This window comes from Rhizobium sp. BE258 (assembly GCF_031457345.1).
GTDB lineage: Bacteria > Pseudomonadota > Alphaproteobacteria > Rhizobiales > Rhizobiaceae > Rhizobium.
The window spans coordinates 1-113145 of the sequence record NZ_JAVDWL010000004.1 but is presented as its reverse complement, the minus strand read 5'-3'; the positions used below and the strand labels follow the sequence as shown (position 1 = coordinate 113145).

General features: G+C 57.6%; 108 protein-coding genes and 5 pseudogenes (1 of these 113 only partly in view). 58 read left to right on the top strand and 55 right to left on the bottom strand.

The features are described 5' to 3' along the window. Both J2X43_RS14960 and J2X43_RS14955 read right to left on the bottom strand, forming a co-directional pair. Positions 1-263, bottom strand: the 5' end (the start) of a protein-coding gene (locus J2X43_RS14960; RefSeq protein WP_310295114.1) for a DJ-1/PfpI family protein. 697 nt of this gene lie to the left of the window's left edge; only the first 263 of its 960 coding nucleotides appear in the window; it begins with the start codon at positions 261-263; its stop codon lies beyond the left edge, outside the window. Positions 264-448: 185 nt separating this feature from the next. Further along, positions 449-1303, bottom strand: a complete 855-nt coding sequence (locus J2X43_RS14955) for an alpha/beta hydrolase (protein WP_310295113.1) — start codon at positions 1301-1303, stop codon at positions 449-451. Positions 1304-1428: 125 nt separating this feature from the next. On the opposite strand from J2X43_RS14955, the gene J2X43_RS14950 reads away from it, so the two are divergent. Continuing rightward, on the top strand, positions 1429-2316 hold the full coding sequence (locus J2X43_RS14950; RefSeq protein ID WP_112389485.1) for a LysR family transcriptional regulator: 888 nt from the start codon (positions 1429-1431) through the stop codon (positions 2314-2316). A 127-nt stretch (positions 2317-2443) separates the two neighbouring features. On the opposite strand, the gene J2X43_RS14945 is transcribed toward J2X43_RS14950, so the two are convergent. After that, positions 2444-3547 carry an aldo/keto reductase gene (locus tag J2X43_RS14945; protein WP_310295111.1) on the bottom strand — a complete coding sequence of 368 codons (1104 nt, stop codon included), beginning with the start codon at positions 3545-3547 and terminating at the stop codon, positions 2444-2446. A gap of 97 nt (positions 3548-3644) precedes the next feature. Between J2X43_RS14945 and J2X43_RS14940 the strand changes: the two genes are divergently transcribed. Next, positions 3645-4535 carry a LysR family transcriptional regulator gene (locus J2X43_RS14940; RefSeq protein WP_310295109.1) on the top strand — a complete coding sequence of 297 codons (891 nt, stop codon included), beginning with the start codon at positions 3645-3647 and terminating at the stop codon, positions 4533-4535. 145 nt (positions 4536-4680) lie between these two features. On the opposite strand, the gene J2X43_RS14935 is transcribed toward J2X43_RS14940, so the two are convergent. From J2X43_RS14935 to J2X43_RS14915, 5 genes are all read right to left on the bottom strand, one after another. Next, positions 4681-5457, bottom strand: coding sequence for a molybdopterin-binding protein (locus J2X43_RS14935; RefSeq protein ID WP_310295107.1), 777 nt, complete (start codon positions 5455-5457; stop codon positions 4681-4683). Then, positions 5454-6308 carry a cytochrome b/b6 domain-containing protein gene (locus J2X43_RS14930; protein ID WP_310295105.1) on the bottom strand — a complete coding sequence of 285 codons (855 nt, stop codon included), beginning with the start codon at positions 6306-6308 and terminating at the stop codon, positions 5454-5456. The genes J2X43_RS14935 and J2X43_RS14930 overlap by 4 nt, the downstream gene beginning before the upstream one ends. Positions 6309-6416: 108 nt before the next feature. After that, on the bottom strand, positions 6417-7043 hold the full coding sequence (locus tag J2X43_RS14925; protein WP_310295103.1) for a hypothetical protein: 627 nt from the start codon (positions 7041-7043) through the stop codon (positions 6417-6419). Positions 7044-7108: 65 nt separating this feature from the next. Continuing rightward, a complete protein-coding gene (locus tag J2X43_RS14920) occupies positions 7109-7699 on the bottom strand; it encodes a TetR/AcrR family transcriptional regulator (RefSeq protein WP_310295102.1) in 591 nt (196 codons plus the stop codon). A gap of 59 nt (positions 7700-7758) precedes the next feature. Next, positions 7759-8586 carry an oxidoreductase gene (locus J2X43_RS14915; protein ID WP_310295100.1) on the bottom strand — a complete coding sequence of 276 codons (828 nt, stop codon included), beginning with the start codon at positions 8584-8586 and terminating at the stop codon, positions 7759-7761. 91 nt (positions 8587-8677) lie between these two features. Between J2X43_RS14915 and J2X43_RS14910 the strand changes: the two genes are divergently transcribed. Further along, on the top strand, positions 8678-9589 hold the full coding sequence (locus tag J2X43_RS14910) for an AraC family transcriptional regulator (protein ID WP_310295098.1): 912 nt from the start codon (positions 8678-8680) through the stop codon (positions 9587-9589). A gap of 380 nt (positions 9590-9969) precedes the next feature. Here the strand turns inward: J2X43_RS14910 and J2X43_RS14900 are convergent. The 4 genes and pseudogenes from J2X43_RS14900 to J2X43_RS14885 form a co-directional block, all read right to left on the bottom strand. Beyond that, a pseudogene (locus J2X43_RS14900) lies at positions 9970-10265 on the bottom strand (aldo/keto reductase); the annotation flags it as partial. Positions 10266-10330: 65 nt separating this feature from the next. Next, a complete protein-coding gene (locus J2X43_RS14895; protein ID WP_310295096.1) occupies positions 10331-11086 on the bottom strand; it encodes an SDR family oxidoreductase in 756 nt (251 codons plus the stop codon). A gap of 116 nt (positions 11087-11202) precedes the next feature. Continuing rightward, positions 11203-12567: an MFS transporter gene (locus J2X43_RS14890; RefSeq protein WP_310295094.1), complete on the bottom strand. Its 1365-nt coding sequence runs from the start codon at positions 12565-12567 to the stop codon at positions 11203-11205. A 137-nt stretch (positions 12568-12704) separates the two neighbouring features. Beyond that, positions 12705-13238 (bottom strand): TetR/AcrR family transcriptional regulator, encoded by a 534-nt coding sequence (locus J2X43_RS14885; RefSeq protein ID WP_310295092.1) that lies wholly within the window; start codon positions 13236-13238, stop codon positions 12705-12707. 1076 nt (positions 13239-14314) lie between these two features. Here J2X43_RS14885 and J2X43_RS14880 point away from each other — a divergent pair. Continuing rightward, entirely contained in the window at positions 14315-14734 is a 420-nt protein-coding gene (locus J2X43_RS14880; protein ID WP_405049596.1) for a DUF4112 domain-containing protein, read from the top strand. A 96-nt stretch (positions 14735-14830) separates the two neighbouring features. Then, positions 14831-15034 carry a hypothetical protein gene (locus J2X43_RS14875; protein WP_310295091.1) on the top strand — a complete coding sequence of 68 codons (204 nt, stop codon included), beginning with the start codon at positions 14831-14833 and terminating at the stop codon, positions 15032-15034. Positions 15035-15510: 476 nt separating this feature from the next. Here J2X43_RS14875 and J2X43_RS14870 read toward each other — a convergent pair whose 3' ends face one another. The 3 genes from J2X43_RS14870 to J2X43_RS14860 all read right to left on the bottom strand — a co-directional run bounded on the left by J2X43_RS14870 (position 15511) and on the right by J2X43_RS14860 (position 18935). Further along, positions 15511-15768, bottom strand: coding sequence for a hypothetical protein (locus tag J2X43_RS14870; RefSeq protein ID WP_310295089.1), 258 nt, complete (start codon positions 15766-15768; stop codon positions 15511-15513). A gap of 262 nt (positions 15769-16030) precedes the next feature. Then, the gene (locus J2X43_RS14865) at positions 16031-17155 is read right to left on the bottom strand and encodes an FAD-dependent monooxygenase (protein WP_310295088.1); all 1125 of its coding nucleotides are present in this window, start codon (positions 17153-17155) and stop codon (positions 16031-16033) included. A gap of 124 nt (positions 17156-17279) precedes the next feature. Beyond that, entirely contained in the window at positions 17280-18935 is a 1656-nt protein-coding gene (locus J2X43_RS14860; RefSeq protein WP_310295086.1) for a thiamine pyrophosphate-dependent enzyme, read from the bottom strand. Positions 18936-19459: 524 nt separating this feature from the next. On the opposite strand from J2X43_RS14860, the gene J2X43_RS14855 reads away from it, so the two are divergent. Together J2X43_RS14855 and flgD are read left to right on the top strand one after the other, a co-directional pair. Beyond that, complete coding sequence (locus J2X43_RS14855; RefSeq protein WP_310295085.1) at positions 19460-19825, top strand: VOC family protein; 366 nt, start codon at positions 19460-19462, stop codon at positions 19823-19825. Between the two features lie 187 nt (positions 19826-20012). Beyond that, positions 20013-20459 (top strand): flagellar hook assembly protein FlgD, encoded by a 447-nt coding sequence (flgD, locus tag J2X43_RS14850; protein WP_310295083.1) that lies wholly within the window; start codon positions 20013-20015, stop codon positions 20457-20459. Positions 20460-20634: 175 nt separating this feature from the next. On the opposite strand, the gene J2X43_RS14845 is transcribed toward flgD, so the two are convergent. Beyond that, positions 20635-21546 carry a LysR family transcriptional regulator gene (locus J2X43_RS14845; RefSeq protein ID WP_310295081.1) on the bottom strand — a complete coding sequence of 304 codons (912 nt, stop codon included), beginning with the start codon at positions 21544-21546 and terminating at the stop codon, positions 20635-20637. 630 nt (positions 21547-22176) lie between these two features. On the opposite strand from J2X43_RS14845, the gene J2X43_RS14840 reads away from it, so the two are divergent. From J2X43_RS14840 to J2X43_RS14790, 11 genes are all read left to right on the top strand, one after another. Further along, positions 22177-24417, top strand: coding sequence for a xanthine dehydrogenase family protein molybdopterin-binding subunit (locus tag J2X43_RS14840; RefSeq protein ID WP_310295079.1), 2241 nt, complete (start codon positions 22177-22179; stop codon positions 24415-24417). Continuing rightward, the gene (locus J2X43_RS14835; RefSeq protein WP_310295077.1) at positions 24414-24722 is read left to right on the top strand and encodes a YciI-like protein; all 309 of its coding nucleotides are present in this window, start codon (positions 24414-24416) and stop codon (positions 24720-24722) included. The genes J2X43_RS14840 and J2X43_RS14835 overlap by 4 nt, the downstream gene beginning before the upstream one ends. Beyond that, entirely contained in the window at positions 24719-25267 is a 549-nt protein-coding gene (locus J2X43_RS14830) for a 2Fe-2S iron-sulfur cluster-binding protein (protein ID WP_310295076.1), read from the top strand. The genes J2X43_RS14835 and J2X43_RS14830 overlap by 4 nt, the downstream gene beginning before the upstream one ends. Then, positions 25264-26256, top strand: a complete 993-nt coding sequence (locus J2X43_RS14825; RefSeq protein WP_310295074.1) for a xanthine dehydrogenase family protein subunit M — start codon at positions 25264-25266, stop codon at positions 26254-26256. Before J2X43_RS14830 ends, J2X43_RS14825 begins: the two co-directional genes overlap by 4 nt. Before the next feature lie 29 nt (positions 26257-26285). Further along, a complete protein-coding gene (locus J2X43_RS14820; RefSeq protein ID WP_310295072.1) occupies positions 26286-27017 on the top strand; it encodes an SDR family oxidoreductase in 732 nt (243 codons plus the stop codon). 39 nt (positions 27018-27056) lie between these two features. Then, positions 27057-27959 (top strand): SDR family oxidoreductase, encoded by a 903-nt coding sequence (locus J2X43_RS14815; protein WP_310295070.1) that lies wholly within the window; start codon positions 27057-27059, stop codon positions 27957-27959. Between the two features lie 145 nt (positions 27960-28104). Then, on the top strand, positions 28105-28506 hold the full coding sequence (locus tag J2X43_RS14810) for a nuclear transport factor 2 family protein (RefSeq protein ID WP_310295068.1): 402 nt from the start codon (positions 28105-28107) through the stop codon (positions 28504-28506). A 155-nt stretch (positions 28507-28661) separates the two neighbouring features. After that, entirely contained in the window at positions 28662-29723 is a 1062-nt protein-coding gene (locus J2X43_RS14805) for an aldo/keto reductase (RefSeq protein WP_310295065.1), read from the top strand. Positions 29724-29863: 140 nt separating this feature from the next. Continuing rightward, on the top strand, positions 29864-30613 hold the full coding sequence (locus J2X43_RS14800) for a glucose 1-dehydrogenase (protein ID WP_310295992.1): 750 nt from the start codon (positions 29864-29866) through the stop codon (positions 30611-30613). Between the two features lie 43 nt (positions 30614-30656). Then, positions 30657-31070, top strand: coding sequence for a nuclear transport factor 2 family protein (locus J2X43_RS14795; RefSeq protein WP_310295063.1), 414 nt, complete (start codon positions 30657-30659; stop codon positions 31068-31070). A gap of 109 nt (positions 31071-31179) precedes the next feature. Further along, positions 31180-32556, top strand: a complete 1377-nt coding sequence (locus J2X43_RS14790; RefSeq protein ID WP_310295061.1) for an MFS transporter — start codon at positions 31180-31182, stop codon at positions 32554-32556. Positions 32557-32740: 184 nt separating this feature from the next. Here the strand turns inward: J2X43_RS14790 and J2X43_RS14785 are convergent, their stop codons facing one another. Next, entirely contained in the window at positions 32741-33670 is a 930-nt protein-coding gene (locus tag J2X43_RS14785) for an XdhC family protein (RefSeq protein ID WP_310295059.1), read from the bottom strand. Between the two features lie 424 nt (positions 33671-34094). Between J2X43_RS14785 and J2X43_RS14780 the strand changes: the two genes are divergently transcribed. From J2X43_RS14780 to J2X43_RS14750, 7 genes are all read left to right on the top strand, one after another. Then, positions 34095-34862 carry an alpha/beta hydrolase gene (locus tag J2X43_RS14780; RefSeq protein ID WP_310295057.1) on the top strand — a complete coding sequence of 256 codons (768 nt, stop codon included), beginning with the start codon at positions 34095-34097 and terminating at the stop codon, positions 34860-34862. Positions 34863-34927: 65 nt separating this feature from the next. Then, the gene (locus J2X43_RS14775) at positions 34928-35614 is read left to right on the top strand and encodes a DJ-1/PfpI family protein (protein ID WP_310295055.1); all 687 of its coding nucleotides are present in this window, start codon (positions 34928-34930) and stop codon (positions 35612-35614) included. 217 nt (positions 35615-35831) lie between these two features. Beyond that, entirely contained in the window at positions 35832-36317 is a 486-nt protein-coding gene (locus tag J2X43_RS14770; protein ID WP_310295990.1) for a 2Fe-2S iron-sulfur cluster-binding protein, read from the top strand. Between the two features lie 3 nt (positions 36318-36320). Further along, a complete protein-coding gene (locus J2X43_RS14765; RefSeq protein WP_310295053.1) occupies positions 36321-37307 on the top strand; it encodes a xanthine dehydrogenase family protein subunit M in 987 nt (328 codons plus the stop codon). A gap of 2 nt (positions 37308-37309) precedes the next feature. After that, a complete protein-coding gene (locus J2X43_RS14760; RefSeq protein ID WP_310295051.1) occupies positions 37310-39511 on the top strand; it encodes a xanthine dehydrogenase family protein molybdopterin-binding subunit in 2202 nt (733 codons plus the stop codon). A gap of 66 nt (positions 39512-39577) precedes the next feature. After that, on the top strand, positions 39578-39781 hold the full coding sequence (locus tag J2X43_RS14755; RefSeq protein WP_310295049.1) for a hypothetical protein: 204 nt from the start codon (positions 39578-39580) through the stop codon (positions 39779-39781). Beyond that, positions 39778-40740: a cysteine synthase family protein gene (locus tag J2X43_RS14750; protein WP_310295047.1), complete on the top strand. Its 963-nt coding sequence runs from the start codon at positions 39778-39780 to the stop codon at positions 40738-40740. The genes J2X43_RS14755 and J2X43_RS14750 overlap by 4 nt, the downstream gene beginning before the upstream one ends. Positions 40741-40995: 255 nt before the next feature. On the opposite strand, the gene J2X43_RS14745 is transcribed toward J2X43_RS14750, so the two are convergent. The 4 genes from J2X43_RS14745 to J2X43_RS14730 all read right to left on the bottom strand — a co-directional run bounded on the left by J2X43_RS14745 (position 40996) and on the right by J2X43_RS14730 (position 45925). Beyond that, complete coding sequence (locus tag J2X43_RS14745) at positions 40996-43167, bottom strand: xanthine dehydrogenase family protein molybdopterin-binding subunit (RefSeq protein WP_310295044.1); 2172 nt, start codon at positions 43165-43167, stop codon at positions 40996-40998. After that, positions 43164-44144: a xanthine dehydrogenase family protein subunit M gene (locus tag J2X43_RS14740; protein WP_310295042.1), complete on the bottom strand. Its 981-nt coding sequence runs from the start codon at positions 44142-44144 to the stop codon at positions 43164-43166. Before J2X43_RS14740 ends, J2X43_RS14745 begins: the two co-directional genes overlap by 4 nt. After that, complete coding sequence (locus J2X43_RS14735; protein ID WP_405049609.1) at positions 44141-44701, bottom strand: 2Fe-2S iron-sulfur cluster-binding protein; 561 nt, start codon at positions 44699-44701, stop codon at positions 44141-44143. The genes J2X43_RS14740 and J2X43_RS14735 overlap by 4 nt, the downstream gene beginning before the upstream one ends. A gap of 327 nt (positions 44702-45028) precedes the next feature. Continuing rightward, positions 45029-45925, bottom strand: a complete 897-nt coding sequence (locus tag J2X43_RS14730; RefSeq protein ID WP_310295040.1) for a LysR family transcriptional regulator — start codon at positions 45923-45925, stop codon at positions 45029-45031. Positions 45926-46067: 142 nt separating this feature from the next. Here J2X43_RS14730 and J2X43_RS14725 point away from each other — a divergent pair, with 142 nt between their 5' ends. Together J2X43_RS14725 and J2X43_RS14720 are read left to right on the top strand one after the other, a co-directional pair. Beyond that, complete coding sequence (locus J2X43_RS14725; RefSeq protein ID WP_310295038.1) at positions 46068-47060, top strand: aldo/keto reductase; 993 nt, start codon at positions 46068-46070, stop codon at positions 47058-47060. A 507-nt stretch (positions 47061-47567) separates the two neighbouring features. Next, positions 47568-48572: a LysR family transcriptional regulator gene (locus J2X43_RS14720; RefSeq protein WP_310295037.1), complete on the top strand. Its 1005-nt coding sequence runs from the start codon at positions 47568-47570 to the stop codon at positions 48570-48572. A 44-nt stretch (positions 48573-48616) separates the two neighbouring features. Here J2X43_RS14720 and J2X43_RS14715 read toward each other — a convergent pair whose 3' ends face one another. Beyond that, entirely contained in the window at positions 48617-49003 is a 387-nt protein-coding gene (locus J2X43_RS14715; RefSeq protein ID WP_310295035.1) for a helix-turn-helix domain-containing protein, read from the bottom strand. 120 nt (positions 49004-49123) lie between these two features. Between J2X43_RS14715 and J2X43_RS14710 the strand changes: the two genes are divergently transcribed. The 3 genes from J2X43_RS14710 (at position 49124) to J2X43_RS14700 (ending at position 53056) form a co-directional block, all read left to right on the top strand. Then, on the top strand, positions 49124-49957 hold the full coding sequence (locus J2X43_RS14710; protein ID WP_310295033.1) for an enoyl-CoA hydratase/isomerase family protein: 834 nt from the start codon (positions 49124-49126) through the stop codon (positions 49955-49957). Between the two features lie 256 nt (positions 49958-50213). Continuing rightward, a complete protein-coding gene (locus tag J2X43_RS14705) occupies positions 50214-51920 on the top strand; it encodes a hypothetical protein (RefSeq protein WP_310295032.1) in 1707 nt (568 codons plus the stop codon). After that, entirely contained in the window at positions 51920-53056 is a 1137-nt protein-coding gene (locus J2X43_RS14700; protein ID WP_310295030.1) for an HlyD family secretion protein, read from the top strand. Before J2X43_RS14705 ends, J2X43_RS14700 begins: the two co-directional genes overlap by 1 nt. A 594-nt stretch (positions 53057-53650) precedes the next feature. On the opposite strand, the gene J2X43_RS14695 is transcribed toward J2X43_RS14700, so the two are convergent. The 10 genes from J2X43_RS14695 to J2X43_RS14650 all read right to left on the bottom strand — a co-directional run bounded on the left by J2X43_RS14695 (position 53651) and on the right by J2X43_RS14650 (position 62698). After that, positions 53651-54208, bottom strand: coding sequence for a hypothetical protein (locus tag J2X43_RS14695; protein ID WP_310295028.1), 558 nt, complete (start codon positions 54206-54208; stop codon positions 53651-53653). Positions 54209-54363: 155 nt separating this feature from the next. Further along, positions 54364-54732, bottom strand: coding sequence for a hypothetical protein (locus tag J2X43_RS14690; RefSeq protein WP_310295026.1), 369 nt, complete (start codon positions 54730-54732; stop codon positions 54364-54366). A gap of 131 nt (positions 54733-54863) precedes the next feature. Further along, complete coding sequence (locus J2X43_RS14685) at positions 54864-55823, bottom strand: ROK family protein (protein ID WP_310295024.1); 960 nt, start codon at positions 55821-55823, stop codon at positions 54864-54866. A gap of 10 nt (positions 55824-55833) precedes the next feature. Continuing rightward, the gene (locus tag J2X43_RS14680) at positions 55834-56592 is read right to left on the bottom strand and encodes a GntR family transcriptional regulator (protein WP_310295022.1); all 759 of its coding nucleotides are present in this window, start codon (positions 56590-56592) and stop codon (positions 55834-55836) included. Positions 56593-56668: 76 nt separating this feature from the next. After that, positions 56669-57733 carry a sn-glycerol-3-phosphate ABC transporter ATP-binding protein UgpC gene (locus J2X43_RS14675; RefSeq protein WP_310295020.1) on the bottom strand — a complete coding sequence of 355 codons (1065 nt, stop codon included), beginning with the start codon at positions 57731-57733 and terminating at the stop codon, positions 56669-56671. 4 nt (positions 57734-57737) lie between these two features. Then, a complete protein-coding gene (locus tag J2X43_RS14670; protein ID WP_310295018.1) occupies positions 57738-58649 on the bottom strand; it encodes a PfkB family carbohydrate kinase in 912 nt (303 codons plus the stop codon). After that, complete coding sequence (locus J2X43_RS14665) at positions 58649-59665, bottom strand: aminotransferase (protein WP_310295016.1); 1017 nt, start codon at positions 59663-59665, stop codon at positions 58649-58651. Before J2X43_RS14665 ends, J2X43_RS14670 begins: the two co-directional genes overlap by 1 nt. A 2-nt stretch (positions 59666-59667) precedes the next feature. Beyond that, positions 59668-60513 carry a carbohydrate ABC transporter permease gene (locus J2X43_RS14660; RefSeq protein WP_310295014.1) on the bottom strand — a complete coding sequence of 282 codons (846 nt, stop codon included), beginning with the start codon at positions 60511-60513 and terminating at the stop codon, positions 59668-59670. Further along, positions 60513-61397, bottom strand: a complete 885-nt coding sequence (locus J2X43_RS14655) for a sugar ABC transporter permease (RefSeq protein WP_310295013.1) — start codon at positions 61395-61397, stop codon at positions 60513-60515. Before J2X43_RS14655 ends, J2X43_RS14660 begins: the two co-directional genes overlap by 1 nt. A 62-nt stretch (positions 61398-61459) precedes the next feature. Next, positions 61460-62698, bottom strand: a complete 1239-nt coding sequence (locus J2X43_RS14650) for an extracellular solute-binding protein (protein WP_310295011.1) — start codon at positions 62696-62698, stop codon at positions 61460-61462. 435 nt (positions 62699-63133) lie between these two features. Here J2X43_RS14650 and J2X43_RS14645 point away from each other — a divergent pair, with 435 nt between their 5' ends. Then, a complete protein-coding gene (locus tag J2X43_RS14645; protein WP_310295010.1) occupies positions 63134-63400 on the top strand; it encodes a hypothetical protein in 267 nt (88 codons plus the stop codon). Between the two features lie 310 nt (positions 63401-63710). Here the strand turns inward: J2X43_RS14645 and J2X43_RS14640 are convergent, their stop codons facing one another. Further along, positions 63711-64646, bottom strand: coding sequence for an NmrA family NAD(P)-binding protein (locus tag J2X43_RS14640; protein WP_310295008.1), 936 nt, complete (start codon positions 64644-64646; stop codon positions 63711-63713). A gap of 71 nt (positions 64647-64717) precedes the next feature. On the opposite strand from J2X43_RS14640, the gene J2X43_RS14635 reads away from it, so the two are divergent. After that, on the top strand, positions 64718-65554 hold the full coding sequence (locus J2X43_RS14635) for a helix-turn-helix transcriptional regulator (RefSeq protein WP_310295006.1): 837 nt from the start codon (positions 64718-64720) through the stop codon (positions 65552-65554). Positions 65555-65557: 3 nt separating this feature from the next. Here J2X43_RS14635 and J2X43_RS14630 read toward each other — a convergent pair whose 3' ends face one another. Then, positions 65558-66373: an AraC family transcriptional regulator gene (locus tag J2X43_RS14630; protein WP_310295004.1), complete on the bottom strand. Its 816-nt coding sequence runs from the start codon at positions 66371-66373 to the stop codon at positions 65558-65560. 76 nt (positions 66374-66449) lie between these two features. On the opposite strand from J2X43_RS14630, the gene J2X43_RS14625 reads away from it, so the two are divergent. Continuing rightward, positions 66450-67481: an NAD-dependent epimerase/dehydratase family protein gene (locus J2X43_RS14625; protein ID WP_310295002.1), complete on the top strand. Its 1032-nt coding sequence runs from the start codon at positions 66450-66452 to the stop codon at positions 67479-67481. Positions 67482-67701: 220 nt separating this feature from the next. On the opposite strand, the gene J2X43_RS14620 is transcribed toward J2X43_RS14625, so the two are convergent. Further along, entirely contained in the window at positions 67702-68784 is a 1083-nt protein-coding gene (locus tag J2X43_RS14620; protein WP_310295000.1) for an alcohol dehydrogenase catalytic domain-containing protein, read from the bottom strand. A gap of 99 nt (positions 68785-68883) precedes the next feature. On the opposite strand from J2X43_RS14620, the gene J2X43_RS14615 reads away from it, so the two are divergent. Further along, the gene (locus tag J2X43_RS14615) at positions 68884-69651 is read left to right on the top strand and encodes a helix-turn-helix transcriptional regulator (protein ID WP_310294998.1); all 768 of its coding nucleotides are present in this window, start codon (positions 68884-68886) and stop codon (positions 69649-69651) included. Between the two features lie 298 nt (positions 69652-69949). On the opposite strand, the gene J2X43_RS14610 is transcribed toward J2X43_RS14615, so the two are convergent. After that, positions 69950-70546 (bottom strand): TetR/AcrR family transcriptional regulator, encoded by a 597-nt coding sequence (locus J2X43_RS14610; RefSeq protein WP_310294997.1) that lies wholly within the window; start codon positions 70544-70546, stop codon positions 69950-69952. A gap of 87 nt (positions 70547-70633) precedes the next feature. On the opposite strand from J2X43_RS14610, the gene J2X43_RS14605 reads away from it, so the two are divergent. Both J2X43_RS14605 and J2X43_RS31055 read left to right on the top strand, forming a co-directional pair. Continuing rightward, on the top strand, positions 70634-71587 hold the full coding sequence (locus J2X43_RS14605; protein WP_310294995.1) for an alpha/beta hydrolase: 954 nt from the start codon (positions 70634-70636) through the stop codon (positions 71585-71587). Between the two features lie 182 nt (positions 71588-71769). Then, a pseudogene (locus J2X43_RS31055) lies at positions 71770-72160 on the top strand (transposase); the annotation flags it as partial. Positions 72161-72635: 475 nt separating this feature from the next. Here the strand turns inward: J2X43_RS31055 and J2X43_RS14595 are convergent. Then, on the bottom strand, positions 72636-73040 hold the full coding sequence (locus J2X43_RS14595) for a hypothetical protein (protein WP_310294991.1): 405 nt from the start codon (positions 73038-73040) through the stop codon (positions 72636-72638). 87 nt (positions 73041-73127) lie between these two features. Between J2X43_RS14595 and J2X43_RS14590 the strand changes: the two genes are divergently transcribed. After that, positions 73128-73664 (top strand): TetR/AcrR family transcriptional regulator, encoded by a 537-nt coding sequence (locus J2X43_RS14590; RefSeq protein WP_310294989.1) that lies wholly within the window; start codon positions 73128-73130, stop codon positions 73662-73664. A 9-nt stretch (positions 73665-73673) separates the two neighbouring features. Here J2X43_RS14590 and J2X43_RS14585 read toward each other — a convergent pair whose 3' ends face one another. Beyond that, positions 73674-74927 carry an NAD(P)/FAD-dependent oxidoreductase gene (locus J2X43_RS14585; protein WP_310295986.1) on the bottom strand — a complete coding sequence of 418 codons (1254 nt, stop codon included), beginning with the start codon at positions 74925-74927 and terminating at the stop codon, positions 73674-73676. A gap of 90 nt (positions 74928-75017) precedes the next feature. Here J2X43_RS14585 and J2X43_RS14580 point away from each other — a divergent pair, with 90 nt between their 5' ends. Then, complete coding sequence (locus J2X43_RS14580) at positions 75018-76559, top strand: cation:proton antiporter (protein WP_310294988.1); 1542 nt, start codon at positions 75018-75020, stop codon at positions 76557-76559. Positions 76560-76753: 194 nt separating this feature from the next. Here the strand turns inward: J2X43_RS14580 and J2X43_RS14575 are convergent, their stop codons facing one another. The 3 genes from J2X43_RS14575 to J2X43_RS14565 form a co-directional block, all read right to left on the bottom strand. Continuing rightward, a complete protein-coding gene (locus J2X43_RS14575; RefSeq protein WP_310294986.1) occupies positions 76754-77782 on the bottom strand; it encodes an NAD-dependent epimerase/dehydratase family protein in 1029 nt (342 codons plus the stop codon). Positions 77783-77809: 27 nt separating this feature from the next. Continuing rightward, on the bottom strand, positions 77810-78394 hold the full coding sequence (locus J2X43_RS14570; protein ID WP_310294984.1) for a TetR/AcrR family transcriptional regulator: 585 nt from the start codon (positions 78392-78394) through the stop codon (positions 77810-77812). A 693-nt stretch (positions 78395-79087) separates the two neighbouring features. Then, on the bottom strand, positions 79088-79312 hold the full coding sequence (locus tag J2X43_RS14565) for a hypothetical protein (protein ID WP_310294982.1): 225 nt from the start codon (positions 79310-79312) through the stop codon (positions 79088-79090). A 257-nt stretch (positions 79313-79569) separates the two neighbouring features. On the opposite strand from J2X43_RS14565, the gene J2X43_RS14560 reads away from it, so the two are divergent. Both J2X43_RS14560 and J2X43_RS14555 read left to right on the top strand, forming a co-directional pair. Continuing rightward, complete coding sequence (locus tag J2X43_RS14560; protein WP_310294980.1) at positions 79570-81192, top strand: Fic family protein; 1623 nt, start codon at positions 79570-79572, stop codon at positions 81190-81192. Between the two features lie 221 nt (positions 81193-81413). Continuing rightward, positions 81414-82679 (top strand): aspartate aminotransferase family protein, encoded by a 1266-nt coding sequence (locus tag J2X43_RS14555; RefSeq protein WP_310295984.1) that lies wholly within the window; start codon positions 81414-81416, stop codon positions 82677-82679. Between the two features lie 107 nt (positions 82680-82786). On the opposite strand, the gene J2X43_RS14550 is transcribed toward J2X43_RS14555, so the two are convergent. The 3 genes from J2X43_RS14550 to J2X43_RS14540 form a co-directional block, all read right to left on the bottom strand. Beyond that, positions 82787-83449: an HAD-IA family hydrolase gene (locus J2X43_RS14550; protein ID WP_310294978.1), complete on the bottom strand. Its 663-nt coding sequence runs from the start codon at positions 83447-83449 to the stop codon at positions 82787-82789. A 485-nt stretch (positions 83450-83934) separates the two neighbouring features. Beyond that, complete coding sequence (locus J2X43_RS14545; RefSeq protein WP_310294975.1) at positions 83935-84462, bottom strand: GNAT family N-acetyltransferase; 528 nt, start codon at positions 84460-84462, stop codon at positions 83935-83937. Beyond that, positions 84459-84737 carry a DUF1778 domain-containing protein gene (locus J2X43_RS14540; protein ID WP_148194292.1) on the bottom strand — a complete coding sequence of 93 codons (279 nt, stop codon included), beginning with the start codon at positions 84735-84737 and terminating at the stop codon, positions 84459-84461. The genes J2X43_RS14545 and J2X43_RS14540 overlap by 4 nt, the downstream gene beginning before the upstream one ends. 236 nt (positions 84738-84973) lie before the next feature. Between J2X43_RS14540 and J2X43_RS14535 the strand changes: the two genes are divergently transcribed. From J2X43_RS14535 to J2X43_RS14520, 4 genes are all read left to right on the top strand, one after another. Then, the gene (locus tag J2X43_RS14535) at positions 84974-85399 is read left to right on the top strand and encodes a hypothetical protein (RefSeq protein WP_310294973.1); all 426 of its coding nucleotides are present in this window, start codon (positions 84974-84976) and stop codon (positions 85397-85399) included. Positions 85400-86336: 937 nt separating this feature from the next. Then, positions 86337-86765, top strand: coding sequence for a hypothetical protein (locus J2X43_RS14530; RefSeq protein ID WP_310294971.1), 429 nt, complete (start codon positions 86337-86339; stop codon positions 86763-86765). A 10-nt stretch (positions 86766-86775) separates the two neighbouring features. Then, positions 86776-87036 carry a hypothetical protein gene (locus J2X43_RS14525; protein ID WP_310294968.1) on the top strand — a complete coding sequence of 87 codons (261 nt, stop codon included), beginning with the start codon at positions 86776-86778 and terminating at the stop codon, positions 87034-87036. Between the two features lie 167 nt (positions 87037-87203). Next, positions 87204-87806, top strand: coding sequence for a hypothetical protein (locus tag J2X43_RS14520; protein WP_310294966.1), 603 nt, complete (start codon positions 87204-87206; stop codon positions 87804-87806). 194 nt (positions 87807-88000) lie between these two features. Here the strand turns inward: J2X43_RS14520 and J2X43_RS14515 are convergent, their stop codons facing one another. Genes J2X43_RS14515 through J2X43_RS14495 form a run of 5 tightly spaced genes read right to left on the bottom strand, consistent with a single transcriptional unit; the run spans position 88001 to position 92859 of the window. Then, a complete protein-coding gene (locus J2X43_RS14515; protein ID WP_112444622.1) occupies positions 88001-89380 on the bottom strand; it encodes a dipeptidase in 1380 nt (459 codons plus the stop codon). Then, positions 89377-90123 (bottom strand): SDR family NAD(P)-dependent oxidoreductase, encoded by a 747-nt coding sequence (locus J2X43_RS14510; protein ID WP_310294964.1) that lies wholly within the window; start codon positions 90121-90123, stop codon positions 89377-89379. Before J2X43_RS14510 ends, J2X43_RS14515 begins: the two co-directional genes overlap by 4 nt. After that, on the bottom strand, positions 90120-91136 hold the full coding sequence (locus tag J2X43_RS14505) for a 2-dehydropantoate 2-reductase (RefSeq protein WP_310294962.1): 1017 nt from the start codon (positions 91134-91136) through the stop codon (positions 90120-90122). The genes J2X43_RS14510 and J2X43_RS14505 overlap by 4 nt, the downstream gene beginning before the upstream one ends. Next, entirely contained in the window at positions 91133-91834 is a 702-nt protein-coding gene (locus J2X43_RS14500; protein ID WP_112389494.1) for a creatininase family protein, read from the bottom strand. Before J2X43_RS14500 ends, J2X43_RS14505 begins: the two co-directional genes overlap by 4 nt. 14 nt (positions 91835-91848) lie before the next feature. Further along, a complete protein-coding gene (locus tag J2X43_RS14495) occupies positions 91849-92859 on the bottom strand; it encodes a GntR family transcriptional regulator (protein ID WP_112389495.1) in 1011 nt (336 codons plus the stop codon). Between the two features lie 173 nt (positions 92860-93032). On the opposite strand from J2X43_RS14495, the gene J2X43_RS14490 reads away from it, so the two are divergent. From J2X43_RS14490 to J2X43_RS14465, 6 genes are all read left to right on the top strand, one after another. Continuing rightward, entirely contained in the window at positions 93033-94610 is a 1578-nt protein-coding gene (locus tag J2X43_RS14490; protein WP_310294959.1) for an ABC transporter substrate-binding protein, read from the top strand. A 79-nt stretch (positions 94611-94689) separates the two neighbouring features. Then, positions 94690-95628 (top strand): ABC transporter permease, encoded by a 939-nt coding sequence (locus J2X43_RS14485; protein WP_310294957.1) that lies wholly within the window; start codon positions 94690-94692, stop codon positions 95626-95628. Next, on the top strand, positions 95625-96473 hold the full coding sequence (locus J2X43_RS14480; protein WP_112389498.1) for an ABC transporter permease: 849 nt from the start codon (positions 95625-95627) through the stop codon (positions 96471-96473). Before J2X43_RS14485 ends, J2X43_RS14480 begins: the two co-directional genes overlap by 4 nt. Continuing rightward, entirely contained in the window at positions 96470-97477 is a 1008-nt protein-coding gene (locus J2X43_RS14475) for an ABC transporter ATP-binding protein (protein ID WP_310294955.1), read from the top strand. The genes J2X43_RS14480 and J2X43_RS14475 overlap by 4 nt, the downstream gene beginning before the upstream one ends. After that, on the top strand, positions 97474-98481 hold the full coding sequence (locus J2X43_RS14470) for an oligopeptide/dipeptide ABC transporter ATP-binding protein (protein WP_310294953.1): 1008 nt from the start codon (positions 97474-97476) through the stop codon (positions 98479-98481). Before J2X43_RS14475 ends, J2X43_RS14470 begins: the two co-directional genes overlap by 4 nt. Positions 98482-98493: 12 nt before the next feature. Then, on the top strand, positions 98494-100008 hold the full coding sequence (locus J2X43_RS14465) for a carboxypeptidase M32 (protein WP_310294951.1): 1515 nt from the start codon (positions 98494-98496) through the stop codon (positions 100006-100008). Between the two features lie 3 nt (positions 100009-100011). Here J2X43_RS14465 and J2X43_RS14460 read toward each other — a convergent pair whose 3' ends face one another. Both J2X43_RS14460 and J2X43_RS14455 read right to left on the bottom strand, forming a co-directional pair. Then, a complete protein-coding gene (locus J2X43_RS14460; protein WP_310294949.1) occupies positions 100012-100926 on the bottom strand; it encodes a proline iminopeptidase-family hydrolase in 915 nt (304 codons plus the stop codon). Between the two features lie 53 nt (positions 100927-100979). Beyond that, positions 100980-101762, bottom strand: a complete 783-nt coding sequence (locus J2X43_RS14455; RefSeq protein ID WP_112389550.1) for a LuxR family transcriptional regulator — start codon at positions 101760-101762, stop codon at positions 100980-100982. Between the two features lie 121 nt (positions 101763-101883). On the opposite strand from J2X43_RS14455, the gene J2X43_RS14450 reads away from it, so the two are divergent. The 7 genes and pseudogenes from J2X43_RS14450 (at position 101884) to J2X43_RS14420 (ending at position 110034) form a co-directional block, all read left to right on the top strand. Continuing rightward, positions 101884-102774 (top strand): proline iminopeptidase-family hydrolase, encoded by an 891-nt coding sequence (locus J2X43_RS14450; RefSeq protein ID WP_112444641.1) that lies wholly within the window; start codon positions 101884-101886, stop codon positions 102772-102774. A gap of 51 nt (positions 102775-102825) precedes the next feature. Beyond that, on the top strand, positions 102826-103764 hold the full coding sequence (locus J2X43_RS14445) for an ABC transporter permease (protein WP_112389504.1): 939 nt from the start codon (positions 102826-102828) through the stop codon (positions 103762-103764). Then, positions 103761-104612 carry an ABC transporter permease gene (locus tag J2X43_RS14440; RefSeq protein ID WP_310294945.1) on the top strand — a complete coding sequence of 284 codons (852 nt, stop codon included), beginning with the start codon at positions 103761-103763 and terminating at the stop codon, positions 104610-104612. Before J2X43_RS14445 ends, J2X43_RS14440 begins: the two co-directional genes overlap by 4 nt. Continuing rightward, positions 104609-106318 (top strand): ABC transporter ATP-binding protein, encoded by a 1710-nt coding sequence (locus tag J2X43_RS14435; RefSeq protein ID WP_310294941.1) that lies wholly within the window; start codon positions 104609-104611, stop codon positions 106316-106318. The genes J2X43_RS14440 and J2X43_RS14435 overlap by 4 nt, the downstream gene beginning before the upstream one ends. A 19-nt stretch (positions 106319-106337) precedes the next feature. After that, entirely contained in the window at positions 106338-107852 is a 1515-nt protein-coding gene (locus tag J2X43_RS14430) for an ABC transporter substrate-binding protein (protein ID WP_112389507.1), read from the top strand. 65 nt (positions 107853-107917) lie between these two features. Next, positions 107918-109264, top strand: a complete 1347-nt coding sequence (locus J2X43_RS14425; RefSeq protein WP_310294939.1) for an amidase — start codon at positions 107918-107920, stop codon at positions 109262-109264. A gap of 94 nt (positions 109265-109358) precedes the next feature. After that, a pseudogene (locus J2X43_RS14420) lies at positions 109359-110034 on the top strand (IS6 family transposase). Here J2X43_RS14420 and J2X43_RS14415 read toward each other — a convergent pair. After that, positions 110015-110244: pseudogene (locus J2X43_RS14415) on the bottom strand (ATP-dependent DNA ligase); the annotation flags it as partial. The pseudogenes J2X43_RS14420 and J2X43_RS14415 overlap by 20 nt on opposite strands. Positions 110245-110478: 234 nt before the next feature. Between J2X43_RS14415 and J2X43_RS31050 the strand changes: the two are divergent. Next, complete coding sequence (locus J2X43_RS31050; RefSeq protein WP_405049595.1) at positions 110479-110790, top strand: ArsR/SmtB family transcription factor; 312 nt, start codon at positions 110479-110481, stop codon at positions 110788-110790. 616 nt (positions 110791-111406) lie between these two features. On the opposite strand, the gene J2X43_RS14410 is transcribed toward J2X43_RS31050, so the two are convergent. The 3 genes and pseudogenes from J2X43_RS14410 to J2X43_RS14400 all read right to left on the bottom strand — a co-directional run. Beyond that, positions 111407-111682 carry a hypothetical protein gene (locus J2X43_RS14410; protein WP_112389510.1) on the bottom strand — a complete coding sequence of 92 codons (276 nt, stop codon included), beginning with the start codon at positions 111680-111682 and terminating at the stop codon, positions 111407-111409. A gap of 362 nt (positions 111683-112044) precedes the next feature. Then, positions 112045-112380 (bottom strand): hypothetical protein, encoded by a 336-nt coding sequence (locus J2X43_RS14405; RefSeq protein ID WP_310294937.1) that lies wholly within the window; start codon positions 112378-112380, stop codon positions 112045-112047. A gap of 112 nt (positions 112381-112492) precedes the next feature. After that, positions 112493-113145 (bottom strand): annotated as a pseudogene (locus J2X43_RS14400) (integrase core domain-containing protein); the annotation flags it as partial.

The following is a 113145-nucleotide window of genomic DNA, read 5'->3' as shown; positions in this document are numbered from 1 at the left end:
GACGGGGCCTCAGAGGTGGGCAAGGATGGGCCACCAGGGACGAGAAACAGATCGAGGGGACTGTCTGCCTGCTCATAGTAGAGATTCGAGGCTAAGATCATACCATTCGACGCCGTAACATGTCGATGCGACGGGCCTATCGTCATGATCTTGCAGCGCTGATCAGGCTCGATAAAAGCATTGGCTTCGGCAAAGACATCCAGCGGTCCGGAAACATCCAGGGACTGGACCCCTTCAAAAATCAGCATGCCGATTGTTTTCATCGCAGCGTCCGTTTCAACAAGCCGTCCAGAGTTCAATAGAACCATATGTAACCAGCGCCAAACCTTTGATTTCTTGCCGAACCGTATTTCAGGGAACCTACGACTCTTCCTCGCTTTGATTCGCATTGCGATTTATTTTCTGGTCCACGGTGAAACGCAGCTCTAGTTCATGATCTCGAAGTGGCCTACGCAACCACTCGCAAGGTGGCCTTTGAGCCACTGCCAGCCAGCGACCGAACGAAGGACAGGATGCGCGGCGTCACCTGTTCGGCCATTTCCGTGTGGGGATAATGTCCGGCACCTTCGACGATCATGGTCTCAGCATTGAGTTTTCTGGCCAGCGTATGGGCTTCGGCGGCGGCATCTTTGAAATCGGGGTCCTTGGTACCCATGACGATCAGGGCCGGCACTTTGGTCTTCTCTAGGATCGCCGCGGTATCTGCCTTGGAAAGATTGATCATCGCGCGGAGGGCGTCCATCCGTGCCGGCTCCTGAAGGTTCCTCGTGATCGCCGCCTTGACCTCAATATGGTCCGCAGGCTTTTTAGTCGGAAACAAGCTGTCCCAATACATGGTCCAGAACCCGACGCGCCAAGGTCCGGCAAAACCAATGCCCAAGGCCAGCTTCTGGACGAAAGACACTTCGAGATCGCGAACGATCGGCCCAAGGAGTACGACGCCGTTTACCTGTTCGGGTGCATCCTGTGCCGCCCATAAGGCAGAGCCTGCGGCAAAGGAATTGCCTAAGATGGTGGCTGAACCGGCGCCAAGCTTCTTCAGCACTGCGACGGCGTCACGACCGACGGCACGCGCTGAGTAATCGCTCCACTTCGCCGTGGTCTCCCCGTAGCCGCGGGCATCCATGGTGATGACGCGGTAGCCGGCTTGCTGCATCATTGGGTTCAGGTAGCGATATTCCGAGCGCAGATCGCCCATGCCGGGGATCGCCAGAATAATCGAACCGTTGCCCCCAGTATCTTCAAATGCGACGCGGCCGCCTTCTGTCTCGATGAACTGTGTCTGTGTGAAAAGAGTGCTCATGGTGGTTGGCCTTGTTCCTGGGTTGGCCGGCCTGTCGGCAGCGGCGATCTCTTGTTGACGCTTTCAAGCTAGCCGTATTATTTTTGGTCCGAAATTGCCCATTTTGGCATAGGATCGATCCAAAAATGAATAGCCTTGACTGGACCCTGGTTCGCTCCTTCCTTGCCGTCGTCGAATGCGGCTCCCTTTCGAAGGCGGCAAAAAGTATCGCGGCAACCCAGCCTACCCTGAGCCGACATGTTCGTGAACTGGAGGCCGAACTCGGCATAAGCCTGTTCACCCGCTCCGTGCAGGGCCTCGATCCGACAGCGGCGGCTCTTGGCCTCATCGAAGATGCACGCGCCATGGGAGCGGCGGCCGAGGCGTTAAACCTCAAGGCTCAAGGGCGTTCACAGCAATTGTCCGGCACGGTGCGGGTGACGGCATCGGTGATCGTCGGAAATCTAATACTGCCCGCGCTGCTCGCGACTCTGCGGCAAGCGGAACCCAATATCCAGATCGAGATCGTTACGTCGGACGCGAACCAGAACCTGCTTCGCCGCGACGCCGACATCGCGATCCGCATGGCCGAGCCGACACAGAACGCGTTGATTGCTCGCAAACTCGGCGACACACCCATGGGCCTTTTTGGCGCAAAGGGCTATTTCGATCGCCGTGGCCGCGTAACTTCGGTGGCCGACCTCCACAGCCACGACCTCATCGGCCTTGATCGCAGCGATGTGTTGATCCGGGGTTTGGCGGCATATGAGGTGAAGTTGGCACGCGATGACTTCGTGCTTCGGTCCGATGATCAGATGGTGGGCTGGCACTTACTACTCGCAGGTGGCGGAATTGGTATCGCGCAGGTTTTGCTGGCAAGCCGGTACAGTGAGCTCGAGCAAGTAGATGTAGGCCTGCAATTCCGGCCGCTGCCTGTGTGGCTGGTGATGAGCGAAGAGGTGCGCAGCAGTGCGCGCGTGCGGCGTGTCGCCGATTTCCTGTCGGATGCGTTGATCGATGTGCTGCGGGGTTGAAACTGCGGCATTCGTGCCACGAGGTTTCAAGATACAGTCATCCTCACGCAAAACGCCTATGAATCCAGTCGATAAGCTCCGCTCAGGGAACTTCAATCGGACGAGTCCCTGAGGCGATCCACGTGGCTCAAACTGCTTGCCAACTCCGGACCTGATACCCTCCAAAAAGGCTCTTGCTCGGCAGATTGAAGATAAAATACGGATTAAGGAGCGGAAGCGCGGTTGCCTGTCCGAGCCGCAGCAAGTGAGCATCGTCCAGGATTACGTCGAGTGACGCAACGTTCTGAGAGAGTTGGTCGACCCGGCTCGCACCGATTAGTACAGAAGAGACACCGGGGCGTTTCACCACCCAGGCCAAGGCTACCTCCGCCGGTGAACGGCCGATTTCCGACGCTACTGCCTTGAGGACATCGACGACATCGAAATTGTGCTCGGTGAACAGCATGCCGCCGAAAGGATTGTCCCCATTGAGGCGCCCATCGCTTTCGCCTTCGGTCACAGATCCAGCCTTGTCGGGCAGACCTGTCGCACGGCCCGCATCACTGATCTTGTCGCGACCGTATTTTCCCGTCAGCAGACCAGCCGCTAGCGGGCTCCATGGCACCATCCCCAAACCAAATTCTGCTCCAGCCGGAATGAGATCCAACTCGATGCCACGGTCTATCAGCGAATAAGCATATTGCAGGCCGATCGGCCTGGGCAGGCCATGCGCTTCGGCGAGTGTCGCGACCTTTGCTACGTACCAGGCGGGCGTATTCGAAAAGCCGTAATGCAGGATTTTTCCGGCCCTGACAGCATCGGTCAGGGTTTGCAGAACCTCTTCCGCAGGCGTTGTGCGGTCCCAGACATGCATCCAGTACATGTCTATGTAATCTGTGTTCAGCCGCTTCAGGGAACCCTCTATGCCCATGCGAATGTTCTTGGCACCGTTACCACCCCATAACGGTGTGCCCTGCCCGCGCGGAAAGCCAGATTTTGTCGCGATCACTAGCCGATTACGCGTAGCGCTGTCGGCCATAAAAGCTCCCAGCATTTCCTCGCTGCGGCCGGCGGAATAGACATCCGCGGTATCGATGAAATTGCCGCCGGCATCGACATAAGCGTCGAAAAGAGCGCGCGAGGTTTTGTCACCCGCCCCCCAGCGCTCTGCCCCGAAGGTCATCGTGCCGAGTGCCAGCGGGCTGACGATCAGGCCGGATTTGCCGAGCGTGCGGTAACTGGTGAGGTCCATGGATATTCTCCGTCATTGTTATGCACAGGATGTAGCGCCAAGCCTTCCCAAGGATAAGTCGTTGATTGCGGCATGAACTTGTGAACAACGTGCATCAATGGAACGAAACGAACTCAATGACCTGATGGCCTTCGCCGCAGTGGCGCGAGAGCGCAGCTTTACCCGTGCCTCCGCCATTCTCGGGATGTCGCCCTCTGCGCTCAGCCATGCGATGCGCGGCCTGGAAGAGAGGTTAGGCGTTCGGCTTTTGGCACGTACAACGCGCAGCGTGGCGCCGACCGAGGCAGGCGAACGTCTGCTACAATCGCTGACCCCAGCCCTTGCCGACATCGAGAATGGGTTAGAAGCATTGGCGGAGTGGCGCGACAACCCGTCCGGCACGGTCAGGATCACCACGTTTGCCTATGCTGCTCGAATGGTTCTTCTGCCGAAACTGCCGGCCTTCCTGCTCGCCAATCCGGATGTGCGGGTCGAGGTGAACATCGAAGACGGATTGACGGATATCGTCGCAGCCGGTTTCGATGCCGGTATTCGACTGGGAGAAGCCGTCGCCAAGGACATGGTCGCGGTGAAGGTCGGACCTGATTTGAGGACGGTGGTGGTCGGCACGCCTTCCTATTTCGACCGCTACCCTCCTCCACTGACACCCTATGACCTCGAACGCCACGCCTGCATCGGCTACCGGCTGACGACATCGGCCGGATTGTTGCCCTGGGAGTTCGAGAAAGATGGCAAGGAGATCAAGATCCGTACCAGCGGCCCTTTGGTGGCCAATGACGGTGATCTGCCGGCGGCTGCCGTTCGTGCCGGGGTCGGGCTGGGATATATCATGGAGCATGACGTGGCGGACGAAATCGCGGCAGGGACCCTTATGCAGGTGCTGACAGACTGGTGCCCTTCCTACCCAGGGTTTTATCTCTATCACACAAGCCGAAGACAAACGCCGCCCGCGCTCAGAGCGCTGATTAATGCTCTCACGACAGCCTGAAATGCGCACCTACGCCTTGAAAGGAATCGAACCCGCGACCCACTCCTGCACCAACCGGCGTGGAGACGCAGTCGCTGAAATCGGCATGACTTTCTGAACTTTCCGATTGCTCATGACCTGACCCATGCGGTTTAGTGGCGGATGCCTAGATGCCGGCGTACCATTCGTACCCACGGTCTTCCCAATAGCCGCCGTGTCCGCCCCACAGGCCTGCGAAGCTGTCGACCAACTCGATGCGCATTATGTATTTTGCCTGTTTGTATCCCAGTTGCCGCTCGACCCTGAGACGCAAGGGGGCGCCGTGGCCGACGCTGAGTTCTTGACCGTTCATCTGGTAGGCAAGGATGGTTTGTGGATGAACCGCATCGATGAGATCAATGCTCTCGTAATAGCGGCCGCTACCATCGAGCGTCTTTTCAAGTTCATCAGCACAATGCAGCACGACATAACGTGCGGTTGGCTTTAGCCCGGTTAGGCGAAGCAAGCTGGCGAGGGGAACGCCAGTCCATTTGCCGATGGCGCTCCACCCCTCGACACAGTCATGGCGGGTGATCTGCGTGCGCGCTGGGAGCGCCTTTAGATCTGCGAGTGAAAACTCTCGCGGACGCTCAACAAGGCCGTCGATCTTCAGTCGCCAGTTTGCAAACTTGCCTTCCAACAGTTCCGCGTATTCTTCGCTGTCGGGCGCGCTCGTTCCATTGACGCGGAAAGAGGGAGAAATGTCCTTTTCGTCAAACTCACGCGCCAGAGCATCATGCCCCTGAAGCAGTCTCTGCGCCTTCATCGTCAGGTCCTCGGCTGTACCGAGAACATTGGACACCTGTGCGTTTTGGTCGAGCAGGTCACAGCCGCTGAGGGTCAAGGCGCTAGCGCCAAGAGTGCCACCAACCAGAAAGCGGCGTCGAGTAAGGAGCTTGCTCATGATTTCGGGCCTTTTTCCTGGATCGCATAGCGTCCGGTGATCATCGAGCGGATGTTGTTCCAAGTCCCCGAAAGGATCACCATCGCGACATGCACAATGACGAAGACGACAAGCGCCGACGCTGTGATGAAATGGAGCGTGCGCGCGGACTGGCGTCCGCCGAAAAGCTCGACCAAGGCGGGGAGAGCGGCGTCCACCCCCGGCGACATGGTCAGGCCGGTCAAAACCATCAGAGGCAGGAGGACGACAATGACCGCCAAATAGGTGAGCTTTTGAAGCGCATTGTAATGCATGGCCTCCTCCCCTTCGGGAAAGCGGAGACGAGCGTGGTCGAGAACCTCGCGGCCGAGATGGCGAGGCGAGAGTTCGTCCACCCTCGGCGCCAGGTCTCGCCTTAAGTGTCCGCTCAGCAGGCTGAAGCCAAGATAGAGAATACCATTGATCACAAACAGCCAGGCAAAGAAGAAATGCCAGCGTCGTCCAGCCGCGAGATCCCGGAACGAGGGGATTGTCGCCCAGGACGGGAAAGCTCGCGCAGTCGGCTCCCCATCGACATTGGAAACACCAAGGACGCCGGTTGTAGGGATCTGAAGCCCTGCGACACGCACGAAGCCGCTTAGCGTACCTCCATCGTCGTCGGAGCCGATTGTCAGAACGGCGGGGTCGCCGTTTCCGCCATAGTGACCCCAATAAAGCTCCGGGTGGGCATTGAAGATCTGCAGCCCGCTCAAAAGAAGCAAGCTCAGGCAAAGCACGTTCAGCCAGTGAGTAAGGCGGGTCACGACCGAGTGGCGGCGGATAAAAACTGTCCGAGGGTATCGAACATTGTCTTTAATGGCATTCTCGTTCATCACGGCATCCTCCGCGCGTGGCATACGTAGGCTGCAGATCGCGCAGCCTGTGATGGTGGTCGCCGGTCGAACCCTTCTGGCGGCGGGTCCGACCGGCAAAGACGTGGCTCACATTGGAGGAACCACGCCATTCTTGCCGACCACCACCTGATGGGCGATCGGGCCGGTTGCAGCCTTTTCGGCAGTGATAAAGACAACGGCCCCGGTAACGAGATCGTCCTTGCTCGCCGCAGCAATGGTCACGACAGGCGTGCCATCCGGAATGGAGATCTTCATTTCCTTGCCGTGATAAGTGACGGTTACAGTCCGACCTTCCACGCCTTTGACAGCATCCGCGACTGTCGCATTGGTCATGCTGCTGTCGGGCTTCAGATCCCAGCCGTAACTTCCTTCGCCAAGGCCTTTCATCGCCGGCGGAAAGATGAGGACTTCGAGCGCCCCATCGCCACCGCCGGTTTTTGGCAGGGATGCGATGCCGACAAAATCGCCCGGCTTGATGTCGGTAACCTTGGCATTTGCGACGCTTGCCACCTTCCAGTCGTCCGCGAGCGCGACATCAACTGTTTCGCCTTCGCGCGTCTTCACTTTCAGCGTTGAACCCTGGTAGTCGACGATGCTGCCGCGGACATGGATTGGTGCGGCTTTCTTATCTTCGGCAAGTGCGGCTGTCGAAAAGTTTGCCACGGAAAGGACGCTGGCGAGCGCGACGGCTAGAGCAGAGGCGACATTCTTCATTTTAACTTCCTACTAGTTGGTAGTTTGATGGACGTGATTTACCTGAGCAGGCTAGCCACGCAGGATTAGTGAGAGACAGTCGGCGTAAGGCGATTGAGAGCAGGTGACAGTATCGTCGAAAAGACCTCCGGTTTCCCGTAGGCTCTCGCCGAGAGCATCGCCCCATATACTGTCGCCAGAAATGCTTCGGCTTCGACAGGCGGTTCGCTCGTGAGATTGAGCGTCCCGCTTTTGTAGCCACGTTCCATGACCGCCGTCAGCCACGTGGAGATAAAGCGAAAGAATGCCGTCACCTCTGTTGCGACTTCCGGCGGAAGGGATGGCAATTCACTGGCGAGCAAAGCACACACACAATAGGGCCTACTCGCATCCTCTATGCATTTGGCCCAGTGGTTCGCATAGACCTTGAGGATGTCCAATGCGTCTGGAACATTCTGCTCAAGGGTGACAACACTCGCCTGACCGTCTTCCCGGTAGCGCTTAACCAGCTCACGAACCAGATCGACCTTGCTGGGGAAATGGTGGTGGATGCTGGCCTTGCGTACGCCGACCACTTCAGAGATATCTGCATAGCTGAACCCATTGTAACCCCCACTTATGATCAGGTTGCGGGCGGAGGCCAGGATTTCGTCGGAAGTGTTCGAAAGATTGCTCATGGGAGTTGTCTACCTTCTAGTAGGCAGATCGTCAATAGCAACAAAAGGCTCGTTTTTTCCTAACCGTCCGTGGAGATCGTCAGAGCTTTCCACGATGTGAGTTCCTGCTGCAAACGCTCGATTCGCGCTGTAACGAGGCTGAGGGCATCGCTGCCGAGCAGGAGCTGCGGCGGAGGATTGTCCGATCCAATGAGAGTAAGCACAGCGGCAGCCAATTTTTTGGGATCACCGAGCTGCTTGCCGCTTACGGCCTGGCGTGCCTCGCGGATTGGATCGAACAGGTTGTCGTAGTCCGCAATCGACCTGTCGGTGCGCACCATGGAACGCCCAGCCCAGTCTGTCCGGAACGAGCCTGGGCAAAGCGTTGTCACGTGAACTCCAAACGGCGCCATCTCCGAACGCATGACCTCGGAAATGCCCTGAAGGGCAAACTTGCTGCCGCAGTAATACGCGATCCCGGGCATGGTGATCATACCACCCATCGACGTGACGTTGACGATGAAACCACGGCGGCGCTCACGGAACCTCGGAAGAAATACCTTGGCCACAGCAACGGCGCCGAACACATTCACATCAAACTGACGTCGCATCTCTTCAAGTGGCGATTCCTCGAGCACGCCCTCGTGACCGTAACCGGCATTGTTGATCAGCACGTCGACTGGCCCGTGTTCGTCCTCGGCTTGCTGAACAACGTCAGCGATGCGGTCGAAATCGGTGACGTCGCAAAGGACCTGGCGCAGTTCCGGGAGGGTCTTTGCTAGCGCTTCGCTTGAGGCTTCGGAGCGGACGGTCCCGATGACGGTGTGACCGGCTTCCATTGCGGCAGTGGCGATCGCCAGTCCAAAGCCCGAGTTCGCCCCTGTTATGAAAAAGGTTTTGCTCGACATTTCTGAAACTCCTTGATTAATCGTGGATGACAGATAATCTGAAAGGGATCTTAACTCGATTGCGGATCCTCTAAGTGTTTTGCCTAATACTATGATTTTTGAAGAACGGTCCGTACTCCACGACCGGCTTGTCGCCGTGGCCGAACAACTGGCTCCTCGCCTTGGCTACAATCAGACAAGTATCAGTTGTGTCCGTATCCTGCGCACTGAAGCGGTACTGGATGACGTTCCGGTTCTCTATAGGCCGGGGGCAGTTTTCGTATTACAGGGAAGCAAATACGGAATCTTGGAAGGCGAAGTCTACCGCTATGACGAGGACCATTACCTCGCTGTCTCGGTACCCGTTCCATTCCGGATGACTTCAAAGGCAAGTCCACAGCGACCATTGCTTGCCGTCTATCTGGAGTTCGATATGCAGATGGCGGCCGAGATTGCTCTGAAGGTGGAAGAACTTGCAGGTCCCTCAGACGCCAAACCGAAAGGGCTGCTCTCAAGCAGAATGGATCGCGATATCGAGGACGTCCTGCTTCGCCTGCTGACTGTGCTCGGCAACGCGGTCGATGTCGCCGTGCTTGGGAGCTCCATCCTACGTGAACTGCATTATCGGGTCCTATCGGGGCCGCAAGGTGACGCGGTGATCGCGGCCCTTCAGCGCCGAGGAACCTCGGGAAAACTGGTCGAGAGCGTGACGTGGCTGCGGGAGAATTACGCTACCGAAATTGCCGTCGCGGATCTGGCCAAAGAGGTAGGCATGAGCGTTCCTTCCTATCACGTCCATTTCAAGAACCTGACCGGCTCAAGCCCGATGCAATATTTAAAGGCGATGCGGCTCCATGAGGCGCGACTTATGATCGCCCGCCGGAGCGGGACCATTGCAGCCGTAGCTGCGTCGGTCGGCTATGTCAGCCCGGCCCAATTCAGCCGCGATTTTAGAAGGCATTTTGGACGCACTGCGTCGGAAGAGGCGAAGTGGGTCCACCAGCATCTTGGTGAGCAGGGCTAACCGATGCTCTGGCACACTCCCCTAAACAGTCGCCAGATGGGCAGCATGTCACGAAGTCGACAGACCTGATCAGAAGCTCAGGGGCATGAAGTCCGCCCAGGCTCTCGCGTGTCAGCCTGCAGAGTTCCCGATAATAAATCTGGGTCGAGGTTGCGGACATTCCGCCAAGTATACCGATTGTCTTCAATGCTTTCTCCATATTCACGTGATTCAGTCTGTTCCGCCAAAACAGTCGAACCAACACTCTGTCGTCAGGAAAACCCGACGGTAGAGTGTGGAATGTAGTTGATCTCAAGAGGTTGTATTTCAGCGTCTGCGAGCCTGATGGACAGCGCGGCGACAGCGTCGTCCAAGTGCTGCAACTCGGTCGCGCCGATGATACCATTTGGCACAGGCTTCATTCGGCCGTCCACCTTGATGGCGATGACGACGTCGTCTCTACCTGAGTAGTCCCTGATGGCGCGACCGAGAATTTCCTCGCTCGTTCCATCCGAGTAGACATTGGCGGTATCGAAGACGTTGGTCCCCAATTCGATCGCTTTGCGGATAAAGGGGCGACTTTGTTCTTCCGTCAGCGTCCAAAGGTGGCTTCCGTGATCGGGCTCGCCATAGCTCATGCATACAAGGCAGAGCTGGAAATCTCGAGGCCGGTGTTTCCAAGGGGCGTATATTCCATGTCCTGGCTCCAATTTCGCAGCGAGAACCTGGCTTGCCAATCGCAGGTCCCGCCTTGATCAAGGTTCAAGCGCTTATACCGCCGTCGACGAGAATGCCCGAGCCGGTGATGTAGCCAGCGCGCGGACCCGCAAGGAATGCAACGGCCTCTGCGACGTCTCGGGTCTGACCGTATCGGGCAATCGATAGGCTCGGCAAGATCGCAGTTGCTAGAGCGCCATCGGCAGGGTTCATATCGGTGTCGATCGGACCAGGCCGGACCAGATTGACGGTAATTTCCCGCGGACCCAGTTCGCGCGCTAGACCACGTGTAAAACTTTCTAAAGCGGATTTGGTCGCTGCATAGACCGCAATTCCCGCGAACGGGACAGCAAGGCCTGCATTGCTGCCGGTACTGATGATGCGCCCTCCGTCCGGGATGTACTTCAACGCTGCCTGAGTGATCAAAAAGACGCCGCGCACATTAACGTTCAGTTGAAGATCGATCTCGTCCAGTGGCTGTGAGGAGAAATCGCCTGCAAACAGGACTCCGGCATTGTTGACAAGGATGTCGAGGCCGCCGAGGTCAGCGGCAGTCCGCTCAACCGCGGCTTTAGCAGCCTCCGGGCTCGCAGCATCAGCTTGAATGGCAATGGCTTTGCGGCCCATCACTCGTATCTCGGCTGCGAGGGCTTCGGCCATTTCCGCCGACCTCTCAAAGGTGATCGCGACGTCAGCACCATCTTCAGCCAGTTTTAATGCGATGGCCGCACCAATACCGCGTGCCGCACCGGTCACGAGCGCTCGCTTTCCTGCAAGTGGAGGAGTAGGAATCTTGTTCATCGGGTTTACCTCAATGTTGCATGTCGATCGGCCGATTTGTGCAAGGGTGGCCGATTAGAGGGAATGATTGCACCTTCAACGGACGCGCTGATGGCCAGGCTTCTTAAAGTTTGCACTCATCGGTGGACTTCTTTCTTCGATGGAAGGCCAGCAGAAAGCCAACCTGCAACGAGAAGACAGAGACCAATCGCGACGGCTGCGATGCTGTAGGCATGGCCGATGGATTTCTCATCGGATGCTGAACCCAGGATTGAGAAAAACAATCCGCCGATAAGCGCTGTTGCCAAAGCGCCCCCTATCTGGAGCATCGAATTGACCAAGCCGGAGGCCAAACCCGACCGCGCCGGGTCAACCCGCTGAACGACAGTCTTCACGAGATTTGGCAGCGCAATTCCCTGACCGGCGCCAATGAGGAACAGGGCAACGAATAGGAACTCTGGTGCTCCGAATGAGATCAGGGCAGCGGTCCCGAACAATCCGGCCGCTTCCAGGGTCATGCCGGCGGCGGCGGAATATCTACCGAAGACGCGCAGGATGCTCCCGCTCGCGAATGGCCCCAAAACGAATCCGAGGGCGGCGGGAAGGATTGCGACTCCGGCCTCGAAAGGCGTGCGGCCAAGACCGCCCTGCTGGTAGACTGAGAATGTCAGCCAGAAAGCCGCAAAGGCATAGAAGAACAGGGCTGAGAGCAGCCCGCGCTTCAATCCAGGGAGCTGGAGCAATCGAGGTTCGACAATCGGATCTCCCCCCGCGGCCCCTACCTTGAGCTCGTAGCGCCAAAATATCAGTAGAAGTGGCCCGGAAGCCGATAGCATCAAGATCGACCAGATTGGCCACCCTTGTTCACGGCCCTCAATGAGCGGCGAGATCAGTGCAAACAACGCGACTGCGATCAGCGTCGCTCCACCCAGATCCAGCTTTCTCGCATGCTCCGATCGGGTCTCGCGCAACATTACCAGCGCGGCCGGCGCGGCTATCGCGATCACGGGAAGGTTGATGAGGAAAATGGCTCTCCATCCGAGGCCAAAGACATTCAGGGCTATCAGCGCCCCACCGAGAAACAGGCCAGCCATTGATGCCACCCCAAATGTCAGAGCATACAAGCTGAGTGCTTTCGACTTTTCGTGGTCGGGAAAAATTGCATTGATTGACGCCAAAGCTTGAGGCGCCATGATTGCTGCAGTAAACCCCTGGAAGATACGGCCAGTGATCAGGATCGAGGGGGACCAGGCGAAGCCGCACAAGGCAGAGGCGGCGGCAAACGCGACCATTCCAGCCAGAAAGACGTTTCGTCGACCATAAAGGTCGCCAAGCCTGCCACCGGTGATCAGCATGACTGCGTAGGTGGTGGCGTAGCCTGAAATAATCAGCTGCATCGTTGAGGCGGAGGCCTGAAAGTCCTCCCGGATCGAGGGCAGCGCCACGTTGACGATGAAGAAATCCAGCGGTGGCAGAAAAGCCCCGGTTAACAAGATGGCCAATGCCCTCCACCTGCGCGGATCGAGACTGTCCTTAGCGGCATGGGATTGTATCAATGTTCTCTCCATATCGAGACGCGAAACCGCTCATGCGGTTGCGAAATGCGCAAAATAGGAACTGAACGGTTCCTAATTTGCGTTTAGTCGAGCGGCTTCAGCGCGAAGTCGACCATCGCCCTGGTGTCGTCGCGATCCGCTCCAGTTTTCCCGAGAACTCTCATTCCTTGGATTTGGCACACGAGGAACCTCGCCAGAGTTCGCTCGTCCAGCCCACGATCAATCTCACCCAAGGCTTGAGCCCTTATGATGGCGGCCGCATAAAGATCCTGCAGTCGCCGGAACAGTCGTGCAATTCGAGCGGAAACCTCTTCGTCCGCGGGAAGCATTTCGACGGCGGACAACACGACAAAGCAGCCGCGCAGGCCTTTTTCGCCTGAAGAATCCTCGACCTGCCGCGAAAAGGCTTCTCGAATTGCGGCCTTTGGCGACGGGTTGGTATGCAGGATTTCACCAAGCTTACGAATGGCATCTTCGATATAGACATCAAGCGCGCGGAGATAGACGCCCCGCTTGTCTGCGAACGCCTTGTAAAAACTACCTCTCGATAGCTCCATGCCTTCGAGCAGGTCGGGCAAAGACGCATCGTGATATCCACGGTCCCAGAACACGCCCATCGCCTTGCAGACTGCGTCGTCGAGTTCGAATTCGCGAGGGCGTCCAACGGTCGAGTATGTCTGACTGCGTCTAACCATGAAGATAATATGGAACCATTCAGTTTCTATTGCAAGTCATATTTTCTCGCGCGAGGTAATCGCTCGTTGTTTACAAGGCGGCGCCGCCGTTTAGCGCAAGGCTACAGCCAGCATGAACTTGCGTCAGCGATTGGTCGCAAGCACGTCGCTGAGATAGTGCCTGGCACCAACAGCATACGCCTGCCGAAGGCCCTGCAAGACGATCCTCGACCCCTTGTGGGCGATCCAGCGGGAACCATCAAAGCACTCTTTGCATTATAGAACCGATGTCACCCTCCCCGACATCGTACTCCCAGAAAACTCTTGCCCCGCCATTGTGCGGGGCTTTCTTTTAGGTTGCTCCTGACGGCAAATCACTGCACCGTGTGGGCAGGAGGAATGCCAATGATCACGCTATCCGCAATCTTCGCAATTCTGTTGCTTGTCTCAGCTGGGTGCTATCTCGCGATCTTGCCGATCGATAGCGAGGAACGGTAAGCTCAGCATTTAGTGGATAGTTTGCCCGCGAAAGGCAAACTAGATCAACCAACCCTCACCCTCGGAGCTTCCAGACCCCGTCACGCTGATCATCTCGATAGCCTCGCCAGCTTCCCTGTCGTCGGGCACATGATCGACTATTAAATTGAAGATCCTTGCCCGCGGCATCTCTTCCCTTTCAATGACGAATGTCGGGGTGATAAGGCCAAACCTTATCATCGTTTTTCATGACGACAATTACCCATGCTTCTGGGTCCAACACCACTCGCAATACTCAGGCATCAGGACGATGGGCAAAACTGTACGTTCCTGTACACGCAACCTTCGAGGAAGTTCCACGTTTGTGAGCGGGAGGATTTCATCATGGTTTTTAGATCTTCGTACGGGTCGGCATACGACGAGTGCTGCGCAGCCGGGACTAACTCGTCGTCCATGCGTGCCGCGATCGATGCGGCATGGGCCGCCGACCCGACGCTCGACCGCAGCGGTATGCGGATGGGCAAGATGACGAAAGCGGAGCCATGACATACGAGCGAGCCCATAGTCAGCACACGGATTTCCGCAACATGGACCATCTGGCCTGCCTTCGCCGCATGCGTGGGTTGGCGCGGCTCATGGACACGGCGTTGCGCATCCCCGGAACACGCTTTTCGTTTGGAGCAGATTCAATCATGGGGTTGGTCCCGGGCGTCGGTGACTTCGCCGGCGCTGCGATCAGTCTCTACATCGTCAACGAGGCTCGGCGGCTTGGCGTGCCGAACGACAAGCTTTTTAAGATGCTGGTCAATATCTGTTTCGATGCTGCGGCCGGAAGCGTCCCGTTGGTCGGAGCCCTGTTCGACGTCTACTTCAAATCCAACCGCCGCAACCTCGACCTCGTTCTGGAACACTTCGGTCTCGACCATTCCGATCTTGATCGCAAACGACCGACAGGTGGATGAACCGGCAATCGCAGTGCGCAAACGCGGCCGGAAAGCGAATATTTCACAGGCTTAAATCGGGAGTCGGATGCTGAAGCCGCTTCAGCACTAGAGGCAATGCTCAAAAAACGGCTGAAGGGCTGGTCGCCGGATATGGTGTCGACCTATCCCGAAAGCTTTCTGAAGCTCATTGCCGATAAGAAGAAGGCCGAGAAGCCGTCGAAGACCAAGACTTCGAAATCCACGAAGGATGATGACGAGGAAAGGAGCAAGGTCTTAAACATCCTGGATGTATTGAAGAAGTCGTTTCGAAGGAGTTGAAATCGCGCAACGCTGGATGATCTCATGGCCTTTGGATGTGCCAAGATCACGATCACAGCGATAAAGTTGCGTCGTTGAGCGCCAAAAATCTCGATGAGCCATCCGCAGATATCTACGCGTCTCCCAGAACGAAGTCGAAGACCGGTTCAGGCTGCCCCTGGCCATCATCCGCGATGCCGGCATGGCCTCAGCTATCGCTTCCGCGCGATCAGCAAGTAATCGGGCGGCATCCCTAGGGCGCTTGAGAAACGGGCAAGCAGTTTCCTTGTCAGATCGCGCAACAGCACGCCGTCGCGTTTAGCGTGACGCAGCGCTCCGCACGTTCTTGGGACCGCCAGATAGCCACCTCGCCTGCTGTATTCTCTGCATTGTACTTCTTCAGCTGTCGGATGCTCACGCGCAGGTTCGACGCATCCCCTTTCTAAGTCACCGGTGCCCTAGAGATGTTTCCCTGGTCAGCCGGTGGCGACGAACCGCTAGCTCGCGATCGACGCCACGCGATGAGGTTCAGCTTGCGAAGCGTAGTCTGGACTGTCGATGATGGCGACAAGATCCGCCAAGCTGCTGTAGCGAACGATAACGATATCGTCCCATGTCTCGCTCTCTTTGGGGAGCAAAGTCATCAATTGCGAGCCGGCGTAAACAAGTTCCGTCGAAATGCCCAGCCGCGCTGCGATCTCCTGAAAAGCAGACGCATAACCCTCATAGTACGCGGCCCGAGAGGTCGTCTTCATGTTTTGAATCCTTACGGATATCGCGGCTGGTCTCTGAAACCGACGATGTTGATCATGACAACCGGTCCATCGGCGAGCCGCTCAGTCGCGTCCGCGAGAATCTGGGGACACAAAATATTGAGTTCCATCGTACGGGGCCTTCGATACGCCGCGAGCGATGTTAATCAGATGAGGCGGCTCATCGAGGTTCACGTCACCGTGTACTCGCTGTCCCTCAAGGAAATGGAAGGTCCAAGGAGCTGAGATGGGAATGGTGACTGTCCTACGCATTTCTGAGCGGCTTGTAGGTATTTGTGTAGCTTAGTCGGCCTGCGTATCGCATGAGGATATTGCGCAGCGAGATCGGCAGCCTTGAAATCCTTGAGGCACGATCGGTCATCGTCTGCACATGACCAATGCGGCTCTTTCGAAGCCGGGTGAACTCGTCGCCCACTTCGAGCGCATCGTCACTCGTTGCGAAAAGCTCTGCCAACACCAGGGCATCTTCTAATGCCAGCGCGCCACCTTGCGCCCAGACCGGAGCCGTTGCATGAGCCGCATCACCGATAAGGATCGCTCGGCCGCGGCTCCAACTGGACATCCTCACTTCGGTTAGCGGCGATTTATGCAGAGATGCTTGGCTCGCGAGCGCTGCATCAACCGCTTCGCGAGGCTCGCGCGGGAATACCTTGATGTGGCGCAGCAAGTTTGCAGGATGGCTCGAATGGCCCTCATCACCAGGGATTGTCGCCCAGCAATAGACTTCGTTAGGCCCAACGGGGATGAGCAAAACGAGCGCATGCTCTCCCATCCACACAGTCCAGCACTCGACCCCGGGATTCGGCGCAAGAAAGCGCCAGCTGGCTTGTCCCAATTGCGCGACTGAGGTTTCGATCCCGGGAAAGCACATCTTCCTGACTATGGAATGTACGCCGTCAGCGCCGACAAGATACTTGCCGGTGAGTTTTCCATCGTCGATAGTGTCGACGGCGACTGATCGCCCCGATGTGCTCACAGATGCCACCGCGCATTGTTGCCGGATGACCCCCTCCGGAATTCCCTTAGTTAGCATTGAAGCGAGGTCCGAGCGCCGCATGCATTGCGGTTTATTGTCAGCGCCCCAGAATTTAGCCTCATCGACCTTGAATAGTAGTCTTCCACTTGAAGAACGATACTCTCGTCGCTCGACGGGCACGCCATGTCGGCGCACATCATCTATCCCAAGTTTCCTCAGGGCCGCGATGGCATTTCCTGGCAGATTGATCGCGAGCCCGGCGTCAGGCAGGCTCGGATAGCGCTCGAGTGCGACAACCTCCACGTCGCGTCGCACCAGTTCACGCGTCAGTGCCAAGCCCGCGATGCCGGCGCCAACGACGATTACCGCGTTTTCGTTTGCATGATCGGTCATCCTTCTCATCCTCTCATCGACGGGTAACAGGGGACCCGATCCACGTCATTGGAATAACTCTTGCTATCACGGACCACGGACCTGCGCCCATAAAGACCGGTTCACCTAGGTGACCTGGACATAGTCAGGACGTCCCAATGACAATCTCGATCAGGTTGGGTCGACCGGAGCGCAACCCATTTTTTATCGCCGGTTCTATCTCGTCGGCATGAGTGACGCGCTGAGCTGTTACTCCGAAAGCGTTCGCAAGTGCAGGAAAATCAATCGAGGGGTTCGTGAGTTCCATCCCAGCAATCGTCGAGTTACCACCTGTCTCGTAGCCTTGCGCAACTGAATATCGTTTGAGGATATTGTACTCGGAGTTGTTCATGACAACGAAAGTGACAGGCAGCCGATGCTTGGCGGCAGTCCACAGACCCTGGGGCGTATAAAGGGCCGAACCATCCCCAACGAGCGCGAGAACAGGCCAACCTGGCGATCCGAGTGCGACCCCGACTGCGGCGGGCAGACCCCAGCCGAGGATCGCGCTTCGCATAAAGAAGTAGCGGCGAAAGCTCGCCTTTTGCAGGAACTCCCTGACATGCAATATGGTCGCGGGCGCTTCATCGACCACGATGACCTCATCGTCCAAAGCATTGAATACTGCGCCCGTCGCAACGAACGGGCTAATGGGTACCCTCCCGTGTTGTTCAAAGAGCCGTTGTGCCAACGATGCGAGCCGCTCCTGGCGGTGGCTCTGCGCCATGGAAAAGATAGCCGCAACAGCTTTTCGATGTTTTTCCATTTCTTTAAGCAAAAGCGGAACGAGAGCGCGCAATGACGGCTTGAGACTGCCAATGCAGGCTAGCTCTGTGGAATATGTCCGCCCGGCCTCGCTTGCATCACTGGTAATCTGATAAAGTCTACACTCTGCGGGTAACGCGGAGCCGTCGCTGTAAAGATACGAAATGAAGGGGTTATCGCCTACGATCAGGACAGCGTCGAAATCTGAAAGCAAGGATCGCATCGCCGAAGCTGTTGTCGGGAGGTTTCCCTTCCACAAGGCGTGTGAAGGCGGGAAAGAGATCCCTCCGGGCCAGGATGGCCCATAAACGGGTGCGCCGAGCACATCGACAATCTCTATAAGCTCATCACCAGCCTTGCCCGCATCGACCTCATCGGTCGCGATCACGGCAAGGCGCCCTGGCTGAATCCCAGCCATCGCAGAAGCAAGGCTGCCAAGACCACTTGCAACAGAACGCCGATCTATAGATGATGGCTCGCCAGCAGGTTCAGAAGTTTCTCCCGTCAGAACGTCGATTGGTAATGACAGGAAAACCGGTCCTAGAGGCGGCGTCAACGCGGCTTCGATTCCGCGTCTGACGAGTGGTGCAACTTGGTGCGGATGGAGCACTTCGCGCGCCCACTTAACGGTTGAACTGGCCATTCCAATTGTATCGCCATAGAGGAGCGGGTCGCTGAAGCTATGGCGCGTATCTTGTTGACCGGCGGTAACCAGCATAGGGGTCTTTGCTATCTTGGAATGAAGAAGCGCGCCCATTGCGTGACCAAGACCACCGGCAGTGTGAAGGTTGACGAACGCGGCCTGACCACTTGATTTGGCGTAACCGTCTGCCATGGCAACGACAGCCGCTTCCTGAAGCCCTAGGATGTATTGGATTTCGGGAAACCGCCTAAGGGCGTGCATGATCGGCATTTCGGTTGTGCCTGGATTACCGAAGATGTGCTTGATACCCGCTTTTGAAAGCGATTCCAGAAGCAGTTCTGATCCTGTTTTCACTCATATCTCCTGCATCGGCATCACTCGATCTGCGCCTGATGCGCGACTCTCTCATGCCGAAATCGGTCGCACCATTAGGAAGATGATTGCTTCAACGCAACCGTTTGACTGCTCTTTTCGGAGCCATTCAAAAGTGACCATTAGCGATTGGCACCAGGCTGCTGCCGCCCGTGATTAGCACGTTTTAAGCCTCAGAAACGCCAAAAGACCGCTCTGCTAAACCACTGAGAAAATGGATCTTTTGGAAGGCGTAGCAGCTATAGACATGAGCTTTATGGCATCATCTCGCTGGCATGGAATCTGTCATCCACAACACGCGAGCCGTCCCTGCTGTGACGACAAATCAGCGCCGAACTTTGCGAAGCAATATGGTAGTCAAATCCGGCAACTACAACTGAGCGCAAGTGTGCATAGCAGAGGTCGCGAAGCGGTTGATGGAGCTCGTTGCAGGTAGCCGAGATGACATGAATATCCCCGGCCACCAGGATGTGGTGGGCGAAGCCTGCGGCAAGGGAACGTGATATATGATTGACTACATTGGGATTCCAACACGCCAACTGGAGCTCATGAAAGCGTTTTATGAAACGGCTTTGGCGCCCCTCGGATATGAAAAAGTCTTCGAGCACGAGCAGGGTGCGGGTTTCGGACAGGACGGTGAGATCGCCCTATGGATCGTCGCCACGGGTTCGGACGGGAGAGGCGTAAACATCGCGCTTCAGTCGCAGGACCGAGTTGGGGTCGTCCGGTTCTACAACGCTGCAATGGCAAACGGCGCTTCTAGCAATGGAGGGCCGGCGCTACGGCCGGAGTTCCATCCCGATTTCTTCGCCGCCTTTGTGATCGATCCCGATGGTAACAACCTGTCGGCAATCTGTAGAACGCATGAATAACGAACGGAGCCAAAAGCCGAAAATGCCGCATGAGCATTGCCGTCTTTTTATGATCGCCGCGCGGGGATCGCCAGCGCAATCTATATCTTTGTTCGAAACCACTTGCGCAGTCTGCCGGTCCCAAACCGCGCCAGGTCGCAACCGAATTTCGGCAGGCTTTCTGGCCGCGTAACGTTAGGAGACTCGAATGGCCATCGACCCAATCCAGAAGACGGGCACCAAGTTGGAAACGGACAACAAGTCGATAACGGACAACGCCCAGACCAAGAATATGCTCAATTATAACGGCTTCCTGAGACTTTTGATCGCCCAGATCAAAACCCAGGATCCGACTGCCCCCTCTGATCCAGCCCAACAACTTGCTCAGCTGGCCAGCTTTTCGCAAGTTGAGCAGACGGTGCAGGCGAACGCGAAGCTCGATTCGCTCCTCTCCTATTCCTATCTCCAAAGCGCTCAAGGTTACGTTGGGAAATACATCCAGGCTCCCGGTGATGACGGAGCCAAAGGCATCGTCAGCTCCGTGAAGATCTATTCCGATGGCGTGATCGCCACCCTTGAAAGCGGCAAACAGGTCCTCATGGGGCCGGGCGTAATTGTGCGCAACGCGCCGCCTGACGATTCCACGAAAAGCTGATCTTTGCTTGGCGAAGCCGTCACCGCCACGGTCCATCCCGTTCTTCGGCTGTTTCAATAAGCGGTTGCTGGCCCTGGTTATGCCTAACTCTGCGGCCATGAGCGGACCACGGCCCGTGCGTGTGCCGACAGACATCAGCTGCTGCGGCAACCTCCCCCTCGAGCAGAGCGACAGCTCAGCCGTCTAGCTTGCTCAAACGCGATAGCACAAATTGCTTGAACGCCTCGATGGCGACAGACTGGTGTCCATCGACCGCAGTATAGATAAAGGCCGGCCAGTAGAAATTATTCCATTCCGGCAGAACCTCGACCAATTTCCCTTGAGCGACCAGATCTTCGGCTACGAAGTCGAGCAGGCGCACAATGCCGTAACCGCTAAGTGCTGCTGCAACAAGGGAAGGTGCGTCATTCAGCGTCAATCCACAACTTGGTGCGACAGCCTGCTGCTCACCCGACGCTTTGACGAAGTTCCAGACGTGCGGCTTGCCGGTCTTTTCGTCTATCATGCGCACACATCGATGGTTCTTTAAAATGGAGCTAGGATCTTCGGGCGTCCCGAAACGCTCGACGTATGATGTGCTTGCGCACGTGACGACGCGGGTTCGAAGCAACAACTTCTTGTCGAGATCTTGCGCTCTCGGTTCGCCGAAACGGATCGCAGTGTCGACGCCCTCCAGAAGCAGATTATCTGCCCGATCCCGAACGAAAAGGTCGACACTGACCTGTGGGTGCTCTACGAGGAAATCGGGTAAAATCGGAATCAAGAGGTAGGGGCCCAAAGCACCGTCGGTCGAGACGCGCAAGCGTCCCTTGATGTTCTCCGGCGTGGAAGGGGTTGCAATACGACCCAACGCTTCCAACATCGGCGCCGTTTCCTCAAGAAATGCACGGCCCTGATCGGTGAGTTTAATGGCACGCGCATTACGGTCGAACAGCCTCATCCCGATGCGGTCCTCAAGCCGGCCAATGGCTTTCCCAATACCAGAGCGCGATAGACCAAGCTGCTCACCTGCCCTGACATAGCTTCCCGTCCGCGCCACCGCCACGAAAACCGTAATGCCCGCAATAATCCGTCCATCAAACAGCAAAGTTACTCCTTTGGCATATCGATAAATATGGGGTCACTCGTCGCAATTGATCACGAGGACAGCAGTATTTCTGTAGACCGGAAAACCGGAAGTCAAGCTTCCCCTCACCCATACGCCAGTCCGTGATCTTCGATTGTCTCGGTTCGCCGAAACAGCTTCGGCCTAAAGCGCTGCAAATCCAAGAGGTTCGCAGCACTCAGACAGACGCTAGTTGGCTGGCCAGATCATCATCAAAGTCGTTGATCCCGAAGCCAGCGTAGGAGGCCGAAACGCAGCTCAGGCCGAGGCCTTCTTCAAACAAAACCGACGACGAGGCACCCGCCATCCGCCGATCGGTCGATTCACCAAACCGATCCTCAAATGTCCACGCTGTGATGACAATTCGGCGCGGAACGCTTGAGGGGGTTATGGTATTTTTTTGCTGTCAAGCAGTCGTTGCTGCGTAACCTCTTGGAGCCAATCGTGGAACAAAAAGCTGAGCGGTACGAAGGTAAGGTTGGTGTACCCCCTAACCACGTAACGCACACCGCTCTTGGTCACCAATGCTAGAGACTTGTCTTTAATACCCCCATTTATTCCGGCCTTTTCTAAAACATATCCAACAGTCATCAAAAACCACGCGGAGCTCTCATGGAACCGTTAAATTCCTATACCAGAACGGCTGCCAATCAGGAGCCCAAACAGCGATTAGATCACTCTCTACAAAATGGCTTACTGGAGCGTGTCGATGCGCCTTTAAAAGTTACCGGCGCTGCGAAGTACACAGCAGACCACCAGCTCGATAAGCTCTGCCACGCAATCGTTGTCTCCAGCGCGATTGCAGCAGGCCGCATCGCCTCGATCGACGTGGAGGCGGCCCTGAAATGCCCTGGAGTGCTCGGGGTCGTCTCCCACCTCAACGCTGCAGAGCTGCGAGGCATTACGCCGCCCATCTGGCCTACTGTACCTGAAGAGCTGCTGCGGCGAGCCGACCACGGCGCTTCCTTGGCATTGGCGGACGACAAAGTGCGACATGCCGGCCAGGCAGTTGCAGCTGTGATCGCTGATACGCTCGACAATGCCAGGTTCGCCGCTCGCGCCCTTGTCATCGAATATGTCGAGGATCTGCCGCTTGTTGACCTTGCCGCAAATGCTAGCGAGGCGGTCGAGCCGCGCACGGGACAGATCCCGGGAGGAGAACCCGCGACGTCCAGCAGGGGCGACGCAGATCGCGCGCTTGCGATAGCGCCGGTTGGCGTGAGCGGGACCTATAAATCATTGACCGCGCACCATAACCCGATCGAGGCGCCGGCGACGATTGCTCATTGGCAAGAGGGAAAGCTCACTGTCTATGACGCCAACCAGGGCCCCCATGTCATCGCGGCAGCCTTGGCAAGCGCGTTCGGTCTGGAAAAACAAGACGTTCATGTTGTTTCGAAGTTCGTCGGAGGCGCATTTGGCTGCAAGCTCCAGCTTTGGCCGCACGGGTATATCGCGGCTCTTGCCGCGCGCTTGGTGAAGCGGCCCGTCAAACTGGTCCTGACGCGCCCACAGATGTTTACCGGAATCGGACACCGGCCAGATCTGATCCAAACTGTCTCGCTTGGCGCAGACCTTGACGGAAGACTTGTTGCCATCAAACATGAAGCTGTCGTCCAAACAGGGATAGTCGACGAATATGTGGAGGGCTGTATAGGACGCACCAGGACGCGTTATGCCTGTCCCAACGTCTCGGTCAGCACCCGCTTGGCCCACCTGAACTTGCCTGCCGGCACCTCCATGCGAGCTCCAGGAAAAAGTACAGGTTCGTTTGCTCTCGAAAGCGCAATGGACGAACTTGCTGTAAGGCTGGGTCTGGACCCGGTTGAGCTTCGCGCTAAAAACTTCGCTTCTGCTGATCCCGACTCGGGAAAGCCATGGTCGAGCACAGCCCTACTGGAATGCTACGAAGTCGGTGCAGCGAGGTTTGGCTGGCGTTCAGGGGGCGGACGCCGAGGCGGCCGAGATGGCCGCCTCCTGATTGGTCACGGAATGGCATCCGGTAGTTACCCTCGCTACGCATCCAAGGCGACGGCGAGAGTTGTACTTCATCGATCCGGACAGGCAGTCATTGCAACCGGTATTTCAGAAATTGGGACGGGCAACACCACAGTCATGCCCCGCATTGTGGCTGACGCGCTCGGTTTGCGGCCACAGGATGTTGAACTCGTGTTTGGCGATACAGATCTGCCCTTTGCTCCACAAGCGGGAGGATCACGGATCGTGGCAAGCGTCGGGCAAGCTATCCTGCGCGCTTGTGACGATCTGAAGTCGAAGAGCGCGTTGCTGAACCAAGATCTCGAAATTAGCAGCATGAGCCCTCTCGAAGTTCTGCAAACCACCAACGTCGATGCAGTGGAGGGCTATGGCGAATGGTCACCTGACGGTCCCCTGGCCGTAAGCGTCGAGAGCAATGCCGCTCATTTCTGTGAGGTGGCGATAGATCCTGACTTCGGGACGATCCGGGTACGTCGGGTCGTCAGTGCCGTTGATATCGGTAGGGTTCTGAGCCCAGTCACGGCGCGATCGCAGATCCTAGGCGCGGTTACGATGGGTATAGGTCAGGCGCTCTGGGAGGGAACCCACATCGACAATCGGTTTGGTCGATACATTAATACGGATCTAGCCGAGTACCTCGTTCCAGTGAACGCCGACATCCCGGAACTGGACGTCCAGTTCGTCGGACAACCGGACCCTGCGACCGGCGTGATGGGGGCCAAGAGCGCCGGAGAGATCGGAATGGTCGGCGTAGCCGCCGCCATCGCGAACGCGGTTTACGACGCTACAGGTTCCCGGCCGCGAGACCTGCCTATTCAGCTTGAAGCACTTAACTACGAAGGAGCAATCCAATGAAACACTACCTTCTCTTCCTTGATTTCAGTGAAACCTATGAAGCAAGAAGACCGGAGTTTCGCGATGAACATCTCACGAAGGCTTGGGCAGCCGTCGATCGCGGTGAGCTAATTTTGGCGGGGGCTCTCACCGATCCTCTCGACACCGGCGTCATTCTCTTCAAGGGGGACAACGCAGACGTGGTCGAGAAATTCGTGAGCGAAGATCCCTACATCAACAATGGTCTCGTTCGCAGCTGGCGGATTCGCGAATGGGCAACCGTCGTTGGCAACGAAGCATCCTCGATAGTGCGGCCTAAGACATGAGTATCGACGTCAAAGACGAAGTGACGGTCAAAACCGGCGCGCTCGATGTGTGCTTTACGGTCAACGGCACGAGGCACGAACTCAAAGTCGATCCCCGGATGACACTGCTTGATGCGCTCCGGGATATACTCGGCCTCACAGGAACGAAAAAAGGCTGCGACCAAGGACAATGTGGAGCCTGTACGGTGCTTGTCGGCGGGCGCCGGATGAACAGCTGCCTCTCGTTTGCAGTGATGCATGAAGGAGATGAGATTAGAACTATTGAGGGTTTAGGCTCTCAGTCAAACCTCCATCCGATGCAGGCGTCATTCGTCAAGCACGACGGACTGCAATGCGGTTACTGCACACCCGGCCAGATCTGTTCTGCAATTGGCGTACTGGATGAACTCAATCGCGGCGTGCCCAGCCATGTGAGCGAGGATCTCAACAAGATTGCACCATCCGATGACGAGATACGCGAACGGATGAGCGGCAATATCTGCCGATGCGCCGCATATCCCAACATCGTTGCCGCGATCCGTGAGGTGATGGAGAAAGAGCTATGAAGCATTTCAGCTACGAACGGGTATCGTCTCCTTCGGAAGCCGCCCAAGCTTTTGAGCGAAACCCTGGGGCACGTTACCTCGCCGGAGGGACAAACCTCATAGACTTGATGAAGCTCGATATAGAAGCCCCGGAGCACCTGATCGACGTAAATTGCATAGGTCTCGACGGTATTGAGCAGACCCTGGATGGCGGTCTACGCATTGGCGCACTTGCTCGCAATTCAGATGTCGCGACCGACGAAAGGGTACGCCGCGACTACCCCGTTCTCGCGCGGGCGCTGGTCTCAGGTGCATCCGGACAATTACGAAACAGAGCCACGGTCGGTGGCAACCTGCTGCAACGCACGAGGTGCGTCTACTTCTATTCCGGAGATCTGCCATGCAACAAGCGGCACCCCGGCTCGGGATGTGCCGCTATCGAAGGAATGTCGCGAGCCCTTGCCGTCATCGGAGGGAGCGAATCCTGTATTGCTACTCACCCCTCCGACATGGCAATCGCGCTGCGCGCCCTTGACGCTGTTGTCGAGACAATCCTGCCGGACGGTAGCAAAAGGGTACTTCCGATTGCTGACATGCATGTACTTCCGGGGCAGACGCCGCATATTGAGACGGTGCTGGTCCCTGGGGAACTCATTACCTCGGTCGTGCTGCCTAGGCCGATCGGGGGCGCTCACCGATACCTTAAACTTCGCGACCGGGCCTCCTATGCGTTCGCGAACGTCTCGATTGCTTTGGTTGCTCATTTTGATGGCCCCAAACTAGGCGCCGTGCGCGTTGCGTTTGGGGGACTTGCGCCAAAGCCATGGCGTGTCGAAGAAGCAGAGAGTGGCATCTCGTCTGCTTCCGATGCAGCCAGCCAAATCGCGGACGTCGCTCTGAGCGGAGCAGTGCCAACAAAACAGAATGCGTTCAAGCTGTCGCTTGCACGTCGCGCATTATCGGTTCTTCTCATGGAAGAGCGCCAGCGCAATGACAGGAAATCTCAATAGCCATTTCAGCAATCACATAGGAGAAATCAATGGACAAGAAAGTTGCGATCGTCACCGGAGCATCGCGGGGAATAGGCGCGGCCGTTGCAGAGCGTCTCGCTGCGGACGGTTTTAATGTCGTTATCAATTTCGCGGGCAACGCCCTTGCAGCCGAGATGACTGCTGCCAAAATTGAACAGGCCGGCGGCACTGCTATCACAGCGCAGGCCGACGTCAGCGACCCCGCGGCTGTCGCGCATATGTTTGATGCAGCGGAAGCTGCGTTCGGTAGGGTGGATGTCCTCGTCAACAACGCCGGCGTGATGCTCCTTTCTCCGATCGCCGACGCATCGGACGACCAGTTCGATCGGCAGATCGCAATCAACCTCAAGGGCGTATTCAACGGCATGCGCCAGGCAGCGACGCGCCTCAATCGTGAGGGCCGCATTATCAACTTCTCTTCAAGCGTGGTGGGCCTTTATCAACCTAACTATTCGATTTACGCGGCGACGAAAGCCGGGGTGGAGGCGATGACCCACATACTTTCGAAGGAGCTTCGTGGCCGAAATATCACCGTCAACGCCATCGCGCCGGGACCAACCGCCACCGATCTCTTCTTGGAAGGCAAGCCCCAGGAGACCGTTGATCACCTCGCCAAGCTTGCGCCGCTTGAGCGCCTTGGGCAGCCGCAGGATATTGCAGCTGCGGTTTCTTTCCTCGCTGGACCCGACGGAGCGTGGATCAACGGACAGGTTTTGCGCGCGAATGGTGGCATCATCTGATCTTAGAATTCGCCATAGGTAGTCGAAGAAAGATTCATCATGACTGGCAAAAGCATTCTTATCACAGGCGCTTCGAGCGGCTTCGGACGGTTGACGGCTGAAGCGCTCGCGAGTGCTGGACACACCGTCTACGCATCAATGAGAGACGTTGTTGGCCACAATTCGAAGACCGCAGCGGAGATGGCCGAGACATCCAGTCGCGTCGGTGTCGATTTACGGCCCCTTGAGCTCGACGTGCAATCTGAGCCGTCGATCGAGGCCGCGATCTCTAAGATTATGGAAGAAAGTGGCAGGATCGATGTTTTGATCCATAACGCCGGACATATGATGTTTGGGCCGGCCGAGGCCTTTACGCCCGAGCAGTTCGCGCAGCAATATGACGTCAATGTGTTAGGCACCCAGCGGGTCAATCGAGCCGCACTACCGCATATGAGGGCAGCCAAGCAGGGTCTACTTATCTGGATCTCAAGCAGCAGCTCAGCAGGCGGCACACCACCCTATCTAGCACCCTATTTTGCGGCAAAAGCTGCGATGGATTCACTGGCCGTGCTCTACGCACGCGAACTCAGCCGCTGGGGGATCGAAACGACAATCGTTGTTCCGGGCGCTTTTACCAAGGGCACAAATCATTTTGCGCACTCTGGTCGACCCGAGGACGTGGCCCGTCTGGCAGAATACGAAAACGGTCCCTACAAGGATTTCGGTGAGCAAGTACAAAAGGCGTTCGCCGCTATCGTTCCCGAAGATGCCAATCCTGCCGCCGTGGCTGATCGAATCGTTGACGTTGTTGATATGCCATTCGGCGAGCGACCTTTTCGAGTGCATTACGATCCGACCGAAGACGGTGCCAATGTTGGATTTTCCGTTCTGGATCGCCTACGAGCTGAAATGCTTCACCGCGTCGGTCTCTCAGATCTTTTAGGGCCGGCCAAGCTGATTTGATCGACGAGATCGCGCTTGGAACAGGGTCCGGACTTTGTTTTCCAAAATTGGAACGTGATCCACCAATCTTTGGCGTTTTCTTCAGAAGCAGCAGACGCCAATATAACAAGGTCAAAGCAACGAGTGGCTACGAAGGAGACGCGCCATGACTAGAGAGCAGAACGAGAAAGTCGCCAAGACCTTTCTGGATGCGCTTGGCCGCTGCGACACCGAAACAATGTCGAACCTGAGCACGGACGAGATGACCTGGTGGATCATGCCAGGAAACAAGTTTTCCGGAACGCACGCGAAGCGGCCCTACCTTGAGAATTTGCCCCGACTTCTGGACAACGCTACCGGCCCCTTGAAGATGGAGTACCATGAGGTCACAGGAGAAGGTGACCGGATCGCGATCGTGGCCAGGGGCGACCTGCCAATGAAGGACGGCCGTCACTACCGAAACAATTATCATTTTCTTCTTCACTTCCGCGACGGCAAGATCGCGAGCGGCCAGGAATTTACCGACTCGCTGCACATCAACGAAATCTTCGGGGCGCCAGGCCAATAGGCTCAGCCTGTCACTGGAGCCGTTCGTTGGGCTTTCCATGAGCATTCGTCTCGATATGTAGCGAGGCCTACGGACCATCAACTTACCAACAGCAGGCGACAGCGAACCGGGACCTCCGGCTCGTATGCGAGCTTGCGTCTTCAGGAGCGACTAAGATGAAGTATAAGACACTCGGAAACACCGGACTTCTTGTCTCGCAGCTTTGCCTCGGGACGATGACCTTCAGCGACGGCACGGGGATCTACGAGCATATCGGTGACGTCGGCCAGCCGGAGGCTGACGAATTGGTCAAAGCCAGCATCGACGCCGGCATCAACTTCTTCGATACAGCCGATGTCTATTCTGCCGGGGCAAGCGAGCGAACGCTCGGCCAGTCTTTCAAGAACCTCGGGATCGCACGAAACGAAATCGTGCTTGCGACAAAAGTCTATAGCCGGATGGGTCAGGGTCGAAACGACGTCGGCGCGTCTCGCGGACATATTATGGACGCTGTTGAAGCCAGCCTTCAACGCCTTCAGACCGATCACATCGATCTCTACCAGATCCATGCGACCGACACTCTCACTCCGGTCGAGGAGACCCTGCGCGCGCTCGATGACCTGGTTCGACAGGGCAAGGTGCGTTACATCGGCGTTTCCAACTGGCAGGCTTGGCGCATCGCGACGGCTCTCGGCGTTTCGGCCCGCCTCGGTCTGGAGCGCTTCAATACGCTGCAGGCCTATTACTCAGTTGCGGGCCGCGACCTCGAACGCGAGCTCAAGCCCCTGCTGGACGCAGAGAAGATGGGCTTGCTGGTTTGGAGCCCGCTTGCCGGCGGCCTGCTATCTGGAAAATTCAGTCGCGAGAACCAGTCCCCGGAAGGCTCGCGCCGATCCTCCTTCGACTTCCCAGTCGTTGACAAGGAGCGCGCCTGGAACGTCATTGACGTCCTGAAGCCCATCGCAGAGGCGCATGGCTGTAGCCCGGCCCGTATCGCACTCGCTTGGCTGCTTTCCAAACCGGTCGTGACGTCAGTCATTGTCGGCGCAAAACGTCTCAGCCAGCTCGAAGATAACATCGCCGCAGTCGGCATCGAGCTGAGCCAGGAAGAGGTTGCACGGTTGGATGCGGTGAGCGAGCTGCCGCCCGAGTATCCAGGCTGGATGCAGGCGACACAGGGTGCCGACCGATTGGGACCTGTCGATTTGTGGGCAGGCAAGACATCTCAGACCTCCTAATCTCCCCGACAGCGAAAGACGTCGAATTCGGCGTCTTTCGCACCACTGGAACACTTGGTCAGGCAATCCTGCAGGCTCTCACTGAGATGCAGATGGCGCCGGACATGGATTTGTTTGCCAAAAGCTTAGGGAACTACAAGATGAGCAATCGATTGGAAGGTAAAATCGCTGTCGTCACGGGCGCCTCTAAAGGGCTGGGTGCGGCGATCGCGCGGAGCTTTGCCGCAGAAGGTGCGTCAGTTGTAGTGAATTACGCATCGAGCAAGTCCGCGGCCGAGACAGTGGTTGAAGACATCGTCGGCGCCGGTGGTACGGCAGTCGCTGTGAAAGCGAACATGAGTGACCCGGCGGAAGTTGAAGAACTGTTTGCGGCAACGAACAGAGCTTTTGGCCGAGTTGACATCCTCGTCAACAATGCCGGTGTGTATGACTTTCAGCCGTTGGAAAAACTGTCGATCGAGCTGTTCCGCAAGCATATGGAGCTTAATGTCTTTGGCTATCTGCTCGCGGTGAAGGAAGCCGTGAAGTACATGCCGGAGGGCGGCAGCATCGTGAACATGTCTTCGACGGTAACGCTTTTTGGCCCACAAAACGCATCGGTCTACACGGCAAGCAAAGGTGCAATCGACGGTTTAACGCGCGCGCTCTCCAACGAACTCGCACCCCGTAAGATCCGCGTCAACGCGATCAAACCCGGCGTGGTCGACACTGACGGCGTGCAGGCCGGCGGTTTTCTCCACTCAGATTTCGGCCCCTTGATAACGGCGCAGACGCCGCTCAAGCGTCTCGGCGTTCCTGAGGATGTTACGCCTGCGGCGATTTTCCTCGCTTCGGATGAATCGAGCTGGACAACCGGCGAATTCTTCATCTTCGCCGGTGGCCATCGCTGATCAACAGGCGCCGCGAGGCGCTATAGGGCAAGGAGCAACGAGAATGACCACGAACACCGAACTAACCCCCGCGCAGGTCGTCCAGCACTATCTCGATACGTTCTTCAAGAAAGACGTCGAAAAGACCCTCCAATGTCTGACCGAGGACGTCATCTGGAAGGTTCAAGGTGCGGCTGACGTGCCAACCATCGGTCTGCGACGCGGCCGGGACCAAGTGCGCGAATGGATGGCGCTCTTTCCAGTCAACTTCGAGCCACTCGAGTTTCACATCGAGCGCACGTTCGAAAGTGGCGATCAGGTCGTGATCATCGGGCACTTCAAACATCGCATTCGCAGCAGCGGCAAAGAGTTCGCCAGCGATTTCGCAGCCATCTGCTCCGTGAGAGACGGCAAGGTGAGTGCCTATAACTTCATTGAAGATTCATACGCGCTCTGGCGCGCTTTCCAGGCTAAATAGCAAGTCTGGGCCAGCCGAACGCGGCTTGAACTATTTCTCGGCGGCGGAGAAAGCCCTTCTCCGCACCAGTCACTCAATATTGAGTTTCCTCTCCCAGCGAGTGCAAAACATGGCACAGTCAACCTCCATCTCCGAAGGGGTTCCGCACGCCCCTACCCTCCCCAGGCAGTCGCGCATCGCAATGGCAGCACTCATGGTGTCGATTGCGCTCGCTATTCTTGACACGGCGATTGCCAACACCGCGCTGCCTAGCATCGCCAGCAATCTTAAGGCGCAACCAGGGCCGTCGATCTGGATCATCAACTCTTATCAGCTCGCAGCGGTGGCAACGCTGTTGCCCTTTGCCGCCCTCGGCGCGGCTTTTGGCCACCGGCGCGTCTATGTTGGTGGTTTGGTCCTATTCACAATTGCTTCGGCTGGTTGCGCGCTCTCGACGAGCCTTTCCGAATTAATCGCTGCCCGCGTACTGCAGGGCATAGGCGCTAGCGCGATCATGAGCGTCAATACAGCCCTCATCGCAATGCTTTACCCTAGGACGATACTCGGCCGCGGTTTAGGATTAAACGCTCTCGTGGTCGGTGTTTCATTTGCGCTGGGTCCTACTGCGGCATCGCTCATCCTGTCGCTCGGTTCGTGGCAGCTGTTGTTTGCCGTAAACGTGCCCATCGGTGTCTTGGCCACTGCGTTTTCATTTTTCACCTTGCCGCATCCACGCGACGCCAGTGCCAAGTTCGACATCCCAGCGGCTATCTTGACGACAATCGCCTTTGCCTCGCTTATCTACGGGTTGGGGGCCGTTGCCCAGGGCGATCCGATGCTCTACCCGATGCTTGCGATCATGGTTTCTGCGATCTCTTTGATTGGGCTTGGTGTCTACGAACGCGGCAATCGATCCCCGATGCTGCCGTTGGATTTACTTAAGCGTCCTCTGTTTGCTCTGTCGGCCTTGACAGGTTTCTGCGCCTTCGCGGCGCAGGGTGTCGCTTTCGTCGCACTGCCGTTCCACCTTGAACATGCAATTGGATTGAGCCCTGAAGAGACCGGCTTCATCATGACACCATGGTCGGCCGTCGTGGCATTGATGGCTCCGGTTGCAGGACGCCTGTCGGATCGTTATGCTTCGGGATATCTCGGATTTATTGGGCTCGGCAGCCTTGCGATCTCAATGTTCGTGGTCGTACTCCTTCCCTCCTCCGCCTCACTGCTGTTACTCATCGGGTGCATGGTGCTATCGGGCTTCGGATTCGGTCTTTTTCAAGCACCCAATCAAAAAGCGATCATGTCGTCCGCCCCAGACCACCGATCAAGTGGTGCAAGCGGTGTCGTCGCGACCGCAAGGCTGATCGGGCAGGCAACCGGTGCAGCACTTGTGGCCCTCAGTTTCGGCTTGGCGGGGGCATATGGCCCAAACTTGGCACTTCTTCTAGGCGCAGGGTTTGCGTTAGCAGGCGCGCTCGCAAGCGCAGTGCGTTTAACGGTTCGATGAGGCTCCGCCCCTTCGCCGCACACACCAAGCTGAGCGGCGGCCGTTCGCCACCTCATCAAAGCGGTTCTGCTCAGCTTTCATCAAAACGATACGCTTGACAGCTCCCATCCGGGGCTGGCGTGCACCACCGGAGACCGGCAAGCAAAATTCTCATGCCAGCAACGATCGGCATGTCCGAGTAGGACTACGTCAACGAGCGAAGGCGGGCGGATGCGACGTCGGCGAGAACCGAGATCGCCAAATTTATCGTATCCCGAGTGGGTCCGAAGATTCCGATCGGCGCTTTGATCCGCCCCAACTGGTCCGGATTGACACCGCAAGCCTGCAGCCGCTCCACACGGCGCCGGTGAGTACGACTGCTTCCAAGAGCCCCAATATAGAAGGCGGGCGAGGTGAGCGCGTGGGTGAGCGCACCCGCTTCAGCATCAAGGTCGTGATGGAGAAGGGCGACAGCGGTGAACCGATCGATCGCCAGTGCGGGCGCTGTCAACTGATCTGAAGCACGAAGGACCTCGACATCGTATCCAGCCGATTCTGCAAGCCGCCGGACCGCGTCAGCCTCTCCGCTCTGGCCGCAAACCAGGATCTTAGTCCGTGGATGGTAAACCGAGACGAATTTGTCGCCGCACCATTGAGATACCCTCGGTATCTCCTTCGCTTCAGCAAGAGCCAGATACTGAGGGGAATATGAAAGCGCTGCCGGATGGCGCGCCGCCAACTTTGCAAGCACGCTGATGATCGCGTCGTCTGATCGCAGGACGTGGATTACAACACTGATACCGCCGCCACAGGGAAGTGCCAGATCGAAATACGGCGACCCTTCGCCGAACTTGACTATTCTATCGCGCCCTTCCGCGATCGCCTGGAGGGCTTCTGCAGCCAAAGCGGCTTCCACGCACCCGCCTGAAACATAGCCACACATGCGCCCGTCAGCGGCAATGGCCACATGGTCACCGAGTGCGCGGGCTGCCCCTCCCCGGACTTCCACGAGGGTTGCAAGTGCCGCACCTCCGTTGTTGAGCGCATCCGTTGCAAATCTCAATATCGTAGCTGGATCGTCGTCGCTGTTGGCTCTGACGGGCACGGGAAGGTTCGTGGTAATGAAATCGTTCAAATCAAATCTCGTGAAGACCAGCGATAGGTGGACGCCGTTGGGACATGCTCGGATGCACCGTGGCCCTGGCGCGCCCAGAGCGTTTTAAGCCACGACAGATCCCTATAAATTCTAGCTCCGATTTTCAGCGTCGAGTGGCATTATCGGGGGCGCCCGACACCAGACGTATCACTGACTTTGCGACCGATCTGTTGAACGGGCTAGACACGGCTCTTGTCGGGGCCTCCATCAGTACAACCGAATATCATTTCTGGGGGCGCCATGACAGGTGCGTTGGCTGTCGAAATACTTACAGCCGCTGAACGCCCGATTGCTATTCCCGCGTCATGGCTCTCCGCCAGATATTCCAGCGCAGTATCGGTCGGCGCTACCGCGTCTTCAAAATCTGCGACTTTTGTTGTTCGATATATATAGAGGATGCATTATGTATAAACTGGTCTTTGCTTTTATCGCGGTGCTTACACTTTCCAACTCACTCTACGCGCAGGACACACCCAGGCCCACCATCGTCCTCGTGCACGGCGCATTTGCCGATGCCTCCAGCTGGAACGGCGTCATAGAGAAGCTTTCAAGAGACGGATATCGCACCGTCGCTGCGGCGAACCCCTTGCGCGGCGTGAAATCGGATGCCGACTATATCGGCGCGCTCATCAACAGTCTCCAAACCCCTGTCGTATTGGTCGGACATTCCTACGGGGGCTCCGTCATCTCCGAAGCGGCCGTCGGCCACGATAACGTCAAATCGCTTGTCTACGTGGCGGCATTTGCACCTGAGGAAGGGGAGTCGGCAGCGACGCTTTCGGCGAAATACCCGGGCAGTACGTTGGCCTCCACACTGGCGGCCCCAGTGTCCCTTGCCGGAGGAGGTTCGGACCTCTACATCGATCAGAAGGCTTTCCCTAAGCAATTTGCTGACGATGTGCCTGCCAAAGCGGCATCCCTTATGGCGGCTACGCAGCGGCCGATCGCTAAGGCTGCGCTCGAAGAGGTTTCCAGCACGGCGGCGTGGAAGACGGTTCCGTCATATTTCATCTATGGAGACGGCGACAAGAACATTCCCGCCGAGGCCCAGAAGTTCATGGCCGATCGAGCAAAGGCCAAAGCCAGCGTTGTCATCGCCGGGGCCTCGCATGTCGTCATGGTATCCCACCCGAAAGCAGTCGCAGAACTCATAGAGCGCGCGGCCAAATAGCGCAAAGCGACGCCAACGGATTTCGCCTGTGAGACGCCTTTACCATAACACGAGGTATCCTGAGCATGCAGCCGTCACTTTCCGTTGGCTTCCTCCTCTATCCGAACATGACGCAGCTCGACCTAACCGGGCCGTATGAGGTGCTAGCGCGCGCGCCAGGAGCAACGACCCATCTGATATGGAAAACGCTTGCGCCCGTCGTGTCGGATCAAGGTCTCGCCATCCTGCCGACGACGACCTTCGCCGACTGTCCACCGCTCGACATGGTGTGCGTGCCCGGGGGACCGGGCCAAATCGCTCTGATGGAAGACCAAGAGACGCTCGCCTTTCTCAACAGCGTTGCAAAAAACGTAAAACTCATAACGTCGGTTTGCACCGGCTCGCTTGTCCTTGGCGCCGCCGGGCTCCTGAAAGGCTACCGTGCCACCTCGCATTGGTCTTCCATCGACCAGCTGGCTGTCTTAGGTGCGGAGCCTGTGGAAGAGCGCGTGGTTTGGGATAGGAACCGCGTAACTGGGGCTGGCGTGACATCGGGGATAGATTTTGCGTTGGCGGTGGTTGCCGAGGTTTACGGCCGAGATATCGCCGAAAACATCCAGCTCCAAATTGAATATGATCCAAAACCGCCTTTCGAAACGGGATCGATAAGACAGGTACCCTCAGACTTTGCCGAAAAGGCTAGAAACTCGATCGCCGAATTTATCGAAGCAAGACGTGCGGTGACCAGGCGGGTTGCTGATCAACTTCGCTGAGGTCAACCAGCAACGGCCGCGATGGCCTGCCTCAGGTCAAATGCTGTTTTGAAAGCCATCCAACATGCCAAGTCGAGGCTAGAGGAGGAAAGATCGAATGCCGGATAGTCCACTTATGATCACCCGTCGTGACGCATTGAAGGTGACGGCCGCCACGGCTGTTACCGCATCCGTCGAACTCAACTTGGGATCAGCGTCCGAAGCCGTCGCCGCGCCCATGGCGTTCCAGGACAGCGTTAGCACCAGCCTAAAGATCAACGGGGTCGATCACACATTCGCGCACGACCCACGCGTTTCATTGCTCGACGCCCTTCGCGAGATGGCTCATCTTTTCGGCACGAAGAAGGGATGTGACCATGGCCAGTGTGGTGCCTGTACAGTGCACGTGGATGGCCGACGCGTTGTTTCCTGTCTAATGCCCCTGGCACAGCTGGAGGAACGTGAAGTCACCACTATCGAAGGCATAGCCGGTCCCGACGGCGTGCTTCATCCGCTACAGCAGGCGTTCATCGATCATGACGCCCTCCAATGCGGCTACTGCACTCCCGGCCAAATCATGGCCGGTATCGCTTGCATCAAGGAAGGTCACGCCACCTCTCCAGCGGAAATCAGAGAATTCATGAGCGGGAACCTTTGTCGGTGCGGAGCCTATGTCGGGATTGTCGCGGCGATTGCGGACGCACGAGAAAAGATGGGTGGTTGAGCGATGCACGAATTTGCGTATTTGAGAGCCCGCGACGCCAAATCGGCGGTCGCTGCCGTAGCTCGCGCTGAGACAGTCCGCTACCTTGCCGGCGGCACCACCCTTTATGACCTCATGAAGCTCAGCCTGGAAACACCGTCGAAGGTCGTTGACATCAATCGGCTGGGTCTGGACCAGATAGAGGTCGGTGAAGGTGAAGTCGTTTTGGGGGCACTCGCCCGCATGAGCGATGTGGCGGATCATCAATTGGTCGCCACGCGATACCCTGCGGTCTCAGAATCGCTTTGGAAAGCAGCTTCCCAGCAGTTGCGCAATATGGCAAGCCTTGGAGGCAACCTCTTGCAGCGTACCCGTTGCGCCTATTTTCGGGGCGGCGAGCCCTATGCTTGCAATAAGCGCACGCCTGGATCAGGCTGCGCGGCACTGCAAGGTCAAAATCGCAACCACGCACTCTTTGGCGGTAGTGGAGACTGCATCGCAACTTACCCAGGCGACTTTGCGACATCGCTTCTTGCTTTCGATGCAATAGTCGACGTGGAGGGGCCGGATGGGAAGCGATCGATTCCGATCTCGGAGCTGCATCTTGAACCGGGAGACACTCCCCAGAAGGAACATTCACTTCGGCATGGCGAACTGATAACTCGCATCAGGATTCCAGCAACCGCCGCCGGCCGCGCCTCGACCTATCACAAGGTGCGTGACCGCGAATCTTATGCTTTTGCGCTTGTGTCGGCCGCAGCGGCCGTTCAGATCAAAGACGGCGTGGTAATCGAAGCTAGGCTCAGCCTTGGTGGCGTGGCCACCAAACCCTGGCGGGCAAAAGAAGCTGAAGCGTTTCTGCTTGGGAAGCACCTTGCGGAAGCCATAGCGCGTGAAGCAGGAGATTTGGCTTTTGCGGATGCCAAGGTGACCGATCAGAACAAGTTCAAGAAAGAACTTGGCGCGCGTGTGGTGGCCGACGCTCTGATGATCGCGAAAGGGAGGGTATAGGAATGTCTGACATAGCTTTGTCTGGGTCTCCACGCGTAGATGCGGCCGAAAAAGTCAAGGGGGCCGCCATTTTCGGCGCGGATCGTAGCCCGAAGAATGTGTTGCACGCTGCCCTTGCCGTTGCCTCAATCGTCAAAGGCCGTATCGAGGCTATAGATGTTACCGCCGCGCGTGCGCAGAAAGGCGTTCGCGACGTCTTTACTCACGAAACGATTGGTGAGCTGAACAAAGTCGGCTTTCTGCTTGGCGGAGGGCCGGCTGCGCAGAGTATCCAGCCGATGCTCTCGAGCAATATCGCCTATCGCGGGCAGCCCATCGCGCTTGTCATTGCCGAAACACTGGAAACAGCCGTTGCTGCTGCGGCCCTGATCAAGACACGTTATACAACCGAGCCGTTTACATCAACGATCGACGGTCCCGGGGCGACGGTCGTGCGGCAAGCGGACACCCCACTGCCTCAAGAACTGTTCGGCGACACGATTGCCGGCGATGCGGTCGCAGCCTGGGAAACGGCGGTCACGAAAGTCGATGCCACGTACCACAGCCCTCCACAGCATCAGAACCCAATGGAACTGATCGCAACGGTTGCGCAATGGGACGGCAACCAGCTCACCATCTACGAAGGCACGCAAAATAGCTCCGCCGTCAGGAATGGGGTGGCCTCAATCCTCGGCATAGATCCGGCCACGGTTACAGTCGTTTCTCCTTACGTCGGCGGTGGCTTCGGACAGAAGAATTCACTTCAGATGCAAACTGCCCTTGTGGCCGCAGCCGCAAGAAAAGTCGGCTTTCCCGTAAAACTCGTCGTCCCTCGCACACAGCTCTTCCACGACGCCAGTTTCCGACCAGCCAGCGTTCATCGCGTTCGCCTGGGCGCCGACAGCAACGACAAAGTGGTCGCAGCGTTCTACGATGTCGATTCTCAGACATCGCGCCATGACCTCTTTCCGGCAGATTACACGGATGCCGCCGCCAGACTTCATGGCATCCTCAATTTCAAGGGTCTGCAGCGGCTCGTACAGACCGACGTGCAAACGCCAGGCTATATGAGGGCGCCCTACGAGCACTTTGCGTCGTTTGCGATGGAATCGGCCATGGACGAGATGGCCTACATCCTGAAGCGCGATCCGGTGACTTTTCGTATCGCGCACGACACGAACGTTGATCCGGTCACCGGGCTGCCGTTGTCGTCACGTCATCTTGCCGAATGCCTCAGACGCGGCGCCGATCTGTTTGCCTGGACACGGCGCACCTTTGAGCCGCGGTCCATGATTGCCGAAAATGGCGACCTGCAAGGCCTCGGTGTCGCCGTTGGCTGTTACAAGGCAGCAACCGCTGCGGCAATTGCCAAGCTCACGCTGAAGGCGGACGGTCGGGTCGTTGTTTCTGTCGGTGTCCACGAAATGGGACAGGGTGTCCGGACGGCGCTCGCGGCGGTCATCTCAGAAATCCTCAAAGTGCCAGCCCAGGCCGTTGAAGCAGTGATCGGAGACACACGTGGATCCCCCCAGCATCTGACGGCGGGTTCATGGGGCACGGCGAGCGCTGTTCCGGCAGCTGCGGCTGCCGCGCATACGATGCTAGAAGAACTGAGAGCCCTTTCGGCGGCAAAGAGCGTTTCTGGTTCACCGGTTCAGGTGCTCAAAGCGCTCGGCCGCGACGAACTTTCGGTTGAAGCAGAGCATTTGGCACCGGGCCAACCGCCCGAGATGTTGGATGCATTGAAGAGCGGAAACGTCGCGGCTTTCGGTCCTATCTACAAGGGCTTCGTGAGCTTCAGCTACATAGCGCATTTCGTCGAGGTGCGCGTCGAGCCATCAACAATGAGGGTTCGCGTACCACGGGTCGTCAGCGTGGCCGACTGCGGACGGGTCGTCAGTCCTCGCACCGCAGAAAGTCAGGTTCGCGGTGGCGTTGTCTGGGGCATTGGCGCCGCTCTTCGTGAAGTCTCTGAAATCGATACTCGTTACGGCGGGTTTCTCAATAGCGACATGGCGGAATACCTCATTCCGGTCAACGCTGACATCGGCGACATCGAAGTCTCGTTCGTTAACGAACCTGATCCGCTTTTGAATCAAACGGGCGTCAAAGGACTTGGCGAAGTCGTGATGACGGGAGTTGCGCCGGCAATTGCGAACGCAATTTTTCACGCCACCGGAAAGCGGCTTCGCGACTTGCCTATACGAGTGGAGCACCTGTTATGACTAACGCACGGCAGAATGCGACATGACACGACGCTCCGCCAGAATTCGATATCGGATGATCGTTTGATGTTGGCGCTGTCGTCTTCGCAGATCGACAACGCACCAAAGGCAATTCCCGAAGATGCCATTGATGGCAAGATCGCGCTAAAGTCGGTGATTCCAGCTCTTGCCGATGGCTGTGGTGTTTCCAGAAACTTGCCAGGGAAAGCGTGGCAACGAGACGATTTTTTAATTGAAATAGAACGCTACAAATGCGGGGTATGCACGTGATTAAAGTTCTAGATTCGGTCGTTGACGCTATCGGCCTAACCCCGCTCGTCCGGCTCGACAGATTGACGAAACAGGCTGGCGTAAAAGGAACGATTCTCGCCAAGCTCGAATATCTCAACCCTGGTTTCTCCAAAAAAGATCGCGCCGCGCTCGGTGTTATCGAAGAGGCTGAGCGATCCGGAGTACTCAAGCCAGGCCAAACCGTTGTCGAACTCACCTCCGGCAACATGGGGACCGGCCTTGCAATTGTCTGCCAAGTCAGAGGATATCCCTTCGTTGCAGTCATGTCGAAAGGCAACTCGGAAGAGCGGGCGCGGATGATGCGCGCGCTTGGTGCAAAGGTTGTCTTGGTAGACCAAATGCCTACCTCGGTTCCGGGGCAGGTATCGGGCGGCGATCTTGAACTTGTCGAACAAACTGCCCAACGCCTTAGCGAAGACCTGAACGCCTTTCGCGCCGACCAGTTCAACCGTCAGGGGAACTGGCTGTCGCACTACCGAGGAACGGGGCCTGAGATCTTGGAAGCGAGCAACGGAGCAATCGACGCTTTCGTGGACTTCGTCGGATCGGGAGGAACATACGCAGGTGTTACCAGGGCCCTAAAGGAGCGCAAGCCCGACGTTAATTGCTACATCGTAGAGCCGGAAGGGGCTGCAGCGTCGGCTGGTGAGAAGATTACACAGCCGGAGCATCCTATTCAAGGCGGCGGCTACTCGATACCACACCTGGCCTTCCTCAGCGACGTTGCCGTCGACGGATACCTGCAGGTCTCGGGCGACGAAGCCCGCCAAACCGCACGTTTGCTTGCACGTACCGAAGGCATATTTGGCGGGTTCTCCTCGGGTGCAAATGTAGCGGCGGCACTCCAGCTTTTGGCTGAGAAAGAGGCAGGGAGGACCGTTGCTGTGGTGATCTGCGATTCGGGACTGAAATACCTCACAACGGATCTTTGGGAGTGAACTCCAAGGCGCATTTGCGACAAGTCGCTCCGATGATGACTGACTTGCGGCGAGGCGGACGTTAGCCGGTGTCCGCCACTTCACGGCGTAAGCGCGTTGATGCGGCTTAACTTTTAGACGGTAACGATTGCGGCGAGCGATTTGCTATCTGACGGCTTGAATGCAACACCGGTCGTTTTAAACCAATGCGCCAATGTGGACGCAGAGCTTACGTTCTGTTGAACCACGTAAATTGCATCTCGGGTTCGGGTCGTGTCACAGTTGCTGCACAGCAGGCAGCAATTTGGACAGGTTGATAGGAAACGATCGTATCCTGGCACCGCAGGCATTATAGATCGCGTTGGCAAGAGCTGCAGATGAGCCACAGTTACCGAGCTCTCCAACACCCTTCACACCGATCGGATTTGCCTCAAGATCTGGCTCATCGAGTAGGATGATCTCGATGTCCGGAATATCCGCATGCACCGGCACCAGATACTCTGCAAGATCCCCGTTCACGATGTTTCCATATCGCGCGTCAACATCGGCAGCTTCCCGGACCGCTGCCGAGACACCCCAAACCATCCCGCCCAGAAGTTGGGATCTGGCTGTTTTAGGATTGAGGATCCGTCCCGCCGAAAAAACGCCAAGCATCCGGCGGATCCGAAGTTCTCCCGTAAGGTGATGAACGCCAACCTCGATGAAGTGAGCCCCATATGTATGCCGGGACTTTGTCTCCCAGTTTGGGGTTTCGGCAGAGGATGCGATGCTGCCTTTCGCCACGAGACCTTTTGGGTTGGCGCTCAGGACCTGTTTGGCAAAATCGGGACCAGGCTGAGCACCTGCTCGTTCTATTAGATTGAGGCAGGCGTCGTGCAGCGCTGCTCCCGTGTTCGGCGCGCCCCAGGACCCGCCGGAGCCGCCACCATGTGGTAAGCTCGAATGTGCAAGCACGACGTCTATGTCATCAACATCTTGGCCTAGAAGCTCTGCGGCAATTTGGGCAAGGATCGTATAACTACCGGTACCGATGTCGGTTAGATCCGACCGAACCTCAACCCGGCCCGTCGGCCGCACGGCAACTTCGACTTCTGCTGGCCCCTGGAAGTGAAACCTGATCGCCGAAGCCATTCCCATGCCAACGAGCCATTGGCCCTCCCGCCGCTTGGCAGGCTGAGAATGGCGCTGCGACCATCCAAACCGTGCAGCGCCAGTTCGGAGGCACTCGCTAAGCCGACGGCCTGTCAGGGGCACACCCGTCTCCGGATCTGATGCGGTGTCGTTCAACACCCTGAGTTCGACCGGATCTATAGCAAGCCTTTCAGCCAACTCGTCCATCGCTACCTCGACGGCAAGAAGACCGGTCATTTCACCAGGTGCACGAACCGCTTCCCCGTTTGGCAGGTCGAGGTGCGTCGAGCGATGACGCGTCATGCGGTTTGGCGCAGCGTAGAGCGAGCGTGTAACGGTAGCGGTCTGTTCGACAAACGGGTCGTTGCGATTTGAGTAGACCAGCGCTTCGTGGCCGATTGCAGTCAGACGACCATCTTCATCGGCGCCAAGACGGACTCGTTGCTTCTGCCATGGGCGCACGCCCGTCAAGCCAAACATCTGTCGGCGGGTCATCGAGAGCTTTACGGGCCTGCCCACCATCTTCGCAGCAATTGCCGCACCCATGAGATCGGCATGAACGGCAAGCTTGGACCCGAACCCTCCGCCCACGAAAGGAGCCGAAATGACCAGATGATCAGGCGGCAATCCGAAAGCCGCCTGGACCGACGTCTTTATGTTTGCGAGAGTCTGGTGACTGGTGACCAAGTTAAGTGTTTCGCCGTCCCACCACGCTAGCGTCGAATGCGGCTCCATCGGTTGAGAGAGCTGCATCGGCGTTTCAAAAGTGGCGTCAATCCGAACAGCAGAGTTGGCAAAGCCGTGTTCAAAATCTCCGACAGCAGTGGCACCGGCAAATCCGGCGGCGGCCATCTTCTCATCCAAGACCTCGTTGCCGTCAACGTAGGTAAAGGTCCCAGGGTACTGGCGATAAACTACTGCTATTGCATGTGCCGCGTCTCTCGCCTCTTCAAACGTATCGGCAACAACCAGCGCGATCGGCTGGCCATAGTGAAGAATCCTGGCGCTGGACAGAATCGGTCGGACCCGGGTCGTAAAATTTGGCTCCGACGGATCGAGCTTGCCATGAGGGATGCAGTTCTCGTGCGTGATCACCCGGCGAACACCTGGCATGGCTTCGGCGACCGAGGTAGAGATTTTGAGAATGTCACCACGACCAATCGTGGCAGTGGCAAACACACCGACCAGTCCCTGGCCCATACGCGTATGCTCATAAGCGTAAGTCGCGGTCCCGGTCACTTTCTTGAAGCCATCGAGCCGACTAACTGGCTTGCCGACCAGACGGCTACCTGTGCGGCTAGTATCAAGGCGCGTCATGTGCGTCGCTCCTGCGCATCGATCAGGGCCGCATGTAAAGCTTGTCGCGCCAGGTTGAGCTTGTATCTGTTGTGAACGGTGGGCAATGCGCCATCGAGCACGACAGAGGCCGCAGCCTCAGCAATGTCTCCAGGATGACCGAAGCCGCGTCCCTCGGCAGCTTCTACCCGCCATGGTTTTGCAGCCAGGCCACCGAAGGCCACCCTATCGATTGCAACCCTCTCCGCCTTAACCTGAGCGATCAATGCGACGGACACTGTCGCGAACGCATAGCTCGCGCGTTCTCGCACTTTTCTGTAGACGTGCCGCCCGCCGATCGGCGCCGGCAGCTCGACCCTGGCAATGATTTCGTGGTTGTCCAATGACGTCTCCACGTGAGGCGTCTTGCCCGGCAGTCGGTGGAAATCAGACAGCGCAATCCGTCGCTCACCCGCCGGACCGATTACGACGATCATTGCATCCAAGGCACGCAAGGCTACGGCCATATCGGAAGAATGCGTCGCGATGCAGGAGGAACTGGCACCTAGGACAGCAAGGTTTGTCGAAAATCCGTCGATCGCGTCGCATCCTGATCCGGGTAGCCGCTTGTTGCACGCTTTCGTCGTGCCATAGAAATAGGGGCAGCGCGTCCGCTGCATTAGGTTTCCGGCAGTCGTGGCGCGATTTCGCAATTGCCCGGAAGCACCGGAGACGAGTGCTCTGCTCAGTACCTCGTAGTCTCTCCTCACGATCGGATGCGCCGCAAGATCCGCATTGCGTACGAGCGCTCCGATGGCTAAGCCACCCGAGGCCAGGGTTTCCACCTTGTCCAGACCGATGTGATTGATGTCGATGAGATGTCGCGGCGTTTCAATCTGGAGCTTCATAAGATCTAGGAGGTTAGTGCCTCCAGCCAGAAGCTTTGCGCCAGGGGTAGAAGCCAAAAGTGTCACGGCCTCATCAAGAGACTCAGCTCGATGATAAGTGAAGTCTTTCACGTCTCGCTCCCTTTGACATCAAGGATTGCGGCAATGATGTTGGGGTAGGCGGCACAACGACAGATATTGCCGCTCATTCGCTCGCGGACCTCAGCCGCGGAGCCCTCGGGCGCGGCATCGAGATCAACTGTCACGGCGCTCGGGAAACCTGCTGACAATTCGTCAAGCACGCAAACGGCCGAGAGGATCTGGCCGGACGTGCAGTAGCCGCATTGAAAGCCGTCGTGCTCGATGAACGCCGCCTGCATGGGGTGGAGCCCTTGTGCAGTTGCAAGCCCCTCAATCGTGACGATGTCACTGCCCTCGTGCATGACGGCCAGGCTCAAGCAAGTATTGATGCGCCGACCGTCCACGATCGATGTACAGGCGCCACACTGCCCATGATCGCAGCCTTTTTTGGTACCGGTGAGAGCGAGGTGTTCCCTCAGCGCATCGAGGAGTGTCGTTCGAGGATCGATCCTCAGATTGCGCTTTTGACCATTCACAGTGAAACTTACCGAAACTGCCTTGTCCGTCATCGGGGCAGCAGTGGGCGATGCAATCTCAGCAAACGTCATCCAAGTCGCAGCCATGCCCGTCCCCATGGCTTGGTGAAATTGACGTCGCGTGATTTCAGGCGCTTGGTTGTCGGCCCCGCTCAATGTGATCCCCTCCTCAAATGACGCCCGCTCCACAAGGCTGCCCGCAATGCGTCCAGTCGGCAACCTGTTCTTCGGTTACATCGGTCGCCGAAGGCAGCTAGCCGCGGGCATCTCTTTCCCCATCGTAGTGAACGTATCTAGGAGGGAAACCTCGTCGGAGTACGTCGCTTTTCTTTCAGCCGCTGTAGGGGTTTTTACGCCAAGCGGAATTGATTGACCGCAAGCCCAGCCCCCGGCAACAGGTCAGGCGCCCCTCCAACGTCCCGAAAGTTCGGGATTTGCCCACATGACTTGCTCAGAAAGGAAATCCGACACGGCTCGAACGCGCGCAGAGGCAACAAGGTCGGCATGGGTCACAAGCCACACCTCGGCATCGAACATCTGGTCGGACGGTATAACGCGAATGAAGTCGTCCTTGACGGTCAGGAAGTCGGGAATGACGGCGAGGCCCAATCCGGCTCGCACGGCCGCGATTTGTGAAGGCAGGCTGCTCGTCACAAGCGCGATCCTGCAATCGGGATGTTCCTTAGAAAGCCAAACTGCGGCGGGCATATACGAGTGGCTGTCATCCCAGGCGATGAAGTGCCGTCCTCCAAGCGTTTCACCTTCTATGATTGGGTGTCTCTCGATGTAGTCCCTGCTGCCGTAGACCGAGTACGTCATGCGGCCCACACGTCGAACCTTCAGATTGCCGCGTGTTGGGCGCACGACGCGAAGAGCGATGTCTGCCTCGCGCCGATCGAGCTCGGCGGTAGCGGTGCTGGTGATGATCTCAAGGCAGATACTGGGAAACGTTTCGCGAAAGGTCGGAAGGGCGGGTATGATGAGGTCTGTCGCAAGATTTTCTGATGTCGCAAGCCGCACCGTTCCGGCCGGCGTCTTATCAAGGCCCGCTGCGCTCCGCTCGAGTGAGATGATACTGTCTTCCACGGCCTCGGCGTATCGCAAAATAACCCGGCCCTCGTCCGTTAGAAAATAGCCCGTCTGATGCCTCTGAAACAGAGCCATGCCGACGCCCTGCTCCAATTCGGCGATGCGGCGACCGACCGTTGATTGGCTCACCTTGAGGTCGGATGACGTCTGGGTCAGGCTTGCAGTCCGTGCAACGGCTAGGAAATATTTAAGGTCATTCCAGTCCATTCGATGTTTTCCAAATTTGCAGGATCGTTTCCCAATATCCTTTGTTGTTTTCCATGCCCGTCGCAACAACAATCGAACTTGCCCGCGAGCATTGAGCGGACGGCGGGTTCACGAGATTTTCAAATAGTCAAAGGAGTGCGCTATGCTGACGCGACGCAAACTCGGAAGCCACGGCCTGGAAGTATCGGCTTTGGGACTGGGCTGCATGGGAATGAGCCATGCCTACGGCCAACCAGATGACAAAGAATCGATTGCCACAATCCATCGCGCCATGGATCTCGGCTGCACCTTTTTCGACACTGCTGAAGTTTACGGGCCCTACACCAACGAAGAATTGGTTGGACGCGCTCTCAAGGGTCGTCGGTCTGCAGCGCAGATTGCCACGAAGTTTGGTTTCGTCATCGGAAAGGCCTTATTTACCGGGACCGATAGCAGGCCAAAGACGATCCGCTCCGTGGTGGAGGCTTCGCTCAGGCGACTGCAAACGGATTACATTGACCTGCTCTATCAACACCGCGTTGACCCCGCGACGCCGATAGAAGACGTTGCTGGTACCGTGCGAGAGCTCATCGCCGAGGGGAAAGTGCTGCATTTCGGTCTGTCGGAAGCCGGTGCAGAGACAATCCGCCGCGCTCATGCGGTTCAGCCCCTGTCGGCGTTGCAGAGCGAATACTCGATTTGGGAGCGCAACATTGATCAATCGATCATCCCTGTCCTTGATGAACTCGGGATCGGTCTCGTCCCCTTCAGCCCACTCGGGCGAGGATTTCTGACCGGCGGCGCCAAGCGTGCCGAGGAGTATGCAGCCGACGATTTCCGCTCCAAGGGCGACCCGCGCCTGCAGGGGGCAAACTTCGACCAGAACGTTCGCATTGCCGACCTAGTGCGTGAAATTGCCGGGCACTATGGCGCTGTCCCAGGGCAGGTGGCTCTGGCATGGCTTCTGCAGCGACGCGGCGACCTCGTCCCGATCCCCGGAACCAAACGAAGAAGCTTTTTGGAAGAAAATCTTGGCGCAGAGAAACTACATTTGTCCCGCGAGGATGTGGAAAGGTTGAACAACGTACTCTCGCATGTCTCCGTGGCGGGCGAGCGTTACGGCGCGGCCGGATTGGCCATGATCGACCGTGGATAGGAGGGCCGAGGCTCTCTTATCAAAGAGCCTCTTTACGTCACGTTCGGCCTAGTGAAAATCCGCCACGGTCGTCTCTTCCCACGCCCTGACTGAAGCGGCGCGTGCACCGCTCAGACCTCATCATCACGCGGCTGAGAAATGGCGTGATGCGAGCGAGATCCTTGTGCTCCTGTCCCCCCTGCGGAGACATTTTGGACCGGAGCAGCGGTCAAATTGTGATATCTTGAAATGGTGTGTATCGAAAAGCGCCTCAGCGAAATGCCTTAGGCTTCGATTGTACGAGGGCGTTCGGATATGTTGGAGCGTGTTCGTCGACTTGCACCGTGACCATCATGATGGCTTTCACAGAGGCATTCCTCTCGATGCAGCTTATCTCATTGATTGACGGAATAACTAGGTGAATAACAGTAAACAACGGCATCAACCGGTTGCTTGCTCGATTAGTGTCCAACAAAGCAGCTTAAAATGGAATACCAGAATTCTTCCCAGCGGCTGTAAGGGTACTTGATGAACAATGATATCTCATGGGATGACCAACGTATCTTTCTCGCGGTCTTGGAAGCGGGGAGTTTTTCTGCTGCCGCGCGCAGATTGGCGGTAACCCACCCAACGGTGCGTTCTCGAATAGAAGCTTTGGAAAGAGCGCTCGGCGCCGTTCTTTTCGTCAGGTCTACAAGCGGCCTGATGGCAACGGATCTGGCCGAGGCGCTGCGTCAGCCGGCTAAGGCAATGGCTGATGCATCCCTTTCGTTCCAGAGAGAAGCTGCCTCCAGCGAGGGAATCTCTGGCATCGTGCGCATGAGCGTTCCTGAGATCATGGGAACCGAAGTCATGCCCAAAATGCTGGCAGGCCTGAGAGCGAAATACCCGGATCTCAAGATCGAGCTTGTGTTGAACGATGCGGTCGCCGACCTTCTTACCCGAGAAGTCGACCTGGCGATCAGAACGGTGACGCCGGCCCAGAACGCACTCGTGGCGCGGAAAGCGGCAACTATTCCTCTCGGCCTATTTGCGTCTGCCGGATATTTGCAGCGGCGCGGTATTCCGAAGACACTGAGCGACCTGGGAAAACACGACTTGATCGGACCCGATCAAAATCGGGCTGACTGGAGTGTAGCGGCCTCGCTCGGCCTGACCGCGTGCTCGAGAGGCTTTGTCGTGAAGACAGACAGCCATAGCGCTCAGATTGCCGCCATCCGACAAGGGGTAGGCATTGGCGTGATCCAGACGACACTTGGATATGAGGACCCCGGCCTGATCAGGATATTGCCGGACGCCCCAATACAGGCGCTGAGTGTTTGGGTTGTCACGCATGAAAGTCTCTTAAAAATGAGAAGGATCAGGGTCGCGTTCGATCACTTCGTCAGAGAATTTCAAGTTGTGAAGCGCCGTCTGAAGATGCCGCGAAGCCCTTCTGTCCTACTAGACAATGACGTTGAGCTGGTGATGGACGGCCTGCAAGGCGCAACAATCTCCACTGCGGATGCAGGCACAACTCTAATGCAGGAGTGACGGAGCATTCGTTACCGACCGATCGTCATCTCTTCGCCTCAGCGTTACAGTGGAGTTTTTGCGCCAGTGGCCCCTTCGCGCGCGTCGTAACTGCTTTGGCAGTTTTGGATCACATTCATGTTCTCGACTGTCCATTCAAAGAGGATGGAAAATGGCCCCTGCAGTGATTGCCCGAGCGGTGTCAGGGCATATTCCACACCAAGAATTCGGCCAGTCAGGACCCTTCGGGACACCATTCCATTTCGTTCAAGTTTGCGCAATGTCTGGGTAAGGACGCGCTGCGTCACTCCACTCAAGCGGCGCTTGATTTCATTGAAACGGCGCGGTTGATGAAGCACTGCCAGTACCATCATAGACCATTTGTCGGCGATTTGATCGAGGATCACACGGCTTGGGCAGTCAGCGCGATAGACGGGGTCGTTCTTATCCATTGGTATCCTCCAGCATCCCTAGGATGCCTCAGGTGCGTAATTGACACTAGGTATTCATTACATACCATATCGGTATTCGCTCAGATATCAAAAGCTTCAATGAGAAGAGGAAGCACACGAATGGCAGACCAAAAATTCACCAAACTGCGTGTTGAAAAATCCCAAGGAGTTGCAACGATCACGATCGACAACGCCCCGGTTAACGTCCTTGACGTTCCATTGATGAGCGAGATACGGCAAGTTCTTCTTTCGCTCCGAGACGATTACAAGACGCGCGTCATCGTGTTCCAAAGTGCCGACCCGGAATTCTTCATCGCCCACGTCGATATGGCCTTGATTGATGAACCTCACGCGTTTGACGAGCTTGCGCGTGATGCGCCCGAAGGCCTTAACCCCTTCCAAGCGTTTGGCGAGTTCTTGAGAGAGCAACCACAAGTAACGATTGTCAAGCTTGCAGGAATGGCCCGTGGCGGCGGCGCAGAGTTCGTTGCGGCTGCCGACATGACCTTTGCCGCTATGGACTCAGCTGGACTTTCTCAGTGCGAGGCGCTCATGGGTATCACACCTGGCGGCGGCGCCACACAGTACCTCTCGAGCCGAATGACGCGAGGGCGAGCTTTGGAAATCATACTTGGTGGCGACCTCATCGATGCCTCGACAGCGGAGCGCTATGGGTGGATCAATCGCACCCTTCCCGACGGCGAACTCGACGGCTTCGTAGATCGTTTGTCGCGCAATATAGCAAATCTGCCACAAGGCGTCATTGCGGCGGCAAAAAAAGCCATGCCCCCTCAGGATTTGCGGGACGGCTTCAAGCGAGAGCACGACGCCTGGGTTGGTCTCTTTCAGCTTCCGGCGGCCGAAAAACTTATTCGAGGGGGGCTTGCCGCTGGCGCGCAGACCAGAGCCGGCGAGCGAAATCTGGAAACTGTGCTTCGCTCGTTGGACATTTGAACCGCCAAACTCTTGTGCTGAGGTTTATTGCATGCCGAGGCACCTCTTGGGCCTCGGCATGGACAGCAATCAGAAAGACGGCATTCACCCCGCTTTCCTGACAATACCGACCAACAATTCAAAAATGATAAGCGGATCATAGCTCTACATAGCGCGGACATTTTTGCGCCATCGACCGTATTGAGTATGTGCATACTCCACGTCTAATTCCAGTTCGTCAAAGCGCTCGAATGCCTGCCTTAGCTTGCATAACAACGTGGATTTTGAAGATAGGCTCACCATGGAACCGCGAGGCGCGGCAAATCAAAACATTGCTTTTGGAGCACGTTTTCTGGATCTATTTCGAGAACAGGAGTGGCATTATGCGCCTGACCTGAGTGCGACTGTGCCAGGCTCTCCCGGCTTTGCCCATCATCCATTGCGCCGGCGCATCGTCTACGGGGTCACGTCACTTGTCATCGGTCTGACATGCGGATTGTCTAACGCCTTGCTATCGGCAAATCTTCCCTATCTGCGCGGCGCGTTGGGTCTAGAGACATATGAGATCGCCTGGCTCCCCACAGTTTATGCCATCATGAACTGTCTCGGGGGCGGTCTCCTCTTTAAGTACCGTCAGCAGTTTGGGGCGCGTTCCTTTGCCGTCACCTTCCTTTTGCTCCAATTGGCAGTCATCGCGGCTCACCTCCTCGTCCGAGAGCTTGGCAGCGCGATCATGGTGCGCGCCGCCAGCGGTCTCTCGGCGACAGCTCTGACAACGCTGTGCATTTATTACATGCTTCAAGCGTTTCCGCTGCAGCATAGACCAAGAGCGATCATTTTGGGTGTGGCCATCCCGCAGCTCGGCATCCCGCTTGCTCGGCTTCTGCCTCTTGATGCCTTGGCACTGAACAAGTGGCAGGGCCTTTACCTACTGGAGTTCGGCCTCTCGGCTCTATGCCTCGCCTGCGTACTTTCATTCAGACTGCCACCGAGCATCAAGCAACGTGTCTTCGAATACCGCGACTTTGTTTCGATGGCATTTTATAGCCTTGCCGTCGCATGCTTCGGCGCGGCAATCGGTATGGGGCCCTATCTTTGGTGGTGGGACCGTGACTGGATCGGCTGGTGTCTCGCGGCATGCCTTCCGCTCTTTGCAATCTCGATGATTTTGGAGGCGCGCCGCAGAGCCCCACTCATCGATATACGTTGGCTGACTGGAGGCGAACTGGTTCGCCTTGCAATCGTACTGATTATGACGCGCATGGTCCTGTCCGAGCAGGCGACGGGAGCGATCGGCTTCCTGCGCTTGTTCGGACTTGTCAACGAGAATTTCTTCGATCTCTCACTCGTGATCGTTATCTGCGCTTTTGTTGGACCCGTTGCTGCGGCCATCTTGATCAAGCCTGACCGCATCCCGGCCATGGTAATGGTCGCATTGTTGCTGGTGGCGACGGGAAGCTATCTCGACTCCTATTCAAGTAATCTGACGCGCGCATCGCAGTTTTTCTTCACTCAAGGTTTGATAGCATTCGCGACGACGTTCTTCATTGGCCCTGCCCTTCTCTATGGCGTCGCACAGGTTCTCGCTACGGGCGGCCAAAAGCTTTCGAGCTTCCTGATCATGTTTTCGATAACACAGTCGATGGGGTCGCTCGTCGGCAACGCGCTGGTGCAGACGGCACAAATACTATACGAGCACTATCATTCCGCCCGCCTTGTTACCTTTGTAAGCAAGCTGAACCCTCTTGTGGACACGAGGGTGGCAAGTGCCGCTGCAGCCCATTTGCCAATAATGTCCGATCCTGCACAACGCACAGGAGTTGCGATCCAGTCGATCGCGCAGCAAACCTCCATAGAAGCCAGCATTCTGGCATTCAACGACACATTTAGGCTCGTGAGCCTTATCGCTCTCCTGACCGCTGCATGTATCGCCGGTCTGCTTGTATGTCGCATCGTGATCTTTAAAAACGGGAAACCGCAGTAATGAACCAACCAGCCAGTGAGGCACAGGAGGTGCAAGCTCGCTTAGCATCAAGTGAAGAGAGGCAGGGCGCGCCCGCACCCAATTGGACGCCGCCGCGGATAGGCGTCACAGGCGCGTCCATCAGCATTGCGCTTACATTGGCCGGAGCGCTAGCAATTCTAAAAGCCTGGGGTCTGCCGCCCTTCTCTTCGTTCGAACAGGCAACGGAGGATGCCTATATTAAAGGTCGCACGACCGTCATCAGTCCGCAGGCGAGCGGGTACGTGACGAAGGTCTTGGTGAAGGATTATCAGTTCGTAACGGAAGGGGATCTCCTTGTTCAGATCGATGACGCCATCTACCGACAGCAGTTAGAAGCTGCCAAGGCACAGGTAGATGTCGCTCTGGCAAACCTTGTAAACAACGATCAGGCAGTGGCTTCAAGGAAAGCGGATGTTGAGGCGACGTCAGCGCAAGTGCGGTCTGCGCAGGCACAGCTTGACCGGGCCCGTGCAGATGACAGACGAGCACGTGAATTGTCTGATCAGGGTGCCGGGCCGATTGCGCAAGCCGACATCGCAAGGGCGCAGCTAGAAACCGCAGGAGCTGCGTTGTTACAGGCAAACGCGAGTGTTGCGATTGCACAGCAAGCCGTGAAATCGGCAGAGGTTCAAGCCAAGGTGCTCGCCGCACAGCTCGAAGCGTCGCGAGCCGCTCAATTTCAGGCTGAAATCAACCTTTCATACACGCTGATAAAGGCGCCTGAAGTAGGGCGATTGAGCGATATCGGCGTGAAGGTGGGTCAATACGTCACCAGCGGTACGCAGCTTTTTTTCCTTGTTCCGGAAGCCCGCTGGGTCGTAGCAAACTACAAAGAAAGACAGATCGCCGGTATGAAAGTCGGCCAGCCGGCCTACCTTACGGTCGATGCTCTGAATGATAAGAGATTCACCGGAAAGGTCGACGAGATATCCCCGGCAACGGGTGCCGAATTCTCGATCCTTCGTCCTGACAACGCAACGGGAAATTTCACGAAAGTGCCACAGCGCATTCCGGTCCGGATTACTCTCGACCCAGGCCAGCCTGCCTTTGATCGGCTAAGGCCGGGCATGTCGGTCGAGGCCTATGTCGACACTGCGTCAGGCGGGAATTATTAGACCGGGGCTAATGCTGTCTAAGGTTGACGAACGTTCTGGCTCAATTCATCGGTGCTCGTAGATGATCCTGCAAGGGACCTTTAGGAGCACCAGCAAGATGCCGACGCAAGGAAGTCATCTATCGTATGCGCTATTGGGCAAGTAGGTAACAAGAGCCAACGATAAGCGAACGCGATGTTTCGACGATGCGCCGTCTCCTATTCGTGGTGTGCACTTTCGACTAGTTCGACGTGAATCGCGTCAAACATTGCTCATAAACCAAACATGCCACCGATGCTTCTCCCGGACGAACGCTTCCCGGAAAGATCACCAGGGTCCGCCCCGAGGCTAATTCCGGTAGGAGCAGCTCGACCACGGCAGTTTTCGAGGCGTCGGCGTCGTTTGCAACAAATTATGACGGCCTTCGCAAAGACCGTTCGAACGGCATGAGCGCTCGCATGGCGGTGACGCCCTGAGAACGTCCAAATGCCTCGCAGGGAGGAACAGAGCCACTGCCCCGGACACCAACCCTCCCATGCAGCTCTAAGAACAGGTTTGTCCGGGCGCCGACACGCTACCCCTCTCCAAGTTCTTGACCGAGGCATACTGCTGGGCTCATACAGTGTAGATACCGTTAGCGTCGAGGGTGATACCGATAAAACCGCCCGCGCTTCTCGGATCTTTTTCGTCTTGTTTTCCTGCCTCGCGTTCCAATGCCTTTGTGACTCTTTCATTAGCGTCGGGATCGCTCTCACTATTGACGAGGTCCTCAAGCGAAACTCCCAACTTGTCGAGACCTATTTCTTTCTCGACGGTTTTGATCAGCCCCTCGCCGCCATGCTCTTTCAGATTGCGAACGGTATCTTTCACTGCATCGATAAAGTCATCTCGGGACGCGTAATAGTTCTGATCCATCCCCAAGGCTTTACCTGCACGGTCGATGAGGTTGAGTTTCATCTTGTTGATGTCGACGCTGTTAACACTGAATATGGACTCAGAGAGTTTCGACTTCGCGGGGTTCAGCAGCTTCAATGGATCAGTCTGGTGTGAGACACTTTGAATTGGTGCGGTTGAAAAATCCATAGGCGATCGAGCGTGCAGAGGATCTTTCAGGGATTGCGTCTGTTGAAGGATATCCAACGCATTCGCATTCATCATTGGAACGAGAGACATGTTAGCTCCGAGCAAATTGATTGTTTAACAAGCAAACTATAGTCAGCTATCTTCATGATGCCCAAGGCATTTAGGGCGACAAAGGTTAACGATCTCCGCTTTGGATTGGCGCGTTTTAGGCGACGCAGTAACGACAAAAATTCATCCGATTTGGCTTATATTTGCCGATAGCCATCGCCCGAGAGGAGTGTCGCTCTGACTGAGTGTGGGCATGGCCGCTCGCGCACCGTGAACAAGCAACGTTCGGAGGTAGTTTCCATATCGATGATGCAGCTCGGATTCTTGCTGACAAAATCAATGAGCGTCTGCCGCCGCATCGTTCGGCGAACAGTTACCGCACCTCTTTCGTCGACGCCGACAACGCTGCGGCTATTTTTGCCTATATCGATACCCAAAATTGAAATCGTCATGGATCGGCTCCTCTTCCTTCGATGACGGGTCATATACTCGATGTCCTCGGAAGGGCGGGCCATCCCATAATCAATAGTCTGGATCCCTAGACCGGCAAAAACGTCTTTCAGCATGACTTCCCCTCTTTTAAATTATTAGCAAAGCTGCGATCTCCTACCGTCATTTGTCAGCGACGGCTTGATCTCTAACGTGAGGATCCGTCATGGATCGCCTCCCCCGCTACACCGCGGCAAAGGAGCGGTTCTTACGCCCTGAATATCGGCGCGGCCGCACCAACGATGCCTGCCTCATTTCCGAGCGAGGCCGGTATGAAAGTCACATCTTTGAGGTAGTCGGCGAGACCACAACGTCGGGCTTCGCCTTCCAATGGCGCCAGCAAGGCGTCGCCTGCGATAGCGAGCCCTCCGCCGATCATAACCGTCGATGGGGCGAAGATATGTATCCAGCTTGCGACAGCGCGCCCTATCCAACAACCAGCTCCCGCCAGGATTGCAACCGCGCTTTCGTCGCCGCCGATCGCACATTCAACGATATCGGATGCGTCAGCCGGCCTGCCCTTCCGAATTGCGTTCTGACCGATTTTGCTGTCTGGAAAGTCACAAACAAAAGCGGCAGCTACCTGGTTCAGGGCTTCACCTGAGGCGAGAGCTTCCAAGCAGCCCCGGCAACCAAGACGGCATCGTTTCCCGCTGTTGGGGTCAAGGATCATGTGCCCGGCATCCCCAAGACCTCCTCCTGACGTTGCAACAGGCTTTCCATTTGCAACGAAGCCCAATCCTATGCCGGTCCCCGCAGTTACCATCAGCAGCCGCTGCGAAGTTTTGCCATCGCCAAAAATCGCTTCTGCAAGCGCCGCGGCATTGGCGTCGTTTTGCACGACACATGGCAAGCCTGTGGCCTCTTCAATCGCCGCGGCAAGCGGATAGTCAATCAGCCCCGGAACATTTCCGAGTCCGCCCGAACGGCCATCTGGATGAATAATCCCGGGATAGCCGATGCCAACACCAATGATCGTGCAGTCAGAGTTGGATATCATCAACGATTTGATAGCGCCTACGTAGCTTTGGACGATTCCGCTGCCCCCGGCCCCAGCCTCATTCGTCAACCTCGCGGTATTGAGAATCCTTCCGTCGGAAGACACGACGCCAATCTTTGCACTGCCTCCACCTATGTCCACGCCAATTGCAAATCGCGGTGCTGACATTCTCAATGCCCTAAAGCCTGTATCGATTAACGCTCAGCATGAAGCCGCCGCCTTTGTAGAGCGACTTCACATATTCTACTGGGCGATCGGTATCGGTCATCGTCACCCGCCATACGGCGAGCACGGGCGCTCCGACCTCTATCTGGAGATGTGCCGCCTCTTCGTCGGTGGCCGCGACAGGCTCGAACAGTGCGTCCGTCCATGCAGGAACCTGACCCCATGTGGTCGTCATCTCTTCGTAGAGTGACCCGACTTCAAACATCTCTTTCGTCATTGTCGGGAAGAGATCAGCCGGCATATAGGCATCTTCAACCGCGACGGGATCGCCGTCAATCGATCGCACTCGCTTCATAAAAAGGAATTTCTGATCGTTGGTATCGACGGGCACGAGATGCTGCCGGAAGGAGGACGGCAACTCGGGGACATGCTCGAAGGAAATGACTTTTGACGATGGCGCTCCGCCGAGCCGGCGAACTTCGGATGTGAAACTGTGAAACCCGGAGACGCCCCGCATTCTGGCGGTGGTGTTAAAGTATCCCCGACCATGCTCGCTGTAGATCACTCCGCGTGACTCCAGCTGCTTCAGGGCCTGTCGCACCGTCACACGAGAAACACCGAACTCGCGCGACAGGTCACCCTCAGACGGCAGGGCAAACTGCACGCCGCGTCGAAGCTGGACCTCCTCATCCAGGATTTCAGCGAGCTGGATGTAAATCGGTGCCGCACCATTCTTGCGGATTAGCCTCTTCTTAAGAAGCAATTCGGTCATCGCAAATCTTCCCTTCGTAGTCGAGTCTGTCCGTACAGACCGGATTATTCGATGCGAAGCAACTAGGATGCCGCAATCAATTGATCCTCTTGCCAGTCGTAGGGCTGAAGAGATGTACGTGATCGGTATCAACCACCAGGGGAAGGAGAGCACCCAGCTCGACTTTGGCCTGAGGAGAAAGTGTAGCAACTATTTTTTGTTCTTGGCCGAGCCTGCAGGTGACGATCAACTCCGGCCCGGTCAATTCTGCGACGTCCACAGTTACGTCTAGCGCTACGTTACCAGAATGCGTACGGAATGATTCGGCGCGAATGCCTAGGGTGACGTCTTCTTCGTCATTGCCAGCTGGTCGGGGCAAGGCGAGCGTAACGTCCGTTCCGTTGAGCTTAACACCTGTGGACGTCCATCGTCCGTGCAGCAGGTTTATCGGAGGCGCCCCGACAAAGCTGGCAACGTATAAGGTCGCAGGTTTGTTGTAGATCGCCTCCGGCGTATCAAGCTGTTCGACTTGGCCATTGCGCATAACAGCAATCCGCGTCGCAAGCGTCATCGCCTCGATTTGATCGTGAGTGACATAGACAATGGTCGTCTTCATCATCTGATGCAAGCGCTTTAGCTCTGTGCGCAGCTCCATTCGAAGCTTGGCGTCAAGGTTTGACAGCGGTTCATCAAAAAGGAAGATCTTAGGTTTGCGGACAATGGCACGCCCGATGGCCACACGCTGTCGCTGCCCCCCAGACAACTGGCCGGGTTTGCGATCGAGTAGAGGTTCGATCTGTAGCATCTTGGCCGTTTCATCAACGGCCCTTTCGCGCTCCCTCGTCGGAACTTTGCGCATTTCCAGCCCAAAGCCAATATTGCGCCTCACCGATAGGTTCGGATAAAGTGCGTAGGATTGGAACACCATCGCTATATCCCGGTCTTTCGGATGAACCCCAACTATCGACCGATCGCCGACAAGAATCTCGCCACTGGTTGGTTCAGCAAGACCGGCAATGATGTTTAGCAACGTCGACTTGCCACAACCCGAAGAGCCTAAAAGCACAAGAAACTCCCCACTCTCCAAGGCAATGTCGATGCCCTTCAGCGTCTCGACTACGCCATAGCTCTTGTGGATCTTTTCGATGGTCAGCGCGCTCATGCACTCAGACTCCTGTTTTTTCGTATGTTCGTGGGCGGGTCGAGATTGCCGTGGTGGCAACAGAAACCCCTTGAAGGAGACAGTCCTCCAACCGCCGGCCCATAGCCAATGCAGAGAGGAAGCCGGCGTTGAAGACGTCGCCGGCACCAATGGTGTCGACAACCGCTACGCGTTCAGCACTCACCTGGCTGATGAGCTGCTCCGGAGTAATTGCAAGAGCTCCGCGCGAGCCGCACTTAACGACGATAATCGCGTCGCTAGGCATGACATCGCGCAGAGCTCCGGCCGCCGCAACCGCTGAATCCGTGGAGGTCAGGGAGGTTGCCTCGATCTCGTTCAGCAGCGCGATCTGGCTCTCACCAAGCCAGCTTAAAGCCGCAGCCTTTTTCGATTCCGTCCAGCCTTCACTGGGCCATCCAGTATCAAGTGCAACAGATATGTTCTGGGCTCGCGCCCAAGCAAGAAACTTCGGGTACTCACTGCTGAGAGCTTTGGTAACGAAACCTCCGGTCAGTAGCGCGATACCGCCCGCCAACTGCTCGCCATCAAGCCCCGAACAAACGTCGTCGACTTCAAGATGGTCGACATGGCCCGCGGCCGTAAAGAAGGTCCGCTCCCCATCTGGATGGGTCACTCGGACAGAGATGGTGGTGGGGCCTTGGTGGATTGACCAACGTTCTGCCCATGGGCCGAATGTCTCCAAAAGCCACGCACCAAATTGGTCGCTTCCAGCGTTTGCCGCTATCTGAAACGGCACTCCCATGGCCTTCCACGCGAGCGCTGTGTTTCCTGCCGCACCGCCAACACGCAACTCGCTATGCTCGACCAACACCTCGGTGCCAGGTAACGGCCAAGGGTAGGCAGGTCCAAGCACGAGGTCGGGGTTGACGTTACCGATAACGGCGAGCGCTCGCATCATTCGCTCCGGGTGATCTTCGAGGATCGCAGCGGAGTGCCGGCATTTTCAACGCGGCCGGCTGCGAAGCCGATCATGAAGCGCTGCGCAGCAGGCAGGATCGCGAAGATTGCGGCCATACCTCCTGCTGTCTTGAACGGCACCGTCACAGCGCCCTCGACGGGAGGTAGGCCAGAGCTATCGAAGATCACGAGCGGCGAACCCGCTTCGACGACCGAAGAGGCCATGGCGGTCACAAGATTCGCGGTGGGGTCCGCTCCGCGAAAAAGGACAACACCAATGGTAGATCCGAGCATTTCCATGGGGCCGTGGCGCAGTTGTCCTCCTTCGAGAGCAAAGGATGGCACGCGCGACAGCTCCGTCAGGCCAAGCGCAAGTGCTTCAGCGACACCGTTCAAAAGACGGCCGGACGCTACGATCGCATTAACGTCCTGGAATCTTGCAATCGCTTCCGACACGTCGGGGAATTCCGGCTGCTTCAACGCGGCCAATGCTTGTGCGGGGTTCAGACCAAGCTGCTCGAGGATCGCGAGGTGAAGCGCAAATGTGACGGTGAGGCTGCGGGTGGCCGCGAAAGCCGTTTCCATTCCGCCCGCACCCATGAACGACAGTACGCGCTTAGAGAGCGAGGAGCCCTGGCCTAAGGTCATGCCAAAAATATCGCTTGTGTCGACGCAGCTTTCGTTGAACCAGCGAATGACTTCGGCACTCTCGCCCGACTGCGAGGTGACGATTGACGTCCAGCCTTCAAGATGGACCGGCGCGCCCAGTTGCTCAGACAGGGGCAACGCAAATGTAGCGACACCCATCGCTCTGTAGAGCGGCTCCACTGCGCGGCCGACGGCGTGAGACGCTCCCATGCCAAGCATCAGCAATTTGCGTGACTTCTTCAACCGGGCCGCAACGTCTTGGGCGAGCTGCCGCGCACCCTCGTATGATGCAAGGGCGTCCGAATGTTGACGCTCCATTTCGCGGTCGAGGGCTTTCAAGCTCTCAGGAATGTTATCGGCGCTCATTTTTATCCCTTTACACTACCGTTGGTGAGCCCCGAGATCAGGGCTCGTTGCATGAACAGACCCAGAATGACCGGTGGCATGGCGGCGATAACGCCGGCTGCTGCAATCAGCCCGTAGTCGGAGATACGGCCGCCGGCTAAATCGGCGACGGCGACCGTCAGTGTTTTGGCATGCTGATCCGCGGTGAACAGCAAGGCGTAGAAAAACTCGTCCCAGGCCATGAGGAAGGCAAACAGTGCGGACACACCCATTACCGGCAGGGCGAGCGGCAGAGTAACGATGCGCAGTGTCGCAAAAAGGCCTGCGCCATCCATCATGGCCGCCGCTTCGATCTCACGGGGAATGCCGTCGAATCCCGACTTCATCAACCAGGTCGTGAAAGGTGCTAGAATGGTGAGATACACCAAGGCGAGCCCAAAGACGTTGTTGAGCAGTCCAAGATAAGACAGAGCTAAATAAAGCGGCACTGCTAGCGCCACAGGGGGCAGCATATAAACGCCGACAACAGCGCCAAGCGACCACCCGATTGATGGCGTCCGTGAGACGGCCCACCCCGCAGGAAGAGCAAGAAGAATAGCGAAAGCGGTTGCCAAGCCCGATACGACGACACTGTTTCTCAACGACGATGTAAACGCCGCGCCGGCACTATTTTCTACCGTCGACAGAAGGGCGGCATAACGGGAGAAGTCGATGCTTTGCGGCCACCATCTCAATGGCTTTGCCGTCAGATTGGCGGCCGGCGAAATACTCATCACGAAGAGCCAGAAAATTGGCGCGAGGATCACCAGCGAAAGCACGATCGCGGCCACGTAGATCACGATTGAATGGGTCAGGCTTCGGCGTTCCATCACGCTTTCCCTCCTGCACTTTTTCGGAGCAAAGCAGCATATCCCAAGCTTAAAACAGCGATGATCAGGGTCACCAGCAATGCCAAAGACGCACCCGTTCCAGCCCGCTGGAAGGAAAATGCCTCCTGGTACACCATGATCGACAGCGTTCTGGTGGAGTTGGCCGGCCCGCCTCGAGTCATGATCCAAATGATGTCGAAGACCTTGAATGCTTCAATCGTTCTGAGGACCAGCGCCACCATGAGCGGGCCGGCAATATATGGAAGGATAACAATTCGGAACCGCTTCCAGGCGCTTGCGCCATCAACAAGTGAGGCTGCGATAACGTCGCGGGGCACCGACTGCAGGGCGGCGAGGGCAATGAGCGCTACGAGCGGAAAGTTCTTCCAGCAGTCGGCTATGATCAGGGCGGTCATGGCCGTTGCGGGCTCCCCGAGCCAGCTGCGATAGCCGGAAATCAAACTAAGCTGCGTTAAGGCTGCATTCAGCGCGCCGTATTCGGGGTTGTAGATGAGCCTCCACAACGTTGCATTCACGATAGTTGGCAGTGCCCAAGGCAGAATCATCAGCGCCCTGACAAAGGCACGGCCGTGAAACTGGGTGTTGAGTAGAAGAGCTGCGAGGATCCCAACGACCATCTCCACGGCAACCGAGATGATTGCAAACCAGGCGGTCGTCGCCAGAGTTTTCTGGAACGAGCTGGAACTCAGGATTTTGGTGTAGTTGTCGACACCAACAAAACGCGAACCTTCGCCGAGAAGTTTCGCATCGGTAAAGGACAAGGCGACGGTATCGACCAGAGGCCAACCAATCACCAGTATAATAATCATCAACAGAGGGAGCATGAGCAGCCATGCCCGCGTTGTAAGCCAGGAACCGGACATTGTTTTCTCTTCAGTGAAGACGAGTGAGAGGCGGACGGCCAAGCCGCCCGCTTAAGTCAATTTCAAAGACCACTATCGTCGATTGCCGCTTTCAGGGCGTCTTCCGGTTTTTCCTGCCCGAGAAGCGATTGCTGAATTGCCTGCTGAAGAGAGATCGACAGCTGCTGGTACTCGGGTGTGGCTGGGCGCGGATACATGACAGCGAGCGCCTGCTTCGCAGCGGCGATGAGTTCCTCTTGGCCCTTGGTCACTGACGGATCATCATATGACGAACTCCAGATGGGGAGGCTGAGCCGGGCATAAGCATTCTGCGTCGACTGCGATGTCATGTAGGTGACGAACTTCCAGGCCTCGTCAGCATGCTTGCTGGAAGCGGTCACACCAAGCCCCATGGAGCCGTTCATTGCCGAAATCTTGCTGACACCGGCTACGCCGGGGGCTGGAACGACGCCGATCTTACCGGCGACCTTGCTTTCTTTGAGATCGTTGGCAAGGTTATACATGTATGTCCAGTTCAGCGCGAACGCAGCGTCACCATTCTGGAACACCTTTCGGACATCTTCCTCCAGGAACTCCTTCGAATTGGGATTGCTGACCCCGGAGGTGTAGCTCGACACCATATATTTAAGAGCCTCGAGCGCGCCGCCTTCATCAAAGGTAGGCTTTCCACGCTCCAGGAAAGTACCGCCATAGGCCGACACCAGTGTCGTGTAGTCGCAAATAGCCGCTTCCGCCTGCGCCCAACTCCAGGCGATCGGTGAATCTAGAAGGCCTTTTTCCTTGATTGTCTTCGCTTGGGCAGTCAGCTCATCCCACGTCTTTGGAGGCGCCTTGATGCCAGCCTTTTCGAGAATTTCTTTGTTGTAAAACAGATACTTGGTGTCAAGAATCCACGGCATACCGTAGAATTTGCCATTGTATTGGACCGTCGACCAAGCGCCTGGCAGAACCCCCTGCTTCATGTCATCAGTAATGCGAGACGAAACATCGAGAAGGATTTTGCTGTTGGCGTATTCCGCTGGCCAGATGACGTCGAAGAGGACGATATCATAGGTCCCGCCGGCCGCGCCCTGCGCGAGCAGCGTCTTGTCCCGAAGTCCTTCATAGGGCACGAATTCCAGATTGACGTGAATGTCAGGGTTTGCCTTGGTGAAAGCTTCCGCCATCGCGTGCACGTCTGCTTCGCTGTAGGCTGACTGCGCCATGAACAGCGCGGTCAAGTTTGTTTCCGCGGATGCATGGCTGGCAAATGCCACCGCGGCCAGAGCCGTTCCGATCAACAAATTCGGTTGAGTGCACATATTCTCCTCCAATTATGAACGTTTTCACAGATTCGGCAGAGGGATATCCGCCGATCGCATACAAACAACCTTGCAACCCGATAACGGGGTATTGTCGGCGACTTTACGGAACTCCTCTGCTCCGGCCATCTCTCTAACACGTTAATACAAGTTGTCAAGTTGATATGTATGCGAGTTAGCAGCGCTGCGATTTTGACGATTTGCTGCTTGTCCCCTTTGAGGACCTTTGATCGACGGAGCAGCGGGGCGAAGCCGAAGTCGTGAAGCGGACAACCGCTGTTTCTGGAGTGCTCGCTGCGTCACGTTCACTCAAGATCGTCAAAGCCGATCATCCCAAAGCAGTTGTCTTCATCGTCGACGAGGAAATCCGTCTGACGATAGGGAGGTCTTCCCGCAAGCAAGGTCGCCGCGGAAAAGGAACTGCGCGAAAGCGGGTTGAACTGGTCCATCAAGCAGACGGTCGATCGCGATTTACCTGAAGAGGTTCGGTTTTTGCAGGCGTTCGATACCTTTTCAGAGGGTCTTCAGCAGATCGTCGACATGCCAACGGCTCAAGCGGAACTTTTGCACAAGTTCCTCGTCCACAATGACGGGCGGCTGTCGCAAAAAGCACGCACGAAAGAGTTTGCTGGGTTCGAGGAAAGTGAGATCGAACGGATCGAATCGCTATACGCCAGCGCGTCCGCGCGAAACGAGACCTGATCATCCCCACCGCGCCGTTGTGCCTGATGATAGGAAATTTCGGTCAGGGTTTGATAGCACCGATTACTTCCTCACCGTTTATTTTCGCCGGCCTCTCAAGCGGCAATTTAGCCTCCTCTGGCGATGTCGGTGGATCGCTTGAACAGGTCTATTATTGCCCGGTTCATGTGAAATGCTTGGTCTCCACCAGAGGTTTTGGCTGTATCGCTCCGATCATCAATCACTATCGACCAGGTTCCGTTAAGCTCCCAAAACCTCATCGTTCTCGCTGGCTCGCCGACGCCCCCCTCACCGCAGCACCCTCGCGCCTCTAGCTCTGTGAGCACCACGACAGGAAGGTCTCTGATTTGGCACCGCCCGTCCGCGCTTGTTCAATCAGGGGCCTGAGGGTTTCGTTGACGAATTCTTCCATTGTCGTCGGCAGCGACGGACGATCGTTGCTGAACTTCACACGCCCATCGTTAAGAGCGGCCGATGTGTTCAAATCATAGACCCACCGATCAAGCGTTCCGAACCGCTCCCGAAATACCGTTTCGACTTTGTGATCGCGCATATCGACAAAGCGATAGCCTACATCGCGACCGAGCGCCCGGCCGACGATCTCAGCGATCTCGGGCATCGTGTAATCGATGCCGAGTTGCTTTACGGATCGGTGCCCGTCATTCAGGGTATCGAACTCTTTTGCCGCATTATCTGCAAGGTCCTGAATGGAAACCCAAGGCGCTTTGACATCTGGCGCAAGCGTAAAGCCGATACTGTCGTGTTGCGCGATCGCGTCGCTCCACCTGCCCAGATCCTCCATGAACCAGCCGCCCTGCAGGTGAACGAGCTTGATGCCTTGTAACCGGTTGAGAATTTGATCCAGGATGTGGAAGCCTTGGAAATGGCCCGTGTTTCCACTCAGTTCGGATCCCATTGCGGTGAGGCTCACGGCCAATTTCACGGGAGAATCACGAAGGGCGTCGAAGAACCGAAGTGCGACCTCGGGGTAATGCCCATGAAAGTCCTCCCCTGCCCAAAGTGTTTTGACCATCAAGAACGCGGCATCTGCATCTTCGAAGAACCTGCCAAGCTCGCCCTCACCCGTATCGAAGCTACCGAGGAACGGTTCTGCTCCTTTCGCGACGAGGGCATCGAGGGCCGGCCCTCCCCTCGAAAGAGCTTTGACAGAGTGGCCATTGGCCAAGAGGTTCTCGGTAAGTTTGGCACCGATCCTGCCGGTCGCGCCAACTACGGCAATACGCATGGCTTATCTCCTGAAGTTGCTGACAGGATCCTAAGGGATTGCGGAACGAGCAAAAGTGGAGATAATGCCATATGATCTCTAAATCAGGCCAACCTTCTAATAAACCACCCTGCGGTACGGCTATCGATCTGAGACTGTCGCATGGACCGGCGACGGCAGTTAGGGTGGACTTCGCCAACTATGAAGCAGAAGGGGTCAAGCACCAGCACCGGCAAGGTCAACTGATCCTGGCGCTCCATGGCGCGGTAACCTGCAGAGTGGAAAGTGGGGTCTGGATCGTGCCGCCAAACTGCGGCGTCTGGATACCCGGTGATGTCCCCCACGTTAATCAGGTCACGTCCAATGCTCGTCTGACATACCTGTTCGTCGAGCCCGGCGCAGCCATACTTCCGGCTGAATGCTGCACGCTTTCGATTTCGCCGATGCTTAGGGAGATGATACATCGGCTAGCGGACGTATCAGGGAGCGATGCGCGCGGCGGTCACATTGATCGGCTCGTGCGGGTCATGCTTGATGAGCTGGCACTGATGCCGCGCGAAAGGCTGGAGCTACCTGTCTCTGATCATCCGAAGATCGCCTTAATCACTGCGTCTCTTCTGGCAAACCCGAGCGACCGCCGCACCCTTGGTCAATGGGCTGAGCATGTCGCGGTAAGTGAGCGATCATTGAAGAGGCTTGTCGTTCAGGAGACCGGATTGAGCTTCGGCCGATGGCGGCGTCAGCTACAGCTGGTTGTCGCACTGCGGGAACTTGCTGGTGGTGCGACAGTCCAGCGGGTAGCAGGCGACTTAGGGTACGAATCCACGACCGCCTTCATCGTTATGTTTAAGAAGGTGCTTGGGACCACGCCATCGCGCTACTTCGCCCACCGTCTTTTGAGCGCCGAGCATGTGCACGACGTCTCGTGACATTCAGCGTGATTTCCTGATGACGCGAGGCGTGCTGCCCGTTTCCCGTCTCATCCATTGGGTGAGGTGAGACTGGTTTGCAAATCCCGTCATTTCGGCAACCTCGCTTATGCTCAGGGCAGTTTCCAGAAGCATCTCGCGGGCCCTTTCAGTTCGCCGCCGGAGCACAAAGCGATGCACACTCGAACCAGTCGCTGCCTTGAACCATGTCCGAAGGTGTGAGCTACTGACTGCCGCCACCTTGCTGAGGGTGTCGAGAGAGAGCTGGGCGTCCATGTGCTCTTCAATGTAATCTAGGACCCGCTTTAATTGTCTATCCGAAAGCCGGCCTGCTTTATAGTTGGGCGGACGATCCAGCGACAGCAAGCGACTTGTCATCGCCATAGCGATTCCGTCGATAAACAACCGTTCGCTGGGAAATCCCGAGCGACGGTCCATCTCAAGAATGCTTACTAATTGAACAATGCGATGGTCACGAAGAAGGTGGCGGGCTTTGAGGGTTTGCTTCTCTACGATGTCTCCACGCGCTTCCTCAATCATCCACGATGGAATGCTGACCATCAAAGCGTTGAAATCAGACTCCGCTTCGTATCCGCCTACCTCACCAGCAGGCACGACATCAATGTCATTCACCCGCCTGACGAAGTGTCTGCCGATCTCTTTGCAATAAGTACGGGTCGACGCGCTTCGATGCAAAATGATGGAGAGGCGGTCGGTACTCTCCACAATGAAGGGACCTGCTGGAGCCTCGAGTGCTAATAAGGTTACGCCGCCCAACGTTCTCAGCAAAGTCGACGGCTGATCGAAAGTACTCTTCATTCCGCCCTCCAAAGATAACAAGAGTTGAAGTCAAATGGCTATCGATCTTTGTGTCGTCAATGCGTTGTAGAAGGTATTGAAAGGCAAAACGCTTCGTTGGCTTGATAGGGGGTTCGTCCTATCTGAACTTTGGCATTTTCTGATAAATTTCTGGCACATCCTGCAAGATCGCATCCTGTCGACCAATTATCGTCGCGACATCGAAACAAGGAACATGTCGATGACGAAATACATAGTTGTGGGTGCCGGTCCGGTCGGAACGGAAACAGCGCGGCTTCTTGCAGTGGCCGGGCATGATGTCGTGCTTACAAGCCGAAGCGTCCAGCCGTCTACCATCGCAAATGTCAAGGCCATGCAGGTTGACGCCACCGATGCGATTGCTCTTGCAAGTGTCAGCAAAGGAGCTGATACAATCTTTATGTGCGCGATGGCGCCCTACCATCGCTGGTCTACGGATTACTTTCCAATCGTGGACGGGGTGACGAAAGCGGCGGAGACAGTTGGCGCTAAACTGGTGATTGCTGGCAATTGCTATTGCTACGGGGAGAACGTAACTGGTCCCGTGCGTTGGGACACTCCACTTGATCCAACAACGCGTAAGGGTACGGTTCGCACCATCATGTGGCAACGTGCTCTTCGCTCCGAAGTGCCGGCGATCGAAGTGCGATCCGGGGATTACCTTGGACATGACGTCATCGCGACCTTTACCCTCCTTGTGCTTCCTAACTTGCTGGCCGGAAAGCCTGTCAGGTTTCTGGGGGATATCGACGCTACCCACGCCTGGGCGTATACAAAGGATGTTGCGCGGACCCTCGCCGCCGCCTCGGATTACCGTGGAGAGTGGAACAGGGCGTTTCACGCTCCAGCGCAACATGCCACTCCCAGGGAGGTAATACAAAAGGCAGCCTCGATGCTCGGTAAACCCGTGCCCGAAATAGACGCGTACGCGACAACACAACTGGCCGAACACGGGATGCAGGAATTTGTGGAGATGGCATATCTTTTCGACAGACCTCAGCTTATCGACTCGTCGGACGCCGAAAATGAGCTTGGAATTCATGCGCAAAGTCTCGAAGTGATGATTGCCGATACCATCAGGGCCGCCTGAGAATTCAGGCGCTACAGCAAAAAAGACACCGAGCAATGGCGCTGGACTGCGCCATTGCTTTTTTGGCAGTTTGTCCGACGGAATTCGCGGAGATCATCGATATCGCTGTCTGGGGCTAGCCCTATCGGTGGCTTGCTGACACGCAGGCTCACGGCGGTGAAGAGCGGATAGTCCAAATCGTATGACGAACCATGGTGCCGGACGCGTCACACGAGGATCGTCACTTGATCTTTAGGGCCGTGAGCTTGAAAGGACCGGCATTCGACGCTGCATGTGCGACCGCCTCATTTACGTCCTGCGGAGAAAACTCAGTGACAGCGAACTGCTCAAGGTCCAAAAGTCCTGAATGGACCAACCGCACCATTCCAGTCACAGCAGCTGAATCGTACATCCATTGTCCATGAATAGAGATGTTATTGCGCATGATCCATGGATATGGAAGCGCGAGGTCGTCACCTCCGAGCATGCCAACCCCGCCCATAAGGACCGCGCGGCCATAGGGCCGGACGGCCATGATCGCCGCACGGGCAACAGCAGCTTCGACAGAAGGCGGTAGGAAATCCAGAACTGCGTCAATGGGCCATGCCACAGATTTCTTTATCGTATCTGTGTCGCGCTCGGAGTCCCCAGTCAGTTTTACAGGCACTAAGCGATTCCCGAATCTACCTTTTAAATCATCAAGAACTGCTTGGTTCCGCCCGGCCGCAATCACCGAGCGGGCACCCATTGCGAGCGCGGTGATGATTGTCGCGCTGCCAAAGTTGCCGGTAGCACCGCTGACCAGAAGACACTCTCCTGCTTGCAGGTTCATCTTAAGAAGTCCACCATAGGCAATAAGCAAGGTGTTGAGCGCGCACCATTGCGATGCGTTTGCAGGATCGATCTGGCCGATAGCTACCGCATTTTCAGTGGGGACCCGAACCTGTTCGCCGAAAGTGCCATCGCGGAAATAACGCTGCAGCATCTGTCCACCTTCGCCTCTCGCACTCCATCCTTGAAGAGTGATATCCGGCATGAGGGCGTCATCTCTAGAGCGAACTGTCGGATCGCAGAACACCCAATCACCAACCTTCAGTTTCGTCGCATCAGGGCCAACTTCGCGAACCTTACCAATCGCCCCGCAGCCTGGAATGACCGGGGTTGGAATGAGGTAGCGGCGGGCGCCGCTGAACACTTCATTTGCGTACGATAAAATCGGCGCAGAATGAACATCGACCAAAACCTCACCCGTTCCAATGGCTGGCGGCGTAACGTCTTGCCAAGCAAGCGGGGCTCCTAATTTTGTCAGCACTGCAGCTTTCATATAATTTCTCCTTGTCTGCCCGTGCACCATGATCCATAAAAAGTCCTTGAACAGAGATGGTACGATACTAGTATCACCTGGCACCACCCTGGAGGGACCATGATGGTCAACCACGAGCTTGCTGAGTTCCTCAAGTCTCGGAGGCAGCGGCTAGCCCCTGAAGCGGACATAGCTGCCCATAGACGGAGACGTGTCGTAGGATTACGCCGCGAAGAAGTGGCGCAACGCGCCGATATCAGTGTCGAGTGGTACGTTAAGCTGGAACAGGGCCGGGTCGTTTTGCCCTCAGAAGCTACCGTACTGGCCCTATCAAAGGCGCTTGAACTCAGCGACGTTGAAGAACGTCACCTTCGCCGTCTGGTGGGCCGCGAGGATCGCCCCGCTCATATAATCGAGCGTGTGCCAGATGGACTTGTTCGGGTAATCGAAAGGCTGGCCGACCCGGCCTACCTGACGGGAAGACGATGGGACCTTCTCGCTTGGAATAACGCTGCTTCCCGACTATTCGGCTTCGATACACTACCCGCTGCTCAGCAAAACATTCTTCTTTTCGTCATCACCAATCCTCTGTCTAAAAAGCTATTTGGCAGGACTTGGGCCAGTGAGGCCAAGCGCGTAGTCTCCATGTTTCGGGCTGACTACGACATCTGGGCAGGTGACCCATCATTTATAGAGCTGATTGAGAAATGCCACGCAGGGTGCGGGCAATTTGGAGACTGGTGGTCCTCACATGACATCGGTGCGCCAGTGTCGGGCATTAAGTATCTCTGCCATTCCACCGATGGAGATCACCGCTACGCATATTCATCGTTCCAAGCAAATGACGATCCAGCTCTGAAGCTGGCTTTATATTCAAAGCAGGATTGAACTAAGTGAGCACCACCGACAAGCAGATCCAGGTGCTGTAAATATGAACCCCAAACCTACTGACTTTTGTGGCTTGCAACGGTTAAAACCGATACAGCACAACCCAACCGATTATCATCTATCGGAAGATCGACCATGCGTCAGTTAAATCGAGCAAATGTTGGGATTTTCGCGACACGACCAAAGTCCAATGGCGTCTAAACTGCCATCCCCGGCAATAGCCAAACCCGTCCGGCTTCGGAGAAGCAATAGAAAGAAAGCTGCCATTGCTTTGGCATCTTTGCAATCGTTCCCGTGGTCATTTTGTACAAAGGTTCTTTCCAGCTACTGGCCAAACTCGAGAAATGAACCTTCGGAAGCGGGCTATGGGTTCTCCCGAGCGTTCGACTTTCATTCGCAGTAGGGTCCCGTGCCAGGCGGCAAGTATCCCGCCTGCCAGATCCTCAGCCGTCTCCTTTTCGAAAGCCTCTCCGAGCGCCTCTGCGTAATATGCTGTGTGCCGCGTCATGATCTCAGCCAGCCTTCGCCGAAGGACTTCAGAATGCGCGGAGACCTCGCTTGCCATGTCCGGGATCAGACAACCCACTTTCCAATCAGGCGTACGTACAAGTTGCTCTATCTCATCTACATAGGTCACTATCCGATCAAAGGGATTGCGCGTCTTGTCCTGCAACGTGCGTTCCATGATCGCTTCTAATTGAAGTACATAGTGAGCAAGAACCTCGGAACCGAAGTCCTCTTTCGAGCGGAAATGATTGGTGAATGAACCCTGCGGCAGACCGGCCGCGGTGGCTACCTCACGTACGCCGGTCGCCGTGTAGCCTTGTGCATGGAAAAGTGCCGTGCCTCTTTCGATGAGGATCGTCCGCTGCGGCGAACTGGTCTTTCTCTTCATAATACACTCGTATTGACACATGCGCTCTATGAACATAGCCTGTCAACAATACAGTCGTATTGAGTTTTAATCAAGGAGCGTGTGATAGTGTTGGAAGCTCTAAAGCATCGCATCATCAACGCCAACGGGACGTCGCTGCATGTCGTGGATCAGGGAAATGGTCCGCTGGTGCTGTTCTGTCACGGGTTTCCAGCGACCTGGCGAAGCTGGAAAGACGCAATGGGGGCTGTTGCTCACGCAGGCTATCGAGCTGCGGCTTTCGACATGCGCGGTTACGGTGACAGCGACGCGCCTGACGATGCCAATGACTACACACCGTTTCACACGGTCGGGGACGTCATTGCAATTCTTGACAGCTTCGGAGTGCAACAAGCTGTGCTTGTTGGCCATGACTTCGGTGCAAGCACCGCCTGGAATGCTGCCATGATGCGACCGGACAGGATCTCCGCGGTTTTTGGGGTCACCGTTCCATTCTTGCAGCCAGGCGGCCCAAGCTTCCTTGAGACGCTACGTTCCGCAGACAAGACCAATTTCTACATGTTCGATCAGATGAAGCCGGAGACCGATCGGAAGTGGGCGAATGCGGCGGAAACTATCCCATCGAATTACTATTGGACCTCCGGAGAGCCGCCTGAGAGTGAGCGCTGGGACCCCTTTGATCCGGTCAGAAACCTCCTGCGCCGGGTTTCCGAGTGGCCGATGACAATAGATCCTGCCTATTTTCATGAAGTGATCCCCGTCTTCCAGCGCACCGGTTTTCACGGTCCACTGAACTATTACAGATGCATCGACACATTTTGGAAGATTGTAAGGCGCGCCTATTCCGGCTACGCTGTCCAACAACCTTCGTTTTTCCTGACAGGCCAAAGGGATGGACTGAACTCCGTGACAAAGCCGACCGAAGTCGGCCTTCGAGCAAGCCTGCCGGGGCTTCGCGGCTTTGTAGAGATGGAGAACGTTGGGCATTGGCCGCAGCTTGAGGAGCCTGTGGGATTCAACGCAATACTTGTAGATTTTCTTTTATCGTTACCAGCAGCTTAGGCGCAGCGCGGACACGCTGTCGCAAAAACCCTAGATAGCGCGACGTGCAGGTTATGCCGCATAAGTCGGCCAATAGATTGGGTGCCTGCTTCCGCTTTCGGTCGATTGTGTTAAAAAACGTTGGTTTTGCTTACTGGTCAAATTGCTGGTTCACTTCAAATAGCGAATGTGGAGCGAAGCACATGCTGGGACCGAAGCAAGGCTATCAAACCGCGTTGGTTTATGGGTTCTCACATGAAGGCCCCATCCCCGCAGATCGCACGCTTCGCTCCATAGAGCATTTTGTCGATCTGTCGGAGGTCCGTCGAGAACCAGCGAATTCCCTATAGCCACACGGGGCGGCCGTCGGTCGATCCGGACCTGATGATGCGCATGCTTCTCGTCGGTTATTGCTTTGGCATCCGTTCCCAACGCCGCCTATGTGACGAGGTGCATCTGAACCTGGCTTATCGCGGCTTCTGTCGGCTTGGTTTTGACGGTCGTGTGGTGTCCTGTTGCATGGATGAAGGTTTTATCGGCGGCGGGGGCTCTGCCTTTGATGGCAGTCCCATTAAGGCAGATGCCAATCGCCAGAGCGTATAGAAGGAACCACCTAGACGGTGCCGGAGAAAGCCAATCGTGCGGTCAAGGTATATGTGGCAGCGCTTGATGACGTGGCCTTCGGCTAAGCGACCACTGGCACGCCGAAATCGTTTCACCTGCTGATCCGGCAGCGCGGTGGGCTGCGGCAAATGGGGGCTTGCCCTTTTTTGCTTATACCGCCAAGCGCACAAGCGGAATTATCCGCAAGCTAACGGGTGCGTGACGGCAGTGTTTGTGACAGACTATCAGCTTGTGAACGAGGGGATACTCTTGTTTAGATCGATCACGCAGAAACCTCCGTTCAGCGGAAGTTTCTCTCGTCGTGACAATCTTCTTCAGAGTGCTATTCAAAACAATCCCGGGCAGTGAACTCAAGGACCGCAACATAGCAGTTTGGCTACAGATCGCACTCTTGGAGCGCCTTTTGGCGAACGTGCAAGTGTCGTAATCTGCTAAGTTGACCATGTCAGGGCTTTGTTGCAATAAACTGCCAGTCGGATAGCGCAGCAATTCGATGGGGCTCCGCCCGCGTGCAATAATCTTGAGTTGCGACGATCGATCGCAGATCAGCGAAGCTCTGGTAGCGTACAATGACGAGGTCGTCCCACAGCTTACGCGCTGCCGGGAGAAGCGTTGCGAGGTGGCGCCCGGCATAGATCAGCTCTGCTGTGACACCGAGATCGGCGGCGATCTCACGGAAGGCGCCGGCATAGCCTTCATAGTAAGCGGCGCGACCGGTGACTTTTCGATCCTCAAAATCAGCCGGATAGACGGGAGGGTCTCTGAAGGACAAGAGATTCACCATTACAACTGGTCCGTCTCCAATCGAGGCTTGTGCCTTGGCGAAAGTCGTCTGTAGATCTTCATGCATATTGCCCTGTCCTTATGACAATTTTCGTCAATATGTCAATAATTGACATATTTTGTAAGAATGTCAACATGCGGCATGAACGTGAAAATGAGCAAAACAGGACAAGTTCTCCAGGCGGCTGAAACCGTATTTTTGCGTTACGGTTTTGCCCGAACAACCATGGGAGACATCGCAAAAGCCGGTGGCGTGTCTCGCCCCGCGCTCTATCTTTTGTTTGAAGATAAAGAGGCCATTTTCAGCGGCGTCATCGAACAAATGGACAAGCGGTCTCTTGCAAGCATCAAAACCGCGATTTCCGATATTGATACGGCGGATGAAAGGCTGCGTTACGCTTGTATCGCATGGGGGGCGCACGGGATCGAACTTGCGGAGGCCTTCACCGATGCCTCTGATCTCTTCGATTTGCGTTTTCCTGCGGTGCAAGCAGTTTACCAACGGTTTCAGACCTTGGTCGTGGAAATCTTAAGCCCAATAGCGTGGAATTTGCCGGTCTCACGCCAAGACTATGCCCTCACCCTAACATATGGAATGCGCGGGCTTCTTTCCGCTGCAAGGGATGCAAACCATATGAGGAGCCTGATCGAGATCCATGTCAGGATCTATTGCGCGTCGATCATGTCGTAAATGCGGTCTTCACACGCAATGGCCCTCCCTAGGGGTCCTAACGGAGAGCACTTCGCCGGCGGCGCGCACACCGCTTTCCCATGCACCATGCGCGGTCGAAAAATCATCAAGGTGAGTCGCTTCGCCAGCAAAGAATAACCGCCCGGCGATGGGCCGTGCAAGCAGTTCTCGTGCATGTGCCTGGCGCGGAAGCGCATGGCTATAGGAGCCATGAATCCAGTCCATGGAACACCAGTTTGTGGCGATGAGCGGCCTTAGATGGGGCCGGATACGATTTCCGATCAGGGATGCCAGTTCATCTATCGCGAATGCGAAAGCATCCATCACACCGGCCTTTTCAATGCGAACGGCGCCGATCCCTCCATAAAAGCCCTCAATGATCGGCCTTCCCAGAGGCCGGATGTAATAGCTTCCAGTCGATGCACAGTATGGATTGCCGAGCAAATGGGTTTCGGGTTCAAGCCCGTGATCGCCGCATAATTCCAGAAACAACTTGTCGGCAAGTCCAAGTGGAAGTTGGCCTGCAGCGAAGAGATGCTCATCGACAATGGGATCGAACGCGATGCAACCACGTGCCAGAGCATTTGTGGAAACAGTCAGAATTGCTGCATCTGCAGACAATCTACCTCGATTTGTCTCGAGATGCACCCCGTTTGAGACCAAAGAGACGCGTCGGACAGGTGTCGAAAGACGTATTCTCGCGGTCTCCGGAATGCAGCTGGCAATGAGGCGCCCATAACCTTCCCTCACCCTCCAGTTGTCCTCGGTTGCGGCATTGTCGTACGCCAGAAAGTCCCGAACTGAGAGACGTTCGAGCTGTGCACCATTGAGATATCCGCTAAGTGCCTGGCAATAGGAGTTCCACCTGTCTCCGTCCTTGAGGACATCGGATGCCCGGTCTGTCATCGATGGCTGATGCCTCAACCGCTGTTGAAAGCCATCCCACGCAGACTTCGCGGAGGATTGTTCGTCTTTTGAAAATCTGAGGTCACGCCACTGGCTTTGCCACGCACTCTCCCCGCGCTCAATCGTCAATCCGCATTTGAGACCAACAGCCACAAGCGGATTTCGCTGTGCGGAATGCAGCCAGCCGCAGCCCATATCGAGCGGCATTTCGCGAAGGTCAACCGTCCAAGCACGACCGCCGACACGATCACTGGCTTCCAAAATAATCACGGTGAGTCCCGCATTTACAAGTTCGCGAGCAGCAGCGATCCCTGCGGCACCGGCGCCGATAATTGCGACGTCATAATCTGATGTCATCTTCTCGTCCCGCACATCTGCGTGCAGAATATGATTTAAGACGGAACCCTTTTTCTTCAATGAGCGCTCCTAGCCTGTGAGACTTTCACGATGACCTTCTTCGAGACCATCATCGCCCTGCTGGCCATCGCCGTTGTCCTGCTGCAGATCACAAGACGACTGAGCTTGCCTTATCCGGGAATTTTAGCTGCAGCGGGAGTCGCGGTTGCGCTGCTGTCAGGCGCCCCGACGATTCCAATAGATCCGCCGACGGCGCTCGCTCTCTTCATTGCGCCAATCCTGATCGACTCGGCCTATGATTTTCCGGTCGGTTCGGCCCGCCGAATGGTCCTTCCACTGATCTTCTACGCCATCTTCGCCGTCCTAGTGACGACCTGCGTAGTAACGTCGGTCGGTGTCGCCCTGACTGGTCTACCGCTTGCCGCGGCATTCACCTTGGGCGCTATCGTTGCCCCGCCCGATGCCGCCGCCGCCACCGCCGTTTTGTCCAGTCTGCCCGTTGGTCGGCGGGTCGATACTCTCCTGAAGGGAGAGAGCCTGTTTAACGACGCCACTGCCTTGCTGCTTTTCGGTGCAGCTTTAACCGTGCAGGCACAGGGAGGGCTCAACGGCACAATCGCCATTCAGCTCGGCCTGGCAGCACCCGGCGGCATAGCCTTCGGCATCGCCTTCGGCTTTCTGATCTCAAGACTACGACCGCTGACGGAGAATACGGTTGGCGGCACACTTCTGCAGTTTGTTTACGCCTTTTCCACCTGGCTCATCGCGGAGCACTTGCACCTCTCTGCGGTTCTGGCAACGGTTGCGAGCGCCATGACAATTGCTGCACTGGAGAAGATGGAAAGCTCACCACGAATGAGGGTACACTCGTTTGCGGTCTGGACAACCGTCGTCTTTCTCCTCAATGTCGTCGCCTTCCTCCTGATGGGCCTGCAGGCGCGAAGCATTCTAGAGGCAATGCCATCCGCCCGACTGATGCGAGCGGCATATTTCGCCTTCGCCGTCGTACTCGCGGTGATCGTGAGCCGAATTGTTCTTGCCTTCTTGCTCCATGCCATCGTGAATCTTCTTTATCGGCACGGCAAGGTCTCGGCTAATTACTCCACCGCCGAAACCTTCTTGGTAGGCTGGTCCGGCATGCGAGGGCTGGTAACGCTCGCTACCGCCTTTGCACTGCCGGCCGACTTTCCGGAGCGTGATTTGCTGGTGCTGACGGCGTTTGCCGTAGTTATCGCGACTCTTGTCATTCAGGGTGCAACCTTGGCACCGATCATTCACCTTATGAAGCTCGACAGACGAAGGGAGGCGCGCGAAGAGCTTGACGCGGCGCGCCGTTCGCTTGCGGAAGCGGCAGTTCAACGTCTTCTCCGGGAAACTGGCCCTGAGGCGCAGGCTGTCCGGGAGATTTACCAGGAATACCGGTCCGGAGTTCCGGACATCACGGCAAGCTCACCCGTGATGCGCCGACGTGAGGTGATTATGACTGCCATCATTGCGCAACGGGAGCGTCTGTCCGATCTACACCAACGGGATGAGATCGGGCCGACGCAGTTTCTCGAACTGCAGGAAGACTTGGACTGGAAACAGCTTTCTATTGACTCGGAGGAAGACCGGCGCATCACCGAAGCGTGAAGCGCCGACGCCGATAAACGGATGAGGGTTGGTCGGCATGCCGAACCATCGCCCCCCCCACATCTTCGGGCTTGACAAGGAAACCGGTGAGTGTGGTTCCGATCCGGCAGCGTGCACTTGATTGGTCAAATCATACTTTTTGCAACAGGATGAAATGAGACGGTCAGGCCGGTTGGCGCAGTGCCCTTGATAGATCATAAACGATGGCCTGAGCGAAGTTCGTTCATGCCCTCATCCATTGAAACCACAGGTGAATAGCCCAGTTCTCGCCGAGCTTTGTCGATGCTGAACGACACTTCAACAGCGGACGTTGCGTAGACCTGCATTGTCAGTGGCGGCACGACCCGCCCCCCCGATATTTTTCCAAGAAATTCGCCGAATGTCGTGATGGTGCGGACGGCAAAACGCGGTACAGTCTTCTCAGGGACATCAAGCCCTTGTGTCCCAATCAGAGCGGAGACGATGGTGCGGAACGTCACGGGCTCCCCGTCTGAGATGAAATACACCTGTCCGCCGCGGCCCCGGCTGAGGGCGAGCTCGACGGCATGACAGAGGTTGGCGATATGTGTCGTTGATGTCAGGTAGCTTCCACCTCCGATCCAGGCGAACTTTCCAGAACGTACCGCTTCCAAAAGGCTTGGCAATGCCGTTGTGTCGTCACGGCCCCAGACAAATCTCGGGCGCAACGCCACGACGCAAAAATCGGGACTGTCGTAGGCCAGCGCGATGCGCTCGGCCGCTGCCTTGGTGCGCGAATAGCTGCCTGCTGGCTTAATCGGCAGAGGCATGGACTCGTCCACATTGAAAAGCGGCTTGCCCGCTGCGAGTACGGATTCCGTACTGATATGAATGACCTTGCGGATACTAACGGCACGAGCGGCGTTGAGAATGGCACGCGTCCCATCCTCATTTACATGTCGCTGCTTTTCGCTCGCAGGTCCATGGTCGGTGTCAGCGGCCGCATGAACCAGCGCATCGCAGCCGGATATTCCCGCGGTAAGATCGGAACTGAAAAGATCACCCTTGAACGGGACCGCGCCCAGCGCCCGAACGATATCAGCTGAAGCGTCGCTCCGAGCCAAGGCGATGACCATCGCTCCGCGGGCGACAAAATGGCGGATCAGGTTCCGGCCGACATAGCCGCTACCGCCAGTGACGAAGATGCGTGGAAACGAGACGTATGTATCCAAGACCGCGGCCGGTGCGGCAATGCTGTTTGTCATATTATTCACCTGATGAGACTGAGAGTGTTAGCTCGTCTTGACCTCAGGGAGGTCAATTTCCTCCGGCTGGGCCGCTACAAGCCAGTGGATTTCGCGAAGGAGCCTGTTGCGGTCTTCGCGTGGGAATTGATGGAAGTCGAGGTGTTCGAGGAATTTCAACCCTTCGAGCGCCAGGTAGGCAAGAAGCGCCCCTCGCGGTGACGGCGAGGTTTCCTCGATATGGGCGATCGTGCGGGCCTGGGTTTTCTGCATCTTTGAACGCAACTCCTCGTTGAGTGCAAGAGCGGCGCTGAGGTTCAAAGCGACCGCCTTGAACTCCTCCGGTGGCGGGGCGGAGGCGGCAAGGATTCGGCCCTTGATCGCCCGGTCCTTAGGGATATCGATCAGTTTCTCGATCCCTGCATGAAAGGCAGCGTCGCGTTCGAAAGCGCGTTCAACGACGGCTTCAATCAGCGCCTGCTTGGACTTGTGATCGTAAAGAACGCTCGCCTTGGTGACGCGCGCCTCTTTCGCTACGGCGTCGATCGTGAGGTTAGCCGCGCCCTCGCGTCCAACGACACGTTCCGCCGCATCGAGGATGGCCTGCTGGTCTATAACCCGTTTCCTACCCATGATCCTTGCCCTGATTATTTCCATCCGGATGGTTATAAATAATTTCGTACAGTCATGTCAATGCGCCAACGGCTATCGCAATCCTGAACAACGGCTGTTTCTCGCCATACCTTTGGGCAGCAGGCGGGTGTGGATATGGCTCGCCACAAACGTTAGAGCACTGCCTCGTTGATTTTGCTTGCGTTTTCGGGACCGTCGCCAGTATCTGGCGACAGCACCTGGATACGGGGAACTGGAACTTAACAGTGTTGGTCTCGCGCTGCTCAATGCGATGATCGCGGCGTTTCCTTGCAAGTGATCCAAATGTTTGTTGTGGAGGAATGCTGAGCTGGCGTGCACCAAGTCGGCGAATCTGCGTTTCGTTGCGATAGGCCAATGGCAAACTCCTCCGCTCAGACCCTCTGCAAGATATTTAGGTACTGATCAGGAACAAGGGCGAGATCGTTTGGGACGCAGTAGAGGTATCTGCCGGTTTCGGCCTTGACGTGCCTGTTCACCCAATTCTGGCCTTCCCCCGTGATCGCCAACAAGAATTTGAATTTTGTCAGCTGTTGCTGGGGAGTTTATCAGATAATTGATCGAGGGCACACGCTGGCGTCCGACGCCTTCACCGGAGCAGCAGAAAATGCAAACAGCTATAGCGAGAAAGAAAAATTGATTGAGCCAGCTCATAGGTGGGCACTCAGCTTCACTTTACTGATTTTTGCCAATGATGCTGTCGGCGGCAAGATGCTCGAAACCTGGGAGGTGTGCGCTATCCATCCAATCGAGCAAAATCAAGGTCTGCGAAAGGGCCTCCATTGGATCGCCTGTGAGGTCACAGAAGACCGCCAGTTCTAACCAGAACGGCCAGCCGCTCCTCAGATCGCGAATACGAAGTGCGGGCTGCGGGCCGTTTCCGTTGTCGATTTCGTCCATGTCGCCGATCCTGTAAGAAGCAAGCTGATCAGCGTGTAGGGGGCGTCCGAAAGATCGGCAACTAAGATCGGCAATTTTTATCGATTATGCGTCCTAAGCATATGTTTTTAAATCGCAATCCCGTATCGAAAGATCGGCAATTTTAACGGTTAGTCGGTAATTTCAACATCGGCAACGAAGATCGGCAATTTTCTTGTTTTTTTCGACTTAAGCCACTAAATATTATGGTGTTTTAGACACACAAAGATCGGCAATAAATGGCAGAAGAAGTACCGACACGGATTGAGCCCGCATTTTTCGAAGAAAGCATTCCCTCTGCGATCTCTGACCTCGTCGTTGAGATTCAGGCGGAAGCAGGAAAGCTCGGTCGGGACCTTCATGCTGACGCAGCATTCGAGCTGTCCGATCTCGTTAGAGTGATGAACTGCTACTACTCTAACTTGATCGAGGGTCACAATACTCGCCCGAAGGACATTGAGCGGGCGTTGGCAGGTGCCGAGATCGAAGAAGCAACTCGACCTCTCGTACTAGAAGCAAAGGCCCATGTCATCGTTCAGCGCGAGATCGACAGCCTGAGCCGTGACGGTGCTCTGCCCTCGCCGACCTCGTCTGAATTTATTGCCTGGGTACACCAGCGTTTTTACGAGGAGATGCCGAAAGAGTTTCGTTTCGTCGAAGGGCGAGATGGCCCAAAGGTCGAGATCATTCCAGGCGCGTTCAGATCGAAGAGTGAGGACGATGTTTCCGTTGGTCGCCACCATCCGCCTGCTTCGCAATATGTCCAAGCGTTCATGGACTATTTTTCCAAACGCTATGCTGCCGCACAGACCAGTGCAACGAACAGAATTATCTCGATAGCCGCAGCACATCACCGTCTAAACTTTATTCATCCCTTCACGGACGGGAACGGCCGTGTGAGTCGGCTGATGTCGCATGCCATGGCTCAGGAGGCAGGTGTCGGCGGTCAAGGGCTTTGGTCGATTTCGCGTGGGTTGGCCCGTGGCCTAAAGGACAAGGGTGAATACAAGCGGCTTATGGACCACGCCGACCAGACGCGCATGAACGACCTCGACGGTCGCGGGAACCTGTCACAGCGAGCACTGCAAGATTACTGCGAATGGTTTTTGGGGGTCGCCCTAGACCAGCTGAGGTTTTCGATGGTTGTCTTTTCGTTTGATACGCTCGAAGGTCGTTATCGCAAGCTCGTCGAAAACGTCATAGACGACAAGCGAGCGCCAGACGTAATCTCGGCCGTCTTGAAGCACGGCTCGATAGATCGTGGTGAAATCGGCTTTATCACCAAGACATCTGACCGCACTGCACGCAACACTCTGAAGGAACTGCTGGACCACGGGTTCCTGAAATCGGCCTCACCAAAGACCCCTGTTCGCATAGCCTTCCCCCTCGACTATCGAGAGCGGCTTTTCCCGAACCTTTTCACAGATGGTGAGATAGCTGCACCGGAGCCCCGCGTGCCATCGTTCCTTACTATGAAGCGTACGGAAGAAGTGGCCAAACGGTCATACTTCGCACCCCGTGTGGACGAGGCGGAAGAGTTTGCTAAGCGGGTGACCGGGCTCGCTGCTTTGAAAAAGTCGCTCGGCCCGCGAGCTGCCCTTGCGAGGTTTGCTTCGGTGGAACTTGCCAAGAACGAGCCCTCGGCAATCGATTGGCAGGCTATTGAAGACAGCGTGATTTCAGAGGCGATTGGGGAGCATGGCGTATCCCGAGCTGTCGTCATTGAAGACCTCTGGCAACACAGTCCCGGTGCCGTGTCGCAAGAGCAGAGAGAGACCATCGCAAAGCGGGTCGCGGATGCTGCACCCGAATTAGCGAGGAAGCATATGAAAAGCGTTATGGAAAAGAAGCCGAAGCGGTGATCACTTCCCAACGTAATCAGCGCAACGGGGCAACCGGCACCTCAGGTTGACCTCTTCGATGGATACGCAAGCTTGCCCCAGGCACGGTTTTGAAAATCTGTTTGCTTGTTGGTGGCGTCTTGTCTTCAGGCGAGGTAGTTGATGAGGGTGCCGACGATTGCGCCTCCTCAGTCAACTGACCTGCGTCAGTCGCCGTCTTCGCCACACCGATAAAGTTCTAGATACGACTGACGCGATACGGGCCAAGCTTCGAGAGCATCATCGTCGAGCGCGCGAGCGGAAGCTATGTGCATGACGCCGACGACCGCCCCATATTGGACTTCACGTCGGGGCAGATGAGCGCCCTTCTCGGTCATACCCATCCGGACATCGTAGCGACCGTCGATCGCCAGATGCGCTCGGTCGCGCATCTCTTCAGCGGCATGCTCTCGCGTCCGGTAGTGGAACTGGCGTCACGCCTTGCGGCGCTCGCGCCAGGGCTCGACCGTGTGCAGTTGCTGACGACGGGAGCCGAATCCAACGAGGCTGCCATTCGCATGGCCAAACTTGTGACTGGCGGACATGAAGTGATCGCCTTTGCGCAGAGTTGGCATGGCATGACGGGCGCCGCGGCCGCCGCGACCTATAGCGCCGGTCGTCGCGGATACGGGCCGACGGCTGCAGGGTCTCTCGTGATACCTGCCCCAAACTCTTATCGTCCTCGATTCGCAAAGTCGGATGGCACCAACGATTGGCAAACCGAGCTGGATGATGCGTTCGCGCTGATCGACAATCAGTCGACCGGAAGTCTTGCCGCGTTCATTGCCGAACCAATTCTGTCGAGCGGTGGAATTCTTGAACTTCCGGCGGGTTATCTGGCTGCGCTCAAGCGAAAATGCGAGGAGCGAGGCATGCTTCTCATTCTGGATGAAGCCCAAACCGGCGTGGGCAGAACCGGGCACATGTTCGCGTTTCAAAGGGATGGTGTCACTCCTGATATCCTGACCCTTTCGAAAACATTGGGTGCCGGCTTGCCGCTGGCTGCGGTGATGACGAGCGAGGCGATCGAGCAGAAGGCTTTCGAGAAGGGATATCTGTTCTACACCACGCACGTCTCCGATCCGCTTCTCGCCGCAGTCGGCGTCGCGGTCCTGGATGTCGTCGAACGAGAAGGCCACGTTGCTGCCGCAATCGAGCGTGGGGCGAGGTTGCGGGCCGGACTTGTGTCTCTTCAACAGGGATTTGAATGCGTTGGCGATGTGCGCGGTCGCGGCCTTCTGATGGGTCTGGAGATCGTAGCGGATCGGCAGACGAAAGCCCCGGGATTCGCTCTCGGTGCCAAGATCATGGAGGAGGCGATGCGGCGCGGGCTGAGCATGAATATCGTCAAACTGCCCGGAATGGGCGGCGTTTTTCGTATCGCGCCGCCCCTAACAGTCTCGAACGAGGAAATTGACCGTGGCATCGAGATCATGTCCGATTCGATCCAGGCTGCCTCCGCAGCCTGACCGATCTATCTGGAGATCGTTTGCCCTCTACGGTACGGGATCTCGAGTGCGCACTCATGGCAGCGGCCTTGAAAAGATCGACCAAGCATGGGACCGCGGATGAATGGTTAAGCGTTCATGAGATGCAGCTTGTGGTTATCTGTTAGGTGAACCGCGAGGTTGCGAAAGTCTTTAATGGACGCATGTTTGGTCACGAGAGGCGGTTCATGGACCGCATCAATCAAAAGAACCTTGGCACCGGCCGCTTCGCCAGCTTTTGCACCGGGTATCGTGTCTTCAAATACAAGGCATTTCTCTGGATCAGTCCCGATCTTCCTGGCGCCAAGCAGGTAGCTTTCGGGGTCCGGTTTTCCAGCTTTAACTTCATCCGCGGTCACGATGAATCGCGGAACCGGCAACCGAGCGGCTTCCAGCCGCCTGAGGACCAGTTTCTTCGACGAGGACGTCACCAAAGCCCATCGCTCAGCTGGCAGCCTTTCCAGAAAAACTCGCGCTCCGGGGATTTCGACCACATCCCCAACGTCATCTGCTTCTTCTGCTTCTATCAATTTCGCTTCAAGCTCTGGATCTACGCCCGGCAGATTCAAGCGCCTAAGTGTATCAATCGATCGCGAACCGTGCATCTTCGGCAGAAACTCATCGACATCCAAGCCGTGTTCGGCGGCCCATCTTCCCCACACTCTGTCCGCCGATGCCTTTGAGTTGACGATCGTGCCGTCCATATCGAAGAGGAAGGCTGAGAAGGTTTCTGCAAAGACGGAGGAGGACATAATTGACCCTTTCTATCAACGAATGCTGGAGGAAGGCGCCGCTGCCGTTTGAGTTACGTGCATGGCGACGAAGACGTCCTCACGGATCCTGGGAAAACGCTTAAGAGCAACTTTGTTCCCCTATCACAAACAAGCGGAACTTGGATCCCACCTCTCAAAATCCCGGTCGCACAGCCAGGTGCATCGCCGTCTGGGCGCCTTGAAAAGACTCGAACCGCCGACCACATCGATTACCGACAGGATCGCGCCGAATTTCCGTGTAACGGCAGCTACTTGTTCTCGCGAACAGCTGATATGTGCCGATCGCAGACCGGCGGCGTCGACAAGTTCGCGCGTGGATGGGATCACACCAGCGACCATGCTCCAGTCTGGATCGAATTGGACGACGCATAGTATATCTCAAGGAGATAGATGCGGTCACTTCCAGGCGCACCACCCTTAGCGATGTCCGATGGCGAAACATAGAAGTGACGGTATCCTGGGGATTAAAGAAGACCTTTAGCCCGCAAATCGGCCGCGAAAGTGATGAGCGGCATCACGAGAGTTAGGGGCCTGTCCTTCAGCGGCTCGGCGCCAAAGGAGGCGTACCAATTGGCGGCGCGCTCGCCTTTGGCATCGATGATCAGTAGAAGTCCCCCGCCCTCTCCTGCAAGTCGGAGGCAGCGGAGCGCTGCGACGGCTAGGAGTTGGCCGCCCAGTCCCTGCCCGGCAACCGCGCGGTCGGTAGCCAGTCGTGCAAGCTTGAAGCCCGGCACGTCATGGCGGGCAAGACCGCGTGTCATTGCATCAGGCACAGTTGCACGCTCGACTGCCGAAGGCGCGATTGTATAGAACCCAAGAATGCGGTCGGATGCTGTATCATCGATAGCACAGAAGGTCTTTGAGGCGTTCTGCTCATGGCTTTGTCGGGCAAAGCGGAGCAGAAACTCGTTCATCTTAGCGTCGCCGCAATCGAACTCCCCCCGACGGTGAGACTTGGCAATCGGTTCCTCATGCCATGAAGGTAAAGTCATAGGCTGTCAGGCAAACCGGCGATTGCCGCGCGCAGCTTGGCGTTGGGTTTGGGCGGATTTTCCAGAAGCTCAAGAATGCGAAGATGATCGCGCTTTGACACTCTGATCGTTTCCGCTTCCTCGATGATAGCTTCTGCTTCTCTCAGTGCGGATTGGGTTACGAAATTCGTCAGATCGGTATTACGAAGTGCTGCGGCGCGCAGGAGCTTAGCCTTGGCCGTGGCAGGTACCCTCAAACTCATACGCTCACTATTCTCGTTCGCTATGCTCGGCATGTCGGCCTCCATCTATCAATGCAATATAGGCAAAATTCCTCTCGGCGTCAATTACGTGTGTCTTCAAGGCGCACAGGTCAGATGCCAGGGCTTCCATATTTTCACCGCTTGCCTCAGGGCTTGGCGGCAATTCAAGCGGCTCTGAAACTCTTTGAGCCAAACAACGCGCTCGTGCCGCAATAGTAGAACGAATCGCCCAGGAATTGTAACAATTTGCCAACTACACATGGCCGCACATGCTGCTGCTCGGGGCTGGCGCGTCGATCTCGTCGCGCATACAGTCTGCCTCGTCGTGCATCTGGCAGTGCAAGCGCTCGATCGAGCCATCCGGGATGGAGCAGAATTTTGGCGAGCTCTCGCTCGGCATTGTGCAACGACGCATTCAAGACTGGCTCGATACGCAGCTCAGCTTTCCATGCTCCGGCGATAAGGGCGAGTATGGCTTCTACATCGGCCGCTGCTATCCGCGCGTCGAGGATCGCCGCTCGTTCTTCCAGCGCCATATCCAGGTCGCGAAGCTAAGCAGCGGCTACCGCATAGCAGCGCGCCTCGCGAAGAATAATCTGTTCCGTCTGGTCTGGACCACGAATTTCAACGGCCTCATGGCACGGGCGCTTGCGGAGACGCCGGTCACGCCGGTGGAAATCGGTCGATGCCAATAACCGAATCGTGCGTACAAACCGCACCGGCGAACTCAGCTGCGTCGCGCTGCATGGTGGGCGATTGATATGGAATGCTAATCAAATTCTAAGATCGATATATTATCCTGATTGATCACAGGCATATCACGGAGCGGGAGCCCATCCACTCTATTAGGTTCAGCGCTACGCAGTTATCTCAAAAGTCTGAGGCTGGTGTGAGCTTCCGCCGCTATTCCACACGGTGGCACGACTTTCCATATGAGGCCGCTGCGGAAGTGCTCATTCGACCAGACGGCCGAATCTCCAAAGTGCTTTACAGGTATCTGGACGGGTGGTGGCTGCTCCCGACCGTTTTCAGCTACTCTGCGCCTTGAAAAGTCGCCGGCCTTGTTAAACGCAGTGACATCGCAACGTGCTAGCTGCAGGAGCAATCGTGTCTTCGCCGGATATGATCAAGTTGGCACTCTTGTTGTGGATCAACTTTGGAATGGCCTACATCGCCGCCATCATAGCGAGCTTCTTCGCCCTTCCATCCACATCTGGAATGATGGCATGGCGCATCTTTGATCCCAGCCTCCCTTTCGTCCAGCGCACCTACCGCGCTTTAGCGAAAACAGCAATCTTGCTTCTAATGCAGATGGAACTTGGGAAGCCATATTTCTCAAGGCAAGGAGAAGGACCCTATGGGCCCCAGCCATCAAAGTCTCGTCGTAAGGTGTATAGGAGCCAAAACGTCTTTTCTCATGGCTTTCATACACCATCCTTGTGAGTTCGTTCTTGGTCTTCTGCATCATCCTCATCGGGCTCCTGCGAGGGTAACGAACGGCCGTCTTTCCGAACTTATTGCAATGCTGGAAGTGCCGTTCACACGCCTCGGATGTATTAACGATATCTTTGAATGCAATTTGACGTCGCAGCGATTTGTGCGATGGTGGCCGCGGGCAACTGAGGGGTTTCCGTGAACATCACCAATCTAGCACGATGCTTTGGCGCCGTGGCGATCTCGCTTGCGCTGGCAAGCTGCACAACGACACAAGCTGATTTCAGCAAAAAGCCGTCTGCCGTCAGCAAGGCGGCGCTTTGCAAAACGGCGATTGAGACGAAGGATTCAGCGTTTCAGTTCCAGCTGGTTTCAGAACTAAATCGCCGCGGCATCAACATGCTCGAATGTGAGCAGATGGTAGCCCAGCAGAGACAGGCTGCCGCAGCCTTGGTAGCTGTCGCCCTTGTGGGAACGGCCGTAGCCGTCTGCGCAAATAACAATTGCGGAGGTGGATACTATCCGTCGAGTTATTACCAAGGCAACTGCCGCTACGACTGGCAATACGACGCCGCCGGCAACCGCTGCGGTCGACGGAGTGCTTGGTCCCGGCCAGGTGGATATTAAGGAGCCTGACATGAAGATTACGACATGGCTCGCCCTTTCTCTTTCACTTACCGCCTTTTCGGCATCTGCGCAGACTTTCGGCGGCAATGACTGCACTGATGATTGCTCAGGACATAAAGCCGGCTACGAATGGGCGCTAGAGAACAACCTCACCAACGAAAGTGACTGCTCGGGAAACTCGTCCTCTTTCGAGGAGGGCTGCAGGACTTTCGTCGAGGATCCGTCCAGAGGCGCCGGCTACAACGATGATGGCGACGAGATCGAAGAGTAGGTAGCTTCAACTGAACGCGACTTGCTAGCTTCTCCACGGGCCTTGGCCCGGACGCTCCGATAACCGCGAGCTCGCCCAAAGCCGCCGGCACCATTTACATCAGATATTGATTTCAATAGGTGTTGCGCGCTGGCAGGGGATGGACGCTTGAAGCGAAGGCGAGACCGATGAAACGACCACACAAAAACTTCGTCGTCGAATACAAGGGAAGCCGCCGGCAACCCGATAAACCGAAATCCATCTGGGGAAACCTGGACCTCAAGTCGATTTCGCGCGACGTGGAGAGCGAAGAGCGTCGCCGCGCTCAACAAACATCAGTCAATGCATCGCTCGGCGCCAACGACAAAATTGAGGCGGCAGACAGGAAATTAACAGCTGCTGATGGCCAGCCGACAACAGCCTTGCCAGTGAAGAAGGAGCATATGGAGCAAGATAGTGAGCAAAGTGCGAAGCCAAACGTTCAGCAGGCAGCTATCCCCTCCTCAGCCTCAGAGGTAAAGAAGCGACGCGGGGGGCGCGCAAAGAAGGGAACCGTCAACCTTTCCTCCATCGGGGTGGTTGCGAAACCAGAAGCGCCGGCCATTAGTGACGGCGCAAAGGCTTTGGAAGGCACGCGTGTTAAGCGGGCCTATTCCCGAACGCCGAAGCCGGCAGCTGAGGACGATTGGGCGATGCTCCTGCAACTCGAGGAGGAGAATAAAAACCTCCGAAAGCTTCTCGCTGAAAAGCTGCGCGCCGAAAACGCGGATCTTCGTCGACGTCTAGGCTGATTGCCCGCACACAAGGCTGATGCACAATGAGCGACATTTCGGTCATTAACGAAGTGCTGGAGACCCTCAGCCGAGAGCCCCTGGTCGCCCAAGAGGTCGTACGTGCCGAGGCCAGCATAGTTAGAACAATCAGTGCTGGAAGCACGAAGACAAGTCCCGTCAATTAGCGGAGAGTGGGAGCGCCGGGCGGCGCGTCAATTGTTTTTGGCCGGGGCCAGTCGCCGCAGCAGCATGGTCCAGGCCCGCATGCCGAGCTTGAAATTCGAGAGCCGGAAGAATTCGTTCGGCGCGTGATAGTCCTCGTCGCCCGTCGAGAAGGAGAAGAAGATCGCGCCACAGCCGAGGTGCTGGCGGAAGGCGCTGCCGATCGGGATCGTGGCGCCCATTGCGACCCGCAGCGGCTTCTGGCCAAGCAATTCGCCCAGAACCTCTTCCGAAATCTTCAGCGCCGGCAGATCGGGATCGACGAAATCGGCTTCACTGCCCGGACCGTGGCGATGCACCTCCAGCTGGAAACCCTTCGGCAAGTGCTTCTGTAGATGACGGGTGATCGACGCGATCACCACAGCCGGCTTCTGCCCTGCGACGAGGCGGCAGGTGATCTTGGCGCCGGCCGTGTTCGGAATGACCGTCTTGGTGCCCTTGCCCTGATAGCCGCCCCAGATGCCATTGAACTCCAGCGTCGGCTCCAGCCACTGGCGGATCAGCAATTCGCGGCCAGTATCGATCGGATCGCCACTGGCAACGCCGATCTCCTGGTAATAGGCGGCGCTGTCGAAATTCGACGCATCGATTGCCGTCAGGATGCGCGGATCGGGCGGTGTGACGCCGTCGAGAAAACCCTCGACGCTGACCCGGCCATCCGGCCCGTGCATCGAGGCCAGCAGCGCCGACAAGGCAGCAATCGGGTTTGGCGCGCTTCCGCCGTGACGGCCGGAATGCAGATCCTTGACGGCACCGGTCACCGTCACATCCAGCGCCGCGAGGCCGCGGCTGGCGACTGTGACCGACGGCTTGTCCGGCCGCCACATGGCGCCATCGGCCGAGAGTACGAGATCGCAACGGAGCCTGTCGCGGTATTTGGCAAGCGTCGGCGCAAAATGCGGGCTGCCGGATTCCTCCTCGCCCTCGATCAGCACCTTCAGATTGACCGGCAACCGCCCCTCGACGCGCATGAAAGCCTCGGCAACGAGGATCGGGATCAGCAGAGGTCCTTTGTCATCGGAAACACCACGGGCATAGAGCCTGCCATCGCGCTCGTCGGGCTCGAAAGGTGGCGTCAGCCATTTGTCCAGCGGGTCCGGCGGCTGGACGTCATAATGGCCATAGACGAGATAGGTCGGCAGGTTCGGATCGGCGATGATCTCGCCATAGACGGCCGGATGGCCGCTGGTTCCCAGCATCTCAACGGAGGCAAAGCCCGCCTTCTTCAACCGCTCCGAGACAAAGGCGGCCGCGTGATGGATGCCTTCGATGAAAGCCGGATCGGTGCTGACGCTCGGAATGCGGCAGAAGGCCTTAAGGTCTTCGACGGCCGCCGCGTAATGCTCTTCCAGATAGGCCTCGACGCTCATTTGCCGCCGTCCACGCTGATCACCTGGCCGGAAACCCAGCCGGCATAATCCGAGGCGAAGAACATCACCATTGCGGCAATGTCTTCTGGCACGCCGAGGCGCTTCAGGGCGATGTTCTGCAACAGCCGTGCCTGCCCCCCCTCGCCCATCGCGTCCCATTGGCGTTCGGTCGTCGGATTGGAGCGGACGAAGCCGGGGGCGACGTTGTTGACGGTGATGCCCCATGGGCCGAGTTCATGCGCCAGCTGGCGCGTCAGTCCGATCTGCCCCGCCTTGGCGCTGGCATAGGCCTGGATGCCGGTCAGCGAAATGCCGAGGCCGGCGCCGCTGGAGATATTGATGATCCGTCCCGACTTGCGCTTTTTCATGACAGGCGCGACTGCCTGCGACATGAAGAAGGCGCCTGACAGATTGACGTCGAAGATCGTCTGCCAGTCGCTTTCCGAGATTTCCTCGATCGGCCTTCCGACCTGACCGCGCACACCGCCGGCATTGTTGACGAGGATATCGACATCGCCGAACTTCGGCACCAGCGCCTGGACATCGGTGCGATTGCCGACATCGAGCACATGAGCGGTCGTTCTGTCGCCGCAGAGCTTCATCGTTTCGGCAAGCCCCGCCCCGTTGACGTCGCAGACATGGACACGCGCGCCGCGGCTCGCGAACCCTTGCGCGATCGAGCGGCCGAAGCCGTGCGCCGCACCGGTGACGACAACTGTTTTTCCATCGAAGGAGATGTTCATGCCACCCTCGCAAGCTCTTCGATATTGTCCATCGAAAGCGGCCGCTTGCCGTCCTCGATCTCGTGAATCATCTCGATGACGCGGGCCGCAAGCGGTGTCGGAACGCGCGATTCTTCGCCGATCTCGACGACCGGCAGCACCTGCGCATCGACCTCGGTCTTGCGCTTGCGCACCGCCAGATCGCGCCAGATGCCGGAATGGGACTTGGCCGATTTCCGATTATGAACAGACATATCGTCGAAGGATTTGTCCGTCTGCTCGGGCGTTGCCAGTGGCCCGAACGCGGCCGGATCGAAGCCGTCGAAGGCTTCCGGGCGGATATTGTTGATGGCGGCGACCGTTGCCACTTCGAGCGCCAGTTTGCGCAAGACCGGGCGGGCAACCGGATCATCCAGCACGTCGGCGATGCTGTCGTTAGTCAGCGCAGTGCCGAACAGCAGCGCACCGTAGATCAGCTTGCCCCAGAGGAAGCCCCAGATGTTGTTTGTGATCAGCGCCCTTGGCTCGAACTGTTTCATCAGATCGTAGATGTCCTCGGCGCGATCCGTAAACCGCCCGTCGAGTTCGCCGATCACCACGGCGCCGTGGCCGCTATATTGCACGACGCCAGGCTCCAGATAGTCGGCGCCGAAATTGACGAAGCAGCCGATCACCCGGTTTTCGCCGGTGATGCGAGAGATCACCCTTTCGTTGAGGCCGTTCTGCGCCGAGACGACGTAGCCGTCGGGGGCCAGATGCTGGACCAGCATCTTCGCCGCCGCTTCCGTGTGATGCGCCTTCACGCACAGGAATGTCCTGCCGTAGGTGCCGGTGAGTTCGTGGGGAAGATAGGCCTTGGCCTGCACGACATCCTCGAAGATCGGACCGACGATCTTCAGCCCCTTCGTATTAATGGCATCGACATGGTCCTTGACGTTGTCGACGAACATTACCTCGTGGCCGGCCCGGAGAAAGGCGGCGCCGAGCGTGCCGCCGATGGCGCCGGCGCCCCAGATCAGGATTGGATCACTCACGCCCAGCCTCCCTCGAGAAGCGCGCGCGTCTCTTCGACCGCCACATTCCATATCACCTGCATTTCCTCATCCGGCCGCTCGTAATAGCCGCCGAAGTTGCCATCGCCGAGATAGGCCTTCACCGCATCCGGCGGCATCACCCGCATGCGGGCCAAATCGATCATCGGCTTCTGCTGCGTCGGTTGCTTGACGCCTTCGAGACGCGTCCATGGGAAATTCTCCATCCAGGAGGCATGCGAGGCGACCATATCGATCTCCTGCACCTTGGCGAAGGTCTTCGGCGAGTTCCACCAGTTGTGGAATTTCACCGCAGTATCTGGATTATCGGCCATCCACTCGATCGCCATGCTGCCCGCCGGCTGGTTGCCGCCATGGCCGTTGACGATCAGGATACGGCGAAAACCCTGCAGCCTGAGGCCATCGAGAATGTCGCGCACCAGCCGGATATAGGTTTCCTGGCGGATGCTGATCGTGCCGGGATAGGAGAGAAAGTACGGCGTAATGCCATAGGCAACGACCGGGAAGACGGGAATGCCGAGCGGCGCTGCCGCATCGGCCGCGACTTTCTCGGACAGGATGGAATCGACCGAAAGCGACAGGCCGGCATGCTGCTCGGTGCTGCCGAGCGGCAGGATCGCTCGGTCATCGGTCTTCAGATAGGCTTCGATCTGCTGCCAGTTGGACTCCGATACTCTCATCGCATCTGCCTTTCCTAGACCTTCGCGTCGGCTTCGTTCCGTGTCGGGCTTTCCTCGCCCTGCGCCTGCACGCCGGCCGCGCGGATGACCGGCACGATCACCCGTTCGATATCGGCAGTATCGGGGGCATGGCGGTATTCGATGGCCTGCACGCCCTCGGGCAGCAGGCCGGTGACGCTTTCGGCGCCGGATGCATAAATGACGACGGAGACCTTCGAGAGCAGATCTTCCAGTCCCGCCGCCTCCAGCGTCGTCGCGGTGATTTCGCTGACATGCGGGGCGAAGCGCTGCACGCCAGTCTTCATGATCGGCAGGAAATCCGGGAAGCGCGAAATGACAGCGATCGAGGCCAGTGAATCCAGCGAAGCGAGCGCCCGGCGCGTCTCTTCCGACGGCGTAAAGCTGATCGTCACCACCTTGGTATTGGCGACCAGTGTCGCCACTTCGCGGTGGCGGTTGGCGAAAGTAACCGCAAGATCGGCAGAATTCGCACGTGCCTTGGCCGCCGGGTCGCGCTCGATCGCCGAGACCGTCAGCGGTTCAACCGTCACATCACGGCCGAGGCGCGCGGCGATGAACCGCGCATAGCTTGCCGTCGCGTCCTGAAAAATGCCGATCATGACGATCCGCAGCCGCGGACCGATGCTGTCGCGGTAAAACGCCCTTGCGTTGACGAGTGACACCAGATCGGCGGTGCGGATGCCAAGCCGCTGGCTCTCGTCGATCAGCTGGTCGATATGCAGATGCAAGTCGCTGGTATCGGCGCGGGCTGCCAGCCGTGCCTGGTGACTGTCGCTGACGAAAGTACCGGAACCGGGGCGCGTATCGATCAGGCCCGCAGCCTTGAGATCAGCATAGACCTGGCTGACCGTCATCGGCGCCACACCGACCTTCTCGGCCAGCTCTCTCACCGAAGGCAGGGCCTCGCCGGGCGCCAGTTCGCCGCAGGCGATACCGTATTCGATAAGCCCCTGAAGCTGCGTGCGCAGAGGCACTGGCAAATCCCGGTCGATGAAGAAATCCATGAAACCCGTTCGGCTAACTGTTCTATTTATATATAACGGTTAGCTCGAAATCCGCTTGCAGGCAAGTGAAGCGTCTTAGGGTTGCCGCATAAAAACTGGTTGACAGGCATTTTGCTGCGTGAAATCGTTATAGACAATAATAACAGTCATACCAAATATAAAAGGGGAATGCCATGAGAATGATCACTCGGGCGGCCATTGCCGCTGCAGTTCTACTGAGCACCGGTGTATCTGCATTTGCCCTGGAGCGGGGCGGCACGCTGGCCTATGGCCGTTATGCAGACAGCCTGTTTCTCGATCCGGTGCTGAACGACGCCAATGTCGATATCTGGATCCTCTCCAACCTCTACGACACGCTGCTTCTGCCGACGGATGACGGCAAGGGCGTTCAGCCGGGTCTGGCCAGCGCCTATAAGCTTGCTGACGACGGCATGAGCGTGACGCTGACGCTGCGCGACGGCATCAAGTTCTCCGACGGCACGCCGATCACGCCGGAAGACGTCGCTTGGTCGCTGAAGAGAGCCTCTAAGAAGGACAACGGCATCTGGGGCTTCATGATCGAGTCCATCGATGATGTGACGACGGAAGGCGACAAGACCGTCACTGTCAAGCTCAAGCATCCCGATCCCGCCATCCTGGCAGCGCTGACCGTGTTCAACACCGGTATCCTGCCGAAGAAGGCCTTCGAGGCCTCGGCCGGCGCGACCGAGGAAGAAAAGGCCAAGGCCTTTGCCGAGCATCCCGTCGGCTCTGGCCCGTTCATGCTGAAATCCTGGGATCGTGGCTCCAGCATGAAGCTGGTGCGCAACGAATACTACTGGGGCAAGGGCGAGGACGGCAAACCGCTACCGTATCTCGACGGTATCGATTTCGAGCTGATCCCCGATGACGCCACCCGCATCCTGAAGCTGACATCGGGCGAGATCGACGGCGCCGAATTCATTCCCTACTCCCGCGTAGAAGAGCTGAAATCGGCTGGCAACCTCGACATGGAGCTCTTCCCCTCGACCCGCGTCGAATACATTACGCTCAACGTGCGCCCGCAACTCGCCGGCAAGGACAATCCGCTGTCCAACGTCAAGGTTCGCCAGGCGATGAACTATGCCGTCAACAAGGATGCGATCATCCAGATCGTCACCCATGGCGTCGGCACGCCTCAGACTTCCTACATGTCGACGGCCACTCCGCTGCATGTCGGCGACAAGCCGCTCTATCCCTATGATCTCGAAAAGGCGAAGAGCCTGATGAAGGAAGCCGGCTTCGAAAACGGTTTCTCGACCAGCATCCTCGTGCTCGCCGGCAACCAGGACGAAGTCGGGATCTCCACGGCGCTGCAGCAGATGTGGGCGCAGATCGGCATCAAGCTCGAGCTGCAGCAGGTCGACAACCCGACCCGCACCCAGCAATATCGCGACGGCACCTTCGTGATGCGCAACGCCGCCTGGACCGACGATATCGCCGATCCGAACGAGATCACCTCCTACTTCGTCTATTCCAAGACGATCGACGCGCTGCATACCGGCTGGAAGAACGACGAAGCCGACCAGCTTTTCGAAGCCTCCCAGAAGGAAATGGATCCCAAGAAGCGCGCCGAGCAATATGCGAAGATGCAGGAGATCTACAACGATCAGGGTCCGATCGTTTCGCTCTATGAGACGCCCTATCCGGTTGCTCTGAGCAAGAAGGTTCACGGCTTCCTGCAAATCCCGCTCGGCAACAACATCTTCGCCAGAACCTGGAAGGACAAGTAAAGCCTGACCCAGCCTGCTGCGCGGGCCTCAGTACGAGGCCCGCGGCCTTTTTCGACTACAGGAAGACCAGGAGCGGCTATTGCCCCTTTTCAGTTTTATTATCCGCCGCATACTGCAGATGATTCCGACGGTGATCTTCATTCTCATCGTCACTTTTGTTCTTGTGCGCCTGTTGCCCGGCGATCCGGCCAGCGCCATGATTGGCGACCGCGCCCTTGATGCCGATGTCGAGCGCATCAATCGGCAGCTCGGCCTCGATCAGCCGCTGCCGATCCAGTTTCTATATTACGTCGAGCGCATTTTCACCGGTGATCTCGGCAACTCGATCGGCCTCAAGGTCTCCGTCATGTCGCTGATCCTGCAGCGCCTGCCCGTCACCCTGATGCTCACCCTGATGTCGGCAGTGATCGCCCTCGTCCTTGCTGTGCCGCTTGCCTTCGTCGCGGCGCTGAAGCGCGAGCAGCTTCCCGACAGCATCATCCGCGGCACTTTCCAAGTCGGCCTATCGATGCCGGTCTTCTATGTCGGCATCATATTGCTGACCGTATTTGCCGCTCAGCTGAAGCTCTTTCCGGTCGGCGGCTATGGCGACACGTTCGGCGACCGCCTCTATCACCTCTTCCTGCCGGCGCTGACGCTGGCACTGAGCTTTGCCGCCGTGCTGATGCGCAATCTGCGCGCCTCGATCATCGGCGTCATGAATGCGGAATATGTCGATTTCGCCACCGCCAAGGGCCTGCGCTCGCGCGTGATCCTGACGCGTCATATCCTGCGCAACGCGCTGATCTCCACGGTGACGCTGTTCGGCCTCCAGATCGGCTCGCTGTTCGGCGGCGCCGTCATCACCGAGACCGTCTTTGCCGTCCCCGGCGCCGGCCGCCTCTTGATCGACAGTATCTACGGCCGCGACTATCCGGTGCTGCAGGGCCTGACGATCGCGCTTGCCATCCTGGTGTCGCTGACCTTCCTGGTCACCGACATCGTCCAGGCCTGGCTCGACCCGAGGATAGCCCGATGAGTGCCGAAGCGGCCAAAGCCGCTCGCCCCACGCTCCGCTGGCGCAAACTCCCCCGCTCGCTAATCTCCGGCGGCATCATTCTCGGTCTCAGCCTGATCGTCGCGATCTGGCCGTCGCTTTTCGCGCCCTACGATCCCGTCGCCTTCGATTATAACGCGCTGCTGAAGCCGCCGAGCTGGGCGCATCCCTTCGGCACCGACAGCTTCGGCCGGGATGTGCTGTCGCGCGTCATCCATGCCTATACGCTCGATATGCAGATTGCCGTCTTTGCCACCATCGGGCCGTTCATCTTCGGCACCATCATCGGCGCCTTCATCGGCTATGTCGGCGGCATCTGGGAGGCGATCTTCGGCCGGATCGTCGATGCGACAATCACCTTCCCGTTCCTCGTGCTTGTCATTGCCATAGTTTCGGTGCTCGGCCCCGGTCTCGGCAACATGTATGTCGCAGTCGGCGTCGTGGGCTGGGTCTTCTATGCGCGTCTCGTCGCCTCCGAAATCAAGGTGCAGAAGCGGCTCGATTATGCCGACGCCGGCAGGGTCATGGGCTACGCGCCGCTGCGCATCGTCTTCCGTCATCTGCTGCCGAACGCCATCACCCCGGCAATCGTTTACTGGATGACCGACATGGCGCTCGCCATCCTACTCGGTTCCAGCCTTGGGTACCTCGGCCTCGGCGCCCAGCCGCCGGCGGCCGAATGGGGCGTGCAGATCGCCGACGGCAAGAACTTCATGAACACCGCCTGGTGGATTTCGGTCTTCCCCGGCGTCGCGATCGTGCTCACCGGCCTCGGTTTCAGCCTGGCCGGGGACGGTGTCGCCGAACTGTTGAGGGTCAGACGATGATGGGCGCAGCCGGCGAAAACAGCGGGCTGATCGTCCGCGGCCTGACGACCACTTTCGATACGCCGCGCGGCCAGGCGATTGCTGCCGCCGATGTCGATTTCGACGTGGCGCCCGGCGAAGTCGTCGGCCTTGTCGGCGAATCCGGCTCCGGCAAGAGCGTGACCCTTCGCTCGATCATGCGGCTGATCCGCGAGCCCGGCCATGTCAGCGGCCGTGTCGAGTGGCACGGGCGCGATCTCGTCGCGATGCCGGCCGAGGAGCTGCGCAAGGTGCGTGGCGGCGAGATCGCCATGATCTTTCAGGAGCCGATGACAGCGCTCAACCCCGTATTGCCTGTTGGCGTGCAGATCGAGGAGAACCTTGTCGCCCATACGACGCTGAATGCCCGCGATCGCAAAGCGCGCGCCCTCGAACTGATGAACATTGTCGGCATCCCCGCCGCCGAGCGGCGCCTGCAGGAATATCCGCATCAGTTCTCCGGCGGCATGCGCCAGCGCGCCATGATCGCCATCGCGCTTGCCTGCTCCCCCAAGCTGCTGCTCGCCGACGAGCCAACGACGGCGCTCGACGTCACCATCCAGGACCAGATCCTTAAACTGCTGCTTGATCTGCGCGACCGTCTGTCGATGAGCGTCGTGCTCGTCACCCACGATCTCGGCGTCGTCGCCGCCACCTGCGACCGGATGGCGGTGATGTATGCCGGGCGGATCGTCGAGACCGGTACGGTGACCGATGTCTTCAGCACGCCGCACCATCCCTATACGCGCGGACTTCTGGGTTCCGTGCCGCGCTCCGGTGCATCGCGCACCGTGCTGCAATCGATCGAGGGCACGCCGCCGAGCCTCACCAACCTGCCCGATGGATGCGCCTTCCATCCGCGCTGTACCTTCGCGACCGACCTCTGTCGCAAGGAACGGCCACCGCTGGAAACGGTTGGCGCGCCCGGGCGCGCCGTCGCCTGCTTCCATCACAGCCAGGTGGCGGCAGCGGAGGCGATCCTGTGAACGCGACCCTCCCCATCCTGTCAATCGACGGCATCTCCAAGCGCTTTGCCGGTCCCTACTCGCTAACGCGGCGACTACAGGGCAGGCCGCCGCTTGCTGTCCAGGCACTGCGCGACGTGACGCTCGAAATCCATCGCGGCGAGACGCTCGGCATCGTAGGTGAGTCCGGCTGCGGCAAATCCACCCTCGCCCGCTGCCTCGTGCGGCTGCACGAGCCGGATGGCGGCGCAATCCGCTTCGAGGGGGAGGATATCGCCCGCCTGCGCGGCGGTGACCGGCGCGCCTTCAACCGCCGTGTGCAGATGATCTTTCAGGATCCCTACGGCTCGCTCAACCCGCGCATGACCGTATCGCAGATTTTGGGTGAAGCGCTTTCGGTCCATAAGATGCGCCCGAAGGCGGAAATCCCGCACCGAATCGCCGAACTGCTGGAACTGGTCCGGCTTCCGCAGGATGCGGCCGCCCGCTACCCGCACGAATTCTCCGGTGGCCAGCGCCAACGCATCGGCATCGCCCGGGCTCTTGCTGTCGAGCCTGAGGTGATCGTGGCGGACGAGCTGGTCTCGGCACTCGATGTCTCTGTGCAGGCGCAGGTCGTCAATCTGCTGCTGCAATTGCAGGAACAGCTGCACCTGACCGTCGTCTTCGTCGCCCATGATCTGAGACTGGTGCGCCACATCTCGCATCGTGTGGCGGTGATGTATCTCGGGCAGGTCGTCGAGGTCAGCACTCCGGAAGCGCTCTTCACCGCACCGCGCCATCCCTATTCCAAGGCGCTTCTCGATGCCGCACCCGAGCTCGATCCATCGCGCCGCAGTCGCACGGTTGCCGCGCGCGGCGAACTGCCGAGCCCGCTCGACGTGCCGCCCGGCTGCGCCTTCGCCAGCCGCTGTCCGCACGCCTTCGACCGCTGCCGGGTCGAGCGCCCGCTTTTGACACCACGCGGGCTTGGCCAGCTGGCCGCCTGCCACCTCGAGGATTTCGGCGCAGCTCCGGCGCAATAAGGATTTGAGACGATGACCTATGCCAGCTTCGAAAGCGAAATCGCCAGGATCAACGACGTGCTCTGCGCCGTGAACCTCTTGACCTGGGATGCCCGCACCATGATGCCGCCGGGCGGCGTCGATGCCCGCGGCAAGCAGATCGCCACGCTGGTCGGGCTCGCCCGCGATCTCGCGACCGGCGATAGCCTCCAGCGCGCCATCGAGGATGCCCGCTCAGAGCTCAAGGGGGCAGCATACGGCGATCACCGCAAGCTGGCGGTCGAGCAGGCGGCCGAGGCGATCGGCACTCTCGCGCGCATCCCGGCGAAACTGGTCAGCGACGCGGCCGAGCTGAAGACCGTTGCCCAGGCTGCCTGGAGCAGGGCCCGCGCCGCCAATGACTTCGCGGCCTTCGCGCCAATGCTGGAACGGACCATGGAGATGCAGCGCGAGATCGCTGCGTCCATTGGCTATGCCGAGCATCCCTATGATGCGCTTGTCGGCACCTATGAGCCCGGCATGACCTGGTCGCGGCTGCGCACACTCTATGGCGAACTGGGTGATGGCCTGCGGTCGCTGCTCGAACGCGCCAGGGAAGCCAAGGTCCGCTCCGAAATTCTCGAGCGTGCCTACCCGGTGGACAAGCAGCGCACCTTCTCCAGCCTGATCTCCAGCCGCTTCGGCTATGACTTCAACCGCGGCCGCCTCGACGACACGGTCCACCCCTTCGAGATTTCCTTCGCCCGCTCGGACGTGCGCATCACCGGTCGCTTCCGCGAGACCTGGCTGCCCGGCGGCCCCTTCGCCGTCTGGCACGAGGCCGGGCACGGCATCTATGAGCAGGGCATCTCCGAAGAGTTCAGCCGCTCCGTCTTCACGACCGATTTCGTCAATCTCTACGCCGTCGGCGGCACCAGTTTCGGCACGCATGAATCGCAGTCGCGCCTCTGGGAAAACCGCGTCGGCCGCTCGCGCCGCTTCTGGGAACTGAACTTCGCCGATCTGCAGAAAACCTTCCGCGATCAACTCGCCGACGTGACTGCGGAGGACTTCTGGCGGGCCGTCAACGCCGCCCGCCCCGGCTTCATCCGCGTCGAGGCTGATGAGCTGACCTATGACATGCACATCATGCTGCGCTCAGAGATCGAGGCCGGACTGATGGCTGGCGAAATCCGTGTCGGCGATCTTCCCGCGATCTGGCGGGAGAAGATCAAGTCCTATCTCGGCCTTGAGGTGCCCTCCGATACGCTCGGCGTCCTGCAGGACGTCCACTGGTCCTCAGGCATGGTCGGCTCCTTCCCGACCTATACGATCGGCAACATCATGTCGTCGCAGTTCTTCGCCGCCGCGAGCAAGGAGAAAGCGATTGCCGATGGGCTGGAGACTGGCGACTACCTGCCTCTGAAGACCTGGCTGAACGACAATATCCATCAGTTCGGCCGCTCGAAGAGCGCCAGCCAGCTGCTGAGGGATGCCACGGGATCGGACCTCTCTACCAGGGCCTATGTCGCCGACCTCGCCCGTAAGGTCGACGATCTCACAGCCTGACGGTCAGTCGTATTTCGACAGGAAGCCGGAGACGATGGCGAGGCAAAGCTCCTTTTCCTCGACATGCGGCATATGGCTGGAATGCTCGAAGAGCACCCATTCGCACCCCTTGACGCGGTCGACATAGGGCTTGACGACCAGCGGCGTAGCCTCGTCGTATTTGCCTGATATTACCAGTGTCGGCGCCTCGATCAGCGGCAAGCGATCCTCGATCGTCCAGTCCTTCATCGTGCCGATGACGTGGAATTCGGTCGGGCCGTTCATGTTGCGATAAACGGTATTGTCCTCGTCCATGGCCGCGAAGGTGCGGGCCACATCATCTGGCCAGGGCGTGACGCGGCAGACATGCCGGTCGTAGAAGACACGCGAGGCGGCAATATATTCGGGGTCAGTGATCGTTCCTGCTTCTTCGTGCTTCAGCAGCGTATCCTGAACATCCTGCGGCAGCTCTTCGCGCAACCGGTTAGCCTCGGCGACCCAGGTATGCATGTTGGCCGGCGAATTGGCGACGACCAGCGCCTTGAGGCCCTTTGGCTGACGAACCGCATGCTCAGCGCCGAGCATGCCACCCCAGGACTGGCCAAGGAAGGCGTAGCGATCCTGGATGCCAAGATGTTTCAAGAGCGCATCGAGTTCTTCGAGGAAGAGCGCCGGGGTCCAGAAATCCGGCCCCTTGTCCAGCAGGCGCGTCGAATGGCCGTTGCCGAGCTGATCATAATGGATCACGGCTCGGCCATCGAGGGCGGCGATGCCCTTGAAGGAATCGACATAGTCGTGTGTGCAGCCCGGGCCACCGTGGGCAACGACGAGCGGCAGCTTTCCGCTCTCGAGCGAACCGGTGATGCGGTACCAGGTGCGGTATTCGCGGAAGGGCAGATAGGCTTCTGTCGTCTGAACGGCGGCCACTGGCGTCTCCATCTGGGGGCAATGATGGAAAAAGCATAGCGTCGCCGCAAAGCCGAAGGCAGCTATCAGAAGTTATAGGATGGACGCTCGTCGAGAAGCCGGTAATGCGTGGCGCGCACGACCGCCTGTGTACGGTTGCGGGCGCCGAGTTTCTTGGCCGCGGCGTTCAGATGCATGACCACCGTCGGCACAGAGCGGTCGATGATCCGTGAGATCTCCTTGGCCGATAGTCCCTCCGCCGAATAGCGCAAACATTCCCGCTCGCGCTCCGTCAGCCGGACCTTGCCGACGCTGCGCGCCTCGGCATCGAACAGCGAGAAGGCCGCCTCGTGGAAGACATGGGCCAGCAGGTTGAAATCGGCGATATAGCGCAGGGCATGCCGCTCGAAATCGCCGTTGGCGCCGTAGCGGATCCCGGTCACCGTCGCATAATCTCCGCCCGGCATGTGGACGGGTACAGTGACGCCCGTCGACATGTCCCGTTCGCTCAGATAGCGCGTCACAGGCGCTGTGTCGTCGCTCATAAAGCGGCTGATCGGCGTGTCGGCGTCCGCGTTATAGTTCCAATAGAATGGGGCGGAGGTGCGCAACGCCACCTGCTGTACCGGATCGATGCGGAAATAGCCGCGGTCGAACCAGTATTCCCGCATATCCTCGGAAATGTTGCGCAGCTTCAGCAACGAGGGGATCATCACCGCGCCGTCAAGATCATAGGGAACCGGCGTGTAATCGTAGATCAGCGCCTCGAAGCCGAGCTGCTTCATGGCCTCGAAAACCTGGTCGATCCGCCCGTCCAAGGTCTGGTGGGCTGAGAATTGCCGTCTGATCGTGCCGATCTCGTCAAGCATGGCAGGCTCCATCGGTGGCTCACACCTATCACTTCTTATAGCTGGCAAAGACTGCGGTTTAAGATAAAAATTTAGCCATGCCCAATTATTGAGCAAGCGAAATCTTCTGCCGGAGCGGTCAATGTGGCGTGAAATCGAGCCTGAGGCGCGACATGAAATTGAGGTCGACGGCCATAAGGTCGTCGCCTACAGCTTCGGCAGCGGAAGCGAAACGGTTTTCTGCCTGAATGGCGGCCCCGGCCTGCCCTGCGATTATCTCCGCGAAGCCCATTCCTGCCTCATCGACAAGGGCTATCGCGTCGTCGCCTTCGACCAGCTGGGCACCGGCTCGTCCGATCGCCCAGCAGATCCGTCACTCTGGACGATCGGCCGCTATGTCGAGGAGACCGAAATCGTACGCAAGGCGCTCGGCCTCGGCAAGGTTCACATGCTCGGCCACTCCTGGGGCGGCTGGCTGGCAATCGACTATGCGCTGACTTATCCCGAAAATCTCCAGACGCTGATCCTCGAAGATACTGTCGCCGACATGCCGCATCTGATCCTGGAGCTGGAGCGGCTGCGCGCCGCGCTCGGCCCGGAAACGGTGTCGATGATGCAGAAGCACGAGGCGCAAGGCACCTACAATCACCCCGAATATCTGGCTGCCATCACGATCCTCAACTATCGCCACGTCTGCCGTCTTCCGGAATGGCCCGCGCCGGTCCGCCGCTCGCTCGACGACTGGAACATGGGTCCCTACGAGACGATGCAGGGCCCGAACGAGTTTCTCTATATCGGCAACCTGAAGGACTGGAACCGTATTCCCGATCTGTCGCGGGTGACCGTGCCCGTTCTGATCACCACCGGCGAGCATGACGAACTGACGCCGGCCTGCGCGCTGCGGATGAAGCTCGCGCTGCCGAATGCCGAGCTCAAGGTCTTCGCCAATGCCAGCCACATGCCCTTTTACGAGAACCCGCAGGATTATTATCCGGCGCTCACCGATTTCCTGTCGCGGCATGGGGCAAGCTGATGCAGTGTAGGGAGATCGAAGCCCGGCCAAGACAGGGGGGCCAGCGCCGCCATGCATCGTTATAAATTCATATTGACCCGTCCATTTCAGTTTCTGCCTGTTATTTTCGGCATCAGCATTATCACTTTCATTCTCGTGCGCCTGATCCCCGGAGACCCGGCCCGCAATATTCTCGGCACCCGCGCCACACCGACCGCCATTGCCAATATCCGCGCCCAATACGGCCTCGATCAGCCGATGTGGCTGCAATATTTCTACTTCCTGAAGAACCTCGCCAATGGCGAGATGGGCAAGTCTATCCTCTACAAGATCGACGTCCTGTCGCTGATCGCCACGCGCATCGAGCCGACGATAGCGCTGGTGCTGACCAGCGTCGTCTTGTCGATCCTGATCGCTGTGCCGATGTCCGCGATCGCCGCCCGCAATGCCGGCGGTGCGCCCGATCATGCAGTGCGCGTCATCTCCACCTTCGGGATCGGCTTTCCGCCCTTCTGGCTCGGACTGATGCTGATCATTCTCTTCAGCGTCGAACTCGGCGTCCTGCCGGTTTCGGGCTACGGCACCACGCTCGGCGACAAGCTTTCGCATTTGATTCTACCGGCATTGACTGTGGCCTTGTCGCTGTCGACGGTGCTGACCCGCAGCCTGCGCTCGGCGATGATCGAATCCCTGAAGTCCGACGTCGCGACCGCGGCGCGTGCCCGCGGCATGCCTGAAAGCATCGTCTTCTGGCGCCATGTGCTGCCCAATTCGCTGGTGCCGACCATCAATCTCCTCGCCGTCAATATCGGCTGGCTGATCGGCGGTACCGTGGTGGTGGAAAGCGTCTTTGCGCTGCCCGGCATGGGCCAGCTCCTGGTCCGCGCCATATTCTCGCGCGACTACATGGTCGTCCAGGGCGTGGCCATGACCTTTGCCTGTGCCACCGTCCTCGTCAATTTCCTGGCCGACATCGTCACCGTCGCCGTTGATCCGCGGGTGAAGCTATGAGCATCGGCACGCTCTCTCCGCAACCGATCGCCTGGCGCCGCTTCTTCGGCCGCCGCCTGACGCTTGTGATCGGCGCCGGCGTTCTGCTGTTCTTTCTGCTGCTGGCAATCGGTGCACCCATCATCGCGCCCTATGACCCGATCCTGCAGAATGCCGATGCGCGGCTGCAGTCGCCGTCACTGGCGCATCTGTTCGGCACGGACAATTTCGGCCGCGACATCCTCTCGCGCGTCATCTGGGGGACCCGCATCGATCTGCAGATCGCCGTCATCGGCGTGCTTTTTCCGTTCCTGATCGGGACGATGGTCGGCACCATCGCCGGCTTCTTCGGCGGTATCGTCGATGCCATCTTCATGCGCATCGTCGATATCATCCTCGCCTTCCCGTTCCTGGTGCTGATGCTGTCGATCATCGCCATTCTCGGGCCGGGGCTCAGCAGCTTCTACATCGCCATGGCGCTGGTGGGCTGGGTTTCCTATGCCCGCCTGATCCGGGCGCAGATGCTGGTGCTGAAGAGCTCCGACTATGCGGTCGCCGCCGTTAGCCTCGGCTTCAGCCGTTTCAGGATCATGTTCCGCCACCTGCTGCCGAACGCCATCGCGGGTTCGATCGTCTTCTCGATGTCGGATGCCACGCTGGTACTGCTCAGCGGTGCAGCGGTCAGCTATCTCGGCCTCGGCGTACAACCACCCCTCGCCGAATGGGGCGTTATGGTCGCCGAAGGACAGAGCTTCATCACCACGGCGTGGTGGATCACGCTCTTCCCCGGACTTTCGATCGTCTGCCTCGCCTTTGGTTTCAGCATGCTGGGTGATGCGCTCGGCGAACTTCTTGGAGTTCACGAATGAGCGCCTCGGTCCTTTCCGTCCGCGACCTGACGGTCAAGGTCCATCTCGACGGCGGTACCCGCACCCTGATTGACGGTGTCTCCCTCGACCTTGCCAAGGGTGAAATCCTCGGCCTCGTCGGCGAAAGCGGCTCCGGCAAGAGCCTGCTTTGCCGCTCGCTGGTGCGGCTGATGCCGTCGTCGCTGATCAAGATCGAGCAGGGTACGGTCCTTCTGGAGGGCCGCGATCTGACGGCGGTCAGCGATGCCGAGATGCTTCAGGTGCGCGGCGGCGAGATCGGTATGATCTTCCAGAACCCGACGAGCCACCTGGACCCGGTGATGCGCATCGGCGACCAGATTGCCGAGGGCATCCGCTATCACCAGCGGCTTGGCGCCAGGGAAGCGCGAACCGCTGCCGTCGAGATCCTGACCCAGGTCGGCTTTCCCGATCCGATCAGGCAATATGACAGCTATCCGCACGAATTTTCGGGCGGCATGCGCCAGCGCGCCATGATCGGCGTGGCGCTCTCCTGCAACCCGAAGATCCTGATCGCCGATGAGCCGACGACCGCCCTTGATGTGACAATACAGGCACAAATCCTGAAGCTGCTGCTAGAGATACGCGAAAAGCGCGGCCTGTCGATCATCCTCATCACCCACGACCTCGGCATCGTCGCCCAGACCTGCGACCGCATTGCCGTGATGCGCAACGGCAAGCTTCTCGAACAAGGCCCGAAGCGGACGATCCTGTCGCGGCCGCAGGATCCCTACACGATCAACCTGATCCACAGTCATCCCTCGATGCCCGACGAGGCGGCTTCGCCGGCAACCGCAGCCGCGCCCGCGCAAGCAACCGTCCGGCCGCTGCTCGAAATCGATGATCTGCATGTGCGCTTCAGGATCGGCGGCAGCCTGTTCAAGGCAGGGAACAAAACAGTCAGCGCCGTAGCCGGCGTCTCGCTTCGCGTGATGCCTGGCGAAACAATCGGTATCGTCGGGGAGTCCGGCAGCGGCAAGAGCACGCTGGCCCGCGCGGTCCTTGGTCTCACCCCGATCTCTTCTGGCCATGTTTCCTTCGACGGCATCAACCTGGCGCAGCAGCGCACGGCCGGTCTCGCCAAGCTGCGCCGCGAGGCGGCCATGGTCTTCCAGGACCCCTATAACGCGCTGAACCCGCGTCTCACCGTCGGCCAGATGCTGGGCGAAGTGCTGAAGGTTCAGGGCAAGGTGCCGGCGGCCAACATCCCGGCACGGATCGGCGACTTGCTCGATCTCGTCGGGCTCGATCGTGAATTTGCAAACCGCAAGCCGCGCAGCATGAGCGGCGGTCAGTGCCAGCGTGCCGGTATCGCCCGGGCGCTGGCGGTCGATCCGAAACTCGTCATCGCCGATGAATGCGTCGCTGCACTCGACGTGACGATCCAGGCGCAGATCATCGCGCTGTTTCGCGAACTGACGGCGAAGATGAACCTGACGCTGATGTTCATTGCCCACGACCTTGCGATCGTCCGCAATCTCTGCGAACGCGTCGTCGTCATGTATCACGGCGAGATCGTCGAGGAGGGCCTCTCTGAAGAGGTCTTCGCCCGGCCGAAACATCCCTATACCGCGGCGCTCATTGCTGCCATTCCCGACATCGATCCCGACAGGCCGCTTCTTGGCGGCTCCAGCGCCGGGGAAGACATGCCATCGATGCCGGTTCAGCCTGCCAAACGCATACCATAACAAAGAAGGGAACAAGCACATGATCAACAGGTGGAAATCAATCGGGCTTGCCGCATTCATCGCCGGCCTGTCGCTGACGGCAAGCTATGCCGAAGCAGCCGGCGTTCTGACCATCGGCCGCCGCGAAGACTCGACGACCTTCGATCCGATCAAAACGGCCCAGAACATTGACAACTGGGTGTTCTCCAACGTCTATGACGTCCTGATCCGCGTCGACAAGACCGGCACCAAGCTGGAGCCCGGCCTTGCAGAAAGCTGGACCGCCTCGGAAGACGGCCTGACCTATGTCTTCAAGATCCGCGACGCCAAGTTCTCCGACGGCTCACCGCTGACGGCCGAGGACGCTGCCTTCAGCCTGCTGCGCATCCGCGACGATCCGGCATCGCTTTGGAGCGACAGCTACAAGGTGATCGATACCGCAGTCGCCACCGATCCGCACACGCTGACGATCAAGCTGAAGAACCCCTCGGCGCCGTTTCTGTCGACGCTGGCACTACCGAACGCCTCAGTGATCTCCAAGGCAGGCATGGAATCGCTGGGGCCTGACGCCTATGCCGAAAAGCCGATTGGATCCGGTGCCTTCACCGTCGATGAATGGCGCCGCGGCGACCGCATCATCCTGAAGAAGAACCCGAACTTCTGGCAGGCCGACCGCGTCAAGCTCGATGGCGTCGAGTGGATTTCGGTCCCTGACGACAACACCCGCATGCTGAACGTCCAGGCCGGTCAGCTCGATGCGGCGATCTTTGTGCCCTTCTCGCGCGTCGAGGAGATGAAAAAGGATGCCAACCTCAACGTCCTGATCGATCCGTCCACCCGCGAAGATCACTTGCTGATCAACCATGCGCATGGCGATCTCGGCAAGAAGGAAGTGCGCCAGGCGCTCGATCTCGCCATCGACAAGAAGGCGATCGTCGATGCCGTCACCTTCGGCCAGGGCACTGTCGCCAATTCCTACATCCCGAAGGGCGCGCTCTACTACTACGCCGACAACCTGCAGCGCCCGTACGACCCTGAAAAGGCGAAGAAGATGCTGGCCGATGCCGGCGTCTCCAACCTGACGCTAAACTACCTGATCCGCGCCGGCGACGAAGTGGATGAGCAGACGGCGGTTTTGGTGCAGCAGCAGCTCGCCAGGGCCGGTATCACAGCCAATCTGCAAAAGGTCGATCCGAGCCAGGAATGGGATATGACGGTTGCCGGTGACTACGACATTTCGGTCAACTACTGGACCAACGACATTCTTGACCCGGACCAGAAGACAACGTTCGTGCTCGGCCACGACTCCAACAATAACTACTCGACCAACTACAAGAACGAGGCCGTGAAGGAGCTGGTCGCCAAGGCCCGCCTGGAGCTCGATCCGAAGAAGCGCGAGCAGATGTATGTCGACCTGCAGAAGACGGCGAAGGACGACGTCAACTGGATCGACCTCTACTACAGCCCCTACATCAACGTGGCGCGCAAGAATGTCGAGAATTTCTACCAGAACCCGCTCGGCCGCTTCTTCCTGGAAGATACGGTCAAGAACTGAGCCTTTGATCTGACGACTGTTCCGCCGCCTTCGGGCGGCGGAATCTTCCCCGAAGGAGAACGGCAATGGCCCCGGATGAAATCGCCTTCATGAGCGTTACCGAACTTGGGCGTGCGTATCGCGCCGGAGCGCTGTCGCCGGTCGATGTCATCAGCGCCAGTCTTCAGCGGCTCGACGTGCTGGAGCCAAGCCTCAATGCCGTTGCCCAACGGCTGGACGCATCGGCGATCGCCGAGGCCGAAAAAGCCGCGACAGAGCTTCGCGCCGGCAAGGATCGCGGGCCGCTGCACGGCATTCCCGTCGCCATAAAGGATCTGATCGAGGTCGATGGGGCGCTGACCGGCTACGGCAGCAAGGTCCGGCTACCGGCCCTGGCAAGCGCCGACGCCCTTCTGGTAAAGCGGCTGCGAGAGGCCGGTGCGATCATCTTCTGCAAGGCCAACCTCTTGGAATATGCCTATGGCATCGCCCATCCCGAGATCGGCCAGACCAACAATCCACACGACACCGGACGCACCTCTGGCGGCTCCAGCGGCGGATCGGCGGCGCTGGTTGCAGCCGGCATCGTACCGCTGGCGACCGGCACCGATACCGGCGGGTCGATCCGCATCCCGGCCTCCTACTGCGGCATTTCCGGGCTGAAGCCGAGCTTCGATCTGGTGCCGCTCGACGGCGTCTTCCCGCTGTCCGGGACCCTCGACCATGCCGGACCGCTCGCCCGCGACGTTACCGATACCGCGCTGCTGCTCGAAGCGCTGAGCGGCAGACCCATGCCGCTGACGCCGCCATCACTGTCAGGTGTGAGGATCGGCGCCGTCCGCTTCCACTGCGCAAGCCCGGAGCTGACCCCGGCAGTCGCCGCAAATCTGGTCTGGGCGCTTGAGCGCCTTGCTGCGGCCGGCGCCATCGTCAAGCCGATCGATATTCCTGAACTGTCCCGCGCCAATTCCGAGCTCCGCCGCATCATCCTGCCGGAAGCCTCCGTCATCCACTCGCCGCTCTATTCCGAGAACCCGGCTGGTTACGCACCGCGCACGAAAGCGCAGGTCGAAGCCGGTTTTGAAGCCAAAGCTATCGACTATCTCCGGGCGCAGAACTTTCGCGTCGAGTTGCGCAATGCGGTCGAGGCCGCCTTCGGCGAAGTGGACGTGCTGATCGGACCAAGCGTCCCCTTCCCTTCCCCGGTCAAAGACCCTGAATTCACCGAGGACGGCGAGGAAGGCGAGATGCTCTCAAGCGGCTTCGCCAACATGACCGGCCAACCGTCGCTCAGTGTACCCTCCGGCATGGGCGGCCACTTGCCGCTCGGCCTGCAGCTGACCGGGCCGCTCGGTGCGGATCACCGGCTGTTACAGCTCGCGCTCGGCGTCGAGGCGGCGCTCGCAGCGTGGCGGAAGCCGTCTCTCGCCTAAACGTAGAACTGCACCGCCGGCTCCGGCGGGCCAGTACTGTCAATGGTGGCGTCGCCTCAACCGCCTGTTTGCATTGGGTTGATACCTGGCTTGCTTGACTGAAGCCCCGCTCACCCACTTCAAACGCCACCGCTTTCCCGCTGAGATCATCGCCCGTGCGGTATGGCTCTACTAACGATTTCCGCTCAGCTTACGCGACGTCGAAGATCTGTTGGCGGAGAGAGGCATCATCCTCTCGTCCCAGACTGTGTCGGAATGGGCGGCGAAATTCGGCTTGAAATTTGCTGATCAGCTCCGAAGCCGCTCACGAGGCCGTTTTTCCGAAAAATGGCACCTCAATGAGATGGTGGTGACGATCAAGGGGAAGAAATACTGGCCGTGACGCGCTGTCGATGCCAAGTCCTAGATGCCCTGCTGCAAAGCCGAAGAAGCAAGGCGGCCGCAATGCGTCCCATGCGCAAGCTTCTCAAGTGCCGAGGTATCGCCCCGCGCGTGATGGTGACCGACAAGCTGCGTTCCTATTCGGCTGCAAAGTCGGAGGTGATACCGGTCGTCGAGCACCGCTCGCAGAAGGGATTGAACAATCGAGCCGAGAATTCTCATCTGCTGTGCGAAGACGCGAACGGCGAATGATGCGCTTCAAGTCAGCGCGACAATGTCAGCGTTTTGTCTCAACTGATGGCCAGATCGCCAATCTTTTCCTCCTCCACCGCAAACATCTCACCGCAACTGACCATCGCCAGCTTCGGAATCTTGCCCTCCACGGGTGAGAGTACGGACCTTGCCATGGTCGAGATGGACTGCGAGACGGTAGCCGTCCCACTTACCTCAAAGGCCCACTGATGGCCTTTGGGCGGCTTGGCCTTAAGAAGCGCCAGGCACGGCTCGATACGTGCCAGCATTGGGTGGCAAGGGAGATTTGGCTGCTGATGATCGCGCTTGCGCGGCCGGGATCGAACAGGCTTTTCCGTTTGCAGCAGGGGCTTTGATTATGGCGGCGTCGTAAGGCCGACAGTCCATCAGCAAATGCTTAAGATGCAGTAGAAGAAAACGGGGCCAAACTTAAAGCGGCAGCCTGGCGGGGCGGATCTCATTTGGGGCCTTCAGCATCTTGGACTGGCTGGGTCTGTTGAGGGAGATGCCGAAGGCCACGCTTGAAACGGACGGCTAGATGTTTAGTTCCAGCGCAGACGCAATGAACTTCGGGGACCGCCATGCTAGAGGAATCATCGCTTGCTGAAAAAGTGACGCTGCTTGAAGCGCTCGCCTCCCGGACTCGTTTCCGAGTCTTGAAGAGCTTGTGTGCCGCCGAGGAGATGAACGTCCGCGAACTGCGTAATGAGCTAGGACTGCCCCAATCGACCACGTCCAGGGAGCTTTCATTCCTCCGGATGCGAGGCTTCATAAATTTCCGGCGAGAAGCGCAGAACCACTATTACTCGTGTCATCACGACGGCGTCAGAAAGCTACTGCAGACTCTCGATAAGGGTACTCCCGCTACGAACAATCCTGAGATGACGCGATGAGCGATCTTGACCGGCCAATGCAGTCGTCGAGTTAGCAGTTCGAACATCTCTGTACGCATCCGGACTGCAAACAGTGGGGCGGATTTGGCTTTTCGTCCTCACAATCGATCGAGACGCGATGGTGGTGCTGGGAGCACTATCCGCACAAGGAACCGATCCGGCACATGCCGCGTTAATGGGAAGCTGGCACGTTCCTCGCTAGCACTCTGACTTCCCCACCTCGCCCCGGCCGCACGCTGGGGCTTTTTCTTTCGTCGTCACGTTCGTGTCACGTGACTCACATCATCAGTTGTGATTAATTCCCGCCCGATGATGCGCCTTGGCGGACCTCTTGGCGCATTGAGGACTCGCCTGTGTATTGGGTGGCGAGCCCTTTTTTATGACCCGCCTGCCTTGCTCTTCATGTCCGACAGTTCGCGCCCAGAAGCCATCGGATCGAAGCTATTCCCGTTGCTGCTCATTTCCAAGCTCCCTGCCATTCCCCTGCCCTTGCCCTTTCAATGCGATGCCATGCTTATTTGTCATGCCATAAGAAAAGCCGCCCTTTATGAGAGGCTTGAGTGTTCGGTTACCCACATTCGATGGCACGGCGCTTTGCGCAGCTTGTTCCAGCCATTCAGTGGATGGTGCGGCTGCCACCGCTACCATGCTCGAACTTGGCTAGGAGATGGATTGCCTCCAGAACTAGATGCTCTGCGTTCTCCGTTTCGTCCCCGGCGATCGTCTCGGCGTTTATTTGAAGGCGATTACCGAGTTCGGACATGTCCTCCCAGATGGGATCGTCTTCATGTTTCGCGATCGATGCCGACATCAAGAGGCTTTCACCTAAGGTCTCAAGAAACTCGATGCGTTCCTCGGTGGTCATCTCGTCGAGTTTTTTAAGGTCCGCCACGATAGCTAGCTCTTCGGGATCATTGTGCCGAGGAATTTTGAAAAGACTTCCCGTCTGTAATTAGGGGGTCTAGACCGATATCAAGCCGCGACCTCCGCACGAGCGACGACAGACCTTTCACCGCAATCCTCTCCCGTATCGAGGCCAACGAGTTATAATCCTCCCACATCATCTCAGGGAGGAGAAAATGGAACGGGTTAGCACGATTGGTCTGGACCTCGCCAAACAGGCCTTCCAGGTCCACGGAATGAACAAAGACGGGGACAAGATTTTCAGCCACAAGCTGGCGAGTGCGGAATTGCCAGGTTTCTTAAGAAGGATCGTGGATGCGTTGTCGCAATGGAAGCCATCGGCGGCGCTCATTATTGGGCGAGAGAGATTAAAAGGTCGGGGCACACGCCGTTGCTCATACCCGCGCAATACGTCAAACCATTCGTCAAACGGGATAAATGCGATGCTCTTGACGCCGAAGCAATTGCCAACGCCGCGACGCAGCCAGGAATGCGCTTCGTGGCCATCAAAAGTCCGAACAGCAGGCAATCACCACTCTGATGAAAACGCGAACGCTGTTCATTCGCCAGCGAACCTCCGCCATCAATGCGCTGCGCGGCCTTTTGGCTGAATTCGGATTTGTCGTCCCGTCTAGGACCATTGACGTTGTCAAACTCAAGCAGATCTTGAGCTCTGACAAGAGCCACCTACCCGAGCCCGCGCGCACCGTGCTGAGAAGTGTCTACCAGCACATCGACGCTATCAACGAGCACATCAGTGGGATTGGTGGAGTGCCCCCCATTTCGCCGGACAGCTCAGCTATTGAGACAATGCTTTGATGAACTCCCTTGGGGAGGCCATTTTCAGCGCTGAGTGTGGATGGATTTCATTATAGTCTTCAATCCATCCGTCGATCTTCCGGAGAGCTGTGTCGGCGTCCGGAGTGGATGAGATGCGTATGTAGTCTCGCTTCAAGGTTTTGACGAAGGCTTCAGACATGCCGTTCGATTGTGGGCTGGCCACGGGCGTGAAGCATGGGATCAGGTTGAGGGCTTGGGCAAACAGCCTGGTCTCCCTCGCGGTATATGCACTGCCGTTATCAGATAGATGTTCTATTGCATGCGGGGCGCTGATTGCGCCGAAGCGCTTTTCGACGGCCTCCAACATCATGTCTCGAATGTCGGAGCCGGATATCCCGGCATTGGCGACGGCTGCCCATGAGATAATTTCCCGGTGAACTCAAGCCCGTCCGAGCACCAGCGGAGATTAGACCGCATCACCATGACCTTGCCGTCGTGGGCACGGCCTATTCGCACCGCCGTGTGTTTCTCAAGGATCATAGCGTGATTGGCCATGATGCGATGAACTCGCTTGCGGTTGACGACGGGCAGATCGGCGGCTCGCCGCTGCCTGTTGAGAAGGGCAGCGATCCGCCGATAGCCATAGGTCGGCCGAGCATCCACGAGTTTACG

What these genes read in the sequence shown, in the direction of transcription:
- J2X43_RS14730 (WP_310295040.1), bottom strand. Translation starts at nt 45,925, where the DNA reads ATGGACTGGAATGACCTTAAATATTTCCTAGCCGTTGCACGGACTGCA.
- J2X43_RS14895 (WP_310295096.1), bottom strand. Translation starts at nt 11,086, where the DNA reads ATGAACAAGATTCCTACTCCTCCACTTGCAGGAAAGCGAGCGCTCGTG.
- J2X43_RS14855 (WP_310295085.1), top strand. Translation starts at nt 19,460, where the DNA reads ATGATTGACTACATTGGGATTCCAACACGCCAACTGGAGCTCATGAAA.
- J2X43_RS14540 (WP_148194292.1), bottom strand. Translation starts at nt 84,737, where the DNA reads ATGCCGAGCATAGCGAACGAGAATAGTGAGCGTATGAGTTTGAGGGTA.
- J2X43_RS14535 (WP_310294973.1), top strand. Translation starts at nt 84,974, where the DNA reads ATGCTGCTGCTCGGGGCTGGCGCGTCGATCTCGTCGCGCATACAGTCT.
- J2X43_RS14680 (WP_310295022.1), bottom strand. Translation starts at nt 56,592, where the DNA reads ATGACCGAATTGCTTCTTAAGAAGAGGCTAATCCGCAAGAATGGTGCG.
- J2X43_RS14945 (WP_310295111.1), bottom strand. Translation starts at nt 3,547, where the DNA reads ATGGACCTCACCAGTTACCGCACGCTCGGCAAATCCGGCCTGATCGTC.
- J2X43_RS14430 (WP_112389507.1), top strand. Translation starts at nt 106,338, where the DNA reads ATGATCAACAGGTGGAAATCAATCGGGCTTGCCGCATTCATCGCCGGC.
- J2X43_RS14435 (WP_310294941.1), top strand. Translation starts at nt 104,609, where the DNA reads ATGAGCGCCTCGGTCCTTTCCGTCCGCGACCTGACGGTCAAGGTCCAT.
- J2X43_RS14940 (WP_310295109.1), top strand. Translation starts at nt 3,645, where the DNA reads ATGGAACGAAACGAACTCAATGACCTGATGGCCTTCGCCGCAGTGGCG.
- J2X43_RS14520 (WP_310294966.1), top strand. Translation starts at nt 87,204, where the DNA reads ATGAAACGACCACACAAAAACTTCGTCGTCGAATACAAGGGAAGCCGC.
- J2X43_RS14865 (WP_310295088.1), bottom strand. Translation starts at nt 17,155, where the DNA reads ATGACCGATCATGCAAACGAAAACGCGGTAATCGTCGTTGGCGCCGGC.
- J2X43_RS14700 (WP_310295030.1), top strand. Translation starts at nt 51,920, where the DNA reads ATGAACCAACCAGCCAGTGAGGCACAGGAGGTGCAAGCTCGCTTAGCA.
- J2X43_RS14765 (WP_310295053.1), top strand. Translation starts at nt 36,321, where the DNA reads ATGCACGAATTTGCGTATTTGAGAGCCCGCGACGCCAAATCGGCGGTC.
- J2X43_RS14715 (WP_310295035.1), bottom strand. Translation starts at nt 49,003, where the DNA reads ATGGATAAGAACGACCCCGTCTATCGCGCTGACTGCCCAAGCCGTGTG.
- J2X43_RS14500 (WP_112389494.1), bottom strand. Translation starts at nt 91,834, where the DNA reads ATGAGAGTATCGGAGTCCAACTGGCAGCAGATCGAAGCCTATCTGAAG.
- J2X43_RS14880 (WP_405049596.1), top strand. Translation starts at nt 14,315, where the DNA reads ATGACATACGAGCGAGCCCATAGTCAGCACACGGATTTCCGCAACATG.
- J2X43_RS14935 (WP_310295107.1), bottom strand. Translation starts at nt 5,457, where the DNA reads ATGAGCAAGCTCCTTACTCGACGCCGCTTTCTGGTTGGTGGCACTCTT.
- J2X43_RS14585 (WP_310295986.1), bottom strand. Translation starts at nt 74,927, where the DNA reads ATGACATCAGATTATGACGTCGCAATTATCGGCGCCGGTGCCGCAGGG.
- J2X43_RS14955 (WP_310295113.1), bottom strand. Translation starts at nt 1,303, where the DNA reads ATGAGCACTCTTTTCACACAGACACAGTTCATCGAGACAGAAGGCGGC.
- J2X43_RS14755 (WP_310295049.1), top strand. Translation starts at nt 39,578, where the DNA reads ATGTTGGCGCTGTCGTCTTCGCAGATCGACAACGCACCAAAGGCAATT.
- flgD (WP_310295083.1), top strand. Translation starts at nt 20,013, where the DNA reads ATGGCCATCGACCCAATCCAGAAGACGGGCACCAAGTTGGAAACGGAC.
- J2X43_RS14875 (WP_310295091.1), top strand. Translation starts at nt 14,831, where the DNA reads ATGCTCAAAAAACGGCTGAAGGGCTGGTCGCCGGATATGGTGTCGACC.
- J2X43_RS14720 (WP_310295037.1), top strand. Translation starts at nt 47,568, where the DNA reads ATGAACAATGATATCTCATGGGATGACCAACGTATCTTTCTCGCGGTC.
- J2X43_RS14490 (WP_310294959.1), top strand. Translation starts at nt 93,033, where the DNA reads ATGAGAATGATCACTCGGGCGGCCATTGCCGCTGCAGTTCTACTGAGC.
- J2X43_RS14805 (WP_310295065.1), top strand. Translation starts at nt 28,662, where the DNA reads ATGAAGTATAAGACACTCGGAAACACCGGACTTCTTGTCTCGCAGCTT.
- J2X43_RS14770 (WP_310295990.1), top strand. Translation starts at nt 35,832, where the DNA reads ATGGCGTTCCAGGACAGCGTTAGCACCAGCCTAAAGATCAACGGGGTC.
- J2X43_RS14870 (WP_310295089.1), bottom strand. Translation starts at nt 15,768, where the DNA reads ATGAAGACGACCTCTCGGGCCGCGTACTATGAGGGTTATGCGTCTGCT.
- J2X43_RS14760 (WP_310295051.1), top strand. Translation starts at nt 37,310, where the DNA reads ATGTCTGACATAGCTTTGTCTGGGTCTCCACGCGTAGATGCGGCCGAA.
- J2X43_RS14910 (WP_310295098.1), top strand. Translation starts at nt 8,678, where the DNA reads ATGATTTTTGAAGAACGGTCCGTACTCCACGACCGGCTTGTCGCCGTG.
- J2X43_RS14445 (WP_112389504.1), top strand. Translation starts at nt 102,826, where the DNA reads ATGCATCGTTATAAATTCATATTGACCCGTCCATTTCAGTTTCTGCCT.
- J2X43_RS14950 (WP_112389485.1), top strand. Translation starts at nt 1,429, where the DNA reads ATGAATAGCCTTGACTGGACCCTGGTTCGCTCCTTCCTTGCCGTCGTC.
- J2X43_RS14495 (WP_112389495.1), bottom strand. Translation starts at nt 92,859, where the DNA reads ATGGATTTCTTCATCGACCGGGATTTGCCAGTGCCTCTGCGCACGCAG.
- J2X43_RS14800 (WP_310295992.1), top strand. Translation starts at nt 29,864, where the DNA reads ATGAGCAATCGATTGGAAGGTAAAATCGCTGTCGTCACGGGCGCCTCT.
- J2X43_RS14660 (WP_310295014.1), bottom strand. Translation starts at nt 60,513, where the DNA reads ATGGAACGCCGAAGCCTGACCCATTCAATCGTGATCTACGTGGCCGCG.
- J2X43_RS14550 (WP_310294978.1), bottom strand. Translation starts at nt 83,449, where the DNA reads ATGTCCTCCTCCGTCTTTGCAGAAACCTTCTCAGCCTTCCTCTTCGAT.
- J2X43_RS14820 (WP_310295072.1), top strand. Translation starts at nt 26,286, where the DNA reads ATGGACAAGAAAGTTGCGATCGTCACCGGAGCATCGCGGGGAATAGGC.
- J2X43_RS14635 (WP_310295006.1), top strand. Translation starts at nt 64,718, where the DNA reads ATGATCTCTAAATCAGGCCAACCTTCTAATAAACCACCCTGCGGTACG.
- J2X43_RS14640 (WP_310295008.1), bottom strand. Translation starts at nt 64,646, where the DNA reads ATGCGTATTGCCGTAGTTGGCGCGACCGGCAGGATCGGTGCCAAACTT.
- J2X43_RS14615 (WP_310294998.1), top strand. Translation starts at nt 68,884, where the DNA reads ATGATGGTCAACCACGAGCTTGCTGAGTTCCTCAAGTCTCGGAGGCAG.
- J2X43_RS14825 (WP_310295074.1), top strand. Translation starts at nt 25,264, where the DNA reads ATGAAGCATTTCAGCTACGAACGGGTATCGTCTCCTTCGGAAGCCGCC.
- J2X43_RS14510 (WP_310294964.1), bottom strand. Translation starts at nt 90,123, where the DNA reads ATGAACATCTCCTTCGATGGAAAAACAGTTGTCGTCACCGGTGCGGCG.
- J2X43_RS14930 (WP_310295105.1), bottom strand. Translation starts at nt 6,308, where the DNA reads ATGAACGAGAATGCCATTAAAGACAATGTTCGATACCCTCGGACAGTT.
- J2X43_RS14725 (WP_310295038.1), top strand. Translation starts at nt 46,068, where the DNA reads ATGCTGACGCGACGCAAACTCGGAAGCCACGGCCTGGAAGTATCGGCT.
- J2X43_RS14815 (WP_310295070.1), top strand. Translation starts at nt 27,057, where the DNA reads ATGACTGGCAAAAGCATTCTTATCACAGGCGCTTCGAGCGGCTTCGGA.
- J2X43_RS14685 (WP_310295024.1), bottom strand. Translation starts at nt 55,823, where the DNA reads ATGTCAGCACCGCGATTTGCAATTGGCGTGGACATAGGTGGAGGCAGT.
- J2X43_RS14475 (WP_310294955.1), top strand. Translation starts at nt 96,470, where the DNA reads ATGATGGGCGCAGCCGGCGAAAACAGCGGGCTGATCGTCCGCGGCCTG.
- J2X43_RS14545 (WP_310294975.1), bottom strand. Translation starts at nt 84,462, where the DNA reads ATGACTTTACCTTCATGGCATGAGGAACCGATTGCCAAGTCTCACCGT.
- J2X43_RS14920 (WP_310295102.1), bottom strand. Translation starts at nt 7,699, where the DNA reads ATGAGCAATCTTTCGAACACTTCCGACGAAATCCTGGCCTCCGCCCGC.
- J2X43_RS14565 (WP_310294982.1), bottom strand. Translation starts at nt 79,312, where the DNA reads ATGGACGAAATCGACAACGGAAACGGCCCGCAGCCCGCACTTCGTATT.
- J2X43_RS14580 (WP_310294988.1), top strand. Translation starts at nt 75,018, where the DNA reads ATGACCTTCTTCGAGACCATCATCGCCCTGCTGGCCATCGCCGTTGTC.
- J2X43_RS14560 (WP_310294980.1), top strand. Translation starts at nt 79,570, where the DNA reads ATGGCAGAAGAAGTACCGACACGGATTGAGCCCGCATTTTTCGAAGAA.
- J2X43_RS14515 (WP_112444622.1), bottom strand. Translation starts at nt 89,380, where the DNA reads ATGAGCGTCGAGGCCTATCTGGAAGAGCATTACGCGGCGGCCGTCGAA.
- J2X43_RS14810 (WP_310295068.1), top strand. Translation starts at nt 28,105, where the DNA reads ATGACTAGAGAGCAGAACGAGAAAGTCGCCAAGACCTTTCTGGATGCG.
- J2X43_RS14655 (WP_310295013.1), bottom strand. Translation starts at nt 61,397, where the DNA reads ATGTCCGGTTCCTGGCTTACAACGCGGGCATGGCTGCTCATGCTCCCT.
- J2X43_RS14925 (WP_310295103.1), bottom strand. Translation starts at nt 7,043, where the DNA reads ATGAAGAATGTCGCCTCTGCTCTAGCCGTCGCGCTCGCCAGCGTCCTT.
- J2X43_RS14425 (WP_310294939.1), top strand. Translation starts at nt 107,918, where the DNA reads ATGGCCCCGGATGAAATCGCCTTCATGAGCGTTACCGAACTTGGGCGT.
- J2X43_RS14590 (WP_310294989.1), top strand. Translation starts at nt 73,128, where the DNA reads ATGAGCAAAACAGGACAAGTTCTCCAGGCGGCTGAAACCGTATTTTTG.
- J2X43_RS14450 (WP_112444641.1), top strand. Translation starts at nt 101,884, where the DNA reads ATGTGGCGTGAAATCGAGCCTGAGGCGCGACATGAAATTGAGGTCGAC.
- J2X43_RS14775 (WP_310295055.1), top strand. Translation starts at nt 34,928, where the DNA reads ATGCAGCCGTCACTTTCCGTTGGCTTCCTCCTCTATCCGAACATGACG.
- J2X43_RS14455 (WP_112389550.1), bottom strand. Translation starts at nt 101,762, where the DNA reads ATGCTTGACGAGATCGGCACGATCAGACGGCAATTCTCAGCCCACCAG.
- J2X43_RS14575 (WP_310294986.1), bottom strand. Translation starts at nt 77,782, where the DNA reads ATGACAAACAGCATTGCCGCACCGGCCGCGGTCTTGGATACATACGTC.
- J2X43_RS14840 (WP_310295079.1), top strand. Translation starts at nt 22,177, where the DNA reads ATGGAACCGTTAAATTCCTATACCAGAACGGCTGCCAATCAGGAGCCC.
- J2X43_RS14610 (WP_310294997.1), bottom strand. Translation starts at nt 70,546, where the DNA reads ATGAAGAGAAAGACCAGTTCGCCGCAGCGGACGATCCTCATCGAAAGA.
- J2X43_RS14835 (WP_310295077.1), top strand. Translation starts at nt 24,414, where the DNA reads ATGAAACACTACCTTCTCTTCCTTGATTTCAGTGAAACCTATGAAGCA.
- J2X43_RS31050 (WP_405049595.1), top strand. Translation starts at nt 110,479, where the DNA reads ATGCTAGAGGAATCATCGCTTGCTGAAAAAGTGACGCTGCTTGAAGCG.
- J2X43_RS14795 (WP_310295063.1), top strand. Translation starts at nt 30,657, where the DNA reads ATGACCACGAACACCGAACTAACCCCCGCGCAGGTCGTCCAGCACTAT.
- J2X43_RS14525 (WP_310294968.1), top strand. Translation starts at nt 86,776, where the DNA reads ATGAAGATTACGACATGGCTCGCCCTTTCTCTTTCACTTACCGCCTTT.
- J2X43_RS14620 (WP_310295000.1), bottom strand. Translation starts at nt 68,784, where the DNA reads ATGAAAGCTGCAGTGCTGACAAAATTAGGAGCCCCGCTTGCTTGGCAA.
- J2X43_RS14650 (WP_310295011.1), bottom strand. Translation starts at nt 62,698, where the DNA reads ATGTGCACTCAACCGAATTTGTTGATCGGAACGGCTCTGGCCGCGGTG.
- J2X43_RS14915 (WP_310295100.1), bottom strand. Translation starts at nt 8,586, where the DNA reads ATGTCGAGCAAAACCTTTTTCATAACAGGGGCGAACTCGGGCTTTGGA.
- J2X43_RS14690 (WP_310295026.1), bottom strand. Translation starts at nt 54,732, where the DNA reads ATGCTGAAAGACGTTTTTGCCGGTCTAGGGATCCAGACTATTGATTAT.
- J2X43_RS14570 (WP_310294984.1), bottom strand. Translation starts at nt 78,394, where the DNA reads ATGGGTAGGAAACGGGTTATAGACCAGCAGGCCATCCTCGATGCGGCG.
- J2X43_RS14465 (WP_310294951.1), top strand. Translation starts at nt 98,494, where the DNA reads ATGACCTATGCCAGCTTCGAAAGCGAAATCGCCAGGATCAACGACGTG.
- J2X43_RS14630 (WP_310295004.1), bottom strand. Translation starts at nt 66,373, where the DNA reads ATGAAGAGTACTTTCGATCAGCCGTCGACTTTGCTGAGAACGTTGGGC.
- J2X43_RS14885 (WP_310295092.1), bottom strand. Translation starts at nt 13,238, where the DNA reads ATGGGCGTGTTCTGGGACCGTGGATATCACGATGCGTCTTTGCCCGAC.
- J2X43_RS14460 (WP_310294949.1), bottom strand. Translation starts at nt 100,926, where the DNA reads ATGGAGACGCCAGTGGCCGCCGTTCAGACGACAGAAGCCTATCTGCCC.
- J2X43_RS14665 (WP_310295016.1), bottom strand. Translation starts at nt 59,665, where the DNA reads ATGAGCGCCGATAACATTCCTGAGAGCTTGAAAGCCCTCGACCGCGAA.
- J2X43_RS14745 (WP_310295044.1), bottom strand. Translation starts at nt 43,167, where the DNA reads ATGACGCGCCTTGATACTAGCCGCACAGGTAGCCGTCTGGTCGGCAAG.
- J2X43_RS14675 (WP_310295020.1), bottom strand. Translation starts at nt 57,733, where the DNA reads ATGAGCGCGCTGACCATCGAAAAGATCCACAAGAGCTATGGCGTAGTC.
- J2X43_RS14830 (WP_310295076.1), top strand. Translation starts at nt 24,719, where the DNA reads ATGAGTATCGACGTCAAAGACGAAGTGACGGTCAAAACCGGCGCGCTC.
- J2X43_RS14670 (WP_310295018.1), bottom strand. Translation starts at nt 58,649, where the DNA reads ATGCGAGCGCTCGCCGTTATCGGTAACGTCAACCCCGACCTCGTGCTT.
- J2X43_RS14695 (WP_310295028.1), bottom strand. Translation starts at nt 54,208, where the DNA reads ATGTCTCTCGTTCCAATGATGAATGCGAATGCGTTGGATATCCTTCAA.
- J2X43_RS14480 (WP_112389498.1), top strand. Translation starts at nt 95,625, where the DNA reads ATGAGTGCCGAAGCGGCCAAAGCCGCTCGCCCCACGCTCCGCTGGCGC.
- J2X43_RS14735 (WP_405049609.1), bottom strand. Translation starts at nt 44,701, where the DNA reads ATGACGTTTGCTGAGATTGCATCGCCCACTGCTGCCCCGATGACGGAC.
- J2X43_RS14780 (WP_310295057.1), top strand. Translation starts at nt 34,095, where the DNA reads ATGTATAAACTGGTCTTTGCTTTTATCGCGGTGCTTACACTTTCCAAC.
- J2X43_RS14440 (WP_310294945.1), top strand. Translation starts at nt 103,761, where the DNA reads ATGAGCATCGGCACGCTCTCTCCGCAACCGATCGCCTGGCGCCGCTTC.
- J2X43_RS14595 (WP_310294991.1), bottom strand. Translation starts at nt 73,040, where the DNA reads ATGCATGAAGATCTACAGACGACTTTCGCCAAGGCACAAGCCTCGATT.
- J2X43_RS14710 (WP_310295033.1), top strand. Translation starts at nt 49,124, where the DNA reads ATGGCAGACCAAAAATTCACCAAACTGCGTGTTGAAAAATCCCAAGGA.
- J2X43_RS14790 (WP_310295061.1), top strand. Translation starts at nt 31,180, where the DNA reads ATGGCACAGTCAACCTCCATCTCCGAAGGGGTTCCGCACGCCCCTACC.